This window comes from Streptomyces sp. LE64, assembly GCF_052606915.1.
Map to the genome: position 1 here is coordinate 4,449,450 of NZ_CP199708.1, position 112,874 is coordinate 4,562,323.

The following is a 112,874-nucleotide window of genomic DNA, read 5'->3' on the forward strand; positions in this document are numbered from 1 at the left end:
CGATCCCGCGCTTGGACCAGAAGGGCCAGGAGCTCTTCGCGATCAAGGGCCTGCCGCCCAACCTGCTGCGGGTGCCGTCGGGTTGTGCCTTCAACCCGCGGTGCACGGCGGCGCAGGACGTCTGCCGTACGGACATCCCCGCGCTGCACCCGGTGACCGGACGGGACGGCGGCGAACTGCCCGGCCGCCGTTCGGCCTGCCACTTCTGGAAGGAGACGATCCATGGCTGAATCCCCGAAGCTCTCGAAGTCCGACGAGCCCCAGGGCGCGGAGGCCACGCCGAACGTCTCCGACGTCGCGGTGGTCGAGGCCGCCTCCGAGGACGCGGCGGTCGCCGCCCTGGAGGCCCCGGTCGAGCGCGGTGAGCCGATCCTCCAGGTGCGCGGGCTGAAGAAGCACTTCCCGCTCACCCAGGGCATCCTGTTCAAGAAGCAGGTGGGTGCGGTCAAGGCGGTCGACGGCGTCGACTTCGACCTGTACCAGGGCGAGACGCTGGGCATCGTGGGCGAGTCCGGCTGCGGCAAGTCCACCGTCGCCAAGCTGCTGATGAACCTGGAGCGGGCCACCGCGGGCGAGGTCTTCTACAAGGGCCAGGACATCACCAAGTTGTCCGGGCGGGCGTTGAAGGCGGTGCGGCGGAACATCCAGATGGTGTTCCAGGACCCGTACACCTCGTTGAACCCGCGGATGACGGTCGGTGACATCATCGGGGAGCCGTTCGACATCCATCCGGAGGTGGCGCCCAAGGGCGACCGCCGTCGCCGGGTCCAGGAACTGTTGGACGTGGTCGGCCTCAACCCGGAGTACATCAACCGGTACCCGCACCAGTTCTCCGGCGGCCAGCGCCAGCGCATCGGCATCGCCCGCGGCCTCGCCCTCAACCCCGAGATCATCATCTGCGACGAGCCGGTGTCGGCGCTGGACGTGTCGGTCCAGGCGCAGGTCATCAACCTGATGGAGAAGCTCCAGGACGAGTTCAACCTGTCCTACATCTTCATCGCGCACGACCTGTCGATCGTCCGGCACATCTCCGACCGGGTCGGCGTGATGTACCTCGGCAAGATCGCGGAGATCGGCACCGACACCGAGATCTACGACCATCCGACCCACCCCTACACCCAGGCCCTGCTCTCCGCCGTCCCGGTCCCCGACCCGGACGCGCGGGAGCGTCGGGAGCGCATCATCCTCACCGGTGACGTGCCCTCGCCGGCCAACCCGCCCTCCGGTTGCCGCTTCCGCACCCGTTGCTGGAAGGCCCAGGACCGCTGCGCGGAGGAGGTGCCGGTGCTGGCGATCCCCGAGCGGTTCCAGGGCACGGACAGCTTCGCCGCACACGAGTCCGCGTGCCACTTCGCGGAGGAGAAGGACGTGGTCCACGCCGGCTGACGCCGCCGTCCCGCGACCGACCGCCGTCGGACGTCCGTCCGGTCCCCCGACACCGCCGGTCTCCGGGCGGGGGCGCGGACGAGGTCGCGGGGGAGCGCCGCGCACGGCGATCGGCGGAACCCACCCGATCCGCGTCCCCCGCGTAACCTTCCCCGCCGCCCGGGCGTGCTTATGGCAGGACGGCGGCAGGGCCGTCCGTGCGGGAGGGACGGGGGGTGACCATGGCGACGAGTTCCGCGGCGTCGGAGGACTTCGACGCGTTCTACGCCGCCACCGTGAAGCGCTTGGTGGCCACGGTCTACGTGGTGACGGGCGATCTGGCGGAGGCGGAGGACGCGGTGCAGGAGGCGTACGTCAGGGCGTGGCAGCGCTGGTCGAGGCTGACGCGGAGCGGGGACCCGCTGCCGTGGGTGCGCCGGGTGGCGATCCGACTGGCGATCAGCGCCTGGCGCAGGACGCGCGGTCGCATACTGGCCCACTTCCGCCACGGTCCGCCGAGGGACGCGCCGGAGCCGACGGAGGACCGGGTCGCCCTGGTGGCCGCCCTACGGGAGCTGACTCCGCAACAGCGACGCGTCGTGGTGCTCCACCACCTCCTGGACCTCCCCGTGGCAGAGATCGCCAGCGAGACGGGGGCGTCGAGCGGCGCGGTGCGCACCATGCTCAGTCGCGCCCGCAGAACCCTCGGCGAACACCTCACCGACAAGGAAGCGGAGGCCGTGATGAGCAGTGGGCTGTTGGGCGTCGGGGGTGCCCCGCGATGACCAGACTGGAAGAGCTCCTGGAGGACACGATCGTCCGGATGCCCGACCCGCGGGAACTCCGGGCACGGGCGGCGCGTCGGCGGACCCGGAGGGTGGGCGGCAGCACCCTCGCCGCGGCGGTCGCCGGGTTCGCCTTCTGGGCCTACCAGCCCGGGGAGGAGGTCCGAGGAGTCGAGGCGGCGGCGCGGAGCGCGGCCTCGCCCGAGGACACCGTGCAGCCGGCGGGCATACCCGTGATCGAGGTGGTCGAGCCCCCGGGAAAGCCGACGTCCTCGCGACGACTGCCGACCATGCGCCTGTCCAGCATGTCCGATCTGTGGCCCTCGATGGAGTGCGAGCAACCGCAAGGCCGTCCCGGCCCCCCACGGCACCACTCCTTCGCCCACGGCGACGAATCCGAGGACGGCGGTTCGTCCACCCTGACGCGCGTGGCCCACTACGCCACCGGCCGGCAGATGAAGGAGGAGCTGAAGGATCTCCAACGGGTGCTGGCGGCGTGTGGGCTCAAGGCCCAGGACTTGGGTGTCGACCGCCCTCCCTTCGCCTGGTACGAGGGGCGGGACGTGCACGGGCAGAAGGTGACCGTCCTCGTCCAACCCGGTAAGGACTGGTTGACGCTCACCGAGACCGTTGCGCCCGGACCGCCGTAGCCGGGTGGACGGCGCCGGGGCCCATCGGGGGGTGGGCTCCGACGCCCCGCACGCCGCACGACGTTCCGGGTCCGTCCTCACTGCGGATCGTGCGTGCGTCCGGCGGTCGGCGGCTGCTCCAAGAGACAGGACGTGGAGACGAGGGCCCGGGCGGCGGCCACGAAGTACGCTTCGTCGGCGTCCGGGGCGAGCCCGAGGACGACCCCTTGGCGGAGGCTGACGAAGAGCGCCCGGAGCGCGGTCACCAGGCGCCGGGCCTGAGCGGGCGTCACCGTGCCGTCGGTGTGCGCGCGGTCGGTGAACAGGGAGGTCAGCTGTCCTTCCTGGGCCCGGATGGACGCCGCGAGTTGAGAGCCAAGTTCGGGGTCGTGCACGGCCATGTCCAAGAGGGTGATCTGAAGGGACACGTCGGACCGCCCGCTCGGCGCCGCAGCGCTGCGCCAGGAGGCACGGGCGAAGGCGTCCACGGCCTCCCCGAGGTCCATCTCGGTGGTGACCGTCCGGTGGATCTCCTCGTAGTGCGGCTTCAGGTAGTCGGCGGCGAGGGCCACCACCAGCCCGCTCTTGCTACCGAACAGCGAGTAGACGGCGCCCGTGGTCACCCCCGCCCGCTCGACGATCTCCTCCAGCTTCGCCCGGTATCCGTCCCGGGAGACCACCTCGAAGGCGGCGTCCAACAACGCCCGGCGATTGCGTTCCCTGGCTTCGACCCTCGTCATTCGCATAAATTCATTATGCTCGTAATGAGATTACGGGAAGTCGAACATCGAGCACCGGGGAGGACTTCATGGCGCGGGTACGGAGCGCGGGAGGGGAGTCGCGGGGGCTGCTGGCGGGGGCCGTGGCCGACGGGGTGTTCAAGGCCTTGCTCGGTGCGGCCTTCCTGGTGGGCGCCGGAGAGCTGGGGGAGTGGCTCGGGGTGTCCACGGCGCTGGTGCTCGCCACCGGTACGGCGCTGCTGATCGGTGGTGTGATCGAGGTCGGTCACGTGCGGCGCCGTCCGATGGGGACGGTCCTCCCGCTCATGGTCGCCTACGACATCGGCTGGGCCCTGCTGACCGCCGCCGCCCTGTTCGTCGCCCGACAGGGCGGCGGTGTCGGGGGCGAACTCTGGATCGGCTACCAGATCGTGGCGCCCCTGGTGCTCGTCGCCCTGCTGGCCAGGGCGGCGCCCGAGGTCTCCGGCCGCGTCGGGAGTTGAGGGGGCGCGGGGTCGTCGGGCCCTGCGCGGCTTCCCCGCTCCGACGGTCGTACACCCACCCGGATGGGCTGAATGTGCGGAATGCGAAGAGTGAGGTGATATTTGGGCCTACGTGAACAGCGAACCTGATGAGGAGGCACTCCATGCGTGGAGTCAGGCGCGCCCCCTGGGTCGCGGCAGCGACCGCCGTCGCCCTGGCGGCGACGGCGACCGGCTGCGGGGGAGGCGACGGCGACGGCGGTGGCGGCAGCGGCTCCGGGATCGTGAGTTCCTCCTGGGGGGACCCGCAGAACCCGCTGGAGCCGGCCAACACCAACGAGGTGCAGGGCGGCAAGGTGCTGGACATGATCTTCCGCGGCCTCAAGCGCTACAACCCCGAGACGGGCGCCGCCGAGGACATGCTCGCGGAGAAGATCGAGACCTCCGACTCGCAGAACTTCACCGTCACCGTCAAGGACGGCTGGAAGTTCAGCAACGGCGAGGCGGTCACCGCGCAGTCCTTCGTGGACGCGTGGAACTACGGCGCGAGCCTGAAGAACAACCAGAAGAACGCGTACTTCTTCGGCTACATCGAGGGCTACGACAAGGTCCACCCGGACTCCGGGGAACAGAGCGCCGACACCCTCTCGGGGCTGAAGGTCGTGGACCCCAGGACGTTCACCGTCAAGCTCAACCAGAAGTTCTCGACCTTCCCCGACACCCTCGGGTACGCCGCCTTCTCCCCGTTGCCCCGCGCCTTCTTCGACGACCACGCCACCTGGCTGAGCAAGCCGGTGGGCAACGGCCCGTACTCCGTCGACTCCTACACCCGGGGCTCCCAGATGTCCCTGCGGGCCTGGGCCGACTACCCGGGCGACGACAAGGCCGAGAACGGCGGGATCGACCTCAAGGTCTACACGGACAACAACACCGCCTACACCGACCTCATCGCCGGCAACCTCGACCTGGTGGACGACATCCCCGCCGCCCAACTGGGCAACGTCGGCGCCGACCTCGGGGACCGGTACATCAACACCCCCGCGGGGATCATCCAGACCCTGGCCTTCCCCTTCTACGACTCCGCCTGGTCCGATCCCCAGGTGCTGAAGGTCCGCCAGGGGCTCTCCCGGGCGATCGACCGCAACCAGATCACGGAGACGATCTTCCACAAGACCCGGACCCCGGCCACCGACTGGACCTCCCCGGTCCTCGGCGAGGACGGCGGCTTCCAGGACGGGCTCTGCGGGGACTCCTGCACCTACGACCCGGCCGCCGCCAAGAAGCTGGTCGAGGAGGGCGGCGGGCTCCCCGGCGGCCAGGTGAAGATCTCGTACAACGCCGACACCGGCTCCCACAAGGAGTGGGTGGACGCCGTGTGCAACTCCATCAACAACGCCCTGGGCAACAGCCGCGCCTGCGTCGGCAACCCCATCGGCACCTTCGCGGACTTCCGCAACCAGATCACCGAGAGCAAGATGTCCGGGCCGTTCCGCGCCGGCTGGCAGATGGACTACCCGCTCATCCAGAACTTCCTCCAACCGCTCTACTACACCAACGCCTCCTCGAACGACGGCAAGTGGTCCAACAAGGACTTCGACCGACTCGTCAACCAGGCCAACGCGGAGACCGACCAGGCCAAGGCCGTCCAACTGTTCCAGGAGGCCGAAGGCGTGGTCCGGGACAACATGGCCGCCATTCCGCTCTGGTACCAGAACGGCAGCGCCGGCTACTCGCAGCGGGTCTCCAACGTGAAGCTGAACCAGTTCAGCGTGCCCGTCTACAACGCGATCAAGGTCAGCTGACACCGACCGGCCCGGCCCGCGCCCCGGGCGCACCGTCGCCACCCGCGTCGGTGCGCGCCTGGGCCCACCCGGACACCACGACCCCCGGAGCGGTTCATGGGACGCTATGTGATCCGGCGTCTGCTACAGATGATCCCCGTCTTCATCGGCGCCACCCTGCTGATCTTCCTGATGGTCAACGTGATGGGCGACCCCATCGCGGGCCTGTGCGGTCAGCGCGCCTGCGACCCGGCGACCGCCGCCCGGTTGGAGAAGGAGTTCGGCCTCGACAAGCCCCTGGTGCAGCAGTACCTCACCTACATGGGCAACGTCTTCACCGGCGACTTCGGCACCGCCTTCAACGGGCAGCCGGTCACCGAACTGATGGCCTCCGCCTTCCCGGTCACCATCCGGCTGACGATCGTGGCGATCGTCTTCGAGATCGTCATCGGCATCTCCCTGGGCGTGGTCACCGGTCTGCAACGGGGCCGCCCCGTCGACACCGGAGTGCTGGTCCTCACCCTGATCGTGATCTCGGTGCCCACCTTCGTCACCGGTCTGCTGCTCCAACTGCTCCTCGGCGTCGAGTGGGGCTGGATCCGCCCCTCGGTCTCCCCGGAGGCGCCCTTCGACGAGCTGATCCTCCCCGGCCTGGTCCTCGCCTCCGTCTCCCTCGCGTACGTCACCCGGCTCACCCGCACCTCCATCGCGGAGAACCGGCGCGCCGACTACGTGCGCACCGCCGTCGCCAAGGGCCTGCCCCGGCGCCGCGTGGTGACCCGGCACCTGCTCCGCAACTCGCTGATCCCGGTGATCACCTTCATCGGCACCGACATCGGCGCCCTGATGGGCGGGGCGATCGTCACCGAGCGCATCTTCAACATCCACGGCGTCGGCTACCAGCTCTACCAAGGCATCCTCCGCCAGAACACCCAGACGGTGGTCGGCTTCGTGACGGTCCTGGTCCTCGTCTTCCTGGTGGCGAACCTGCTCGTCGACCTGCTGTACGCCGTACTCGACCCGAGGATCCGCTATGCCTGAGCAACCGCCCGACGACACGGCGATCGCCTCGACCGGCGCCGGCGGTGCGATGGACCTCGCCACCGCCGAGGGCGAGACGCTGGAACGCACCCCCGGCGGCCCGCTCGGCACCGGCCCCACCGGCAAACCGCGTTCCCTGTGGTCCGACGCCTGGCACGACCTGCGGCGCAACCCGGTCTTCCTGATCTCCGGGCTGGTCATCCTCTTCCTCGTCTTCATCTCGCTCTGGCCCGGCGCCATCGCCTCCGGCGACCCCCTCAGCTGCAACCTGGCCGACGCGCAGAAGGGCTCCGAACCGGGGCACCCCTTCGGCTTCAACGGCCAGGGCTGCGACGTGTACACCCGGACCGTGTACGGGGCGCGGACCTCCGTCACCGTCGGTGTGTGCGCCACCCTGGGGGTCGCCCTCCTCGGCTCCGTCCTCGGCGGACTGGCCGGGTTCTTCGGCGGAGCGTGGGACGCACTGCTCTCCCGACTCACCGACATGTTCTTCGCCATCCCCGTCGTCCTCGGCGGCCTGGTCCTGCTCTCCGTCGTCACCAGCAACACCGTCTGGCCCGTCATCGGCTTCATGGTGCTGCTCGGCTGGCCGCAGATCTCCCGGATCGCCCGCGGCTCCGTCATCACGGCCAAGCAGAACGACTACGTACAGGCGGCCCGCGCCCTCGGCGCCTCCAACTCCCGCATGCTGCTGCGGCACATCACCCCCAACGCGGTGGCCCCCGTCATCGTCGTCGCGACCATCGCCCTGGGCACCTACATCTCCCTGGAAGCCACCCTGTCCTACCTCGGCGTCGGACTGAAACCGCCCACCGTCTCCTGGGGCATCGACATCTCCGCCGCCTCCCCGTACGTCCGCAACGCCCCGCACGCACTGCTCTGGCCCGCAGGGGCCCTGGCCGTCACCGTGCTCGCGTTCATCATGCTCGGCGACGCGGTGCGCGACGCCCTCGACCCCAAGCTGCGCTGAGGAGGCCACCGCGATGCTGCTGGACGTCCGCGACCTACGAGTGGAGTTCCGGACCCGGGACGGCGTCGCCCGCGCGGTCAACGGGGTCAGCTACACCGTCGACGCCGGGGAGACGCTGGCCGTGCTGGGCGAGTCGGGGTCCGGGAAGTCGGTGACCGCGCAGGCGATCATGGGCATCCTCGACACCCCGCCGGGCCGGATCACCGGCGGCGAGGTCCTCTTCCGGGGCGAGGACCTGCTGAAGCTCAAGGAGGAGGCCCGCCGCAAGGTCCGCGGCGCCGGCATGGCCATGATCTTCCAGGACGCCCTGTCCTCGCTCAACCCGGTACTGACGGTGGGGGAACAGCTCGGCGAGATGTTCCGGGTGCACCGGGGGCTGTCCCGCAAGGACGCCCGGGCCAAGGCCGTCGAACTCATGGACCGGGTCAAGATCCCGGCCGCCGCCGAGCGCGTCACCCAGTACCCGCACCAGTTCTCGGGCGGCATGCGGCAGCGCATCATGATCGCGATGGCGCTGGCCCTGGAGCCGGACCTGATCATCGCGGACGAGCCGACCACGGCGCTGGACGTGACGGTGCAGGCCCAGGTGATGGACCTGCTCGCGGAGCTCCAGCGCGAGTACACCATGGGCCTGATCCTGATCACCCACGACCTGGGCGTGGTGGCGGACGTGGCGGACAAGATCGCGGTCATGTACGCCGGCCGCATCGTGGAGACCGCCCCCGTCCACGACATCTACAAGGCCCCGGCCCACCCCTACACCAAGGGGCTGCTGGAATCGATCCCGCGCCTGGACCAGAAGGGCCGCGAACTCTTCGCCATCAAGGGCCTGCCCCCCAACCTCACCCGCATCCCCTCCGGCTGTGCCTTCCACCCCCGCTGCCCGATGGCCCAGGACGTGTGCCGCACCGACGAACCGCCGCTGGCCGAGGTGTCCGCCGAACGCCGCAGCGCCTGCCACTTCTGGAGGGAGACGCTCCGTGGCTGACCCGGTCACCCCCACCGAACCCCCCGCGTCCGCGGCCGAGGAACGGGTCGAGGCGCTCGACGCGCCCGTGGCCCGCGGCGAACCGATCCTGGAGGTGCGGGGACTGGTCAAGCACTTCCCGCTCACCCAGGGCATCCTGTTCAAGAAGCAGGTGGGTGCGGTCAAGGCGGTCGACGGCGTCGACTTCGACCTGTACCAGGGCGAGACGCTGGGCATCGTGGGCGAGTCCGGCTGCGGCAAGTCCACCGTCGCCAAGACCCTCGTCCACCTCGAACGCCCCACCGCCGGGGTCATCCGGTACAAGGGCCAGGACATCACCACGTTGTCCGGGCGGGCGTTGAAGGCGGTGCGGCGGAACATCCAGATGGTGTTCCAGGACCCGTACACCTCGTTGAACCCGCGGATGACGGTCGGTGACATCATCGGGGAGCCGTTCGACATCCATCCGGAGGTGGCGCCCAAGGGCGACCGCCGTCACCGGGTCCAGGAACTGTTGGACGTGGTCGGCCTCAACCCGGAGTACATCAACCGGTACCCGCACCAGTTCTCCGGCGGCCAGCGCCAGCGCATCGGCATCGCCCGCGGCCTCGCCCTCAACCCCGAGATCATCATCGCCGACGAGCCGGTGTCGGCCCTCGACGTCTCGGTGCAGGCCCAGGTGATCAACCTCCTGGACCGGTTGCAGAGCGAGTTCAACCTGTCCTACATCTTCATCGCGCACGACCTGTCGATCGTCCGGCACATCTCCGACCGGGTCGGCGTGATGTACCTCGGCAAGATCGTGGAACTCGGCACCGACACCGAGATCTACGACCACCCGACCCACCCCTACACCCAGGCTCTGCTCTCCGCCGTCCCGGTCCCCGACCCGGACGCACGGGAACACCGGGAACGCGTCATCCTCACCGGTGACGTGCCCTCGCCGGCCAACCCGCCCTCCGGTTGCCGCTTCCGCACCCGCTGCTGGAAGGCCCAGGAACGCTGCGCACTGGAGGTCCCGCTGCTGGCGGTGCCCGCGGAGTTCCGGTACGCCACGGGCCCGGCGGCCCACGCCTCCGCCTGCCACTTCGCGGAGGAGAAACGGGTGGTCCCACCGGAACCCCGGCAGGACGAGCCTCCCGCGGTGCCCCCGGACCCGGCCGACCCGCCCGCCGAGGACCGTTAACACCCCGGCAACTCCCCCGCCACGGCGCTGATACGCGGCCGCGACAGGCTGCGCGTCGTACGGCCGTGCGGGTGCCGTAGACCGGCCGGGGAGCACACACCATGACGCCCCGGTCGGTCCCCGCTCACCCCGGCCCGAGCACCCGCGTGCACCAGCGGCGACGAGCGGTGCGGTGCGTCCCGCACGGGAACGCCCCGGTGCCCCGCGGCCGTCCGCGACGACCCCGGCGGACCCGCTGAGTTCGGGTACGCATTCTGCGCCGAGAGCACCCTTCGTCCATCCGGTCCGGGATACGGATCCAGCAGTACGGACAGGGGGCCATCGTGCGGTGTTCACATCGGACGGCCCCTGCGGGCCCGGTCGGCGCGGCTGCTCGGAGGGGGAGCGGGACGGCGCACGTCGCCCTTCGCGTGCCCCCCTCCGTGAGGATCACGCGCGGGGCGAGAACCCGCGGTGCGCACGCCGTGCGGCGCGCCCTCCACCGCACGGGCCGGGTGCCGGCCGTCCGGCGCGGGGCGTTCGCGGAAGCTGCCGGGTGCCCGACGCCCCTTTGGAGCGGGCGAAAACCGCCAACTCCGCGACGGCGCCCCCGGTGGGGTCGACGGTGCCGCCCGCGGCCTCCCGGCCGCGTTCGTGACGTGCCTGCTCAACGGGGGCCACGTGCGCCCGGGTCTCCGACGGCAACGCCGCCGGACCGGCGACCGCCCGCGCGGCACCTGTCGGAACGTCACGTACCCGGAGAACATTCGTTCCGATCGGTGCCGGTTCGGGGCCGCGGAAAAATGACGCGATCCCCGTCTGGTGACACCGTGGAGGTCTGGGGTGCACCCAGGGTGAACCGTCGGGTGCGGGCATACTGACGGAGGAAGGGCAGGGGCTCGGAGGCCATCCGACGGGCACGGGACGCAATGCGCCCCCCTGTGCTGCCGTGAGCCGACCTTGTGCGATCCCTGCGATCACGCGGAAAGTTATGATCCGTAACGCAAGGTGGGTACCAACCCGGGTGTCCGACGCTCGTATTCCGTGACGGTCTTTTAGGAGGTGAACCGCCGTGGCACTCTCGATTTCGGCGGCGCTGCTGCTGGCGATCATCGTCTTCATCCTGATCAAGAAGTCGGGACTGAAGGGCGGTCACGCCGTCATCTGCATGCTGCTCGGCTTCTACCTCGCCAGCTCCTCGATCGCCCCGACGATCACCGAGGTCACCTCGAACGTCGCGGGCATGATCGGCGACATCAACTTCTAACACTTTCCCGCACCGCGTGACCTGTCTCCCCGGTGGGGGAGACGGCCCCCTTCGAGCGGGATGCGGAGCAGGGCGCGCGCGGTCTTCCAGGCCGTGCGCGCCGGGAGCACGGGGACGAGCGGGGCGCACGCTGGCGCAGTTGATCGCATCAGGATCACAACAAGATCCACCAACCCCACCGTTCTCCCCTCGGCGACCGGCCGGTCCTCGTAGGCTGTCCACATGATGGAACTGCCCGCCCGGCGCCTGCTGCTCGTGCACGCGCACCCCGACGACGAGTCGATCACCAACGGGGCCACCATGGCCAAGTACGCGGCCGAAGGCGCCCGCGTGACCCTGGTCACCTGCACCCTCGGCGAGGAGGGCGAGGTCATCCCACCCGACCTGGCCCGGCTCACCGCCGACCGCGAGGACGCCCTCGGCGCCCACCGCGTGGGGGAGCTGGCGGCGGCCATGAAGGCACTGGGCGTACACGATCATCGTTTCCTCGGCGGACCCGGTCGCTACCGCGACTCCGGGATGATGGGCCTGCCCCAGAACCGTCGCGAGGGCTCCTTCTGGAGCGCCGACCTCGACGAGGCCGCGGCCCACCTCGTGGAGGTCATCCGCGAGGTCCGCCCCCAGGTCCTGGTCACCTACGACCCTGACGGCGGCTACGGGCACCCCGACCACATCAAGGCCCACCGGGTCGCCGTCCGTGCCGCCGAGCTCGCCGCCGAACGCGCCTACCGCCGCGACCTCGGCGAGCCGCACACCATCGAGAAGGTCTACTGGAACCGGGTGCCCCGCTCCGTGGTCGAGGAGGGCTTCGCCCGACTCGACCGGGCCCTGCCCGACCTGCCCTTCCCCCGGGCGGCGTCCGTGGACGACGTGCCCGGCGTGGTGGCCGACGAGCGGATCACCACCGTCATCGACGGCAGCGCCCACGCCGACGAGAAGGCCGCGGCGATGGCCGCCCACGCCACCCAGGTCGACGTCAGAGGCCCCTGGTTCGCCCTCTCCAACCAGCTCGCCCAACCGCTCTTCGCCGTCGAGTACTTCGAACTCGTGCGGGGCACCCCGGTCGGCACCCCGGAGACCGACCTCTTCGCCGGCCTCGCCGCCGCCCGGCCCCCGCGCGCCGCCGACACCATCGGCGCACCCCGCGCGGGCGGCACCGCCGACGAAGGGGCCGCGGCCCGATGAGCGCCACCCCCGGCGGCGCCGCCCCCACCGGGCGTGCCGCGACGGCCGACCTCCCCGGCGGGTTCCTGCTCCAGGGCCCGCCGTCCGCCGGCCGGATCGCCGCCTACCTGCTGCTGTTCGTCCTCGGGCTGCTGATCGGCGGCGCCGGCTCGCTCGTCCAAGGCGCGTGGTTCCCCGGGGGGTTGCTGCTCGCGCTCCTCGGCACGGGCGGGCTGTTCCTGGGCGGCGGCCGTGCGGTCGGCACCCGGGGCGGGGCGGTCGCGCCTGCCGCCGGCTGGCTCGTCGCCGTCATCCTGCTCACCTCCAGCCGGCCGGAGGGGGACTTCCTCTACGCGACCGGCGCCGGCACTTACGTGTACCTGCTCGGCGGGATCGCCCTCGCTGTGATGTGTGCCACCCTCGTGCGGTCGGTGCAACCGGGCAGCGCTCCCGCCCGACTTGGCAAGTGACGTACCGGTTCGCCACCGCGGCGGACCGGTCCGCCATAGCACGGGAGAGCGGATGCGGTACGGGATTCCCCCGTGGCCGCAGCCGCGTGTCGGCGGTGGCCAGTAAGGTGGTGCGCGCCGCCGAACTACCCCAACCCACGACGGGGGAAACCCCGAGTGAGGTCGAGTCGGGCGGTGGAGCCAACCGGGAGAACCTGCCTTGAGTCGTGAAACTGACAGTTCGTCCTCCGGGCCGCACGGGCGCGGAGGAGCCGCCTACCCGTCGGGGACGCCGCCGTACGGCAGCACCCCCGCGGCCGGAGCGGGCGAGCGCCCAAGTGCCGACGCCTCCGCAGAGGACCGCAAGACCGAGACGACCCTGACCACCCGGGTCCGCATCAACATCCCCGGGTCCCGGCCGATCCCCCCGGTCGTCATGCGCACACCGGTCGCCGAATCCGAGGGGTCCCCGAACGCGGAGGCCGACACCGGCGCCGTCCGGCGGTCCGGTGCGCCCGACCCGGCCGCCACCCCGCCGCCCCCCGCCCCGGGGGCTCCGGCCGGAGGGGAGGGGGAGCCGGACAAGGCCAGTGCGTGGTTCGCGCCCCGCAAGCCGTCGGCGCCGCGCCCCGGTCCGGGCGGGACGCCCGCGAACGGGACCCCCGTGCCCCAGGGCCCGTCCGGCCCGCCGGCGGTCGGCGCCGCAGCCGCAGCCACCGCCACGGGTGGCGGCACCCTGGGCGGACTACCCGTCGGCGGCCCGCAGGACACCCACGGTGACCTGCCGTACTTCACCCCCGGCGCGCCGCCCGCCGCCCCGCAGGGCCCCACGGCCCCGGGCGGGGCGCCCCGGATGAGCGACGACACCGCCATCCTCACCCCGCAGCACCCGGTGCCCGCACCGCCCGCCGGCCCCGGCACCCCCGTGGGCGTGCCCACGGCCACCCCCGGCGGCAACGTCGTGGGCCCGACCCTCACCAGTGGTCTGCCCGTGGTGCCGCCGCCCGGCATCGCCGACGCCTTCCCGGACGACGGCCCGGACGCCCGCGAGGGGGACCGGCCCGCACCGGCGCCCGCCCCGGCACCGAAGGCCCCGGCGAAGCCCGCCAAGAAGAAGGGCCGCAGCAAGCTCGTCCTCCTGGGCGGCCTGGTCGTCTTCGCCGCCGCCGGCACCTACGGCGCCGGTCTGTTGCTCAACCACTCCGACGTGCCCAAGGGCACCACCGTGCTGGGCGTGGACATCGGCGGCGGCACCCGTGACGACGCCGTCAAGAAGCTCGACGCGGCGCTCGGCGAGCGGCTCGCCAAGCCGCTCCGGCTCTCCGTCGACGGCCGGACCGTGCAACTCCGCCCCGACCAGGCGGGCCTGACCTTCGACGCGGACGCCACCGTGGCCTCCGCGGCGGGCGGCGACTACCACCCGGTCTCGGTGGTCACCTCCCTGTTCGGGGAGAAGCGGGTGGTCTCCCCGTCCATGCCGGTGGACACCGAGAAGCTCCAGGTCCAGTTGGAGCGGGCGGTCGGGGCCGGCAGCGGCTCCGGCGAGGGCACCATCCGCTTCGAGAAGGGCAAGGCGGTCGCCGTCTACGGCAAGCCCGGCAAGGGCGTCGACGTCAAGGGTTCGATGCCCGCCGTGGAGGAGGCGTACCGCAAACAGGTCGAGACCGGGCAGTCCGCTCCCGTGCGGCTCGCAGTCACCGAGCAGGAGCCCTCGATCAGCCGGGCCGAGGTCGACCGGATGATGAAGGAGTTCGCCGAGCCGGCGATGTCCGGAAACGTCACGATCACCGCGGGAACGGCGGCCATCCCCTTCGGTCCCGAGGTGTCCCTCCCCCAGATCATCGGCGTCAAGGCGGTCAACGGGAAGCTGGTCGACACCTATGACCAAGCGGCCCTGAAGAACCTGTACGGCGGCACCTTCGACGGCGTCCTGATCACCCGGGGCACCGGTGAGAAGACGCCGGTCACCCCCCAGGACGTCGCCGCGGCCCTGAAGCAGGCGCTCACCGGCAAGACGGAGGCCGAGCGCACCGTGGCCATCCCGCTGGACCCGTCCTGACGGACCGGCCCGAGGCACTCGCCGGCCCGTGAACCGCTCTCGTCCGAGCGGTTCACGGGCCGGACGCCGCTAGTTCAACCGGGCCCGCGCCGCCCGGGCCTCGCCGCGCACCTGCTCGGCGGCGGTGGTGTCCACCGCCGCCACCACCTCGGCGTACGCCTCCAGTTCGGCGGCCCCCCGGAGGAAGTCCCCGCGCCGCACCAGCACCTGGGCCCGCTCGTGGCGCAGGCGGGCCGGGTGCGAGGGCAGCGCCAGGGCCAGGTCGATGGCCCACAGCGTCACGTCGGAGCGCTCCGGGCGGGCCTCGGCCCACGCCCGGATGTTGTTCAGCACGCGCACCACGGTCTCCAACGGGTCAGCCGGCCGCAGCACTTCGGGGTCCAGCGGCGCCCCGCTCGCCCGGAGCACCAGGGACTGCGCGTCAGCCTCGGACAACACCCGTCCACCATCGAACGGATCGACGAGCACCTGCTCCCCGGGCGCCCCGAAACCCACCACGAAGTGGCCCGGCAGGGCCACCCCGTACACCGGTGCGCCCGCCCGGCGGGCCACCTCCAGCCACACCACCGACAACAGGATCGGCAGACCCCTGCGACGCTCCAGCACCATGTGCAACAGCGAGGACTCCAGCCGCTGGTAGTCCGAGGGGTCGCCGTGGAACCCGTACCGTCCGCCGAGGAGTTCGGCCAGCGCGTGCGCCCAGGCGGCGGGGTCGCCCGGACGGTACGGCACCTCACCGGCCAACCGGTCCAGCTCCGCCTGCGAGGCGTCCAGCGCCGCCTCCCCGCCGGCCGCGAACGCCGCATCGGCCTCCGCGCCGACGAGCAGGCACAGCACGGCCAGATCGGGCCGCTCCGCCCGCGCCTCCGCGGCGAACCTCCGTCGCCACCAGGTGTCCCGCACGTGTCCGCCCGCCCGCCTCAGGCGCCCGCGGGCGCCCGGTAGTGGTGATACGCGTGATGGGGGGTGAAGCCCATCCGCCCGTACATCGCCAGGGCGGGCCCGTTGTCCGCCTCCACCTGGAGCCAGGCCGCCGAGGCGCCCTCCGAGAGCGCCTGGCCCGCCAGTGCGGCCATCACGGCCGTGCCCAGCCCCCGACGCCGGGCCCGGGGCGCCACCTCGACGGCCATGAACCCCGCCCACCGGCCGTCGACCACGCAGCGCCCGATCGCCAGCGGGGGCTCGTCGAGGGCGCCGTCCACCGAGGCGAACCACACCGAAGGGCCGGCCGCGAGCACCGCCCGCACCTCGGGTCCGGGCTCGCGGAAGCGCTGGTACCGGCCCAACCAGCCCTCGTCGAAGCCCCGCGCCAGCCGGACCCGCGCACCGGGGTCCTCTGGGGTCCCCGGGTCGGGGGCGGCGGCGGCCAGCGGCGCCAACGGGGCGATCCGCACCTCAGCGGAGACCTCCCGGAGCCAACCGCGCTCCGCCAGGGCGGCGCACAATTCCTCCTGCGCCCCGCGCGCGCCGGTGGCAGTCTGGAGGTAGGCGGGCAGGCCGCGCGCCGCGTACCACCGGCGCACCCGGGCGAGGGCCTCGTCCAGCGGCAGGCCCGGATCGCCCAGTGGGAGGACCGAGTTGGCCCGGCGGGTGAAACCGCCGGCGGCCCGCAACTGCCAGTCGCCGAGCTGCTCGCTCTCCACCGGCTGCCAGGCCCGCGCGGCCACCCGGGCGAGTTCCGGGTAGTCCGCGGCCGGGCCGCGACGGCGGGCCGGCGCGTCCGGCACCACCTTGCCCGCGACCAGGGCCGTGGCGTCGACCTGCACCACCTCCCCGGTCCGCCGGGTGATGCTGAGCACACCCCCGTCCCAGGATGTGAGAACGCCGACCGTGTCGGTGAACTTCGCGGCGTCGTCCGTCGCCCGGTGGACCCGTCGAACGGAGACGCGTTTGCCCACGTCAGCCGGGCTGATGCGGATCTCCAGCAATCCTCGTGCGCCGAATTCCACGGTTCTGTCCACCCCTCCTGTTCGGATCATGCCCCAGAACGGAGATACTAGGTGCGGGCATCGACGACGCCGCGCTCCCGCGCGCCAGGCGGCGGAGCCTATGGAGGCCCGCCAGCGCCCTATCGAGGAGGAACGACAGCGTGACCTACGTCATCGCGCAGCCTTGTGTCGACGTCAAGGACAAGGCGTGTATCGAGGAGTGCCCGGTCGACTGCATCTACGAGGGCTCCCGGTCCTTGTACATCCACCCGGACGAATGCGTCGACTGCGGTGCCTGCGAGCCGGTGTGCCCGGTCGAGGCGATCTTCTACGAGGACGACACCCCGGACGAGTGGAAGGACTACTACAAGGCGAACGTCGAGTTCTTCGACGAGCTGGGCTCCCCCGGCGGTGCGAGCAAGCTCGGCCTGATCGAGCGCGACCACCCGTTCGTCGCCGCGCTCCCGCCGCAGAACCAGTAAGCGGCACCAGCAAGCGGCACGGTCCCGTGCGCCATCCGGTCCCGTACGGCAGCCGCCGTGCGGGACCGCGGTGTCGGTGGGGCCCGACGCCCCTCCCACCCGCTCCGCAGAAAGCGATCCGCACCGTGTCCGCGACCGAAGCGCCCGTCGACCGTCTCCCCGCCTTCCCCTGGGACAGGCTGGAGCCCTACAAGGCCACCGCCGCGGCCCACCCGGACGGCATCGTCGACCTCTCCGTCGGCACCCCGGTGGACCCGGTGCCGGAGCTGATCCAGAAGGCCCTGGTCGCCGCGGCCGACTCGCCGGGCTACCCGACGGTCTGGGGCACCCCGGAGCTGCGCGACGCGCTCACCGGCTGGTGCGAGCGGCGGCTCGGTGCCCGCGGCATGACCCACCGGGGCGTGCTGCCGGTCGTCGGCTCCAAGGAACTCGTCGCCTGGCTCCCCACCCACCTGGGCCTGGGCCCCGGCGACCGGATCGCCTACCCGCGCCTGGCGTACCCCACCTACGAGGTCGGCGCCCGACTCGCCCGGGCCGTGCCGGTCACCTACGACGACCCGCGCGACCTCGACCCCACCGACCTCAAGCTGCTGTGGCTCAACTCCCCGTCCAACCCGACCGGGCGGGTGCTGTCGCGCACCGAACTCGCCGAGGTCGTGGCCTGGGCCCGGGCCCACGGCGTCCTGGTGTTCTCCGACGAGTGCTACCTGGAGCTGGGCTGGGAGGCCGACCCGGTGTCGGTGCTGCACCCCGACGTGTGCGGGGACTCCCACGCCGGCCTGGTGGCCGTGCACTCGTTGTCCAAGCGCTCCAACCTGGCCGGGTACCGGGCCGCGTTCATCGCCGGTGACGAGGCCGTGCTCGGTCCGCTGCTCCAACTGCGCAAGCACGGCGGGATGATGACCTCCGCCCCCACCCAGGCCGCGGTGGTCGCCGCACTGGCCGACGACGCGCACGTGGCGGAGCAGCGCGAGCGCTACCTCGCCCGCCGGGCCGCGCTCCGTCCCGCGCTGGAGGCCCACGGCTTCCGCATCGACCACAGCGAGGCGAGCCTGTACCTGTGGGCCACCCGCGACGAACCCTGCTGGGACACCGTCGCCCACCTGGCGGCGCTGGGCGTCCTCGCGGCCCCCGGCGACTTCTACGGCGAGGCGGGCGCCCGCCACGTGCGGATCGCCCTGACCGCGACCGACGAGCGGATCGCCGCCGCCGTCGCCCGACTGGCCTGACGCACGGGGGCCCGGGGCGCGGGATGCGCGCCCCGGGCCCCGTCTCGTCCCGGGCCGGCGACCGTCAGCCGAGCGGCAGACCGCTCTTGCCGGCGGTGAGCCCGCCGAGCAGGCCGCCCGCCCCGCCGGTGGCCTTCTGCGCGGCCGGGGCGGCCTTCTTCGCGCCCTTGCCCACGGCCTTGCCTGCCTGGGGGACCGCCTTCTTGACGACCTTGCTGCCGGTGTTCCCGGCGACCCCGGTGGTGTTGGTCGTCGCCCCGTCCACGGTCTCGGCGACCTGGGCGCTGTCGAGCGCACCGAGGCCGCTGACGGGCGTGTTCATCGGGAGGTCCACCGCGCTCGCGGAGCCGGCCGCACCGACCACGGGCGCCGCTCCCGCCGCCACGAGCAGGGCGACACGGGCGATCCGGCGGGACAGGGGGAGGGACATGATGCTCCTTCGGCAGGCGTTCACGTAAGTCCGTCGACCCGGCGGGCCCTCGGACGCCGTGACTACCGAACGGACGCCCCGGGAGGTTGCGGCGACCGAAGGCAAAGAATCGGTAACGCATCGCATAATCCGGTGGACGCACGAACGGGCGGAGGCGAGCCGGAACGGGGCCGCCCGGGGCCGCGGGCCCCGGTGTTCCCAAGGGGACCGACCGGTTCCCGGGGCGTGCGCGGGGCGCGGTTGCCGGCCCCCCGTCCGCCCGCCGTCCGAGCCGGTCCGGATCGCCCGCGAGAGTGAAGCGCGGCGCTACTGTCCGGTGACGATTCGGACGCGCGAGAGGTCCGCGCCGCCCACGGCGGGCCAGCGACCGGAGACCGTGCCGGGGGTCCACCGCCGTCCCGCGTAGGTCACCTCCTCGATGCCGAGCGCCGCCGCGTTGGCGACCGCCCAGTGCGCCAGCTCCCAGCCCCGCTGCCGTACCCCGGCCATGCCGCCGGGCCCGTCCGACACCGGGAGGACCACCTCCCGCGCGCCCGGCTCCGCCGGCGCGGGGGAGGGCGCGGCGGGCCCGCCGCCCGCCCCCGGCACCTCGGCGCCGGCCGGCGCCAGCACCTCCTGGCCGAAGTCCCGCACCAGCGCGGCCCGCACCCCGGCCGGCGAGCCCTTCGCCCGCACCCCGCCGTCCGCGCACGTCAGGGTGGCCTCGGAGCGTCCGGTGAGGGCCGCCGCCAGCAGGGTGGCGTCCGGCTCGTGCTTCGCGTACGCCTGGGGGTACCCGCTGCGCTGCACCCGCTGCGCGGCGACCGTCAGCGGCAGCCGCGAGTAGCCCGGAACCTCCGCCAGGTGCGCGTAGAACTCCGCCGAGGCGTACACCGGGTCCGTGATCTGTTCGGCGGTGCCCCACCCCTGGGAGGGCCGCTGTTGGAACAGGCCGAGCGAATCCCGGTCGCCGTGCTCGATGTTGACCAACGCCGACTCCTGGAGTGCGGTGGCCAGCGCGATCGTCACCGCCCGCTCGGGCATCCCGAGGGCGGTCCCGACCGCGGCGACGGTCGCCGCGTTCACCGCCTGCTCGGAGGAGAACCGGTACGCCGCGCCATCGCCCTTGCCCGACACCACGGTGCAGTGCGCACCGCCCCGGCCGCCGCTCGCCTGGTGCACCGCCAGGTAACCGGCCAGCGCGGCCAGCACGGTCACCGCCACCCCGAGGCGGGCCGGACGGCGGCGGCGCGGGGCACGGCGCCGGCCGGGACGATCAGGGGCAACAGGGGCGTCGAACACGCGCCCACCGTACCCGGCGGGGGAGCGCACCCCCAGATCCCGTGCGCCCCCCGCACCGTCCGCCGGGGCTGGGAGCCCGGGCACTAGGGTGGGGGCCCATGGACCGCACCCCCGCTGACCGCCCCGCCGACACCGCCCGCCCGGCCGGGGAGACGCCGCGCACCGCCCTCGACCTGGGCCAGGACGCCGCACTGCTCACCGCCCAGCTCGTCGACTTCCCGTCCGAGAGCGGCACCGAGGAGCCGCTCGCCGACGCCATCGAGACGGCCCTGCGCGAGCTGCCGCACCTGACGGTCCACCGGTACGGCAACAACGTGATCGCGCGCACCGAACTGGGCCGCGCCGAGCGGGTGGTGCTCGCGGGCCACATCGACACCGTCCCCATCGCGGAGAACGTCCCCTCCCGGCTCGACGAGGAGGGCGTGCTGTGGGGGTGCGGCACCTGCGACATGAAGTCGGGCGTCGCCGTCCAACTGCGGATCGCCCGCACCGTCCCCGCACCCAATCGCGACCTCACCTTCGTGTTCTACGACAACGAGGAGGTCGCCGCGGAGCGGAACGGACTGCGGCACGTGGCCGAGGCCCACCCGGAGTGGCTGGAGGCCGACTTCGCGGTCCTGCTGGAGCCCTCCGACCAGCAGGTCGAGGGCGGCTGCCAGGGCACCCTGCGGGTGCTGCTGCGCACCCGCGGCGAACGCGCTCACTCCGCCCGTTCCTGGATGGGCTCCAACGCGATCCACGCCGCCGCCCCGATCCTGGCCCGGCTCGCCGCCTACCAGCCGCGCTACCCGGTCATCGACGGCCTGGAGTACCGCGAGGGGCTCAACGCGGTCCGCATCGAGGGCGGGGTGGCCGGCAACGTCATCCCGGACCTCTGCACCGTCACCGTGAACTTCCGTTACGCCCCCGACCGCAGCGAGGAGGAGGCCCTCGCCCACGTGCGGGAGGTGTTCGCCGACTGCGGGGTCGACGAGTTCGTGGTGGACGACCACAGCGGGGCCGCCATGCCCGGACTGTCCCACCCCGCGGCGCGGGCCTTCATCGAGGCCGTGGGCGGCACCCCGCAGCCCAAGTACGGCTGGACGGACGTCTCCCGGTTCAGCGCCCTGGGGGTGCCCGCGGTGAACTACGGACCGGGCAATCCGCACCTGGCGCACAAGCGGGACGAACGCGTGCACACCGGGAAGATCCTGGCGGCCGAGGACCGGCTGCGGGGCTGGCTCACCGCCTGATCGTGGTGCGCGATCGCACAGCAGTGCCCTGGACACCCGGAATTCCGCCGCCGGTCATCCCCGTGGATCTAGGCTGAAGCAGCAACACCGTCAGCGGAAGGGGAGTTCAATGGGCGTTCCGGAAGCGCAGGGTCCGCCGGAGGAGCAGATCGTCGGCCCCGTGGTGCGCCGTCGAGGCCAGGTCCAGCCCGGCACCACCGACCAGCGGTTGCTGGACACCGGGCAGGACTCCGGGTGGGTGCACACCGATCCGTGGCGGGTCATGCGCATCCAGGCCGAGTTCGTCGAAGGCTTCGGCGCGCTCGCCGAACTCCCGAGCGCCATCAGCGTGTTCGGTTCCGCCCGCACCCGCCCCGGCACCCCCGAGTACGAGGCGGGGGTGCGGATCGGCCACGCCCTGGTGGACGCCGGCTTCGCGGTGATCACCGGCGGCGGCCCGGGGGCCATGGAGGCCGCGAACAGGGGCGCCCGGGAGGCGAAGGGCGTCTCCGTCGGCCTGGGCATCGAACTGCCCTTCGAACAGGGGCTCAACCCGCACGTCGACATCGGGGTGAACTTCCGCTACTTCTTCGTCCGCAAGACGATGTTCGTGAAGTACGCGCAGGGCTTCGTCGTCCTGCCGGGCGGCTTCGGCACCCTCGACGAGCTCTTCGAGGCGCTCACCCTCGTCCAGACCGGCAAGGTCACCCGGTTCCCGATCGTGCTGTTCGGCTCCGCCTACTGGAACGGGCTGGTCGACTGGCTCCGCGACACCGTGATCGCCAGCGGCAAGGCCGCCGAGAAGGACCTCCTGCTCTTCCACGTCACCGACAGCGTCGAGGAGGCCGTGCAACTGGTCACCAAGGAGATCGCCCGCTGAGGTGCGGCCGCCCCCGGTACGGGCGTCCGTACCGGGAGGTCAGGCCAGCCCGCGCCGGGCGACCGCCGGCGGGCGGTGACCCGCGATGGACGCCACCATGTCGAGCACCTGCCGGGTCTGGGCCACCTCGTGCACCCGGTACACCTGCGCCCCCAGCCAGGCGGACACCGCGGTCGTGGCCAGGGTCCCGATCAACCGCTCCTTGACCGGGCGGTCGAGGGTCTCCCCGACGAAGTCCTTGTTGGACAGCGACACCAGCACCGGCCAGCCGGTCGCCACCATCTCGTCGAGCCGCCGGGTCGCCTCCAGGGAGTGGCGGGTGTTCTTCCCGAAGTCGTGCCCGGGGTCGATGAGCACCGACTCCCGGTCCACCCCGAGCGCCACCGCCCGCTCGGCGAGCCCCACCGTCACCGCGAGGACGTCCGCCATCACGTCCGGGTACTCCACCCGGTGCGGCCGGGTCCGGGGCTCGGCGCCGCCGGCATGGGTGCACACCAGGCCCGCCCCGTACCGGGCGGCGACCTCCGCCAGGGCGGGGTCGACCCCGCCCCAGGCGTCGTTCAGCAGGTCGGCGCCCGCCTCGCAGACGGCCTCCCCGACCTCGTGCCGCCAGGTGTCCACGCTGATCACCACGTCCGGGAAGCGCCGTCGCACCTCGGCGACGAACCCGACCGTGCGCCGGGCCTCCTCCTCGGCCGTGACCTCCTCGCCCGGGCCGGCCTTCACCCCGCCGATGTCGATGATGGCGGCCCCCTCCTCGACGGCCTGCGCCACCCGCGCCAGCGCGGGCTCGTCCCGGAACGTCGCGCCCCGGTCGTAGAAGGAGTCCGGGGTGCGGTTGACGATCGCCATGATCACCGGCTCGTGTGCCTCGAACGTGCGCTGGCCCAGCCTGAGCATCTGTGGTGTCCCTCCGGTGGGTGCGGCCCGGGCGCGCGTCCGGCCGGGCCCTGGTGGTGGTGCCGTTGATCGTCGCCTGCGACCTTAACCGTCGGTGGCGCATGGCACGATCGGGGCCGACACCTTTCGTGCCGGCTCCGGGCCGGCGACCGGACCTGGGGCCGCCGAGATGGTCATGTTCTTGTTCCTGCTGCTCGCGCTCGTCGTCGTGGTCGGCGCGGTGACGCTCGCCGTGGTGGGGGGCGGCGAGGGCGGGCCCCTGTCCTCGGTGCCGCCCGAGCGGTACGCGGAACCGCTGCCACCGGACCGTCCGGTGCGGCGCGCGGACGTGGACGCGCTGCGCTTCCCGCTGGCCCTGCGCGGCTACCGGATGGCGGAGGTGGACGAGGCGCTCGGTCGGCTCGGTGCCGAACTCTCCGAACGGGACGCCCGCATCCAGGAATTGGAGGCACGGCTGGCCGGTGCCCGGGCGGCACGCGCCGCCGGCCCGCTGGACCGGCGGCCCGAGGACCCCGCCGACGGGGGCCCCGAAGGGCCGGCCGCCGGTCCGACCCCCGAGGACGCGGCGTGAGCGCCCCGGCCGCCGGCGCGGTCCCCGGCCCGGACGGACGCCCCCGCTGCCCCTGGGGACTCTCCAGTGCCGACTACGTCGCCTACCACGACGAGGAGTGGGGCCGGCCGGTCCACGGCGACGACGCGCTGTTCGAACGGCTGTGCCTGGAGGCGTTCCAGTCGGGGCTGTCCTGGATCACCGTCCTGCGCCGCCGCGAGGGCTTCCGCCGGGCCTTCGCCGGCTTCTCGATCGAGGCGGTCGCGGCCTTCACCGACGCCGACGCCGAGCGGTTGCTGGGCGATGCGGGGATCATCCGCAACCGCGCCAAGATCGAGGCGACCCTCGCCAACGCCCGGGTCCTCGCCGGCTGGTCCACGGGCGAGCTGGACGCGCTGATCTGGTCCCACGCGCCCGACCCGACCGTCCGTCCGGCCCCCGGCTCGCTCGCCGACGTGCCCGCCGTGACCGACGAGTCCACCGCCCTGGCCAAGGCGCTCAAGGCCCGCGGCCTGCGCTTCGTCGGACCCACCACGGCCTACGCCCTGATGCAGGCGTGCGGGCTGGTCAACGACCACCTCGCCCAGTGCTGGGCGCGCTCCGGCTCGGGCCCCGCCGGCACCTGACGGGCCCGGGGCGGACTCAGCGGCCGAGGAATCGCGGGCGCCGCTTGTCGACGAAGGCGGCGACGGCGCCGGCGTGGTCTTCGGAGGCGCCGGCCCGGCTCTGGAGCTCGTCCTCCTTCTCCAGGGCCTGGGCCAGGGTGTGCGACTGGGCGTAGGCCAGCGACTCCTTCAACGCGGCGTAGGCCAGGGTGGGCCCCCCGGCCAGTTCCCGGGCGACCCGCCGGGCCTCGGCGGCCAGGTCGGCGGCCGGGACCACCCGGGTGGCGATGCCCCAGTCGTGCGCCTCCCCGGCGGTGATCGGCCGGGGCAGCAGCAGCAGGTCCGCGGCGCGGCCGGGCCCCACCACCCGCGGCAGCGTCCACGAGAGCCCGGAGTCGGCGCTGAGCGCCACCCCGGCGAAGGCCGTGGTGAAGGTCGCGGTGTCGGCGACCACCCGGACGTCCGCCGCCAGGGCGAATCCGAAGCCCGCCCCGGCCGCCACCCCGTTCACCCCCGCGACCACGGGCTTGGCCATCCCGGTCAGCGCCCGCAGGATCGGGTTGTAGTGGTCCCGCACGGTGCGCATGGACCCGCCGTCGCCGGCGGCCCGGCTCGCGGCGAGCGTCGCCACGTGCTCCTTGAGGTCCTGGCCCACGCAGAAGGCGCGGTCGCCGGCGGCGGTCAGCAGCACCGCCCGCACCCCACCGTCCGCCGCGGCCTCCTCGGCTGCGTCCCGCAGCGCGACCTTGGTCACGGTGTCCAGGGCGTTCATCGCCCCGGGGCGGTTCAGGGTGATCGTCGCGAGTCCGTCGCTCACCTCGTAGAGCACGGTGTCGGCCATGGCGGGTCCTCTCCGAGTGGGGCTCCCGACGGGGCGCGGGGCCACCGGGGAGCGCGGTCCGAGGCCAGCATGACGGAGATCACCGCCCGTCTGCATGTGACCTGCATCAAAGAATCGCGCCCTCCCGACACCTCCGGGGGACGCCGTGGAACGCCCGGTATCCCGCCCGCGTCGCCGAATTGAGTGGTTTTGCGGGCGTGCGTTGCCCAAGCGATGCCGACCGATGTTGGTCATCGGGTCCTGCCATGCGGGATAATGGCCGGGAAGCAATGTGTTCGATGCCGGACGCCCGCCGTGGAAAAGGGAGCGCCGGCGGCTGACGATGAGCTGGTTTCAGGAAGGGGAACGAGCATGGCGGCCATGAAGCCGCGGACGGGTGACGGCCCGCTCGAGGTGACCAAGGAGGGGCGGGGCATCGTCATGCGCGTTCCGCTCGAAGGCGGCGGTCGGCTCGTGGTCGAGCTGACCCCGGACGAGGCCGACGCGCTCGGCGACGCCCTCAAGAAGGTCGTCGGCTGACACTGAGGCCCGGCCTGTGAAGTCTTCCGGTCGCCCCGGCATCGTACGCGGTGCCGGGGCGACTGTTTGGGCGGAGCCCGTGGTCCGCGCCTGTGGCGTGTGCCACGGCCACCGCGCGGTGCGCCCGCGGCGCCCGCACCCGGTGCCTCAGGGGGCGGTGGTCACCGCTTCACCGCGCACAGCAGTCCGTCCCCCACCGGGAGCAGCGAGGGCACCAGGTCCACGTTCTCCCGCACCCCGCGCACCAACTCGCGCAGCTTGAGCACCTCCGCCGGCTGCGGACCCGAGTCCACGGTCCGCCCGTCGGCGAAGACCCCCTCGAAGCAGACCAGCCCGCCGGGCCGCAGCAACCGCAGCGACTCTTCGAGGTAGTCGAGGCACTCCAGTCGGTCGCCGTCGCAGAAGACCAGGTCGTAGCCGCTGTCCGCGAGCCGCGGCAACACGTCCAGCGCCCGCCCCGGGATGAACCGGGCCCGGTTGCTGGCGAACCCCGCGAGGCGGAACGCCTGCTTGGCGAACTGCTGGCGCTCCGGCTCCTGGTCCACCGTGGTGAGGACCCCGTCCGGACGCATGCCGTGCAGCAGGTGGATGCCGGAGACCCCGGTGCCGGTGCCGATCTCCGCCACCGCCTTGGCGGCCACCGTCGAAGCCAGCATCCGCAGGGCGGCGCCGGTCGAGGGCGACACCGGGCGCAGCGCGACCTCCCGGGCCCGGTCCCGGGCCCAGTGCAGCGCCTCTTCCTCGGCGACAAAGGCGTCAGCGAACGCCAAGCCCGTCTGCCGGTTGCCGGTAATGACCCTCTCCTGTCCCCCTGGGATGCCTGGCCGTGACTGTATCCGCTGGGGGCGGGAACCCGCAGATGGGACCGGGCGTTATGGAGGGTGGGGGACGAGGTGCGACGCGAATCACGGAACAACGGGGGTCGGGAATGGTTCGAACCGGGCGGCGGGCCCCGACGCATGACCAGAACCACGTACCAAATTCACGTAAAATTGCTTATCCGGAGCTAACGGGCGGGGTGGCTATGGTAGGGGCTCCACTGGACACCACCAGAGCCGACAGGGGAGGTGCGGCTGCGCCTGCGGATAGGGGAGGAGTGCTGCGGCGCCTTCTCAGATCGGTGGGTGAGCCGAAATCCGTGACCTACACCGCTGACCACGCCGACCGCTCCGTCTCGACCGCGACCTTCACCGCCGACGCGGACGCCCCGGCGTGGACTCCGCCCACCTGGGAGGAGATCGTCAGCACCCACAGCGGTCGCGTCTACCGCCTCGCCTACCGCCTCACGGGCAACCAGCACGACGCCGAGGACCTCACCCAGGAGGTCTTCGTCCGCGTCTTCCGCTCGCTGTCCACGTACTCGCCCGGCACCTTCGAGGGCTGGCTGCACCGCATCACCACCAACCTCTTCCTGGACATGGTGCGCCGCCGGCAGCGCATCCGCTTCGACTCCCTCGGGGACGACGCCGCGGAGCGCCTGCCCAGCCGTGAGCCCTCCCCCCAGCAGGCGTTCAACGACACCCACTTCGACGCCGACGTCCAGCAGGCGCTGGACACCCTGGCGCCGGAGTTCCGTGCCGCCGTGGTCCTCTGCGACATCGAGGGCCTGTCCTACGAGGAGATCGCCGCCACCCTGGGCGTCAAGCTCGGTACGGTCCGCAGCCGTATCCACCGCGGCCGCTCCCAGCTGCGCAAGGCCCTCCAGCACCGGTCCCCGCAGGCCCGCGCCGAGCGGCGCCAGCCCGTGGCCACCGGTGTCCCCGCCCTGGGAGGAGGAGGCGCGTCCGCGTGAGTGGAACACGTCCCACACCCGTCGAGCAGCACCTCGGCGACCGGCTCGCCTCGTTCGTCGACGGCGAGCTGGGCCATGACGCCCGCGACCGCGTCCTCGCCCACCTCGCCACCTGCCCCCGGTGCAAGGCCGAGGCGGACGAGCAGCGCCGGGTGAAGTCCGCCTTCGCGCAGGCCGAGCCACCGCCGCTCTCCGACAGCTTCCTGGCCCGGCTCCAGGGCCTGCCCGGCGGCGGCCTGTCCGCCGGCCCCGTGTTCGAGTCGAGCGGTGACGCCTTCGGCTACGCCGCGGCGCTCCCCGGCGGCCCGGAGAGCGGCTTCCGCATCCACCCCGTGGCCCGACCCGAGGGGGAGCGGCCCGCGGTACGGGGCCGCCGCCGCTTCGCGTTCGCCGCCGCCGGGGCCGTCTCCCTCGCCGCGATCGCCCTCGGCGGGGTCAGCACCATCACCGCACCCGTCGACGGCGGTGACGCCCGGGGCCCCAGCAGCAACAACGTCACCCCCCTGCGCACCCAGGGCGGCGGCGTCCCGGCGGGTGACGCCCAGCGCCGCCGGGCCGCCACCCCGATGCTGGGCCAGCGCACCGGCGGGGCGCTCGCCGCGCCCGTGGCCCCCGCCTCGGTCACCGCACCGCTGCTGCCCGGGGCGCTCCCCCCGGGTCGTTCACTGGCTGCGGTCCAGGCACTGGCCGCGCCGCTGCTCGCGGGCGCCTCGGTGATCTCCCCGCTGCTGCACCCCGTCCCCGCGGTGCGCTCGCCCTTCCCGCTCGTCCCGCCGCCGGATCCCACCGATCCCCTGGGGAAGGTCGACGGCCCCCCCTCCCGGGCCACCCAGGTCGGGAACGGCACGGTCGGCGTCGACGGGCCCCTGTTCGGCGTCCCCCGTTCCCCCCGGGCCGCAGCCCCCGGACCCACCCCCGCCCCGGGACCCGGCACGCCCCGTTGACCGGGGCACCGAGCCGTCCCGGGGCCACCCCGGGACGGCCGAGCGCTTCTGGGCCGCGACGGGACCTGGTTGAATTCCGCACGGGACGTGCCGGGGAGGGCGAGCGTCCAGCGGAGAGCAAGCACCAGCGGTGACCGCCGCGCGGCCGGGTGGGGAGACGATGGACGAGGGCAAGCCGACGGGGTGGAACGGCCCCGCTGCCGAAGGAAACGGCGCGGGTCGACCCCCCGAGCCCCCGGCACCCACCGTGCCGCCCGCCCCCGAGGCGCCCCCGGCCGCCGACGGCCCGGGGCCCGCGCAGTCGTCCGGGGCCCACCCCCGCCCGCTGCACGCCCCGGACCCCTACGGCACCCCGCCCTACGGCGAGCCGGGCCCCTGGGCCCCGGCACCCCCCGTCCAACACCCCGCTGCCGCCCCGGCGCAGGGCGTCCCCGCGGGCCCACCGCCCCCGCCCGCCTCCGCCGCGCCGGCCCCGCCCGCCGCGCCGGGGGCCCCGTACCCCGCCGAGGGCGGCGCCTGGGGGCGCTACGACCCCTGGGCCGCGGCCCCGCTCCAACACGCCGGCACCCCCGCCCCTGGCGGCCGGTCGCCCGCCCGCCGCGGGCTGTGGGTCGGCGCCCTGGTGCTGGGCCTGGTCGCCGGCGCGATCGGCGGGGTGACCGGGGCGCACCTGGAGGCCCGTCGCACCACCCGGGTCGAACTCCCCCAGGCGGGCCCCGAGCCCACCGACCGGGCCCCGGACAGCGTCGCCGGCATCGCCGCCCGTTCCCTGCCCGGGGTGGTCACCCTGCACGTGCGGGGCGGCTCCGACCAGGGCACCGGGACCGGTTTCGTGCTGGACGGACGCGGCCACATCCTCACCAACAACCACGTGGTCGAACCCGCGGGAGCCGCGGGGGAGATCACGGTGACGTTCAGCGGCGGCGAGGTCGCCGAGGCGGAGGTCATCGGCCGGGACAGCGGCTACGACCTCGCGGTGGTCAAGGTCACCGGGGTCACCGGGCTCAAACCGCTGCCGCTCGGCAACTCCGACAACGTGCAGGTCGGCGATCCGGTGGTGGCCATCGGCGCCCCGTTCGACCTGGCCAACACCGTGACCTCCGGCATCATCAGCGCCAAGGAACGGCCCATCACGGCCGGCGGCGAGAAGGGCGACGGCAGCGACGTTTCCTACGTCGACGCCCTCCAGACCGACGCCCCGATCAACCCGGGCAACTCCGGCGGCCCCCTGATGGACGCCCGGGCCCGGGTCATCGGCATCAACAGCGCGATCCGCTCGGCCGACCGCGCGGCGTCCGAGCGCGGCCAGTCGGGTTCCATCGGCCTCGGCTTCGCCATCCCCGTCAACCAGGGCAAACGGGTCGCCGAGGAGTTGATCAACTCCGGGAAGGCCACCCATCCGATCATCGGGGTGACCCTCGACACGGAGTTCACCGGCGACGGCGCCCGGGTCGGTGCCGAGGACGGTGCCGGCGGCTCCGCCGTGCTCCCGGGCGGCCCCGCCGCGAAGGCGGGCGTTCGACCCGGTGACGTGATCACCGAGGTCGACGGCCAGCGGGTGCACTCCGCCGAGGAACTGATCGTCAAGATCCGCGCGCACCGCCCCGGCGACCGGCTCCGACTCACCCTGGAACGCGGCGGCCGGGAGCACCGGGTGGCGCTCGTGCTGGGGGCGTCGGGCGGCGACTGACCGCGGCACCCTTCCGCCCCGCCGGCACGGAACGGGCAGTACCGGACGCACGGGGTGGGCGGGTACCGTGGGAGCGGTCCGGGACCAGGGGGACCGCTGCGGGCCCGAGGACTTCGCAAGGGAGCGCTAGGTGTTCAATGACATAGGTTGGGCCGAGGTCCTGACCATCGTGGTGCTCGGCATGCTCGTCCTGGGCCCCGAAAGGCTGCCGAAGGCGATCCAGGACATCTCGCGGACCATCCGCAAGATCCGCGAGTTCTCCGACAGCGCCAAAGAGGACATCCGTACCGAGCTGGGCCCGGAATTCAAGGACTTCGAGTTCGAGGACCTGAACCCGAAGACCTATCTGCGCAAGCAACTCGGCAATGACGACCTGGGACTCCAGGAGATCCGCAACAGTTTCGACCTCCGCAAGGAAATGGCGGAACTGTCGGATTCGGTGAACGGCTACGGCGACCGGCCTGACGTCGACGAGGGCTCCCGGACCACCCCGTCCGGGGCCCCCGGGCGGCCCGATCTGGTGAAGAAGCGCGACCTCACCGCCGGGGAGCGTCCCCCGTACGACATCGACGCGACCTGACGCCGTTCCTGACGCCCGCCCCGGCCCGCCCCGGGGCGGGCGTCGTGCGCCCCGGCCACGGAGCCGGCGCGCTCCCCGTGCTCCCCGAACGCCCCCGGTGCGTCCATCCGCGGTGTCGGGCCGCTGACATGGCCCCGAAGTGCCGCCGCTCGCCCGGTCGTGCCCGGTTTGCCCGCCGGTTGGGCGATGGAACCGTGGGTGCGGCCGGCCGGGTGGCTATTCTGCCTAGGGCCTTTCTGGAGGGCCCAGCCGTCGTGCGGGCCGACACCAGGTCGCCCGAGGGGGGCGGGCCGCATCCGGTCCGACGAGTGCGAGGAGGCGTCCGCAGATGGAGACGACGAGTCAGGTGGGTGTGCAGACACCGGCCGGAGCGAGCGTGCGACCGAACGCGTCCGTGCGCCGCACGGTCGACGACTTCCTGATGGCGCCGTTCCCCTGGTACGGCCTCGACGGGGCGTTCACCGGCACCCGTTGGCTGCTCCAGGCCGCGGCCTCCGCCGAGGGCGTGGTGGAGCACGGCTCCATCGGCCACGGCGACCAGCCCGCACTGCGCGCCGCGGACGGCCGGGACGCGGGCGAACGGGACCGGTTCGCCGTCGTGGTGACCGTCGCGGCCAACCCGGTGCGCAAGACCGGCGACGGGACGGGGATCCTGGAGGCCACCTCGGTGTCGTCCGCGGCCTGGCTCGCCGGCTCGGGACTCCTCGCCGTCACCTGGCCCGCGCAGATGGACCACGGCCTGCGGGACGACTGGATGGCGCAGCAGACCGAAACGGCGTGGGTCCTCGCCGACGACCTCGACAGCGAGGACTGGGCCTCGCTGTCCCTGCCGGTCGACGGCGAGCCCACGCCCTTCCACTACCGGGAGTCCCCCTACGGCTGGGTGCTGGCCGGCACCACCCGCCGGGGCGTGCACCTGGGCGCCTACGGGCGCGGCATGAGCGCCTACGGGCTGGGCTTCTCGGCCGTCGAGGGCATCGAGGAGTACGCCTGACGCCCCGCCCGCGCCCGGACCGGGCGCGGGCGGAACCGGCTCAGAACTTGTTGCGGGGCGTGATGCCCAGCGTCATGCCGGCCAGCCCGCGCTGCCGGCCGCCCAGCTTGCCGGCGATGGAGCGCAGTGCGGCGCCCGCGGGGGAGTCGGGGTCGGAGAGCACCACCGGCCGGCCGTCGTCGCCGCCCTCGCGGAGCCGGACGTCGATCGGGATGGAGCCCAGCACCGGCACGGTCGCCCCGGTGGTGCGGGTGAGCCCGTCCGCGACGGTCTGCCCGCCGCCGGTGCCGAACACGTCGACCATCTCACCGCAGTGCGGGCAGGGCAGCCCGGCCATGTTCTCCACCACGCCCGCGATCTTCTGGTGGGTCTGCACGGCGATCGAGCCGGCCCGCTCGGCCACCTCGGCGGCGGCCTGCTGCGGGGTGGTCACCACCAGGATCTCCGCATTGGGCACCAACTGGGCCACCGAGATCGCGATGTCCCCGGTGCCCGGCGGCAGGTCCAGCAGCAGCACGTCGAGGTCGCCCCAGAACACGTCGGCCAGGAACTGCTGGAGGGCCCGGTGCAGCATCGGGCCCCGCCACACCACGGGGGCGTTGCCGGGGGTGAACATCCCGATGGAGATCACCTTCACCCCGTGCGCCGAGGGCGGCATGATCATGTTCTCGACCTGGGTGGGCCGCCCCTCGGCGCCCAGCATCCGCGGGACCGAGTGCCCGTAGATGTCGGCGTCCACCACGCCGACCTTCAGGCCGTCGGCGACCATCGCCGCCGCGAGGTTCACCGTCACGGACGACTTGCCGACCCCGCCCTTGCCGGAGGCGACCGCGTACACCCGGGTCAGCGAGCCCGGCTTGGCGAACGGCACCTCGCGTTCGGCCTGCCCGCCCCGGAGCGCCGCCGCCAGGTCCTTGCGCTGCTCGTCGCTCATCACGTCCAGACGGACGTCCACCCGGGTGACGCCCTCGACCCGCTGGACGGCCTCGGTCACGTTGGTGGTGATGGTCTCGCGCATCGGGCAGCCGGAGACCGTGAGGTAGACGGTCACGGCGACGGCGCCGTCCGCGCCGATCTCCACCGATTTGACCATCCCCAGTTCGGTGATGGGTCGCTGGATCTCGGGGTCGTTCACCGTCGCCAGTGCCTCGCGCACCGCGTCTTCCGTAGCCATACCGTCGATGGTACGGCGCCCGGACACGGGCCCGGCAAGACCGTCGGCCCGGACCTACGGCTCTGCTCCGTCCCGCCCCGGGAGCCGCCCCTCCCCGGGGCCCGCGGCCCGGGGCCGGCGCTCGTCCAGCTCCCTCAGCAACCCCTCCAGCTCGGAACGCATCCAGTCCCGGGTGGCGACCTCGCCGAGGCCGGTGCGCAGCGCCGCCACCTCCCGGCTCAGGTACTCGGTGTCGGCGATCGAGCGTTCGTTCTGCTTGCGGTCCTGCTCCAGGTTGACCCGGTCCCGGTCGTCCTGCCGGTTCTGCGCCAGCAGGATCAGCGGGGCCGCGTACGACGCCTGGAGCGACAGCGCCAGGGTCAGGAAGATGAACGGGTACTCGTCGAAGCGCAACCCGGCCGGCGCCCAGATGTTCCACACCACCCAGCACAGGATGGTGAACGACATCCAGACGATGAACCGCCCGGTGCCCAGGAACCGGGCGATCCGCTCGGTCAGCCGGCCGAACGCGTCCGGGTCGTACTCGGGCCACAGCCGTCTGCGCGGCGCCAACGGCTGGTCCAGCCGCACCCGCGGCCGGGCCTGCTCCCGGTGCTCCCGCTCACTCGCCATGGCCGCGCGCCCCCTCGTCGTTCGCCCCGGGGCCCGGGGCCAGCTCGTGGAACTCCTGCTCGCGCCAGTCCTCGGGCAGCAGGTGGTCCAGCACGTCGTCCACGGTCACCGCGCCCAACAGCGAGCCGTCGTCGTCCACCACCGGCGCGGCCACCATGTCGTAGGTGGCGAAGAACCCGGCGACCACCGGCAGCGAGTCCTGCGGGGAGAGCGCCTGGAGGTCGTCGTCGAGGATCGAGCTGACCAGCGTGTACGGGGGGTCCCGCAGCAGCCGCTGGAAGTGCACGGTCCCCAGGTACTTGCCGGTCGGCGTCTCGTCGGGCGGGCGGCACACGTACACCTGGGCGGCCAGCGCCGGCGAGAGGTCGGGGTTGCGCACCCGGGCCAGGGCGTCGGCGACCGTCGCGTCCGGCCGCAGCACCACCGGTTCGGTCGTCATCAACCCGCCCGCCGTGCGCTCCTCGTACGCCATCAGCCGCCGCATGTCCGCCGCGTCCCCCGGCTGCATCAGGCTCAGCAGCCGCTCCTGGTCCGACTCCGGCAGCTCGGCGAGCAGGTCGGCCGCGTCGTCCGGGTCCATCGCCTCCAGCACGTCCGCGGCCCGCTCCTCCTGGAGCTTGCCGAGGATCTCGATCTGGTCGTCCTCCGGCAACTCCTCCAGGACGTCCGCCAACCGGTCGTCGTCGAGGGCCGCGGCCACCTCGGCACGCCGCTTGGGCGACAGGTGGTGCAGCACGTTCGCCAGGTCGGCCGGGCGCAACTGCTCGAAGGTGGCGAGCAGCGTCTCCGCGCCCTGACCCTGCTCGTCCAGCGAGAAGCCGGTGACGGCGTCCCAGCCGACGGTCAGCGTCTCGCCCTTGCTCCGTCGGAAGCCCGCCGTGCGGTGCGGGGCGCCCCGCCGGACGAAGACCCGGTCCACCTCCCAGTCCCGGCGGGTCGGCAGCTGCCGCACCGACAGGTCGAGCACGGTGACCTCCTCACCGGTCTCCACCAACCGCACCCGCCGGTCCAGCAGCTCCCCGAACACCAGCCGCTCGGTCGGCCGCTGCTCGAAGCGCCGGACGTTCAGCACCCCGGTGGTGAGCACCTGGCCGGCCTGGATGCCGGTCACCCGGGTCATCGGCAGGAAGATCCGGCGCCGCGAGGTCAGCTCCACCACCAACCCCAGCAGCCGGGGCGGCCGGTGCGCCACCCGCACCATCGCGACCAGGTCCCGCACCCGGCCCACGTGGTCCCCACCGGGGTCGAAGACCGTGACGCCCGACAGGTGCGAGACGAAGATCCGGCGGGCGCCCGCTGCCATGACCGTGCCTCCCGGGTGAACGCGTGCCGCCGTGTCGAAGCGGCCCTTCTTGCTGTTTGTCCGGTAATTCGTGCTTCAGGCTAGCCCGTCCGGGTAGGCGCCGCCCGTCCACACGGCCGGTGAGGCTGGGTCCGGAGTGCGTGCACGACACCGGTACGCTGCGGTCCACCGCCCCTGATCGCGGCGGCCCCCGTACGAGAGGCAGCCCCGTCTGTGTCAGCGGTTCCCCTGCGCCGGGGTCGGCGCGCGGTGATGATGAGCGCGGCGAGCGCCGGCCTGGCGGCCGTCCTCGCCGGCCTCACCGGGTGCAGCAGCAGCGACCCCGTGGACCCCGACAAGGGCACCAACGGCGTCGGCAAGCTGACGCCCGCCGAGATCCAGAGCCGGACCCGGGCCGCCGCCGGGGCCGCGACCTCGGTGCGCCTGTCGGGCACCATCCTGGTCAAGGACGAGAGCTACCGCCTGGACATGCGGCTCTCCGAACGGGGCGGCACCGGCTCGGTGCGCTCCAAGGACAGCACCTTCCGCCTGCTGAAGGTGGAGGACCAGCTCTACCTGAAGGCCGACTCCTCGTTCTGGACCCACGAGGGGGACGGCGGCGGCCCCGCCGACCGGGCCGCCGCCGAGAAGCTGGACGGCAAGTACGTCAAGGTGCCCGACGACGACCCGACCTACCAACGGCTGAGCGGCTTCGCCGCGATGGACGTGCTGTTGGACGGGCTGGTCACCCTGCACGGCACCCTGGAGAAGGGCGAACGGGGCAGCACCGGCGGCACCAAGAGCATCCGGCTCACCGGGGACAAGGGCGCCGGCGGCACCCTCGACGTCTCCCTGGAGGGCCGCCCCTTCCCGCTGCGCCTGGTGCGCGGCGGCAAGGCGGGCACCCTCAGCCTCACCGACTGGAACGCGGAGTTCCCGCTCCAGAAGCCCGAGCCGTCCGAAGTGGTCGACTACGGGCGGGGCCTGCCGGTCACCTGACGGGACCCCGGGGCGCCGCTCAGCGCCCGCGCCGGCCGAACAACAGCCGGGGCAGCCCCGCCGGCACCGGCCGACGGGTGGTCACCGGGCTCGCCGGCGGGGCCGCGGCCAGCGAACCGGTCGGGGTCCGGGGGTCCACCGCGCCGGGCTCCAGGCGCACCACCCGGCACTCCCGGGCCCAGCGCTCGGGCGCCGCCTCGCCGTCCGGTGCGTTCAGCCGCTTGCCCTTCAACGCGGCGACCGCGGCCGTCCACTCCTCGCCCCCGGGGCGCAGCTCCACCACCCGGGCGGACCAGGCGACCAGCCGCCCGCCCTTGTCCTTGCTGCGCACGGTGACGGTCGCGGCGCCCCCGTCGACCAACCCCGGCAGCGGCTGCTCGCCGGGTCCGTCGCCCAGCAGGTGCACGGCGCCCTCGTGCCACACGTGCCACAGCGGGCGGTCCGGGCCGGTGGCGCCCCGCACCCAGACCAGGCCGGACTTCTTCGCGCTCTCCTCGACGAGGGCCCGGTCCAGCGGTGATTGCGTCATGGGCCCAGGGTAGGCGGCACCCGCCCGCCGGGTCACAGCCAGCCGTTGCGCTTCAGGGTGCGGTGGATGGCGAAGCAGATCACGACCGTCACCCCGAGCACCATCGGATAGCCGTACTGCCAGCGCAATTCGGGCATGTGGTCGAAGTTCATGCCGTACACCCCGCACACCATCGTCGGCACGGCGATGATCGCCGCCCAGGAGGTGATCTTCCGCATGTCCTCGTTCTGCGCGACCGAGGCCTGCGCCAGGTTGGCCTGGAGGATCGAGTTCAACAGCTCGTCGAAACCGAGGACCTGCTCCTGGACCTGGGCCAGGTGGTCGGCCACGTCCCGGAAGTACTTCTGGATGTCCGGGTCGACCAGCCGCATCGGCCGCTCGCTCAGCAACTGCATCGGCCGCACCAGCGGGGCCACCGCCCGCTTGAACTCCAGCACCTCCCGCTTGAGCTGGTAGATCCGCCCGGCGTCCACGCCGCGGGCGGTCCCGCTCCGGCCCGGCGTGAACACCTCCGTCTCCACCTCGTCCACGTCGTCCTGCACCGCTTCGGCGACCGCGAGGTAGCCGTCCACCACGTGGTCGGCGATGCCGTGCAGCACCGCCGAGGGGCCCTTGGCGAGCAACTTCGGTTCGCTCTGGAGGCGGCTGCGCAGCGCCCGCAGCGAGCCCTGCCCCCCGTGCCGCACGGTGATGGCGAAGTCGGGGCCGGTGAAGCACATGACCTCGCCGGTCTCCACGATCGCGCTGGTCGAGGTGAGTTCGTCGTGCTCCAGGTAGTGCACGGTCTTGAAGACCATGAAGAGGGTGTCGTCGTACCGCTCCAGCTTGGGCCGTTGGTGGGCGTGGACCGCGTCCTCGACGGCGAGCGGGTGCAGCCCGAACTCGGCGGCGATCACCGCGAACTCGGCTTCGGTCGGCTCGTGCAGGCCGATCCACGCGAAGCCGCCGTCCCGGCGCACCTGGAGCATCGCCCCGTGCGGGGTGAGGCACTCCGCCGAGTCGACGCGGCGCCCGTCGCGGTAGACGGCGCAGTCCACGATGGCGGAGGGCGTCGCGGGGTCCCGGGTGGTGTCGTAGGCGGTGTCGTCCTTGCGGTGGGCGGGCCGTACGGCGGCACGCAGATCACGGATCATCGACATGGGAAGGCTCCTTCGCACCGTGGCCGCGGGCGACGGGTGGAACTGCCCGGAATGGGGACGTCTCGATCCGGGAGGCTCCGCCGGCTCGTCTGACCGGCGGACGCTCGATGTCGGGCACGTCCACAAAGCGGGGAGCACCGCACCGTCGCGGGGCGGCTTCTTCGCTGGTCGCTACTGCTTCACAACTGCGGGTACTGCGGGCGCGCCGGCGAACGGGGTCGCCGACGCGGTCGTGCGGACACCGGGCCGAGCAGGCGGACGCGGACGGTCGGACCGTACGGGCCGGTGGGAACGGCGGCTCTTCCGGCACGCGATCGAGTGCCCGAACGGGCGGGCCGGACGGTCGGGTCCGGGGACGCGGAAGGGGCCGGGAACCGGACGGTCCGTCGAGAGGGGACCGGACCGGCGGGAACCGCGAAGCTACCGACAGCGGCGGGAAGAGCGGGTCGTACTGCACGGTCGACTTCGATCCATGACAACCCCACCTCCTCCGGCCGGTCCCCCGTGAGGGATGTCCAAGGCGTCGGGGGCACGAGCGCGACGCCGATGCGTGCGGCTGGGACGACCACCCCGAACAGCGGCCAAGACTAGCAGCCGGTTGACGTGTCAAGGGCCCGCGCCCGCCGTTCGCTACGCGCCCCTGACACCCCGCCCGGGGCGTCCGCACCGGCCGGCACCCCCGTGACGTGCGGATTCTGACGGGCCCTCACCGCGGGGCGACGCGCCTATGCTCACCGGCATGCCAGATGTTCTCGCGCTCGTCGACGCCCGTTTGCGCACGGTTCTCGGCGAACCGGACGCCCGGGCCGCCGTCACCTTCCTCGGCACCGACCGCATCGAGGTCCTCCGCTTCGCGGCAGCCGAGGCCGCCGACCCCGACGCGCGGTACGTGCGGTACGTGACCCTCGGCATGTCCGCCCGGCCGATGACCGACCCGACCGCGGTGCTCGCCGACCCCGACCGCGGTCCCCGCGCCGAACTCGTCCTCACCGTGCGCGGCCAACGCGCCGACACCGACCGGGTGCTGCGCCCGCTGGCCGTGCTGGCCGCCAGCCCCCAGGTCGAGGGCGTGGTGGTGGCCCCGGGCGCCTCGCTGGACACCGGCGCCCCGCTCTGGCCGGGAGCCCCCTTCACCTCCGTCCTGGTGGCCGAACCCGGGGGGTTGGTCCCCGATCTGGAGCTCGATCCGCCGAGGGACCCGGTCGTCTTCCTGCCGCTGCTGCCGATGACCCCGAACGAGGCCGCGTGGAAGCGGGTGCACGGTGCGGGCGCCCTGCACGAACGCTGGCTGGCGCACGGAACCGACCTGCGGGATCCGTTGCGGGCGGGCGTTCCACTGGACTGATCGCACCGCCCCTCCGGGCCCCCGCGCAGTCGGGTGATCATCCTTTGATCTTCCTTGACTCGCGGGCGGCCAAGGGGGACCGTTGGGCGGTATGAGGGGCGAACCCACTTGCCCGAAGTGCGGTGGCCGGGTCAGGGCTCCCGGACTCTTCGCCGATGCCTGGCAGTGCGCCGTGCACGGCGCGGTGCAGCCGTTCCAGCCCGTGATCCCGCCCAGTGTGGAAGCCCTCGGCGTGGTCGTGGACCGCGCCCGGGTCCCCGTCTGGATGCCGTGGCCGCTCCCGGTCGGTTGGCTGTTCACCGGAGTGGGTCACGCCGGCGACGACCGCGGCGGCGGCCGGGCCACCGTGGTGGCCTGCTCGGGCCCCGGACCGCTCGGCGGCATGGGGGAGCTGCTGCTCGTCGCCGAGGAGTTGGGCATCGGGCTCGGCGCCCGCTACGCCGGAGTGGACGGCCCCGACCCCGGTCCGTACATCAGCGTGGAGAAGCCCCCGGAGGCCAAGGTCCTGGCGTCCGGGCGGCCCACCGCGCTGTGGCACGTCCCGGGCGCGCCCCCGGACCGCGCGGTCTTCGCCGGGGAGGCCCGCGGACTGTGGCTGTGGGCGGTGGTCTGGCCGGAACAGTCCGGACTGCTGATGTACGACGAACTGGTGCTGACCGACCTGCGGGACGCCGGCGCCGAGGTGGACCTGTTGCCGTGCGGGGCGCTCTCCCCGCGACTCCTGTCGCGCTGAGCGGGCTCCCCCGGGCGTGTGGCCAGGGCGACAGTCCCGGGACGACGCAGGGGGGTCGCGGACGGTTATCCTTGGGTGTCCGCGTGTTCTGCGTTCCCCGGGAACGGCCGAGTCGGTTGGGAGTCCGTCGTGCGCATCGATCTGCACACCCACTCCACCGCCTCCGACGGCACCGACACCCCCGCCGAGCTGGTCCGCAGGGCCGCCGCGGGCGGACTCGACGTCATCGCGCTCACCGACCACGACACCACCCGCGGCCACGCCGAGGCGGTCGCCGCCCTGGCGGGGGTCGAGGGGCTGACCCTGGTCCCCGGCGCCGAACTCTCCTGCCGACTCGACGGCATCGGCCTGCACATGCTGGCCTACCTGTTCGACCCGGTCGAGCCCGAGCTGCTGGCCCAACGCGAACTGGTCCGCGACGACCGGGTGCCCCGCGCCCGCGGCATGGTGGCCCGGCTCCAGGAACTCGGGGTGCCGGTGACCTGGGAACAGGTCGCCCGGATCGCGGGCGACGGCTCGGTGGGCCGGCCGCACATCGCGGAGGCGCTGGTCGAACTGGGAGTGGTGGCCTCGGTGTCCGAGGCGTTCGTCCCCCAGTGGATCGGCGACGGCGCCCGCGCCTACGTCGCCAAGCACGAACTCGACCCCTTCGAGGCCGTCCGCCTGGTCAAGGCCGCCGGCGGGGTCACCGTCTTCGCGCACCCCGGTGCGGCACGGCGCGGGGCGATCGTCTCCGACGAGGTGATCGCCTCCCTCGCCGCCGCCGGCCTCGACGGCATCGAGGTCGACCACATGGACCACGAGCCCGCCACCCGGGCCCGGCTGCGCGGACTCGCCGCCGAACTCGGGCTGCTGGTCACCGGCTCCAGTGACTACCACGGCACCCGCAAGACCTGTGTGCTCGGGGAGTTCACCACGGACCCCGAGATCTACGGGGAGATCACCCGGCGCGCGACCGGCGCCTTCCCGGTGCCCGGCGCCGGGGGAGCCCCCCGCAGCACCGGCTGACACCGGTCCCCGAGGACCGATGCGCCCGTAGCGCTCTCCGCCGTCCCGACCGTCCTTCCCCCCGCGCCGTCGTGCGCCGGGACGACCCGGTCCGGTGCGCCTGCGCTTCCCCCCTCACCGCCCCACCCCCGCTCACGCGCCCACCCCCAGGGCGCGCGTACCGCTCCGAGCGCCGCCCGAGTGCGCCCGCTCCCTTCCGCAAGGCACTACGTACCGTGTTCGACCTCGCTGTGTTCGGATCCCTGTTCCTGACCCTCTTCGTGATCATGGATCCGCCGGGGATCACCCCGATCTTCCTCGCGCTCACCGCCGGACGCCCCGCCCGCGTCCAGAAGCGGATGGCCTTCCAGGCCGTCTGCGTGGCCCTCGGCGTGATCGTCCTGTTCGGACTGCTCGGCCACGAGATCCTCACCTACCTGCACATCTCCGTACCCGCGCTGATGATCGCGGGCGGACTGCTGCTCCTGCTGATCGCGCTGGACCTGCTCACCGGCAAGACCGACGAACCGAAGCAGACCAAGGACGTCAACGTCGCCCTCGTCCCGCTCGGGATGCCGCTGCTCGCCGGGCCCGGAGCCATCGTCTCGGTGATCCTCGCCGTGCAGAAGGCCGACACCGTGGGCGCCCAGGTGTCGGTGTGGACGGCGATCCTCGCCATCCACGCGGTGCTCTGGGTCGCCATGCGCTATTCGCTGCTGGTCATCCGGGTCATCAAGGACGGCGGCGTGGTCCTGGTGACCCGACTCGCGGGCATGCTGCTGTCCGCCATCGCTGTGCAACAGATCATCAACGGCGTCACCCAGGTCGTCCAGGGAGCCTGACCCCCCGCACGCCCGAGGGGCCCACCGCCGCTACGAGGCGGACGGCTCGGCCGGGCGGATGTACAGGCGCTGCCCCACGGCTGCGGCCTGCTGCACGATCCGGTTGACGGAGGCGGCGTCCACGACGGTCGAGTCCTCGGCGGTGCCGTCGACGTCGTTCAGGCGCATGATCTCGAAGCGCATGGCTTCTCCCTTCGTCTGCGTGATCCTCCCCCGAGGGGGAGAACTGGTCTGCGGACCGGACAACCCATGATCCCCGCCGTTCGACGACGGTGCCAGGTGAGCCGGTCCACCAAGAGGGCGACGCACGGTCCCGGCCCGTTCGAGCAGGGGGAACCGGCCGTGCGGTCACGAACGGTCCAACACCCTGCGAGCCGGATTCATTCCCTACACTAAAGAAAATTTTCGATGGGCTAATGACCTGGTCGGAGGCGGCTTGTGTCCGCTCCGCGACCGCCCCGAGAATGAAGACGATGAGCAAGGAACAACCGGGCGCGCCCCGGCCAGCACCGCACGGCACGGAGCACGGACCCCCCGAGGCACGGAACGCGGACCCCCGCGCGAAGGGAGGCGCGGACGAGGAATCGGCGCTCGCCGTCGTGCTGGCCCGGCTCGACCACACCAACGACCTGCTGCGCCGCATGGTCGCCGAGGTCGCGAAGACCCCCGCCACGCACGCGATCTTCGTGGACGCCGGCTACGTCTACGCGGCGGCGGGCCGCCTCGTCGCGGGCACCGAGGACAGACGGGCCTTCGACCTCGACGCCGAGGGGCTGATCGAAGCGCTCATCGACCGGGCCCGCACCATCTTCGCGGACAGCCGGCTCCTACGCGTGTACTGGTACGACGGCGCCCGACGACGCATCCACACCACCGAGCAGCAGTCCATCGCCGAACTCCCCGACGTCAAGGTCAGGCTCGGCAACCTCAACGCCAACAACCAGCAGAAGGGCGTCGACTCCCTGATCCGCAGCGACCTGGAGTCCCTCGCCCGGCACCGCGCGATCAGCGACGCGGCCCTGATCGGCGGGGACGAGGACCTCGTCTCGGCGGTGGAGGCCGCCCAGGGGTACGGGGCCCGGGTGCACCTGTGGGGCGTCGAGGCACCCGAGGGACGCAACCAGGCCGAACCACTGCTGTGGGAGGTGGACAGCCAACGCGTCTTCGACCTGGAGTTCTTCAAACCGTACGTCTCCCGGCGGACCGTCGTCCCGCACGACCAGCCGAACGTCCCGCGCCCCACCCGGGAACAGATGCGGTTCGCGGGGGCGCAGATCGCCGCCCAGTGGCTCCCCGCCCGGGGCCGGGACGCGCTGGCCGAGCTGCTGCCCGGCCACCCCTACCTACCGGGCTCGGTGGACCAGGACCTGCTGGTGGAGGCCGAGCGGCTGTTGCAGTACTCCCTGCGCGGCCAGTCGGACCTGCGGCGCAGCCTGCGCGAGGGGTTCTGGGAGCACCTGCGCACCCTGTACTGAGGCCGTCAGCCGGGGACGGCGTCCCAGAAGTCGGCGAGGGCGGCGGCCGTGGGCCTGGGGCGCTCGACGTTGGGGGAGTGCTCGGCCCCCGCGACCACCGTGCGCCGTGCGCCCATCCGGACCGCCATGTCGTCCATGAGCGGCACCGGCCAGGTGTCGTCCCGCTCGCCGGACAGCACGTGCCGGGGCAGGTCCAGCGCCGCCAACTCGGCGACCCGGTCCGGCTCGACGCACAACTGCCGTCCGGCGGCGACGATCTGCGCGGGGCTGGTGCGCAGCCAACGGGTCCGCAGTGCCGCGGCCCGGGCGCCGTCCTCGGCCGTGGCGGGGCCGGCGTCCTCGGGGGGCGGGGCCTCCATGGACTGCATCGCCTCCCACACCCGGGCCATGTCGAGGGAGCCGAGGGCCTCCCGCAGCAGCGCCACCCGCTGCTGCTGGGGCGCGGATATCCCGGCGGGGCCGGACGCCATCAGGGTCAGCGAGGCGAACGCTCCGGGGGCGGCCAGCACTGCGGCCCGGGCGACGAGCCCGCCGAAGGAGTGCCCCAGCAGATGGAGCGGCCCGGCCCCCGAGAGGGCTTCCCGTTGGGCCAGTACATCGCGGACCAACTCCCCCTGGGCGTAGGGGGATTCGTCGTTCCGCGGCCCGTCCGTCTGGTACTGCCCGCGGCCGTCCACGGCGACGGTGCGGTAGCCGCGGGCGGCCAGCGGCAGCATCAGGTCGAGGAAGTCCTCCTTGCTGCCCATGTACCCGGGCAGCAGCAACGCCGTGCCGCGCGGCCGCCCGTCGGCGCCCTGCGCGTCGAGGACGGCGAAGTCGCCGCGGGAGGTGGCGAGCACCCGGGGGAGCACTCCGGCGGGCGGCGAGAACGACGAGGGCCTGCTCATACCCCGAAGGCTAACCGCCACGGGGAGCGACCGCCCCGCCACCCGGTCGGCGCCGGACGCACCGGTGGCCGGAACCGGGCGAGGGCCCGGTTCCGGCCACCGACGTGTGCCGTGTGCCTCGGACTCAGCCCTCGGGGGCCTCGGCCACCTTGCGGGTACGGCGCCGGCGCGGCTTGGCCTCCGGGTCCGCGGCCTCGTTGGCAGCGGGCTCGGCGACCGGCGCCGCGGCCTTCTTGGCCCGGGTGCGCCGGGGCGCCGCCGGGGCGCTCTCGGTGCTCTCGGCGGCCGGGGCGTCGGCGCTCACGGCAGGGGCCTCGGCGGCCTTCCTGGCGCGGGTGCGGCGACGGGGAGCCGCGGCCGGCTCGGTCGCCTCCCCGTCCGTCCCGGTGTCCGCCACGGTGTCCTGGGCGGGCACCACGGCGGCCTTCTTCCGAGTCCGACGGCGGGGAGCGGCCTCCGGCTCGACGACCGCGACCGCGTCCGCCACCGGAGCCTCGACCACGGTCGCTGCCGCCTCGGGGGCCTCGGCCGCCTTGCGGGTGCGACGACGCCGGGGCTTCGCCGGGGCGTCGGCCTCCACGGCGGGGGCCTCGACGGCCGGCGCCTCGGTCACCGCCGCGACGGCGGTCGCCTCGGGCGCGCCGGCCTGACCGGCGGCACCGGCGCGGGTCCGGCGACGGCGGCGGAGCGCCCGCGGCGCCTCCTCGCCGGCCTCGGTGCCCACCGGCGCGGCCGGCTGCTCGACGGACCCGTCGGCGTCGGCCCCCAGCGGGGCGCCGCCCCGGGTGCGCCGGCGACTGCGGGGGGTGCGTGCAGGCCGCTCGCGCTCCGGCGCGGGAGCGCCCCGACCGCCCCGGCCGCGCGGACCCCGACCGGTCTCGCCGAGGTCCTCGACCTCTTCGGCGGCGAGCCCGGCGCGGGTGCGCTCCGAACGCGGCAGGATGCCCTTGGTGCCCTCCGGGATCCGCAGCTCGGAAAAGAGGTGCGGGGAGGTGGAGTAGGTCTCCGGCGGGTCGTTGAACGGCAGGTCCAGCGCCTTGTTGATCAGCTGCCAGCGCGGGATGTCGTCCCAGTCGACCAGGGTGATCGCCGTACCGGAGGCACCGGCGCGACCGGTGCGGCCGATGCGGTGCAGATACGTCTTCTCGTCCTCGGGGGACTGGTAGTTGATCACGTGGGTGACGTTCTCGACGTCGATGCCGCGCGCGGCCACGTCCGTGCAGACCAGCACGTCGACCTTGCCGTTGCGGAAGGCGCGCAGCGCCTGCTCGCGCGCTCCCTGGCCCAGGTCGCCGTGGACGGCGCCGGAGGCGAAGCCGCGGCGCTGGAGCTGCTCGGCGATGTCGGCGGCGGTGCGCTTGGTGCGGCAGAAGACCATCGCCAGCGCCCGGCCCTCGGCCTGGAGGATGCGCGCGACCATCTCCGGCTTGTCCATGGAGTGCGCCCGGTACACGTGCTGCGAGATGTTCGCGACGGTGGCGCCCTCGTCGTCGGGGGCGGTGGCGCGGATGTGCGTCGGCTGCGACATGTAGCGGCGCGCGAGGCCGATCACGGCACCCGGCATCGTCGCGGAGAACAACATCGTCTGGCGCTTCGCCGGAAGCATGTTGATGATCTTCTCGACGTCCGGCAGGAAGCCCAGGTCCAGCATCTCGTCCGCCTCGTCCAGGACGAGACAGCGGATGTGCTTCAGGTCGAGCTTCTTCTGGCCGGCCAGGTCGAGCAGCCGTCCGGGCGTGCCGACGACCACGTCGACGCCCTTCTGCAGGGCCTCGACCTGCGGCTCGTAGGCGCGGCCGCCGTAGATCGCGAGGACCCGCACGTTGCGGACCTTGCCCGCGGTCAGCAGGTCGTTGGTGACCTGCTGGCACAGTTCGCGGGTGGGGACGACGATGAGTGCCTGCGGGGCGTCGGTGAGCTGCTCGGGAGCGGCCCGACCGGCCTCCACGTCGGCGGGGACGGTGACCCGCTCCAGCAGCGGCAGGCCGAAGCCCAACGTCTTGCCGGTGCCGGTCTTGGCCTGGCCGATCACGTCCGTGCCGGAGAGGGCGACGGGGAGGGTCATCTCCTGGATCGGGAACGGGGTGACGATGCCGACGGCTTCCAGCGACTCGGCCGTCTCGGGAAGGATGCCGAGCTCTCGGAACGTCGTGGGCTGTGTGGTGTGCGTAGTCAGGGTGGTGCCTCTTCTGTGAGAGGCGGTACCGAGTGAGCGCTGGGGGTCGTGACCGTGCCGGTGTACCCCCGGCCGCCTTCGCGGGCCGGATGGCGCGGGACCACAGCCGGCGCTCGGAACTCTCGTACCGCTTGAGGGCCCCTCCCACTGCGGTGCGCGCGGTGGCGCACCTCCGGGAGGGCTGTCTGGTCGGAGCCGATCGGGCCAGCGACCGGGCATCCTCATTCCTGTGCCCGTCGGGTTCACCGGCCCCGCCCGGGCCCGGTCACCGTGTGGGTGACCCCCGGGGGTACGTCGGCGCGCTCGGCGGGCGCATTACCACCATACCGCGGAATCGTGCGGGTGCGATGGCCGAATTCATCACCCCGTGGTCCGCAACCGGTCGCGCGGCCGCCCGCAGGTCACCGCCGGGAGCGGCGCGGCGGTCGGTGACCAGGGCCTTCCCGCGGTCGCCGCGGGGACTATTGTGCGCTTCATGACGACGCCTGACCACGCCGCTGAAACGCCCGCCGAACCCACCGGGGTCGCCGCCCAGGACTGGGACCGGGCCTCCGCGGACCCCCAGTACCGGGCCGCGGTCGTCGACCTGCTGGGCGCGCTCGCCTACGGTGAACTGGCGGCGTTCGAACGGCTCGCGGAGGACGCCAAGCTCGCCCCGACCCTCGCCGACAAGGCGGCCCTCGCCAAGATGGCGTCCGCGGAGTTCACCCACTTCGAGCGGTTGCGGGACCGGCTCGCGGCGATCGGCGCCGAGCCCACCGAGGCGATGGACCCGTTCGTCGCCGCGCTCGACGGCTTCCACCGCCAGACCGCCCCGTCCGACTGGCTGGAAGGGCTGGTCAAGGCGTACGTCGGCGACTCCATCGCGAGCGACTTCTACCGGGAGGTCGCCGTCCGGCTCGACTCCGACACCCGGGCCCTGGTCCTCGCGGTGCTCGACGACACCGGCCACGGCGGGTTCGCCGTGGAGAAGGTGCGGGCGGCGATCGACGCCGACCCCCGGGTCGGCGGACGGCTCGCCCTGTGGGCCCGGCGGCTGATGGGCGAAGCGCTCTCCCAGTCCCAGCGGGTGGTCGCCGAACGCGACGCCCTGTCGACGATGCTGGTGGGCGGTGTCGCGGACGGCTTCGACCTCGCCGAGGTCGGACGGATGTTCTCCCGGATCACCGAGGCCCACACCAAGCGGATGGCCGCACTGGGCCTCGCCGCCTGAGCCGCTCCGGACGCTGCCCTCAGACCGGGGCCGACCGGCGCACCTGGTGGGGTCGGCGCAACAGGAGGGACAACAGGGCCGCGGCCAGCGCCCCGGCACCCACCAGGGTGGTGGCGGCCCCCGGGTCCCCCAGCGCGGTGCGCGTCACGAAGACGCCGAGCAGACTGCCCACCACCCCCGTCACCACCACCAGACGGGCCGCCGGCAGCCGCTCCGCCCGCAGTCGCAGCACGGCCAGTGCGAGACCCAGCCCGATCACCGCGGCGCCCGCCGTCGTCCACACCATCGAGGCCCCTCCCGCACGTCCACCGCGTCCGTCACGCGTGCACCCGGTCTACCCCCCTCGACCTGCGCGCAACCCTGTGCGCCCCCGGGCACGGACCCCCAACGCGCGAAGGCGGTGCGGCCCGGGAGACGTCCCGGACCACACCGCCTCCGCACCCGGTGCGGTAGTCGCCTACAGGGCGCTGAAGCCCACCTTGCGCTGCGTCGGCTCGCCGATCTCCACGTACGCGAGCCGGTCCGCCGGCACGAGCACCTTGCGGCCGTGGTCGTCCACGAGGCTCAGCAGTCGCGCCTTGCCGGACAGCGCCTCGGCCACCGCGGTCTCGACCTCCTCGGCGGTCTGGCCGCTCTCCAGAACGATCTCGCGGGGCGCGTGCTGCACGCCGATCTTGACCTCCACGGCCTGTCCCTCCGACGGTCATTGAAGTGCGCGACCCTCCGCGCCGTACCTGGCACACCCTAGCCCGGTGCAGCCGGGGGCAAGCCACGACCTCGGCACGCCGGTAGCGAACAGCGGACGGGAACATCCGAGCGGGCCGCCGGTGTTCCCGGCGCCCCCACCGGGCCGCGACCGCCCCGCGACCACGTGGGGGGGAGGGGGTTCAGGACGCCGCCGCCTCCGTGCCGTGGAGCGGGAAGCCCGCGATGCCGCGCCAGGCCAAGGAAGTGATCAACTGCACCGCCGCGTCCCGCGGGATCTCACTCCCGCTGGCCAGCCAGTAGCGGGCCACCACCTGCGAGACGCCGCCGAGCCCCACCGCGAGGAGCATCGACTCCTCCTTGGACAACCCGGTGTCCTCGGAGATCACCTCGGAGATGGCCTCCGCGCACTGGAGGCTGACCCGCTCCACCCGTTCCCGCACGGCCGGCTCGTTGGTCAGGTCCGACTCGAAGACCAGCCGGAACGCACCGCCCTCGTCCTCCACGTAACCGAAGTAGGCGTCCATCGTGGCCGCCACCCGCTGCTTGTTCTCCGAGGTCGAGGCGAGCGCCCCGCGCACGGCGTGCAACAACGCCTCGCAGTGCTGGTCCAGGAGGGCCAGGTACAGTTCGAGCTTGCCCGGGAAGTGCTGGTACAGCACCGGCTTGCTGACACCCGCGCGCTCGGCGATGTCGTCCATCGCGGCGGCGTGGTAACCCTGGGCGACGAACACCTCCTGCGCGGCACCCAGCAGCTGGTTCCGCCGGGCCCGCCGCGGCAGGCGGGTGCCCCGCGGGCGGGCCGCGTCTGTCTGCTCGATGGCTGTCACGCCGCCTCCCAAGATCGATCATGTGCGGTGTGCGCCGCGGCGCCCATCGTACTTTCGGGTAACCCCGGACCGCGCGGCGCGGACGCAGGATTTCACGTACCGGACGGGGCACGGAACGTCCCGGACGCAAGGGGGAACCGTACACAGGCCCGCTGCCGCGCGGGGCACGCTCGGGTACGCCGGGTATGCCGGGGACCCGCCGACCCGGTCGCGGCGGACCCGCCCCGGGGTCTCAGCGGTACTCGTCCTCGTTCAACTCCACGACCCGGGCCTGCTCCGCCCGGTCGCCCTCGTCGGCCGAAGCGGGATCGGCCCCCAGACGCGGATCGTCCCGCTCCGGCGCCAGGTCCGCACGCTGCTCCGCGGCGTCCGCCTCCGGCGCCTCCACCCCCAGGTCCTCCGGGGCGTCGGCGCGCCCGGCGGTGTCGGTCGGGTCCTCGGAGCCGTCCCGGGAACCATCGGAACCCGCGCGCCCGCGGTTGGTGGGGTCGGACATGCCGTCCTCCTCTTCTCCGTCGAACTCCCGGCCGGAGGGCCTCCGGGCGGGACTCCCGCACGGGCCCGTTCCGGTCCGGCCCCCGGCAGCGAGGGCGCACGCCCTCCGCTCGTCGGGAGCACTGAGCGCTCGTACGCCCACGCTACGCCGATCTGTGACGCCGAACACGCCGAGCCAGGCGTGATCCTCTCGTAACATTGCCGCATGTCTACGTCCGAGCCCCCGCAGCTGGCCACTGCGGCCGTGCCCCGGGTCGGCGCGGTCAGGGCCGGGGAAGGGGAACGGCTGCGCGCCGTCGAACTCCCCGGACTCTCCCTCACCGTCCGCTCGCGGTCCACCGCCGGACCCGGTCGCCCGCCCGCCCTCTACGTGCACGGACTCGGCGGTTCCTCGCAGAACTGGTCCGCGCTGATGCCGCTGCTCGACGACGTGGTGGACGGAGAGGCACTCGACCTCCCCGGCTTCGGCGACTCTCCGGCACCGTCCGACGGCGCCTACTCCGTCACCGCGCACGCCCGTGCCGTGATCCGGTACCTCGACTCCGCCGGACGGGGCCCCGTCCACCTCTTCGGCAACTCGCTGGGGGGCGCGATCAGCACCCGGGTGGCCGCCGTCCGCCCCGACCTGGTCCGCTCGCTCACCCTGGTTTCCCCGGCACTGCCGGAACTGCGCGTCCAGCGCACCGCCCTCCCCACCGCGCTGCTGGCCGTCCCCGGCGCCGCCGCCCTGTTCACCCGACTGACCAGGAAGTGGACGGCGGAACAACGGGTGCGCGGGGTGCTGGACCTGTGCTGGGGCGACCCGGGGCGGGCCACGCCCGAGGGCTTCGCCGCCGCCGTCGCGGAGATGGAGCACCGGCAGACGCTGCCGCACTTCTGGGACGCCATGGCCCGCACCACCCGGGGCCTCGTCGACGCCTACACCCTCGGCGGGCAGCACGGGCTGTGGCGGCAGGCCGAGCGGGTGCTCGCGCCGACCCTGCTCGTCTACGGCGGACGCGACCGCATGGTGGCGCCCCGCATGGCCGAACGGGCGGCCCGCACCTTCCGGGGATCCCGCCTGCTGACCCTGCCGGACGCCGGGCACGTCGCGATGATGGAGTACCCCGACCACGTCGCCGCAGCCTTCCGAGACCTCCTCGGCGACATCGGGCGGGCCCCGGACGCACACGGTCCGGGACCCCGTCACGACGGCAACCGCACCGTTGTGGCACCCTCCGGTAGGGACGAGTCCGCCGACGCGCAGACGGGGAGCTGAGACGCCGCGTGGGACGCCACAGCCGCAAGGGACCTCCGGCGAAGCCCGGGAGGACCACCACGCCCCCCGCCGCCCCGCCGACCCCAGAACCCCCGGCCGGCGGGACGGGCGCCGCCGCGCCCCGGTACGCCCCGCGGCCCGAGCCCCGACCGATGACGCCGTACCCCCCCTACGCGGGCCCGCACGGCACCCCGGCGCAGGGCGTCCCCCGGCATCCGGACGTGCGGGGCGGACACCCCGAACAGCACGAGGCGGGAGGCGGTTGGGGCGCCCTGTCCGACCGGCCCCGCGCCACGGGGCACCAGCCCCGCGTCCCCGGCCCGCGGCAGGAGTACCTCGACGCCTTCGCCGCCGCCCCCCACGACGGCCGGGGCGGACCGGGCCGGGGGGCCCCGCTGCTCCGGGCGCCCTACAACTCCGGCCCGTACGCACCCGCCGCCGGCGCGCCCCCCGCCGGCGCACAGGCTCGGCGCGCGCCCGGCACCAGCGCCGCCGCCGATCCCTACGCCTCCGTCACCCAGTGGGACCCCGTCGACCCGGCGGAGGTCCACGGGGACCACGAGGGCGACCCGGGCGAGGGGCCCGGCGGGTCGGGTCGGGGCGGCTCCGGCGGACGGGGCGGACCCCGCGGCGCGGTGCCACCGCCCCGGCACCCCGAGGACGAGCCGCGGCGCCGCCCCGCGGGCACCCCGAGCCGCGGAGGCAAGGGCCGCACCTTCACCGGGATCGCCGCCGCCGCGGTGACCACGGTCCTCGCCGTGGTCGTCGCCGGCCAGGTCACCGAGCAGAACGGGGTGCGCACCGACCGCACCAGCACCACCGGCGGGACCGACCGTCAGGACGGTGACCCGCCCTCGCGCTCCGACACCCGCTCCGTCCCCGCCGACCGGCCCGCCGCCGCGGACCCACCGGTCGCCCGGAAGCCGACCTACGGCCAGCAGATGGGGCGCACCTACGAGCTGGACCCGGAACTGGCCGGCTCGGGCGCCTTCGAGGCGGTCTCCGGCTTCGCGAAGGCACCGGGCCGGGGGAAGCTCTTCCGCTACCGGGTGGACGTGGAGGAGGGACTCGGCCTGGACGGCGGGCTCTTCGCCGAAGCGGTGCACAAGACCCTCAACGACAACCGCAGTTGGGCCCACGGGGGCGGTCGAGCCTTCGAACGGGTCTCCTCCGGGACGGCCGACTTCGTGATCACCCTGGCGAGCCCGGGAACCACCGGAGCCTGGTGCGCCAAGTCCGGCCTCGACGTCACCATCGACAACGTGTCGTGCGACTCGGCCTCCACCGAGCGCGTGATGATCAACGCCTACCGCTGGGCGCAGGGCTCCGAGACCTACGGCGACGACCGCATCCACGCCTATCGTCAGATGCTCATCAACCACGAGGTCGGCCACCGGCTGGGCTTCAACCACGTGAGCTGCCAGACGGACGGCGCCCTGGCTCCCGTGATGCAGCAGCAGACGAAGTTCCTGGAGCACGAAGGCATCCGTTGCCGGGCCAACCCCTGGGCCTTCCCGGAGGGTTGAGCCCCCGTCAACAACACGCCGCAGGGGGTCCGAACGTGACCCCTCGTGGTCGAGAAGATCCATAGCGCGAGAAAACGCTTCCCGCCCAGGAAAGTTACGTCCGTTCACCCCTTTTGGTGGTGCGACGGACAACCGTCCGCCGTACCGCCCGCCCGTCCGCATACGTTCGTCCCGCTGCGGGCCGCCGAACGACGGCGGCCCCCCAGACGGGAACCGGGGGTGTGCTGGTGCGGATCGGAAGGCTCGTCGAGGACGACACCCCGTCGGCGACCGCTGCGCGGCGGCCCGTACCCCCCCGCGCGGTCCATGACGCCTCCGTGGCCGGCGCGGGGAACGCGCAGCGGCACCGCGGAGCGCCCCGGTGGTTCGCCCGGCGCCCCGGCGCACACCCGGCAGCGGCGTGCGCACCCGGCGCGGGCCACCCACAGGGCGCGAACGGCACGACCCTCCGCACTCCTGCACCCGGCACGGGCCGGGTGCAGGCGGGCCGGCGGCCCGTGCCGGCGGTGGGCAGGGGCTCCATCCGGCCCGGACAGAGGGGCGGACCACCGGAGGCGCCGACCGCCGAAGGGGTGGCGCGACTGAGGTCCACCCTTCAGAAGGACCGTTTCGGCAATGCCGCCCCCCGACCGGTGGGCCGGCCCCCGACCGCGTTCCGCGCCCCTCCCACACTCGCCAGGCCCCTCCCGGCACCCCCGGACTCCACCCCCCACCCCCCTCCCGCGTGGCCGACACCGCGGGCGTTCCCGTACGGCACCACCCCTGAAGGAGAAAGCGAGATGACCACCCTCCGATCCGGAGACCACGTACCTGGAGGTGCCCGATGAGAGTGCTGCTGATCGGAGCCGGCGGGTACCTCGGGCGCTTCGTCGCCGACCGGCTCATCGCGGACCCGGCCGTCCAACTCACCGCCCTCGGGCGCGGCGACGACGCCGATGTGCGCTTCGACCTCGCCACCGGCAGCCCCGGGGCGCTGACCAGGTTCTTCGACGCCGTCCACCCCGGAGTCGTCATCAACTGCGCCGGTGCGACCCGGGGCGGCGCCCGCGAGCTGATCCGACACAACACGGTCGCCGTCGCCACCGTCTGCGAAGCCCTGCGGCGCAGCAGGTGCGGTGCCCGACTGGTGCAGATCGGCTGCGGCGCCGAGTACGGCCCCAGCCAGCCCGGCTCCTCGACGGCCGAGGACGCCGTGCCCCGGCCGGGCGGCCCGTACGGCGTCAGCAAGCTCGCCGCCACCGAGCTGGTCCTCGGCTCCGGCCTCGACGCCGTCGTCCTGCGGGTCTTCTCGCCCGCCGGGCCCGGTACCCCCGCGGGTTCGCCGCTCGGACGGCTCGCGGAGGCCATGCGGCGGGCCATGCAGGCCGGGGACGGCGAGTTGAAGCTCGGCGGCCTCGGCGCGCAGCGCGACTTCGTGGACGTGCGCGATGTGGCGCGCGCCGTGCACGCCGCCTCCCTGTCCGCGGCGCAGGGCGTGGTCAACATCGGCTCCGGTCGCGCCGTGCGGCTGCGGGACGCCGCCGCCGTCCTGGCCCGGGTCGCCGGGTACGGGGGGGCGCTCCACGAGCTGGACGCGCCGTCGGTGCCGCTGCGCTCCCCCCTCGGGCACCCGCGCTCCGACCCGGACCATCAGCTCCTCCCGGCCGCCTACCCCTATCCGGACGGGTGCGGGAGCTGGCAGCAGGCCGATGTCCGTACGGCTCGCGACCGGCTGGGCTGGCGGCCGCGGATCAACCTGGAGGAGTCGCTCGCCGACATCTGGATGGAGGCGGCGTGCCGCATCTGACCGGGGCCCGGCGGGGGGTCGTCGGCTCCGCCCGCGCGGCGGGCCCGTCCGTCCGCCACGGCCGGGCGGGGGACCGCATACCGGTCGGCGGTCGCGGCGCGGCCGTGGTCGGGCACCGGCACGGGGTGTGCGGGCGGGGGAGTACCCGCCGGAACGCTTCTGCCGCTCCGTCGCCCCCGGCCCGCCGCCGCACGGCAACCGGCCCGGGGACGACGCGTCCCGTCGACGACCGCGTCCCCGCAGCGCTCACCGCCCGGTTCCGGCGTGGCGACCGGGCCGTTCGACGGGGTGCGACGGGGTGCCGCCGGGGCGTGCCCGGAGACTGGGACGGGATCGTCTCGCAGACCGGAACAGGTGTCTCGGAATGAAGAAGCGCGTGGCAGTGTTACTCGCAGAACAACCTTCCGAAATATCGACCAACGGAGTGTCCGTGTCGTTGCCACCCCTGGTAGAGCCAGCTTCTGAGCTCACCGTCGACGAGGTCCGCAGGTACTCCCGCCACCTGATCATTCCGGATGTCGGGATGGACGGGCAGAAGCGGCTGAAGAACGCGAAGGTGCTCTGTGTCGGCGCCGGTGGGCTCGGTTCCCCGGCGCTCATGTACTTGGCCGCGGCGGGCGTCGGCACGCTCGGCATCGTGGAGTTCGACGAGGTCGACGAGTCGAACCTGCAACGTCAGATCATCCACAGCCAGTCGGACATCGGCCGTTCCAAGGCGGAGTCCGCCCGCGACAGCGTCCTGGGCATCAACCCGTACGTCGAGGTCGTCCTCCACGAAGAGCGGCTCGAAGCCGACAACGTGATGGACATCTTCAGCCAGTACGACCTGATCGTGGACGGCACGGACAACTTCGCCACCCGCTACCTGGTCAACGACGCGTGCGTGCTGCTCAACAAGCCGTACGTGTGGGGCTCGATCTACCGCTTCGACGGCCAGGCCTCGGTCTTCTGGAGCGAGCACGGCCCGTGCTACCGGTGCCTGTACCCCGAGCCGCCGCCGCCGGGCATGGTGCCCTCCTGCGCCGAGGGCGGCGTGCTGGGCGTGCTGTGCGCGTCCGTCGGTTCGATCCAGGTCACCGAGGCGATCAAGGTGCTGACCGGCACCGGCGAGCCGCTGGTCGGCCGTCTGATGATCTACGACGCCCTGGAGATGCAGTACCGCCAGGTCAAGGTCCGCAAGGACCCCAACTGCGCGGTCTGCGGCGAGAACCCCACCGTCACCGAACTCATCGACTACGAGGCCTTCTGCGGCGTCGTGTCCGAGGAGGCCCAGGCGGCGGCAGCCGGTTCGACGATCACTCCCAAGCAGTTGAAGGAGTGGATCGACGAGGGCGAGGACATCGAGATCATCGACGTCCGCGAGCCGGGCGAGTACGAGATCGTCTCCATCCCGGGCGCCAAGCTGATCCCCAAGAACGAGTTCCTGATGGGCTCCGCCCTGGAGTCCCTGCCGCAGGACCGGAAGATCGTCTTGCACTGCAAGACGGGTGTCCGCAGTGCGGAGGTCCTCGCCGTGCTGAAGTCGGCCGGTTTCGCGGACGCCGTCCACGTCGGTGGCGGGGTCATCGGTTGGGTCAACCAGATCGAGCCCAGCAAGCCGGTGTACTGAACCCCTCCGTCCACCGCCCGGACCGGACGGGCCGCTGCCCGGACCGGGCCCGGCGGGCGCCGGACCGCGGGGCGGGCACCGCGCCATGACGAGCATCGGGTCCCCACAGCTTCGGGTGTGGGGACCCGATGCCGTTGTCGTTGGGGTGGGGCCCTCCCCCCTCCCCTCCCCCCACCCCCCGTTTGCGGTGGTGACCCGCTCGTGCGGCAGCCCGTCCGGGCCGGCGGGCCCGCCCGGCCCGCCGGCCCGGACGGGTGTCGGGACCTGCGCTCGGACAGGGCTCGGTGCGGTCGGTCAGGAGCAGACGGTGCCGTCCTTCGGCGCCCGCCCGTCCAGCAGGTAGCCGTTCACCGCATCGTCCACGCAGCTGCTCCCGTTGCCGTAGGCGCCGTGTCCTTCGCCCTTCCAGGTCATCAGCACGCCGACGTCCTCGCCGAGTCCGTCCGCCATGCGGGCCGCGCCCTCGTACGGGGTCGCCGGGTCTCCGGTGTTGCCGATCACGAGGATCGGCGCGGCTCCCGGGGCGCTCACCTCGGACCGCTCCTGGAGGCCGGGCACCGGCCACTGGTGGCACCAGCCGGCGGTGTCCCAACCGAGGAACTCGCCGAACACCGGCGATATCTTCCGGAACTCCTCCAGCGAGGCCCGGGCCTGCTCCGCGGTGGTGCGGTCCTTGGCGTCGCGGCAGGAGATCGCGCGCTGGGAGTGGCTCTGGGTGCTGTAGCGCCCCGCTTCGTCGCGCTCGTTGTACATGTCGGCCAGGGCGAGGAGGGGGGCTCCGTCTCCCTCCTCGGCGGCCTCCAGGGCCTCGGTGAGCGCGGGCCACGACTGCTCGCTGTAGAGGGTGATGACGATGCCTATCGTCGCCAGGGTCTGGGTCAGCTCGCGTTCGCCGCCGGTGGGGAGCGGGTCGGCGTCGATGCGGCGCAGCAGGTCCGCTATTGCCCTGCTGCCTTCCGCGGGGTCCTCGCCCCGGTCCTTGAGGTAGTTGTCCAGGGCGCGTTGGAAGCCCCGCGCCTGGTTCTTCGCCTGGGTGACGCCGTCCGCGGAGGGGTCCACCACCGCGTCGAAGACCAGTCGTCCCACCCGCTTCGGGAAGAGGTGGGCGTAGGCGCCGCCGAGTTGGGTGCCGTAGGAGACGCCGAAGTAGTGGAGTTCCTCGTCGCCCAGGACCTGGCGCAGCAGGTCCATGTCCCGTGCCGTGTTGTCGGTGGACAGATGGGCGAGCAGGGGGCCGGCGCCCTGCTCGCAGCCGGCTGCGAAGTCGGCCGCGTCCGCGAGGAAGGCCCGCTCCTCGGGGCCGTCGTCGGGGGTGAGGTCGACCCGTTCGGCGGCGCCGATCTTCTGGTCGGACCGGCAGCGCACGCCCTCGCTGGCGCCGACCCCCCGCGGGTCGAAGCTGACCAGGTCGTACCGCTGCTGGAGGGCTTCGTAGCCGGGGGCGAAGCCCGGCAGCATGGAGACGCCGGAGCCGCCGGGCCCGCCGAAGTTGAAGACCAGGGAGCCGATGCGGGAGTCCTTCTCCCGGGCGGTCGTGCGGATCAGGGCGACGTCGATCGTCGGGCCGTCGGGGTGGGCGTAGTCCAGCGGGACCTTGAGGTCGGCACACTGCCAGGAGTCGTCGGGTGCCGGGGCGTCCCCGGAGGCGGGGCAGTCGGACCACGCCGGTTGCTGTCCGGTCAGGGCCGCGGGCAGCCCGCCGCCGGCCGGATCGGCGGCGGAGGGGCGGGCGGACCGGTCGTCGCCCGCGCCGGTGCCGCTGCACCCGGCGATCATCACGGCACCGGCGAGCAGCGCCGTCGACCGTACCCAACGGGTCATGACCTTCCCCCTCCACGAACGGTCCGGCCATAGTAGGCAGGAGCGGGCGGCGCCCGCTGGGCCTGTGGATAACTTCTGGCATGTCCAGGTAAGCCCTGGTGGGGCGGGGCCGGACGGCTGCGGGACGGGCGGGCCGGGGGTGCGGTGGCTCACGGGCAGACCGTGCCCTTCGGGGGAACGGTCCCGTTCAGCAGGTAGCCGTCCACCGCCTCGCGGACGCAGGGGTCCCCGCTGTCGTACGCCCCGTGTCCCTGTCCCCGGTAGGTGAGTTCGACGCCGACGCCCGGGCCGAGGGCGTCCACCATCCTGCGGGTTCCCTCGTACGGGGTGGCCGGGTCGCCGGTGTTGCCGACGACCAGGATCGGCGCCGCCCCGGGCGCACTCACCTCGGGGTGGTCCGCCGCGCCGGGGACGGCCCAGTCGGTGCAACTGACCATGGACCAGGCGAGGTAGTCCCCGAACACCGGGGAGGCGGCGCGGAACGCCGGCAACCTGGCCTCGACGTCCGCCGGGGCGTACCGGGGCTTGTCGTCGGCGCAGTTGATCGCCACGTTGGCGGCCTGGACGTTGCTGTAGCGGCCGTCCTCGTTGCGTCCGTTCATCGCGTCGGAGAGCGCCAGCAGGAGCTTGCCGTCCCCGTCGTACGCCTGTTGGAGCCCTTCCGTCAGGTACTCCCAGAAGTCCTGCGAGTACAGGGCCTGGGCGATTCCGCCGGTGGCGGCGGTCTGGGTGAGCTCCCGGGGGAACAGCGCCGGCAGGGGCTTCTCCTCCAGGTCCCGCAGCAGTCGGGCGATGCGGTCCTGCACGTCCTGTGGGCTGTCGCCGACGGGGCACTCCTCGACCTGGGAGGTGCAGTGGTCGGCGAAGTTGTCGAGGGCCCGTTGGAAGCCCCGGGTCTGGCCGAGCGCGCCCTGCTCGGGGTCCTGCGTCGGGTCGACCACCGCGTCGAACACCGCCCGGCCCACCTCCTTCGGGAACAGGTGCGCGTACACCCCGCCCAGTTCCGTGCCGTAGGAGATGCCGAAGTAGTGGAGTTCCTCGTCGCCGAGCACCCGGCGCATCAGGTCCAGGTCGCGGGCCGCGTCCGGGGTGCCCACGTGCGGCAGCACCCTGCCGGACCGGTCCTCGCAGGCGGTGTTGAAGGTGCGGGTGCGCGCCACCAGCTCCCGCTGTTCGGTCGGATCGTCGGGGGTGGCGTCCTGCTGGAAGTACCGGTCGAGTTGCTCGTCGTCCTCGCAGGTCACCCCGGCGCTCCGGCCGACGCCGCGCGGGTCGAAGCTGACCAGGTCGTAGCGGGTGCGCAGGGTCTCGTACTCGCCTTCGAAAGCGGGCAGGGCGGTCACCCCGGAGCCGCCGGGCCCGCCGAAGTTGAAGATCAACGATCCGATGCGTTCGCTCGGCGGGCCGCTCGTCCGGGCCCGGATCAGGGCGAGGTCGACGGTGTCGCCGCCGGGGTCGTCCCAGTCGAGCGGGGCCTTGAGGGCGGCGCACTGCCACAGCTCCCCGTCCGGCAGCGGGGACGGTGCCGGACCACCGCCCTCGGCCGCGGAGGGCTTGGGGCAGTCGGCCCACCGGAGCTGCTGCGCCGCGGGATCGTCCGGGGGGTCCTCGTCGCCGCAGGCCGCGGCCGTCGCGGAGAACAGCACGACGGACGCGGCCAGCGCGACCGCCCGCCGGGGGAGGGGCTTGGGCATGCTCCCATCCTGGGCGCGCGACCCACGGGGCGCGCGGGGCGGGAGCCGAGCGAGTGACCCGCGCCCGACAACCCGTCGGGCGCGGGCGCGCGCTCCGCTGCCCGGGCGCCCGAGCGTGGGCACCCGCCGGAGCGGTCGTCCCCGTGCGCCGGCGGGTGCGGTGCCGATGCGGACGGGAGACGGGTCAGAGCGCGCCCTTGCGGGTCAGATGGTTGAAGAACAACCAGCCCGGCAGCACCGGCAGCCACAACGTCAACAGCCGGTACAGCAGCACCGCGGGGGCGGCCACCTCCGGGGCCAGCCCCACCGCGATCAGGCCGAACGTCAGCGTCGCCTCCACCGCCCCCACACCGCCCGGCGTCGGTGCCGCGGACCCCAGGGCGTTGCCGGCCAGGAACACCACCGCCACGCTGGCCAGGCTCAGCGAGGCGGTGTCGCCGCCGAAGGCCCGGATCGAGGCGTCCAGGCACATCACGAAGCACGCGGTGAGCAACAGCATCCCCCCGATGCCGGTGACCAGCTTCTGCGGGCGCTGGAGAACGTCCAGCATGCGCGGCACCACCCCCGCGAACAGCGACCGCAGCCGGGTGAGCACGAACTTCCGCAGGAACGGGATCGAGGTCACCACCAGCACCAGGACCGCGACCGTCAACAGCCCGGCGATCACCGTCCGCGAGGGCGACAGCGAGGGCGTCTTCTCGGTGCCCGTCAGATAACCGAAGGCCAGCAGCAGCAGGATGTGCGCGCCGAGCCCGAACAGCTGCGAGGCGCCCACACTGGCGACCGCGAGCCCCGGCCGCACCCCCGAGCGCTGGAGGAAACGGGTGTTGAGCGCCACCCCGCCGACCGCGGCCGGTGCCACCAGCTTCACGAACGACCCGGCGACCTGGGCGGCGACGGTGCGCAGGAACGGCACCCGCTCCGGGACGAAGCCGAGCAGGCTCATGGCCGCGGCGAAGTAGCTCAACGCCGAGAAGAGCACGGCCGCCGCGACCCACCCCCAGTGCGCTTCGACGATCGTCCCGAAGTCGGTCTGGGTGAGCTGCGACAGCAGGAAGTAGGCGCCGACCGCACCGGCCAGGATGCTGATCAGGGTGCGCGGTCTGATGCGCTCCAGACGCGCCGGCTCCACCGGCGCCTGCGGGCGGATGCGCAGCACCTGGTGGCGGATCTGGGTGAGCAGGTCCTCCTCGCGGGCCTCCTCCAGGGCGTCGTCCAGGGCCCGCTTCTCGGCCTGCTTCTCCGCCCGCAGCGACTTCTTCTGCGCCAGCCGGTCGGCGGGTCGGGCGGGCTTCCCGTCCCGTCCCGGCGCGCCCCCGCCCGGTTCCGTGCCGGAGACCTCCCCGGCCGGGCCCCCGGCGGCCGCGGCGGCGGCCTCCACCCGTTCCTGCTTCGCCCTGCGGGAGGCTTCGAGGACGGCCTCGCGCTCCCGCTGGGAGCGTTCCCTGGCGAGCTTGCGCAGCGTGCCGCGGGTGCGGCGGGTCAGGGCGATGGGCTGGAGCAGCGGCAGGCAGTCCGCCACCAGGTCCGGCCCCAGCACGGCGACCGCCGAGGCCACCGACCGCTCGGCGCCCACCCGCAGTCCCAGGGTCGTCAGCAACTGCGCGACGTCCATCCGCAGCACCAGGTCGCCCGCCGCGATCTCACCGCCCCGCAGGTCGGACAGGATCACCGTGCCGGAACGATCCACCAGGATCGCGTCACCCGCCAGCCTGCGGTGCGCGATCCGACGCGACTGGAGCGCCCTCACCTGGCGCCAGGTGTCGTGCAGCAGGGCGTCGGTGATGTCCGCGTCGGACAGCGAGTCCAGGGTCCGCCCACCGGTGTGCTCGTACACCAGCATCACCGCGTCCGGACCCAACTCCGAGGTGGCGATCAGCTTCGGCGCGTTGGCCCCCGCGGCGATCGCCGCGTACGCCAGCAGGGCCTCCTGCTCCAGGGCCTGGCGCAGCGACTGGAGGCTGCGCCGCGTGGTGATGCCCCGCAACGTCATCCGCCGCCACACCCGGTAGAAGAACCCGTGCGCCTGCTGCTCCCGGTCCACCACGGTGACGTCGAGCGGCCGGCCCTCCTCCAGGGTGACGAAGTACCGTCTGCCGCGGTCCCCGCTGTCGGAGCCCTCGCCGTCCGCGCCCACCTCCTCGCGGGCCGTGCTCACCGGACGGAAGCCGACCCGGCGCAGCCCCGCCAGCAGCGTCTGTCCGGTGGGACGGACATTGGGCGAGCCGACCGTGTACAGCGTCCCGTAGGCGACGGTCCAGCCGATGAGGACCGTCAGGATGATCGAGAACGGGGTGGTGTAGCCGGTGACGAGCATGGCGAACGCGTCGAGCAGCAGCACCACCCACAGCACCACCCGCCACCGGGGCCGGCGGGACATCCCGACCGCCGTCATGTAGGCGATGACCGGGGCCAGGTAGCCGTGCACCGGATCGGTGAGCGCGGTGAGGTCGGCGGGCGACGGCCGGGTCAGCGCGTCCTGGATGGTCCGCGGCGCCGCCTCGGCGACCCACAGGTCCGTGGCGAGGGTCACCCCGTGCGCGAGCACCGCGGCCAGCACCCCGTCGGCGATCCGCAGCCCGTCCCGTTTGACCAGCCGCTCGACGGCGAAGGCGACCGGCACCAGCAGGACCGCGATGCTGGACGCCAAGCCGGCGAACTTGATCAGCAGGTCGGGCGCCTCGTCGGTGCCCTTGCTGATGTCCTGCTCCAGTCCCGCGGTGGTGCCGTGCGCGAACGTGGCGATCGCCAGCACCACCGCGATGGCGAGGACCCCGACGAGCAGCCGCATCAGATCGGACGGACGGTGCACCCGGGCGGGGAGCAACGGCTCGTCGCCCTCCACCTCGTCCGCGTAGGTGCCGGCGGCCCGGGTCGAGGCGTCCGCGGCCCCCTCCGCCGTGTCTTCGCGGTCGGCGGACCCGGGCTCCGCGCCCTCGGGCGCCCCGGCCGCGGCGCCGGCCCCGGGCGGGTTCTCGTCGGAATCCTCGTGCGCCTTCAGGGGCCGCTCTCCGGTGTCGGGGCGCGCCGACCCGCCGGAGGTGCCCGACCCCTCGGGGTGCACATCCGGACGTTCCGCCGCGCCTTCTTGTTCTCGTATCACCAGTCACCGCCCCCTCGATCCTGGCATGCCCGCACGTCGGAACGGGGCATCAGGGTGCGATCGGGGGGCACGCGGGCCTCCTCACCCGCCGTCCGTGGGCCGTGTGCCCGGACGCCCGCGCGCCCGACGCACTGTCGGTGGTGTGGGGCAGGATAGGGCGGATGAACGAGGAGAGCCGCCCGGCGGACGCACCCGCCGACCCCCCCGAGGTCCCCCCGGACGGCGGGGACGCGGCCGACGGCACGCACCCCCCGTACGCGGAACGGGTCCTGGACGTCGCCGACCTGATCCCGCCCGGCCGGGTGATGACCTACGGCGACGTCGCCGAGTGGCTCGACGAGGGCGGCCCGCGCCAGGTCGGCCGGGTCATGGCCCTCTACGGCGGCGCCGTGCCCTGGTGGCGCGTGGTCCGCGCGGACGGCGTGCCGCTGCCCGGCCACGAACGGGACGCCCTCGGCCACTACCGCGCCGAAGGGACCCCGCTGCGCACCCCCGGCGGCTCCGCCACCGGACACCCCCGGATCGACGTGCGGCGCGCCCGCTGGGACGGGCGCCCCACCGATGCGCCCGCGCACCCGACGTGAGGGCCGCGCACCGGTGACGGCGCCCCCGCCCCGGGCCCCGGCCGGGCCGAACGCCCCCGGCCGCACCCCCATCAGCACGACCACCAGGACCGGCGAACCACGTGAGCTCTCCCTCTTCCACCAGACGGCCGCCACATACCCGCGCACGGCACACGGGCAACGGAACCTACCGGCTGGTGCACACCGCACCCGCCCGGACCGCGCCCCCCCGTCTGGACGCAGCCCAGCGCGCCGTGGTTGATCACGGAACGGGCCCGCTGCTCGTCCTGGCCGGCCCCGGCACCGGCAAGACCACCACCCTCGTCGAAGCGGTCGCCGCCCGCACGGCCCGCGGCGACGACCCCGCACGCATCCTGGTGCTCACCTTCAGCCGCAAGGCCGCCGTCGAACTGCGCGACCGCATGGCCCTGCGCATCGGCGCCGCCCGCGCCCCGCAAGCCACCACCTTCCACTCCTTCTGCTACGCCCTGGTCCGCGCCCACCAGGACGCCGACCTGTTCGTGGAACCCCTGCGGCTGCTGTCCGGCCCCGAACAGGACGTCGCCGTCCGCGAACTCCTCGCCGGACAGATCGACCTCGAACGGGCCGGACTGCGCCACGTGCGCTGGCCCGACGAACTGCGCGCCTGCCTCACCACCCGGGGCTTCGCCGACGAGGTGCGCGCCGTCATCGCCCGCACCCGGGAACTCGGCCTGGCCCCCGCCGCCCTCGGCGACTTCGCCGCCCGCACCGGCCGCCCCGACTGGCGCGCCGCCGCCGCGTTCCTCGCCGACTACCTGGACGTCCTCGACCTCCAGGGCGTCCTCGACTACACCGAACTCGTCCACCGTGCGGTCCTCCTCGCCCGGCGCCCCGAGGTCGCCGCCGCCCTCGCCGCCCAGTACGACGCCGTCTACGTCGACGAGTACCAGGACACCGACCCCGCCCAGGTGCGCCTGCTCGACGCGCTAGCCGGCGGCGGACGGACCCTCGTCGCCTTCGGCGACCCCGACCAGTCGATCTACGCCTTCCGGGGCGCCGACGTCAACGGCATCCTCGACTTCCCCACCGCCTTCCGCCAGCCGGACGGCACCCCCGCCCGCGTGCAGGTGCTCACCACCTCCCGGCGCTCCGGCGCCGCCCTGCTCGCCGCCACCCGGCTGCTCACCCGACGCATGCCGCTGCCCCGACTGCCCGCCGACCGGGTGCGCGCCCACCGGGAGCTCACCGCGGTCCGCGACGGCGGCCGCGTCGAGGCGTACACCTACCCCACCCCCGGCACCGAACTCGACAACGTCGCCGACATCCTGCGCCGCGCCCACCTGGAGGACGGCGTGCCCTGGCGGGACATGGCCGTCCTGGTACGGGCCGGCGGACGCGGCATCCCCGGCCTGCGGCGCGCCCTCACCGCCGCCGGCGTGCCCCTCGACATCGACGGCGACGACCTGCCGCTGCGCCACGAACCCGCCGTCGCCCCCCTGCTGACCGCCCTCAAGGCGGTCGCCGAGGCCGCCCTGGGGGACCCCGCCGCCGACGGCCCCGCACCGGACCCCTGCTGGCTCGACACCGAGACCGCGCTCACCCTCCTCGCCTCCCCCCTCGCCGGCATGGACGCCGCCGACCTGCGCCGCCTGGGCCGCGCCCTGCGCGACGAGGAACGGGCCGCCGGCAACGCCCTGCCCGAACCCTCCGACGTCCTCCTCACCCGGGCGCTCGCCGCCCCCGAACGGCTCGTCGCCCACGACCCGGCGTACGCCCGCGGAGCACAGCAACTCGGCGCGCTCCTGCGCACCGCCCGTGAACGCCTCGCCGCCGGCGGCACCGCCGAGGAAGCCCTCTGGGACCTGTGGCAGGGCACCGGCTGGCCCGCACGCCTGGAACGCGCCGCCCGCCGCGGCGGCGCCGCCGGGCGCAACGCCGACCGCGACCTCGACGCCCTCTGCGCCCTCTTCGCGACCGCCGCCCGCGCCGAACGGCGCACCGGCGGCCGCGGCGCCCTCAACTTCCTCGCCGAGACCGAGGCCGCCGACATCGCCGCCGACACCCTCACCCGGCGCGCGGTGCGCCCCGACGCGGTGCGCCTGATGACCGCCCACCGCGCCAAGGGCCTGGAATGGCGGCTCGTCGTCGTCACCGGGGTGCAGGAGGGGCTCTGGCCCGACCTGCGCCGCCGCGGCTCCCTCCTGGAAGCCGACCGCATCGGCCGCGACGGCCTCGCCGAACCCCTGCCCGCCGGCGCGCTCCTCGCCGAGGAACGCCGCCTGTTCTACGTGGCCGCCACCCGGGCCCGCGAACGCCTCGTCGTCACCGCCGTCAAGGCACCCGCCGACGATGGTGACCAGCCCTCCCGCTTCCTCACCGAACTCGGCGTCGACCCCCGCGACGTCACCGGCCGCCCCCGCCGCCCCCTCGCCGTCGCCCCCCTCGTCGCCGAACTGCGGGCCACCACCGTCGACCCGCACGCCTCCCCGGCCCTGCGGCAGGCCGCCGCTCGCCGCCTCGCCGCCCTCGCCGCCCTCGACGACGGCGAGGGCCGCCCCCTGGTGCCCACCGCCCACCCGGACCGCTGGTGGGGCATGGACGACCCCACCGACAACGCGGTGCCGCTACGGGACCGGACCCGTCCGGTCGCCCTCTCCGGCAGCGCCCTCGACCAACTCGCCCACACCTGCGCCCTCCAGTGGTTCCTGGGCCGCGAGGTCAAGGCCGACGCCCCCGCCACCGCCGCCCAGGGCTTCGGGAACGTCGTCCACGTCCTCGCCGACGAGGTCGCCTCCGGCCGCACCCCCGCCGACCTCGACGTCCTCATGGAACGCCTCGACTCCGTGTGGGACGCCCTCGCCTTCGACGCGCCCTGGAAGTCCGACCAGGAGCGGGAACACGCCCGCGCCGCCCTCGAACGCTTCCTCCAGTGGCACGTCACCGACCGCGGCGGGCGCACCGTCGTCGCCAGCGAACACGACTTCGACGTGGTCCTCGACGCGGGCCCCTTCAGCGTCCGCGTCCGCGGCTCCATGGACCGCGTCGAACGCGACGACCGGGGCCGCGCCTACGTCGTCGACTTCAAGACCGGCAAACACGCCCCCTCCGCCGCCGACGTCGCCCGCCACCCCCAGCTCGCCGTCTACCAGCTCGCCGTGGCCGAAGGCGCCGTCGACGACGTCTTCGACGGGGCCCGCCCCGCCCCGGGCGGCGCGGAACTCGTCCACCTGCGGCAGGGTGCCGCCGCCCGCGCCGGCGGGGACGGAACGCCCAAGGTCCAGACCCAGGAACCGCCCTCCGGCCAGTGGATCGGCGACCTCCTGGCCACCGCCGCCGGCAAGGTCCTCGACGAACGGTTCTCCCCGACCACCGGCCAGCACTGCGGCCACTGCGCCTTCCGCGCCTCGTGCAGCGCCCGGCCCGAAGGACGGCACGTCGTGGAGTGACCGCGCCCCGCGGGCCCCGGGGCGGTCCGGGACGTCAGCGCCCGCGGTTAGCCTGATGCGTGTGCCCGCACGCATCACCGACCCCGAGCAGCTCAAGCGACTGCTCGGCATCCCGTTCACCCCGGAGCAGACGGCCTGCATCATCGCGCCGCCCGCCCCGCAGGTCATCGTGGCCGGAGCCGGCTCGGGCAAGACCACCGTCATGGCCGCCCGGGTGGTGTGGCTCGTCGGCACCGGACAGGTCGCCCCCGAACAGGTCCTCGGCCTGACCTTCACCAACAAGGCGGCCGGCGAACTCGCCGAACGCGTCCGCAAGGCCCTCGTCGCCGCCGGCGTCACCGACCCCGACACCCCCCTCCCCACCGACCACCCGCCCGGCGAACCCGTCATCTCCACCTACCACTCCTTCGCCGGTCGCCTCCTCACCGACCACGGCCTGCGCATCGGCCTGGAACCCAGCACCCGGCTCCTCGCCGACGCCACCCGCTTCCAACTCGCCGCCCGCGTCCTGCGCGAAGCCCCCGGCCCCTACCCGGCACTCGGCCGCTCCTTCCCCGACCTCGTCAGCGACCTGCTCGCCCTCGACGCCGACCTCGCCGAACACCTGGTCACCCCCGAAGCGCTCCGCGCTCACGACGCCGCCCTGCTGGACGCCCTCGACGGAACCCCGCTCACCAACGCCGACCTGCGCAAGGTCCCCGAAGCCGCCGCCGCCCGCCGCGACCTCGCCGCCCTCGTCCTGCGCTACCGCACCGCCAAACGCAGCCGGGACCTCGTCGACTTCGGCGATCAGATCGCCCTCTCCGCGACCCTCGCCCGCACCCGCCCCGAAGTGGGCGGCATCCTGCGCGACGAGTTCCGCGTCGTCCTCCTCGACGAGTACCAGGACACCTCCGTCGCCCAGCGCATCCTGCTCTCCCACCTCTTCGGCGGCGGCACCGGACACCCCGTGACCGCCGTCGGCGACCCCTGCCAGGCCATCTACGGCTGGCGCGGGGCGTCCGTCGCCAACCTCGACGACTTCCCCCAGCACTTCGCCCACGCCGACGGCCGCCCCGCCACCCGCCACTCCCTCAGCGAGAACCGGCGCAGCGGCGGACGGCTGCTCGCCCTCGCCAACGACCTCGCCACCCCCCTCCGTGCCCGCCACGCCGGCGTCGAAGCCCTCCGCCCCGCCCCCGGAGCCGAACGCGACGGCACCGTCCGCTGCGCCCTGCTGACCACCCACGCCGACGAGATCGCCTGGATCGCCGACACCCTCGCCCACCTGGTGCGCACCGGCACCCCGCCCGGCGAGATCGCCGTGCTGTGCCGCACCGCAGCCGACTTCGCCGACATCCAGGGCGCCCTCGTCGCCCGCGAGGTCCCCGTCGAGGTCGTCGGCCTGTCCGGACTGCTCCACCTGCCCGAGGTCGCCGACCTCGTCGCCGTCTGCGAAGTCCTCCAGGACCCCGGCGCCAACGCCTCCCTGGTCCGCCTGCTCACCGGCCCCCGCTGGCGCATCGGCCCCCGCGACCTCGCCCTGCTCGGACGCCGCGCCCGACTCCTGGTGCGCCGCACCGGCCCGGACGACACCGGCCCGGGCCTCGACCGGCGCCTCGCCGAGGCCGTCGAAGGCGTCGACCCCGCCGAGATCATCTCCCTCGCCGACGCCCTCGACACCTTCCTCGAACAGCCCGCCGGCACCCCCGACGACGGCCTGCCCTTCTCCGCCGCCGCCCGCGTCCGCTTCGCCCGCCTCGCCGCCGAACTGCGCGACCTGCGACGCTCCCTCGCCGACCCCCTCATGGACGTGCTGCACCGGGTCCTCGCCACCACCGGACTGGAAGTCGAACTCTCCGCCTCCCCGCGCGTCCTGGCCGCCCGCCGCCGCGAGACCCTCGCCAACTTCCTCGACACCGCCGCCGCCTTCACCGCCCACGACAAGGACGCCACCCTCCTCGCCTTCCTCGGCTTCCTGCGCACCGCCGCCCAGTACGAGAAGGGCCTCGACAACGCCCTGCCCGGCGGCGAGGACACCGTCAAGGTCCTCACCGCCCACAAGTCCAAGGGCCTCGAATGGGACGTCGTCGCCGTCCCCGGACTCGTCACCGGCACCTTCCCCAGCGCCCAGGGCCGCGACAAGTGGACCGCCCAGGGCAAGGTCCTCCCGCACGCCCTGCGCGGCGACGCCGACACCCTGCCCGACGTCACCGACTGGACCGCCCGCGGCCTCAAGGCGTTCCACGAGGACATGAAGGACCACCAGCACACCGAGGAACTCCGCCTCGGCTACGTCACCTTCACCCGCCCCCGCCGCCTGCTGCTGGGCTCCGGCCACTGGTGGGGCCCCACCCAGAAGCGCACCCGCGGCCCCTCCGACTTCCTGCGCGCCCTGTACGACCACTGCGCCGCGGGCCACGGCGAGATCGAGGCGTGGGCCGACCGCCCCGGGCCCGAGGACGAGAACCCCGCCCTCACCACCGCCACCACCGACCACGCCTGGCCCCTCCCGCTGGACCCGGAGGCCCAGGCCCGCCGCCGCGCCGCCGCCCGCACCGTCCGCGAGCACCTCGCCCGGGCCACCGCGCCCCACCGCCCCCCGACCGGAGCCCCCCGGGCCGACGCGGACGGCCCCGCCGGGGAACACGGCGCCCCGGCCGACCGCAGCCACGAGCGCCCCACCGGGGCACCCGCCGGCGTCCCCCCGGCGCGCACCCCCCGGCGGATGGCACCCGCGCACGACACCGCCGACGAGCCGCTCACCCCCGAGGAGGCCCGCACCCTCGCCTCCTGGGACCGCGACCTGGACTCCCTCACCGGGGAACTGCTGCGCGCCCGCGACCGCGTCACCGACGTCCCCCTGCCCGCCTCCCTCACCGCCACCCAACTCGTCCACCTCGCCGCCGACCCCGACGGGTTCGCCCGGGAACTCGCCCGCCCCATGCCGCGCCCCCCGCAGCCCGCCGCCCGCCAGGGCACCCGCTTCCACGCCTGGGTCGAGTCCCGCTTCGAGGAACTCCGCCTGCCCCTGCTCGACCCCGACGACCTCCCCGGCAGCGAGGCCCAGATCGCCGACGAACGCGACCTGGAGACCCTGAAGGCCGCCTTCGAACGCACCCCCTACGCCCGCCGCACCCCGTACCGGGTCGAGGCCCCCTTCCAACTGGAACTGGCCGGCCGCGTCGTGCGGGGCCGCATCGACGCCGTCTACCGGTACCAGGACGGGCCCGACACCACCTACGAGATCGTCGACTGGAAGACCGGCCACGGCCGGGACGCCGACCCGCTGCAACTCGCCGTCTACCGGCTCGCCTGGGCCGAGCGGCACGGCATCCCCCCGGAATCGGTGATCGCGACGTTCCTGTACGTGCGCACCGGCGAGGCCGTGCGCCCCGCACACCTCCCGGCCCGCGCCGAGTTGGAACGCCTCCTCGCCGCCCCCGACGACGCCCCCGACCGTGACCCGGCCCACACCCCGCCCCCGCACGGGCCACCGCGGACCGGACCCGCCCCGGCGGCCGGTTAGGCTCAAGGCCATGAGCAAGCCCGTTGACAGTGCCGTCAGCGCCGACGGCGCCGTCAGTGCCGCGCGCCCCGTGAACGCCGTGCGCACCTACGTCGACCAGCACCGCGACGCCTTCCTCGCGGCCCTCGGCGACTGGCTGCGCATCCCGTCCGTGTCGGCGCAGCCCGAGCACGCCCCGGACGTGCGCCGCAGCGCCGACTGGCTCGCCGCGACCCTGCGGGACACCGGCTTCCCGACCGTGGAGGTCTGGGGCACACCCGGCGCCCCCGCCGTCTTCGCGCACTGGCCCGCCGCCGACCCGGGCGCCCCCACCGTCCTCGTCTACGGGCACCACGACGTCCAGCCCGCGGCCCGCGAGGACGGCTGGCACACTGACCCCTTCGAGCCCGTCGTCCGCGACGGCCGGCTGTACGCGCGGGGCGCCGCCGACGACAAGGGACAGGTCCTCTTCCACACCCTCGGGGTGCGCGCCCACCTCGCGGCCACCGGCCGCAGCGCCCCCGCCGTCCATCTGAAGCTGCTGGTCGAGGGCGAGGAGGAGTCCGGCTCCCCGCACTTCAGGGCCCTGGTCGAAGCCCGCGCCGACCGGCTCGCCGCCGACGCCGTGATCGTCTCCGACACCGGCATGTGGTCCGCCGACACCCCCACCGTGTGCACCGGCATGCGCGGCCTCGCCGACTGCGAGATCGAACTCCTCGGACCCGACCAGGACATCCACTCCGGGTCCTTCGGCGGTGCCGTGCCCAACCCCGCGGACGCCGCCGCCCGCCTCGTCGCCGCCCTCCACGACGAGCACGGCCGGGTGAGCGTGCCCGGCTTCTACGACGGTGTCGTCGACCTCACCGACCGGGAACGGGAACTCTTCGCCGAACTCCCCTTCGACGAGGCGGCCTGGCTGCGCACCGCCAAGTCGCACGCCGCCCGGGGGGAGCGCGGGTACACCACCCTGGAACGGGTGTGGGCCCGCCCCACCGCCGAGGTCAACGGCATCGGCGGCGGCTACCAGGGCCCCGGAGGCAAGACGATCATCCCCGCCCGGGCGATGCTGAAGCTGTCGTTCCGCCTCGTCGCCGGCCAGGACCCGGACCGCGTCGAGAAGGCCGTCCGGGAGTGGATCGCCGACCTGCTCCCCGCCGGCATCCGGCACACCGTCGTCTTCGGCGCGGCCACCCGCCCCTGCCTCACCCCGCTCGACCACCCGGCCCTGGAGTCCGTCACCCGGGCCATGGCCCGCGCCTTCGACAGCGAGATCCGCTACACCCGCGAGGGCGGCTCCGGGCCGGCCGCGGACCTCCAGGACGTGCTGGGCGCGCCGGTGCTCTTCCTCGGCATCTCGATCCCGTCCGACGGCTGGCACGCGCCCGACGAGAAGGTGGAGCTGGATCTGCTGTTCAAGGGCGTGGAGGCCGCCGCCCACCTGTGGGAGGACCTCGCCGAGAACTGGCGCGACGTCCCCTGACGCCCCGCGGGCCGCGGGGCCGCATCCGCCCACCGCACGCCCCGCCGAACCCGCCGACCCGACCGCATCCCCGGGGGAGATGGAAGCACCTGTGACCACCTGGACCGACCGCTACGCCGATCGCCCGTTGCCGCTGGCCGTGCCCAGCGGCATCGACCGCGCGGCCCACCAGCGCCTCGACGAGGCGTGGCTGGCCGCCGCCTGGAGCCACCCCACGACCCGGGTCTTCGTGGTCTCCGGGGGGAAGGTCCTCGTCGACGAGGGGGCGGACGGACGCACCGAACTGGTGATGACCCCCACCTTCGAGGCCCCCCTCACCGAGGCGCACCGCTACTTCCTGGGCACCGACGAGGACGGCGTGCGGTACTTCGCGCTCCAGAAGGACGCCCTGCCGGGCCGGCTGGACCAGTCGGCCCGCGCGGCGAGCCTGCGGGAGGCCGGACAACTCCTCTCGCCCCGGGACGCGGGCCTGATGGTGCACGCGGTCGCCCTGGAGAACTGGCAGCGCATGCACCGCTTCTGCTCCCGCTGCGGCGAGCGCACCGTCATCGCCGCCGCGGGCCACATCCGCCGCTGCCCCGCCTGCGGTGCGGAGCACTACCCGCGCACCGATCCGGCGGTGATCATGCTGGTGACCGACGAGGCGGACCGGGTGCTGCTCGGCCGCCAGGTCCACTGGCCGGAGGGGCGCTTCTCCACCCTCGCCGGATTCGTGGAGCCCGGCGAGTCCGTCGAGCAGTCGGTGCGGCGCGAGGTGGGCGAGGAGGTCGGCCTCACGGTCGGCGAGGTCGGCTACGTCGCCAGCCAGCCGTGGCCGTTCCCCTCCAGCCTGATGCTCGGCTTCATCGCCCGCGCCACCACCACGGAGATCAACGTGGACGGCGACGAGATCTCCGAGGCCCGCTGGTTCTCGCGGCAGGAGCTGGAGGCGGCGTTCGACTCCGGAACGGTGCTGCCGCCGTACGGGATCTCCATCGCGTCCCGGCTGATCGAGCTCTGGTACGGCAAGCCGTTGCCCCGGCAGGGCGTCGCCCTCTGACGTGGTGGGGCGCCCGCCCCCGGGTACCCGGGGGCGGGCGCCCCACCACGTCACCCGGGCTCAGGAGGCGAGGGCCTGCTTGACCTGCGCGAGGCTCGGGTTGGTCATCACGGTCTCGGTGCCGTCCGCGGACACCGCCACCACCGTGGGCACGGTCTGGTTGCCGCCGTTGACCGACTCCACGAACGTCGCCGAATCCGGGTCGTGCTCGATGTTGATCTCGCGGTAAGCGATGCCCTCGCGGCTCAACTGGCTCTTCAGCCGCTGGCAGTAACCGCACCACGTGGTGCTGTACATCGTCACGGTGCCCGGCATGTTCTCCTGCTCCTCTGCTGCCCGGGGAGGAGCATCCAGCGCCCTCCCGCACCGGGAGAACGCACGCGGACGCCCCACCATTCCCACGCGACCGCACCGGCGCCCGCCGTCCAGCGGGGACCGGCCGGGCGCCCCACGGGCGACCCCGCCGGTCGGCCGATGCCCGAGGCGCGGAGCGAGGACGACGGCACCGACCGGAGAAGGGCGGGGGACCCCCGCCCGGCGGCACACCCCGCCCCTGGGAACAGTCATCCCATATGACCGCACACCGCCGCCTGTGGATAACTTTCCCCTCCTCCCCGGGGACCTGGCAGCATGGCGGGGTGACCTCAGCAACGCACCCCGCCCTCCTCCCGTGGGACACCGGCGCCAGCCAGTTCCCGGCACCACCACGGGGAGCGGACGCCGTGCTGGACGGACTCGACCCCGAACAGCGCGCCGTCGCCACCTCCCTACGGGGCCCGGTGTGCGTACTGGCCGGCGCCGGCACCGGCAAGACCAGGGCCATCACCCACCGCATCGCCTACGGCGTCCACGCCGGAGTCCTCCACCCCACCAGCGTCCTCGCCGTCACCTTCACCAACCGCGCCGCCGGGGAGATGCGCGGCCGACTGCGCCACCTCGGCGTCCAAGGCGTCCAGGCCCGCACCTTCCACTCCGCCGCCCTCCGCCAGCTCCAGTACTTCTGGCCCAAGATCGTCGGCGGTGGTCTGCCCCGCATCGTCGACCGCAAGGCACCACTCGTCGCCGAAGCCGCCGCCACCTGCGGCATCCGACTCGACCGCAGCGAGCTGCGCGACCTCACCAGCGAGATCGAATGGTCCAAGGTCACCCAGACCGTACCCGCCGACTACCCCGCCGCCGCCCGGGCCGCCGGCCGGGAGAGCCCCCGCGACACCGCCGAGATCAGCCAGACCTACCGCGCCTACGAAGACCTCAAGCGCCAACGCTCCGTCATCGACTTCGAGGACGTGCTCCTGCTCACCGTCGGCGTCCTCCAGGACCACCACGACATCGCCGACCAGATCAGACGGCAGTACCAGCACTTCGTCGTCGACGAGTACCAGGACGTCAGCCCCCTCCAGCAGCGCCTGCTCGACCTCTGGCTCGGCGACCGCGACAGCCTCTGCGTCGTCGGCGACGCCAGCCAGACCATCTACTCCTTCACCGGCGCCACCCCCGACCACCTCCTCGACTTCCGGACCCGCCACCCGGGGGCCACCGTCGTCAAACTCGTCCGCGACTACCGCTCCACCCCCCAGGTCGTCCACCTCGCCAACGGACTGCTCGCCCGCGCCAGCGGCCGAGCCGCCGACCACCGCCTCGAACTCGTCTCCCAACGCCCCGGCGGCCCCGAACCCCGCTACGCCGAGTACGCCGACGAACCCGCCGAGGCCGAGGGAACCGCCCGCCGCATCCGCGACCTCCTCGCCGCCCGGGTCCCCGCCAGCGAGATCGCCGTCCTCTTCCGCACCAACAGCCAGTCCGCGACCTACGAACAAGCCCTGGCCGACGCCGGCATCCCCTACCAGGTACGCGGCGCCGAACGCTTCTTCGAGCGACCCGAGGTCCGCGAAGCGGGCGCCGCACTCCGCGGGGCCGCCCGCTTCGGCGCCAACGACGTCGCCCTTGACGACACCGACGACCTGCCCTCCCAAGTGCGCCACGTCCTCTCCGGCCGCGGCTGGACACCCCAACCGCCCGCAGGCTCCGGAGCCACCCGCGAACGCTGGGAATCCCTCGCCGCCCTCGTCCGCCTCGCCGGGGACCTGGCCCGCACCCGCCCCACCGCCACCCTCACCGACCTCGTCACCGAACTCGACGAACGCGCCGCCGCCCAACACGCCCCCACCGTCGAAGGCGTCACCCTCGCCTCCCTGCACGCCGCCAAGGGACTCGAATGGGACGCCGTCTGCCTCGTCGGCGTCGTCGAGGGCATGATCCCCATCACCCACGCGCGCACCCCGGAACAGGTCGAGGAGGAACGCCGCCTCCTCTACGTCGGCGTCACCCGCGCCCGCTCCCACCTCCACGTCTCCTGGTCACTCGCCCGCTCGCCCGGAGGCCGCCCCGGCCGCGGCGCCAGCCACTTCCTCGACGGCCTGCGCCCCGGCTCCCGCGGGACCGGCGCCCGCCCCACCACCCCCGGACCCGGCGGCGTCGAACCGGGCGACACCCCCGCCCCGACCGCCGCCCCCGCCACCCGGCGCCGAGCCCGCACCCCCGCCCGATGCCGGGTCTGCCGCCGGACCCTCACCGACGCGGGCGAAATGAAGCTGATGCGCTGCGACGACTGCCCCTCCACCATGGACGAGGGCCTCTACGACCGTCTGCACGACTGGCGCGCCGCCCGCGCCGAGGAAACCGGTCAACCAGAGTTCTGTGTGTTCACCGACAAGACACTCGTCGCCATCGCCGAGACGGCCCCCCAGGATGAGGGAACCCTCGCCCGCATCCCGGGGGTCGGGATGCGCAAGGTACGCGGTTACGGAGCCGACGTACTGGCCATCTGCGCAGGTGAGGAGGGGCAACCAGGGCACCCTGACCTCTGAGGCAAACTCGTCGGAAAAATAGTTTGCGCATGCCCCGGCACGCACCATAGGTTCTTAAGCACGGAAACGACGGCTTCTCCGAAGCCCCGAATCCGTGGTGTACTTCATATCCGTCGGACCAGGCTCGACCCGGTCCCCCTAGACGCCGAGAGGAGGCGAGTCCAGTGATCAGCATCAAGAACCGGAACACCAACGCGTTCGTCGACGCTGCCGCGATGTGCGGTCGCTCGGCCGTCGCCTCCAGCAGCCCGCTCGGTTCCTCGAACCCGGGCACCGGTCTGCCCGGCGCCGCCCTGCGTCCCGAACTCGCCCAGGTCACCGACGGCCTCGTCATCCGCGAGCGCTCCCGTCGGCAGGCCCAGGCACCAGCAACGGCAGCCAAGGCACTGGCCTATGGCTTTACCACCACCGATGCCGGCGCCAGCGAGCGTCCGACCAAGCAGCACCACACGATGTGGGCCTTCCGTGGGCTCAAACCCTGGAGTCATCCAGCCTGACCACCATCAGGCAGGCGCCTTCAGGGCCGCGGAACCCCACCCGGGAACCGCGGCCCTTCTGCTTTCCCCAGCAGGAAACAGAACGAAGGCGCCACGGGACAACAGAACACCCGGTACCAGCCTCCTCAGCCACCGCTGAAGAGACAGCCACCGGCCGACCGGCCGGACCGAACCACACGAGGAAGACACCACCGTGCATCTCGAAGCGCACGTCCCGTCAACTCCGCCCTCGGACACGCACACCCAGACCGGCCCCACGAAGGACTCCACCGTGACGCCCCTGACCGCGCTCACCGCGCTCGACGACGCCATCGAAAACCTCGGCGCACCCGTGCCCTGCCGCTCCTACGACCCCGAGGTCTTCTTCGCCGAGTCGCCGGCCGACGTCGAGTACGCCAAGTCGCTGTGCCGCACCTGCCCCCTCGTGGAAGCCTGCCTCGCCGGCGCCAAGGAGCGGCGCGAGCCGTGGGGCGTCTGGGGCGGAGAACTGTTCGTGCAGGGCGTCGTCGTCGCCCGCAAGCGGCCCCGCGGCCGCCCGCGCAAGAACCCGGTCACGGCATGAAAACCCTCGGCACGATCGACCATCCCCTCACGCACGACCCCAGGAAACAGGCCCCGATGACATCCACCCACGAACCCGCAGGCCCCACCACGGACCTCTCCGTCATCGGCGTCGAAGCCCGCCAGAACAGGAACCGAGCCATGCAACTCATCCCAGAAGCGCTCGCCCGCGCGCATATGCGCGAGCGACTCCGCGAAGCCGAGGAGGCCCGCCCGGCCGCCCGGATCGTCGCGGCCCGGCGCATGCAACGCCGCGCCGAACGCGCCTCGATGCGCGCCCGGCGCGCACTCGCCGTCGCCGTCATGCAGTGACCGCGTCAACGACGTGCCGCACCGGGTGAGACGAGCGGCGCTCACCCGGAGAACAGGTGTCCGGACCCCGCCCGGCCGACACCCCAGCACCACCCCCGCCCGTGGGGGCCGGTCTCAACGGACCCGCCCCCACGGGCACTTCCGTGCATCCCAGCCACCACCGACGAACCCCCACCACCCCCACCCCCCACCGGCCCCGCCCACCGAACCCCAGCACCCCGCAACGGAGATACCGTCGCCCGGTGAAACGTCAGCGCACCGACGCACCCGACGACCCGACGGACCCCAGCACACCGGACCCCGACCACCCCACCCACTGCGACCGCTGCGGCACCACCGAGGGCGACCCGCACACCTGGACCTGCTCCGTCGAGAACCACAGCCGCCGCTACTTCTGCGCCCGCTGCGCCCGGGACAACCTCCGCTCCATCGAAGGCCGCCTCGACTCGCCCTGGTGGTGAACCACCCACCCCGCGATCACCCGACGCCGGCCCCCTCCCCACCCGGCAGGAACCCCGGCAACCACTCCTCCAACTCCGCACGGAGCGCCACCCGGGCACCCAACTGGCACAACACGCCGATGGTGCTCAACGACACCCGGTGGATCAACAAGTACTCCGGCGGAAGGTTCAACCGCTTGCCCAACTGATAGGCAGGAGAACGAGGGTCCGCGATCCGCATCGCCTGCGCACGCATCCACTCCCGAGTGAAGGTGAACTCCTCCACCTCGGCAGCCTCGATGATCGGCAACAGGTAGTCGAGCACCGCATGCGGATCGAGGTCCACCCCCTCCTTCACGAAACCCGTCTCGCACAGCGCCGCGTACACGGCCTCCGCCTCACCGTCCAACGTCCGCCGCAAGGACTCACCGATCGTCACCGGCAACCCCCCGGGCAGCCGATCCACCGTGCCGAAGTCCAACACCCCCAGCCGCCACCCCCCGTCCCCGTCCGGCAACAGCCGGAAGTTCCCCGGATGCGGATCCGCGTGCAACAAGCCCGTACGCGCCGGACCCGAGAACAGGAACCGGGCCAACAACTGCCCCGCCCGGTCCCGCTGCTCCACCGTCCCCTCGTCGATCACCCGAGCCAGCGGCACGCCCTCGACCCACTCCGTCACCAACACCTGCTCGCACTGGTGCACCACCGCCGGCACCAGGATGTCCGGATCACCCGCGAACTCCTCGGCGTGCACCCGCTGCGCATGCGCCTCCAGGCCGTAGTCGAGCTCCTCGGCCACCCGGTCCCGCAACTCGGCGACCAACGGTTTCACCTCGATGCCCGGCAACAACGGGCCCAACAACCGTGCGAAACGTCCCACCTGAGCGAGATCGGACAACAGGGCCTCGCCCGCGCCCGGGTACTGGACCTTCACCGCGACCTCGCGACCGTCCCGCCAGACCGCACGGTGCACCTGACCTATCGAGGCCGCAGCCGAGGGCTTCTCCTCGAACTCCGCGAACAGCTCGCGCCAGTCCTCGCCCAACCGCTCGGCCAACACCCCGTGCACCGTACGGGTGGGCATCGGCGGAGCGGCCTCCTGAAGCTTCGTCAACGCGGCCCGGTACGGCCCCGCCACCTCCTCGGGCAGCGCCGACTCGAAGACGGACAGGGCCTGCCCGAACTTCATCGCCCCGCCCTTCAACTCGCCCAACACCTTGAACAACTGGTCGGCCGTCCGCTCCTGCAACTCCCGCCCCACCAGCTCCGCGGACTTTCCGCCGATGCGTTTGCCGAGCCCCCAGGTCGCGCGCCCCGCGATGCCGAGCGGCAACGCGGCCAACTTCGCGGTTCGGGTGACCGCCTTCCGAGGAAGATCAGACATGCGCCCCTCCAAGTCCCTGACCGCCGTGCCGCGTACGGCGGTGACGGGAACATTCTGTCGTGCCCCGCGAGCTCATTCGGAGCGGTACCGGACATCGGCGTCACGACCGGCCGCCCCGCACGGGCACCCCGGATGAGGACGCAACGGACGAGCACACCAGGCCAACCGGGGGAGCGCGGCCTCCCACCGGACACCGGCGCTCGCCGGGACCGTCCCGTCCAACAGGGCCAGGGCGTGCCCGGCCGCGAACCCGGCGACCGCGGTGGCCAGCGTCACCTCGCAGGGCGCCACCCCGGGCCGGTTCCCCGAGCGCCACTGCGTCAGCAGCCGCGGCCACACCGGATCCTCGTCGGTACGGGAACGGAACAGACACTCGGCACAGGCCGTACGCCCCGGGAGCACCAGGGGGCCCACGACCGCCGTACCCTCGACCACCCCCGCGTACAACTGCGGCACACCGGCCGCCATCAGGTCCTCCACCGCGGCCGGATCGGGGGCGTACGCCTCCAGACCGCCACGCGGCGCCAACACCGCGAGGGCCAGACGGGGCTCCGCCGCCGGGACGTCGGACGGACCGGTCGGACGCTCCGCGGCGGGCCCGCCGGCGGAGCCGGCGGAAGGGGTGGAGCCGGCGGAAGGGGCGGAACGACGCGAGCGCCGCGCGCGCGGCGCGCGATCCGGCGCGGCCTCGTGCACCAGACGGCGCACCGAACGGTCGCGCCGTTCCCCCACCGCATCGGGACGGTGCCCGCCCGGGGCCACCTCCCACGGTTCCACCCGACCGCCGTCCCGCACCTCGACCGCCCCCACGCCGGCCGCCGCCAGCAACGACGCGATCACCGCCCCCGTCCGGCCCGCGCCCCGCACGTGGACCCGGGCCCCGGCACGCGCCGCGAGCGCACCCAGCGCCCCACCCGGCTCCCGGGCGGTCACCGTGAGCGAGGCGTGATCGGCGCGGAGGCGGTCCACGGCACGGGTACGCCGGCGCAGCGCCTCGACCTCGGGGCCGCCCGCCGTCGAGTCGTCCAGCAGCCCGGCCCCGGCGAGCCGCTCGACGACGGCGTCCGCCCGCGCACCGGACAACCCCACCCGCCCGGCCTCCTCCCGCAGGAGCGCCCGGCCCCGGGTGCCGTCGAGGAGCTTCAGGAAGGCGGAGGTGGCGGCATCCAGCGGCCCGAGCGTCACGGCGTGCGCCGGAGTGACACCGAACTGAACGGTGTGAAGATCGCGCCACGCGCGCCGGAGCGCCGGCTTCAGCAGCGGATGAGCGGGGGAGACCGCGGCGGAGGGACGACGGGACGTTGCGCAGGACCGCGTGGTGGACAAGCCGACTCCTAGCACGGTGACGGGCGGACGGACGGTGGAACGGGAACGGGAACGGGCGGAGGCGGGGGAAGGAGAGGACGGGCCGGGGTGACGGGGGGCGACCCGGTAGGGCGGGGACGGCGTTTCGGGGGCCCCTCCCCCCCACCCCCGCCCCACCCCTCCTCGTGTGGTCCGGGCCTTGGGCGCGCGGTGGTGCGCGGCCGGACCGGTCGGGTCGACGCGGTCGGTTGGGCCCGGACCGTACTCCGTCACCGGCGGAGACCCCCGTGCTCCGCCGGTGACGTCGTTGGTTCGATGATGGCGGAGTCGGTCGGGGGATGCGGAAAGTTATCCACAGGGGGGCTGATTCTTCATACCGGCTCGGCTTTGCGGGGGTGTGTCGACGCGGAACGGATCGGCGGTCGGGACTTCTCACAGGTGCAGCGGGTAACGTCGTAGCGTGCCAGCGGATCCACTGCACAGTGCCGGACCGTCCCAGCGCCCCACGACGAATGCGTCGTCCGGTGGGGCGCGGACGAGTGCGGTCGAGGTGCGCCGCAGTGCGCGGCGGCGTCGTACGGTCTCCGCCTACCGCGAGGGCGATCGCACCGTGGTGTTGATCCCCGCCCGGATGTCGGAGGCCGAGGAGCGGCGGTGGGTGGGCGTGATGCTGGACAAGCTCGCCGCGCAGGAGAGCCGGCAGCTGCTGGGGGACGAGGAGCTCGTCCAGCGTGCGGAGCGTCTGTCGGCCCAGTTCTTCGGGGGGCGGGCGCTGCCGTCCTCGGTGCGTTGGGTGACGAACCAGAACACCCGCTGGGGCTCCTGCACCCCTTCGGAGGGCAGCATCCGGTTGTCGCACCGCCTCCAGGGGATGCCCGAGTACGTGGTGGACTACGTCCTGGTCCACGAGCTCGCGCATCTGTTGGTGCCGGGGCACGGGCCGGAGTTCTGGCGGTTGCTGGAGGCGTATCCGAAGACGGAACGGGCGCGGGGGTACCTGGAGGGGGTGGTGGCCGCGGACCGGCTGCCGTACCGCCCGGTGCCGTCCGGGGGCTGAGGCGTTCCGGTCTCGGGGCGGGCGGGCGGGCGGGCGGGTGGGTGCGGTCGGCTCCGGGTGTCCGGCGGGTCCTCGGCCGGGGTCGGGATGCGCCGGTGGTGGGGGTTGGGGCGGGTGGGGTTTGTGTACCGGGTCTGTACCGGAACGCTCCGGTGTCGGCGTCAGCGGTTAGCCTGGCCGACGTACTCGTATCCGGGATGGGGGACGGTCGCAGCGCATGGCCAGGGAATTCCAGCGGGGCCACAAGGCCAGGATCGGTGATCTCACCGCGGGGACCGATCTCTACGTCGGGGTGCAGATCGCGGCGCCCGGGCTGACCTTCGACATCAGCTGTTTCGGGTTGGACGCGGACGACCGGTTGTCGGACGACCGGTACTTCGTCTTCTTCAACCAGCCCAAGAGCCCGGAGGAGTCGATCCAGCTCCTGGGCCCGCAGGCCGGGGACACGGAGTCGTTCCGGGTCACCTTGGAGCGGATTCCGCCGGCCGTGCGCCGGCTGACGTTCACGGCCACCGTCGACGGCGTCGGGCAGATGTCGCAGATCGCTCCCGGTTACCTGCGCATCGTCGCGGGCGGTCAGGAGGTGGCGCGGTATCCGTTCGACGGTGCGGAGTTCACGACCGAGCGCGCGGTGATGCTCGGGGACCTGTACCTGAAGGACGTGTGGCGTTTCGCCGCCGTGGGGCAGGGCTTCGACGGCGGTTTGGACGCTTTGCTGCGCAACTTCGGTGGTGAGGTCGCCGAGGAGGAGCCCGCCGCTCCGGAGCCTGTGCCGGGTTTCGCGCCCCCGGTGCAGGAGGCGGCGCCCGTGCCGGGTTTCGCGCCTCCTGCTGAGGTGCCGACGCCCGGGTTCGCTCCTCCGGCGCACCAGGCGCCTCCCGTGGTTCCCGGCCCGCCGGCCCCGCCGCCGCAGCCGGCGCCCCCGCTTTCGCCGGTGCACGGCGCGCCGACGGTGGCAGCGCCACTGCCCGCGCCGTCGGCGCCGCCGCCTCCGGGGTACGCCCAGCCGGCCGCGCCACCGGCTCCGGTGCCCGTCGCCCCGCCGCCGCCCGGTTACGGCGCCCCACCCGGGGCGCCGACCCCGCCGTCGGGTCACGGCACCGGCCCGTCGGCCGCCCCGCCACCTCCCGCCGGGTCGGCGGCGCCGACGGCGGGCCGGGCGTCCGGCTCGTTCCCGGCGGCGTCCTTCGCCGTGGGGTCGACGACCGCCCAGCCGCCGGTCCCGGAGGGCGTGGCCGCCGGGCTCCAGCGGTTCAACGAGTTGGCGACCGGTCAGCGGTGGACGATGCAGAACGAGAAGCTGGTCCGGGTGGACCTCGCCACCGGCGGCGGTCCGGTGCTGGCCCGGCAGGGCAGCATGGTGCTGTACCAGGGGAAGGTGGACTTCGGCTACAAGAGCGCCGGGTTCGTGGGCCGGGTCGTCGGCAACGGGACGGGCCAGGAGATGCAGCTGATGCGCTGCACCGGCAAGGGGCAGGTCTTCTTCGCCGAGGAGGCGTCCCACCTGCACACCGTGGAGTTGCAGGGGGACGCGGTCTGCGTCTCCGCCGAGAACGTCCTCGCCTTCGACGAGGCGCTGCACTACGAGGTCCGTCGCATCGAGGGCCACGGCATCCCGGGCGGGGCGCTGTTCACCCTCCAGTTCCAGGGCACCGGCACCCTCGTCGTCAAGACGCACGGTGCTCCGGTGGTGCTGCCGGTCACCCCGAGCACGTTCGCGGACTGCAATGCGCTGGTGGCCTGGTCCGCGGGCGCCCAGGTGATCGTCACCAGTCAGGTCCGGCTACGGGCGAACCGTTCCGCCGGGTCCACCGGCGAGGGCGTGAACCTCCAGTTCCGGGGCGCGCCCGGCAACTTCATCGTCGTCCAGCCCCACGAGGTCTGAGGGAGCCCGTCATGAACCAGTACTTTCCGGGCTTCGCCCCGGCACCCGGCCCCGGTGGCCCCGGCTTCCCGGGGGGTCCCGGCGTGCCCGGCGCCCCCGGTGCCGTTGCGGCCCCCGTGGGCGTCCGCATGGAGAACCACGGCAAGCACATGGTCAAGGTGGCCCTGCGCAGCGGGCAGGACGTGTACGCGCGTGCGGGTTCGATGGTCGCCTACGACGGTTACGTCCAGTACGACGGCAGCCCGCCGGCGCTGCGCCAGCAGGCCCGCGAGTGGGCGAGCGGGGAGGGCGCGCCGCTGATGCGGTGCTTCGGCGACGGGCTGCTGTACCTCGCCGACTACGGGGCCGACGCCGTGGTCCTCAATCTGGGCGGGGACGCGATCTCCGTCAACGGGAGCAACCTCCTCGCCTTCGACGCGCACCTCCAGTGGGGCGTCGAGAAGGTCAAGGGGTTGACCCGGTTCGCCGGTCAGGGCATGTGGAACGTGACGGTCGGCGGTCAGGGCTGGGTGGCGCTCACCTCGCGCGGCACCCCGATCGTGGTGGAGTGCGGTCGGGGCGAGGACGAGACGTACGTCGACCCCGATGCGCTGCTGGCCTGGTCCCCGAACCTGAAGGTGAAGGGCAAGCGCAGTTTCAAGGCCGGTGCGCTGGTCGGCCGGGGCAGCGGCGAGGCGTTCCAGATGGCGTTCTCCGGCCAGGGCATCGTCGTGGTGCAGCCCAGCGAGGACAGCACCGACCGACTCCGTATCCGGGGCTGAGGGGAAGCGAAGACCATGCAGAGCCCGCTTTTCGCCTATGCGGACAACCAGACCGCGGAGCGGTTCTCCCTCCAGAACCCGCAGTTGCTGCGGGTGGTCCTCCACGGCCGGGACGACGTGCTCGCCCGGAAGGGGGCGATGGTCGCCTACCAGGGGACGATCGAGTTCGACGCCGAGTACCAGAGCGGTCAGGAGCGCCGTCGACGCCGGGAGACCGGCGAGGGGCTGGAGCTGATGCGCTGCCAGGGGGACGGGGTCGTGTACTTCGCGAACCTCGCGCAGTACGTCCATCTGGTGGACGTGGACCAGGACGGTCTCACGGTCGACAGCTCGTACGTCCTCGCGTTGGATTCCTCGTTGAACCACCAGGTCATCGAGGTGGACAGCCAGTACGGCATCTCGGGGACCGGAAGGTACCAGTTGAACATCACCGGCCGGGGCAAGGTGGCCCTGGTGACCTCCGGCGAGCCGCTGCTGCTCCGGGTGGGCCCGGAGTCCACCTCGGTGAACGTCGACGCGGACGCGGTGGTGGCCTGGTCGACGGCCCTGCGCGTGCAGATGCAGGCGCAGACCCAGTCGGCCACGGTGTGGCGCCGGCGGGGCAACACCGGTGAGGGGTGGGAGCTCGGCTTCCAGGGCCGGGGGCAGGTCCTGGTGCAGCCGAGCGAACTGCTGCCGCCGCAGAACGCGCGGATCGGTTCGGGGGCGGCCGCCCAGTTCGGCATGGGGGCCGGTGGCGCCCGTGGCCACAACCGCGGCAACGACTGGAGCTGACCGCCCCGCCGTGGTGCGGACGGCCCGATCCGGCCGTCCGCGGAACCGGGTTGCCGGTGCCCGGGGGCGGCCACCGACTGGACGTGCGCAGGGCCCCCGACGTGCGCCGGGCGTGCGCCGAGGCGTACGGCCCGCCGTCCGGGCCGGTGGTGGTCGCCCTCACCGAACTGCTGGCCCGGGTCGTGGCGGCGGGGCTGTGCGTGGTGGACCGGATCGACACCCGGCCGCGGCACTCCCGGGCCCGGGACACCGCCGACCCCCTGCACCCGGCGCGGGCCGCGGAGGTGACCTCGCTGTGGCGGCTCGCGGTCGACCGGGGCGGCGCCCCCGGGCCGGTCCACCGGTCCGGCCGCTGACCGCGGGCCGGGGCGACGGTCATCGTCCCGTCACACTCCCCGCGCGCCACGGTCACCTGCGCCTGTGAGCATCCTGCCGTCCCCGGCACCCCAGCCGGGGGCGGAAGAGAGGCCATTGCGTGTCCGCCGTCCTCACCCCGCCCGGCCGGGACCTGCCGCGCCCCCGTCCCACGACGCACGGCCCCGCGGCGCCCGTCCGGCTGGCGCCCGTCACCGCGGCCCAGTACCGCGCGTTCCTCGCCTCCCGCGCCGGCGACGCGCTGGGCGCGGGCTTCCTCCAGTGTCCGTCCTGGGCGCACGTCAAGCAGCAGTGGCGGCCCCTGCTGTTGGGCTGGGGCCCGGACCCGGCCGCCGGGCTGCTGCACGGGGTGGCGCTCGCCCTGCTGCGCCAGTTCCCCGGCACCCGCAAGCACTTCGCCTACCTGCCCGAAGGGCCGGTGGTCGACTGGTCCGGCCCCGACGTCGACGCCTGGCTCACCCCGCTCCTGGAGCACCTGCGGCAGGCCGGTGCCTTCGCCGTGCGGATCGGGCCCTCGCCTGCCCACCGCCGGTGGAGCGCCCCCAGCCTGAAGGCGCGCACCGGGCCCGGGGCCCGCCTCGGGGACGTCCTCGACTGCGAGGTCGACCCCCTGGGCACCGCGGTCGCCGAGCGGCTGCGGGCCCGTGGCTGGCACCGGTGCGGCGAGACGGGGCCCGGCTCCCGGTCCGCCGGGGCGGGCGGCGACGGGGACGCGCAACCCCGGCACGTGTTCCGGTTGCCGCTCGCCGGGCGCACCCCCGAACAGCTGTGGGCGGGCCTCAACCAGGAGTGGCGGCGCAACGTGCGCCGTGCCCAGAAGTCCGGGGTGGAGGTCGTCGTCGGCAGTGCGGCCGAACTCCCCGAGTTCCACCGGTTGCTGGGCCTGACCGAATGCCGGGACGGGTTCCGCCTCGGCCGGGGCCTCGACTACTACGAGCGGCAGTACGCGGCGCTCAACGCCGAGGAGCCCGGCCGGATGCGGCTGTACCTGGCCCGGCACGCGGGGGAGGTCCTCGCCGCGCACACCCTGGTGACCGTGGGCCGCCGGGTCTGGTACCAGACGGGGGCGTCCGCCGACCACCGGCGCGAGGTACGGCCCTCGCACGCCCTCCAGTGGCGGATGATCCTCGACGCGCACGCCCTGGGCGCCGGGGCGTACGACATGCGCGGGGTGCCCGCGACGCTCGACCCCGAGGAGCGGTCCTTCGGGCTGCTGCGGTGGAAGCTCGGCACCGGAGGCGAAGTCGTCGAGACGCTCGGGGAATGGGAGCGTCCGCTGCCGGGCACCGCCAACCACGTCCTGTACCGGGCCTTCCAGACGTACCTGGCCCGGCGGTGAGCGCCGTCCCGCTCCGCGTCCCGGACGGCCCGCCCACCCGGGAACCCTCCCGGGAGGAGCGCGCCGAGTCCCCGCGCCGGCGGGTGGACCGTCGGCGCGCCCCCTCCGTGGCGCGGAGCGGGGCCATCATGGCCGCCGGGTCCCTGGTCTCCCGCGCCACCGGCTTCCTGCGCTCCGCGATCGTCGCCGCCGCCCTCGGCGTGGGGCTCGCCGCGGACGGGTACGCGGTCGCCAACGCGGTGCCCACCGTCGTCTACACCCTGCTGATCGGCGGCGCCCTCAACGCCGTCTTCGTCCCCGAACTGGTCCGCGCCGCCAAGGAGCACCCCGACGGGGGCGCGGCCTGGACGGACCGGCTGCTCACGCTCTGCCTGCTGGCGCTGCTGGCCCTGACGGCGGTCGCGGTGTGGGCGGCCCCCGCGATCGTGAGCGCGTACACCGGGTACCAGGGGGAGCAGGCCGAACTGACCGTGGCCTTCGCCCGCTCCTGCCTGCCGCAGATCCTCTTCCTCGGCGTGTTCACCCTGCTCGGCCAGGTACTCAACGCCCGCGGCCGGTTCGGCGCCATGATGTGGACGCCGGTCCTCAACAACGTCGTGGTGATCGCCGTGTTCGCCCTGTACCTCGCGGTCGGCGCGGGCGGCACCCTCACCGCGGGTGAGCGGGCGCTGCTCGGCTGGGGGACCACCGCCGGCATCGCCGTCCAGGCCCTCGCCCTGGTGCCGGCGCTGCGCGCCGCCCGGTTCCGCTGGCGCCCCCGCTTCGACTGGCGCGGAGGCGGCCTGGCCCGCCCGCTGCGCTCCGCGGGATGGCTGGTGCTGCTCGTCCTCACCAACCAGGCCGCCTACTGGGTGGTGACCCGGCTCGCCACCACCGCCGGCGACCGGGCCGCGGCCCTCGGCAGCGACGGCGGCGTCGGGTTCAGCGCCTACAACAACGCCTACCTGCTGTGGGCGGTGCCGCACGGCATCGTCACGGTGTCGCTGGTCACCGCGCTCGTCCCGCGGATGAGCCGGGCCGCTGCCGAGGACGACCCCGCGGCGGTGCGCCGAGACGTGTCCGGGGCGCTGCGCACCTGCGCCGCCGCGATCGTGCCCGCCGCCTGCGCCCTGTTCGCGCTCGCCGAGCCGATCATGGCCCTGGTCTTCCAGTACGGGCGCACCGACGCCGGGGACACCGCCGCGATGGCGCTCACCCTGATGGCGTTCGCCCCCGGGCTGGTCGCCTTCTCCGGACAGTACGTGCTCGCCCGCGCCTTCTACGCCCTGTCGGACACCCGCACCCCGTTCCTGCTGAACCTGGTGATCGCCGCCCTCAACGCGGGACTGGCCGTGCTCGCCCACCTGGTGCTGCCCGCCCGGTACGCGGTCACCGGCATGGCCGGCGGGTACTCGCTCGCCCTCCTCGTCGGCTGGGTCCTCACCGGCTGGGTGCTGCACCGCAGGTTGACCCCGGCGTCGGCCGGCCGGCGGCGCCGGCGCTCCCGCCGGTCCGCACGGCGCTCGCCGTGGCGGTCCACCACCCTCGGCGCGCATCTGCGGCTGGTGCTCGCCGCCGGACCGGCCACCGCCCTCGGGCACGCCGCGGTCACCGCCCTCGCCCCGTACGGGCACCCGGCCGCCGCCGGCGGGGGAGCCGCGGTCGTCGTCCTCGTCTTCGCGCTGCTGGCCCGCCCGCTGCGGCTGACCGAACTCGACCGGCTGCTGGGGGCCGCCACCCGGCGGCTGCGCCGTTGACCCGCTCCCCGCCCCCCACGACCGCACCCACCTGTGCGAACACCTGAACGCATCCCGTCGAACGACTGGAATAATCCGCCCATGCCGCGCGTGCTCCTCATCGAAGACGACCCCTCCGTCCGGGAAGGCGTCGAACTCGGCCTGAGCCGCCGCGGCCACCAGGTGCACACCGCCGCCACCGGGGAGGAAGGGCTGGCCGCCGTCGGGTCGTTCCGCCCCGACCTGCTGCTCCTGGACCTGATGCTGCCCGGCGTCAACGGAGTCGAGGTGTGCCGCCGGGTCCGTGAGGACAGCCAACTGCCGATCATCATGCTCACCGCCCGCGGCGACGACTTCGACGTCGTCATCGGCCTGGAAGCGGGCGCCGACGACTACATCGTCAAACCCGCCCGCACCGAGGTCATCGAGGCCCGCATCCGCGCCGTGCTGCGCCGCATGGAACCGCCCGGCAGCGGCCGGCACCCCGTCGAGACACACGGCGAACTCGCCCTGGACCGGGCGGGGCTCACCGTCACCAAGGCGGGCCGCACCCTCGACCTCGCCCCCTCGGAACTGCGGCTGCTGCTCCACCTGAGCGCCGCGCCCGAACAGGTCTTCAGCCGCCAGCAACTCCTCGAACACGTCTGGGAGCACAGTTACCACGGGGACGCCCGCCTGGTCGACGCCTGCGTCCGACGGCTGCGCAACAAGATCGAGGACGTGCCGGGCAGCCCCCGCTACATCCAGACCCTGCGCGGCTTCGGCTACCGCTTCGGCCCGCTGTGATCCGCCGCCCCCGCACCGCCCCGGCACCGCAGCCCCCCGGCCCCCGGAGCCCGCAGCCCGACGCCGAAGCGGCCCTCGCCCGGAGCCGGCGCCGGATCGCGCCCTTCGGGCTGCGCACCCGACTCGTGCTGGCGTTCCTGCTGGTCGCCGCCGTCAGCGCCGGCACCACCGCCACCCTCACCTACCGCGAGGCCCGCAACTCCGTCCTCAGCGCCGCCCAGGACACCGCCGTCGCCTCCTTCCGCGACCAGGTCGAGCAACTGGCCGTGCAACTGCCGCTCACCCGCCAGAAGCTGGAGGACGACCTCCGCCGGATCGCCCGCAAGGGCAAACCCCGGGCCTGGGTGGTCTTCGCCGAGTACGGGACCCTGCGTGTCTCCTCCGGCACCAGCCCCACCTCCACCGTCGTCACCGACCGGCTCCGGCGCGCCGCCTCCTCGCCCGACCGGCCCCGCGGCACCTTCGAACGGGTGGTCAAGGACGGCCTGCCCTACCTCACCATCGGCGTGCCGACCGTGTTCAAGGTCGGCCCCGACGGGGTGCTCCCCACCCGGCTGGTGCTGTACGCGGTGCTGCCCATGGCGGAGGAACAGGCCCAGACCGAGGCCCTGGTCAGCGCCGCCCGCGCGGGCGCCATGCCGGGGCTCGCCATCGCCCTGGTGCCCGCCCTGCTCGCGGCCCGCAGCGTGCTGCGCCCGGTGCGCGGACTGCGCCGCGCCGCCCGCTCCATGGGCAGCGGCCGGCTCGACACCCGCATCCCGGTCCGCGGCAGCGACGAACTCGCCGACCTCGCCCGCACCTTCAACGAGTCCGCCGGCCAACTGGAGCGCTCGGTGACCGAACTGCGGCGCGCCGAGGAACGCGCCCGCCGCTTCGCCTCCGACGTCTCCCACGAGCTGCGCACCCCGCTCGCCGGGATGCTCGCCGTCACCGAGGTCCTGGACGAGGACGCCGCCCGACTGCCGCCCGACACCGCCCGCGCGGTCCGTCTGATCAGCGCCGAGACCGGCAAACTGGCCGTGCTCGTCGAGGACCTGATGGAGATGTCCCGCTTCGACGCCCGCGCCGCCGCCCTGCACACCGACGAGGTCGACGTCGCCGAGACGATCCGGCGCACCCTGGACGGCCGCCACTGGACCGGCGGCCACCCCGAGCAGGTCCGCACCGACCTCCCCGAAGGCGTCCGCGCCCGCCTCGACCCCCGCCGCTTCGACGTGGTCGTCGCCAACCTCGTCGGCAACGCACTGCGGCACGGCGCCGCCCCCGTCACCGTCCGGGTCCGCACGACCACCGCACCGGACGGCACCCCCCTGCTCGTCACCGAGGTCACCGACAGCGGTCCCGGCATCCGCCCCGAGGCGCTGCCGCACGTCTTCGACCGCTTCTACAAGGCCGACGCCGCCCGGGTCCGCTCCACCGGCAGTGGACTGGGGCTCGCCATCACCCAGGAGAACGTCCTCCTGCACGGCGGCACCGTCCGCGCCGCCAACCGCCCGGACGGCGCCGGCGCCGTCTTCACCGTGGAACTGCCCCTGCACACCGCGCCGGGCGCCCGGTGAACGCCCGGCGCCGCGGCCGGGCCGGCCGCGCCTGGGCGGGCGGAGCGGGCCTGCTGGCCCTCGTCGGCTGCGGGGTGCAGGCCACCGACGTCATCGAGGCCGGTGGACCCGCCACCGTCTACGTCGCCCCGGGCCAGGACAACTGGCTGCTGCTGTTCTTCCGGGACCCGAACGGCGAACTGGTTCCGGTGGCCCGCTCCACCACCGACTGGGGGGTGGGGCCGACCGGGCCCCAAGCGGAGCGGAAGCGGGCCACCGGCGCGATCCTGGACCTGCTGCGAGGACCCACCGAGGAGGAGCGGGCGGCAGGACTGGGCACCGCCCTGCCCCGGCCCGGCTCCGGCGCCGTGAACGCCGCCCCAGGCCGGGGGGACGTCACCGAGGTGTACCTCTCCCTCCCCCTGGAGACGCTCGACGACACCGCCGTCGAGCAACTGATCTGCACGGTCGCCTACGCCGAGCACCCGACCGGCGTCGGCCGGGTGGCCCTGCGCGGCCCGGACGTCGCCCTCGCCGCCGCCCCCTGCGGCATCGACGTCAACCGCGACGAGGTGCCCCGGCCGCGCTCCACCACCCTGCCCCGGCGCGATGCGAAAGCCGTGCCCACCCAGCCCGAGCCCCCCGCGGAAGACGGCCAAGACGGCCCGAGCTGGCCGGCACCGCCCCCGCCCACCTGGGGTGCGACGGACACCGGCGGCTGAACCGGGCCGCCCGGCCCGCGGGTCACAGCAGTGCGCGGGTGCCCTCCAACAGGCGCACCACCGAAGCGTCCGCGACCTTCGCCACCTCGTCGTAGCCGAACCAGCGCAGGTCCAGCGACTCGTCGCTGATCGCCTCCACCGCCCCGGCCGGCGCCAACGCGGCGTACTGCACGTCCAGGTGCCAGGCGCACGGAGTCTCGTGCCGGTCCAGCCGGACCGGCCCCCCGCGCAGCAGCCGCAGCCCGGGGATGCCCGACTCCTCGGTGGCCTCGCGCAGCGCCGCGTCGGCCAGGGTCGCGTCGTCCCGCTCGCAGTGGCCCCCCATCTGGAGCCACTTGTGGATCTTGCCGTGCAGGGTCAGCAGCACCCGCTCCCGCTCCGGGTCGACGACCAGGGCACTGGCCGTGAGGTGCCCGCTGCGGCACGACTTCCACATCCCGTCGGCATGGGCCGCCAGGTGCGCGAGGTAGAGGCCCCGCAGTTCGTCCTGGTCCCCGTACCCGCCCAGCACGGAGACCGCGTCGTCGTACAGGCTCACTTGCTGTCGTCGCCGCCCTTGCCGTCCTGGTCACCCTCGTCGCCCTTGTCGGGGGCGGCGGTGCCCCGCCCGCTGGCCGCCTCGCCGAGCAACTTGTCCAACTCGGAGAAGTCGAGCTGCTCGCGGTGGACGAAACCGTCCGGGTCGTCCAGGTCGGAGGCGGTGGGCAGCATGTCCGGGTGGGCCCACAGGGCGTCCCGGCCGTCCGTGCCGCGGGCGTCGCTGAGCGAGGCCCACAGCCGGGCGGCGTCGCGCAGCCGCCGCGGACGCAGCTCCAGCCCGATCAGGGTGGCGAAGGTCTGCTCCGCCGGCCCGCCCGAGGCGCGCCGGCGGCGCAGCGTCTCGCGCAACGCGTCCGCGGATCCCAGCCGGGGCTTGGCGGCCTCGTGGACCACCGCGTCCACCCACCCCTCGACCAGCGCCAGGGCCGTCTCCAGCCGGGCCAGGGCGGCCTTCTGCGCGGGGGTGTCCTCCGGCTGGAACATGCCCTGCTGGAGGGCGTCCTGGAGCTGTTGCGGGTTGGACGGGTCGAGCTGGCCGACCATGTCCTCCAGCTTGGAGGTGTCGACCTTGATGCCGCGGGCGTAGCCCTCGACCGCCCCGAACAGGTGCGAGCGCAGCCACGGCACGTGGGCGAAGAGCCGCTGGTGGGCGGCCTCCCGCAGGGCCAGGTAGAGCCGCACCTCCTCCTCGGGGACGCTCAGGTCCTTGCCGAAGGCGGCCACGTTCAACGGGAGCAGCGCCGACTTCCCGGTGGGACCCAGCGGGAGCCCGATGTCGGAGGAACCGACGACCTCGCCGGCGAGGACGCCGACGGCCTGACCCATCTGCGTGCCGAACATGGCGCCGCCCATGGACCGCATCACCCCGATCAGCGGGCCGGCCATGGCCTGCATCTCCTCGGGCAGCACCTGGCCCATCGCCGCGCCCACCCGCTCGGCGACCGGATCGACCAGTTCCCGCCAGACCGGGAGGGTGGCCTCGACCCACTCGGCGCGGCTCCACGCCACCGCCGAGCCCGAGCCGGAGGGCAGCGAGGTGACCCCGTCCAGCCACAGATCGGCCAGCCGGACCGTTTCCTCCACCCAGGCGCGGTCGGTCGGGCCCACACTGGCGTCCTTGGTGCCGTCCGGGGTGCCCTGGGAGACCGTCTGGCGGGCGATCTGCTGGGCCATGTCCCAGTTCACCGGGCCGCCCTCGTAGGAGAGCATCTGCCCGATCTGCTGGAACGCGGCGCCCAGGTCGTTGGGGTTCATCGCCCCGAACATCGCGGCGAACGGGTTGTCGCCGCCCGCGCCGGGCAGCCCGAAACCGAACGGATTGGCAGGCCCCTGACCACCACCGCTCTGGTCCTTCTCCTTGCCGTCGCCGTTCTCCGGCTCCTCCGGCGGAAGGCCGAATCCGAATGGGGTGTCACTCACGGGATTCCTCGGCTCGTCGGGCCGCCGGTCTCCCCGACGGCGATGCGCTGCGTCACCACCCAGCGTAGACACCCCGGGCCGATCGGGCCTCGGTGCTCCGCCGACTCCCGGCCTGCGGCAGGATGGGTGCCACCTGGTACGTACGCGTCACAGGCCGTACGTACTGAAGACAACCGCTGGAGACGCCCGGTGAGTTCCCCAGATCAGCAGGTTCGCGCAGCGCGAAACCACACGGCCGGCCCGCCGCGCGGGCCCGTCGTCGCCGTGACCGGCGCGGCGGGCGGAATCGGTGCGCTGCTCGTCGAGCGGCTCCTCGAAAGCGAGGAGGTGGGGCGGGTCGTCGCCATCGACGAGCGGCGCGGCGCCGGCGAGGACGCCCAGTGGCACGTCCTGGACGTCCGGGACCCGGCCATCGCGGAGAAGCTGCGCGGCGCCGACGTGGTGGTGCACCTGGCGCTCGACCTCGACCTGGAGACCGACGCCGCCGCCCGCAGCGCCTACAACGTGCGCGGCACCCAGACCGTGCTCACCGCGGCCGCCGCCGTCGGGGTGCGCCGGGTCGTGCTGTGCACCTCCGCGATGGTGTACGGGGCGCTCGCCGACAACGAGTTGCCGCTCGCGGAGGACGCGGAGCTGCGGGCCACCGCGGAGGCCACCGGCGTCGGCGACCTGCTGGAGATCGAACGCCTCGCCCGTCGGGCGCCCCGGGCGCACCCCGGGCTCAACGTCACCGTGGTGCGTCCCGCGGTGCTGGTCGGCGGCACCGACACGGCGCTCACCCGCTACTTCGAGTCGCCGCGGCTGCTGGTGGTCGCCGGCTCCCGGCCGGCCTGGCAGTTCTGCCACGTCGAGGACCTGTGCGGGGCGCTGGAGTACGCGGTGCTGGAGAAGGTGGAGGGCGAGGTCGCCGTCGGCTGCGAGGGGTGGCTGGAGCAGGAGGAGGTCGAGGAGCTGAGCGGCATCCGCCGCATGGAGCTGCCGTCCGCCGTGGCGCTCGGCGCCGCTGCCCGACTGCACCGCATCGGTCTCACCCCGTCGCCGGCCGGGGACCTCGCGTACACGATGTACCCGTGGGTGGTCAGCGGCAGCCGGCTGCACGCCGCCGGGTGGCGCCCGCAGTGGACCAACGAGGAGGTCCTCGCGGAGCTGCTGGCGGAGGTCGCCGGACGGCACACCGTCGCCGGTCGCCGGCTCGGCCGCAAGGACGCGACGGCCGCGGGCGCCGCGGGCGCCACGGTGGCGCTGCTCGGCACCGCGGCGCTGGTCCGCCGGGCCCGCAAGGCCCGACGGCGCATCTGACCCGCGGCCCCGCACCCGGCGGCCCCCGCGCGGTCGATCGGGGAGGGCCGTCCGCGCGGGCTGCCCGGCGCCCCAGCCCCTAGGGTGGACGCATGCGGATGGACGAGACGAGCGGCGACCGATCCGGGGCCGAGGCCGTGCGACTGGTCGCGGTGCGTGACGAACCGCTCTCCTTGGACGAGGTGTTCGCCGCGGTCGGCGACCCGTCCGCCGGCGGCACCGCGCTGTTCGTGGGCACGGTCAGGGACCACGACGGCGGTCGGGACGAGGCACGGGTCACGGGCCTCGGCTACCACGCGCACCCCACGGCCCCGGCCGAGCTGCGCCGGGTGGCGGAGAAGGTGGCCGCGGACTTCCCGGTCCGCGGCCTCGCCGTGCTGCACCGGGTGGGAGACCTCCGGGTGGGCGACCTCGCGGTGGTCGTCGCGGTGTCCTGTCCGCACCGGGCGGAGGCGTTCGACGCCTGCCGCCGACTCGTCGACGACCTGAAGCGGGAGGTGCCCCTGTGGAAGCACCAACGCTTCTCGGACGGCACCGAGGAGTGGGTGGGCGCCTGCTGACCCCGCGCGCCCCCGCACACGGCCCGAGCGCCGCCCGCCACGCCTCCGCCCCGAGGCGGGGGCGCCGCCCTCTTCCCGGGTTCCCGCTTGCGTAACCCGCCCCCCGGCGTGAGCGTTGTCACTGCGGATGGTTAATCTGCTGATCGGTCAGTTACGGGTATCCATCCGGTTGGGAGGTCGGCATGGCGGCGCTCGCCTGGTTGCTGATTCCGCTCCTCGCCGCGCTCGGCGCGGGGCTGTGGGGCGGTTGGGCCACGAGGACCAAACGGACCGGCGACGGTCCCGAACTGGCCGGGTACGAGCGGTTCCGCGCCGCGATGGAGCGGACCCACTCCGACGCCCCCTGAGCCGACCCGCGCCGCCGACCCGTCCGGGCGACCGGGCGGTGCGATCACCGCCGGGTCCCGTACTGTCGTTCCATGCCACGCCGCACCACGACGATGCTCGCTTCCACCGTGCTGCTGATCGCTCTGCTGTGCGCGGGAGTGTTCATCAAGACGCCGTACTCGGAGATGTCCCCGGGACCCACCGTGAACACGCTCGGCGAGCACGACGGCGAACCGGTGCTCCAGATCTCCGGCCGCAAGACGTACCCCACCACCGGCCACCTCAACATGACCACGGTCCGCGTCACCAGCGCCGACTACCGGATGAACCTGGTGGAGGCGGTCTACGGCTGGCTGGCCCACGACAACATCGTCGTCCCGCACGACACGCTCTACCCGGACGGCAAGACGGAGGAGCAGTCCAACCAGGAGAACGCCGAGGAGTTCAGCCAGTCCCAGGAGAGCGCGAAGGTCGCCGCCCTGCGGGAGCTGGACATCCCCGTGCGGTCCTGGGTGATCGTCTCCTCGGTGGTCAAGGGCAGCCCCGCCCAGGGCCGGTTGCACGCCGGGGACGTGATCCGGAGCGTGGACGGCCGCCCCGTGGAGGAGCCCTCCGACGTCGCCGAACTGGTCACCCGGCACGAACCCGGCGAGAAGGTCGTGTTCACCGTGGTCCCGGCCAAGGACGCCGCAGCGGCGGAGAAGGCGGGCAAGGAACCCACCCGCACCGAGGACGTCACCGTGACCACCCGGAAGTCCGAGGACGGCGGGCGGGCCGTGGTCGGCATCGAGGCGGGCACCGACCACACCTTCCCGTTCAGCATCGACATCAAGCTCGCCGACGTCGGCGGCCCGAGCGCCGGACTGATGTTCGCCCTCGGCATCGTCGACAAGCTGACCCCCGAGAACATCACCGGCGGCCGGTTCGTCGCCGGCACCGGCACCATCGACGAGGACGGCAAGGTCGGGCCGATCGGCGGCGTGGAGATGAAGACGGTCGGCGCCCGGGAACAGGGCGCCGAGTACTTCCTCACCCCGAAGGACAACTGCGAGAGCGCCGCCGAGGACGTGCCGGACGGACTGACCCTGGTCGAGGTCGACACCATCGACGACGCGATGAGCTCCCTGGCCGACATCCGCGCCGGCCGCACCGACCGGCTCCCGACCTGCGCCAAGGGCTGACCGACCGCCGTTCCCGGGCGGGACGCAGCCCCGCCCGGGAACGGCGGACCCCTACTCGGCGAACGTCGCCGTCAACGCGTCCGCCAGACCCGGCACCAGGTCGGCCCCGGTCAGCACGTCCGTCGCCGAATCCTTCGTGCGCAGTCGCAACGCCGACTCACGGCTCCCGTCCCGCAGCACCGCCACCGTCATCCGCACCTCCTCGCGGTCCGGGTGCCGGGCCACCCACCCGGCCAGCTCCGCCCCGTCCAGGTCCGCGGGGACGGACGCCTCGGCGGACGGCGGCAGCATCAGCCGCTCCACCGAGAGCGCGCACCCCACCACCGCGTCCGGCCAGGCGATGGTGCCCAGGAACTCGTCCAGCGCGGTTCCGGCCGGCACCTCGTCCTGCTCGATCGGGGTCAGCGAGCCCGTGGCGGCGGGATCCTCGGTGGCGGCGAGGCCGAGACGGGCGGCGAGGGTGGGCTCCTGGGACCGCAGCCGATCCGTGTCGACCAGTGCGAACAGCCGGGCCGGCTGGTCCCAGCCCAGCCCGGAGACGTACTCGTCGATCTCCAGCACGGCCCGCGTCAGCGGGCCGGCGGCCATCGGGGTGCCTGAAGTGGCGGTGTTGGACATGGTCAACCTTGTTCCGTTCGAAGATGCCGCCGGCCGACGGGCCGGGGAAGAAGCGGAGCCCCCGCGCAGTGGGCCCGGGACGGGCGATCGCCGTCAGGGCGACCGGTCGTCCCCACCCGCCGGCCCGAGGGCGACCTCCAGCAGGTGGATGATCTCGGAGTTGACGGACCGCCGATCGGTCCGGGCCCTCTCGACGAGGCGCTCATGCAGGTCAGCGGGCAGGCGGAGGGAGATCCGCTTCTCAGATTCCACGCGAGGATGATGCCACGGCGACATCGAAGGGGCGCTCCGGGGATGTCACGCCCGCCCGGTGCGCCGGAGAAGCCCGTCCGTGACCGGGGCGCGACCGCCACCGGGGGCGCCCGTGCGGAACGGGGACCGAGCACGCGCGCAAGACCTCCGGGAGCGCCGCTCCCAGACGGCCCGAAGGCAAAATCCTGCCTCGTTGGCCCCCCGGAACCGGGAACCGAGTAAAGCATCAGTAAGTTGCATAGGTGAGGCTCCGGCGTTCGCGGGAGCCCGGAGGCAGAACTACAGCGACTTCGAGGTGCGCACCTTGGCTTTCCAGATGCCGGACCGCGGCGGAGGCCCGACCGGGCCACGGATCAGAGTGGGGCGACCCTCCCGACGGGTCCGCACCCTGCTCATGACACTGGGCATCCTGGCCGTGCTGGCCATGGTGTTCATCATGTTCGCGGGGTTCTGGACGGACTGGTTGTGGTACCGGTCGGTGGACTACTCGTCGGTGTTCACCACGACCCTGTGGACCAAGGTCGGGCTGTTCCTGGTCTTCGGGCTGCTGATGGCGGCCTCGGTCGGGGTCAACGTGTGGTTGGCGCACCGGCTGCGCCCGCCGCTCAGCGCGATGTCGCTGGAGCAGCAGAACCTCGACCGCTACCGGATGGGGATCGCCCCGTACAAGAAGTGGATCCTGATCGGGGTCGCCGCGGTCGTCGGACTGATCGCGGGCGCGTCCGCCGCGGGCCAGTGGCGCACCTGGCTCCAGTGGGTGAACGGCGTCCCGTTCGGCAAGAAGGACCCCCAGTTCGGCCTGGACGTGTCGTTCTTCACCTTCGACCTGCCCTGGTACCGCTTCCTGCTCGGCTTCGGCTTCGCCGCGGTGGTGCTCTCGCTGATCGCCGCCGCGCTGACCCACTACCTGTACGGCGGGCTGCGGGTCACCAGCCCCGGCGGGCGGGCCACGGCCGCCGCCACCGGGCACCTGTCGGTGCTGTTGGGCGTCTTCGTCACGCTGAAGGCGATCGCCTACTGGCTGGACCGTTACGGACTGGCGGTGAAGTCCAGCGACTTCAAGTCCACCGACAACTGGACCGGCCTGCGCTACGTCGACGCCAACGCCTACCTGCCGGCGAAGACCATCCTGTTCTTCATCGCGATCATCTGCGCGGTGCTGTTCTTCGCCACGCTGTGGCGGCGCACCTGGCAGCTCCCGATGATCGGCTTCGGCCTGATGGTGCTGTCGGCGGTCCTGATCGGCGGCCTGTACCCGGCGATCGTGCAGAAGTTCCAGGTCCAGCCGAACGAGCAGGCCAAGGAGGCGCCGTACGTCCAGAAGAACCTGGAGGCGACGACCGACGCCTACGGGATCGCGGACGCCGAGGTCACGGACTACCCGGGCAAGAGCGAGGAGACCGACAACGCGAAGCTGCGCGCCGACGCCGACAAGGCGGCCAGCATGCGCATGATCGATCCCAACGTCGTCTCGCCCACGTTCCAGCAGCTCCAGCAGATGCGGAACTACTACGGCTTCCCGGCCAACCTCGACGTCGACCGCTACAAGGGCGCCGACGGCAAGGAGCAGGACACCGTCATCGGCCTGCGCGAGTTGGACCTGAGCGGCATCCCCAAGCACAACTGGATCAACGACCACTTCCGTTACACCCACGGGTACGGAGTGGTCGCCGCCAAGGGCACCGAGGCCACCGCCCAGGGCTCCCCGGTCTTCACCGAGTCGGACCTGCCCTCCAAGGGCGACCTGGTCCCCGGCGACTACGAGCAGCGGATCTACTTCGGCGAGAAGACGACGCAGTACTCGATCGTCGGCGGCCCGCAGAAGGAGATCGACTACTCCGACGACACCGGTGAGAAGACCACCACCTACAAGGGCGGCGGCGGGGTCAACCTGTCCAACCCGCTGAACCGCGCCGCGTACGCGGTGGCCTTCGGCGAGCCGCAGATCCTGTACTCGGGCGCCATCGGCGAGGGTTCGAAGATCCTCTACAACCGGGTGCCCAAGGAGCGCGTCGAGGCGGTCGCCCCCTGGCTGACCATCGACGGCGACGCCTACCCGGCGATCGTGGACGGTCGCGTCCAGTGGATCGTCGACGCGTACACCACCACCAACGGCTACCCCTACGCGTCCCGCACCACGCTGGGGGACACCACGGCGGACTCGCTGACCGAGCGCAACAACCAGCGTGCGGTGGTGGCCCAGCAGAACCAGGTCAACTACATCCGCAACTCGGTCAAGGCGACCGTCGACGCGTACAGCGGCGACGTGAAGCTCTACCAGTGGGACACCCAGGACCCGGTCCTCAAGACCTGGATGAAGGCGTTCCCCGACACGGTGCAGCCCAAGGGCGAGATCTCCCAGACGCTCATGGACCACCTGCGCTACCCGCAGGACCTGTTCAAGGTCCAGCGCGAGCTGCTCACCCGCTACCACGTGGACGACGCCGACGCCTTCCTCAGCGGCAGCGAGGTGTGGCAGGTGCCGGACGACCCGACGAACCGGTCGGGCAAGGCGGTGCCGCCGTACTACCTGAGCATGCGGATGCCGGACCAGCAGGCGCAGGAGTTCTCGCTGACGACCACGTTCACCCCGCGCGGTCGGGACAACCTCAGCGCCTTCATGGCGGTCAACGCCGAGGCGGGCAGCAAGGACTACGGCAAGATCAGCATCCTGAAGATGCCGTCCGCGTCGACGATCGACGGGCCCAAACAGGTGCAGAGCAAGTTCAACTCGGACACCGCCATCGCCGAGAAGATCAGGCTGCTGCGCGGTGGTGACTCGGAAGTCGAGTACGGCAACCTGCTGACCGTGCCGTTGGACGGCGGACTGCTCTACGCGGAACCCGTCTACGTGCGCGGCGGCGGGTTGAAGTACCCGCTGCTGCGCCGGGTGCTGGTGAACTACGACGGCAAGACGGCCTTCGAACCGACCCTGGAGAAGGCGTTGAACGTCGTCTTCGGTGCGGAGAAGCCGAGCCCCGTGGAGCCGGGCGAGCAGGAGCCGGAACAGCCCGGGGAGCCGACCACACCGCCGAGTGAGAACCCGACGGTCAAGGAAGCGCTCCAGGAGGCCCAGAAGGCGTTCGACGACGGCCAGCAGGCCATGAAGGACGGTGACTGGAAGGCGTACGGCGACGCCCAGAAGAAGCTCCAGGACGCCTTGCAACGTGCCGAGGAGGCCCAGGCGAAGGCGAACCGGGACGAGGCCGAGGGCAAGCCCGCCGAGGGCGGGAAGCCCGCGGACGGCAAGGCCGACGAGCCGGCCGAGCCCGAGAAGCCCGCCGAACGGACCTGACCCCGGTCCCACCCGTGCACCCCCCGCCCGTGAGGGCGGGGGGTGCACCCGTGTTAGGGTTGATCACAACGACGCGGGGTGGAGCAGCTCGGTAGCTCGCTGGGCTCATAACCCAGAGGTCGCAGGTTCAAATCCTGTCCCCGCTACTGAAGGTGAAGGCCCGGAAGCCAGGCTTCCGGGCCTTCGCCGTGCGTGTGGTCGGGTGCGGTCTGAACGCACGCCGTGTGCGGGGCGTAATCAAGGGCACGAGCGTCAGGGAGAGTTGGGGCCAACGAGTTTGACTTGTCTCTGTGTGGGCATGTCGACAAAGCGCTGTAGTGACCTTGCTTACTGCGGTGTGCCAGATGTGCCCAGGGTGCGGGTGGTGCGACGATGAACGTTATGGGGGACAAGGCGACCCTGTGGGAGACGGGGCGTTTCGTGCAGCCCGTCGACCGGGACGAGACCGGCGCGGCGGCCGAGGAGGAACGCCACCGCGCGGCCGCTGCCGCCGGTGACCCGGAGGCGATGAGCGTCCTCGGCGCCCTCCTGCTGCGCCGCGGCGACCTCGACGCCGCCGAACCCCTGCTGCGCGCCGCCACCGCGGCCGGGGACCGCGCCGCCGCCAACAACCTGGGCGTCCTGCTCCACCAGCGCGGCTACGCCGACGAGGCGGCCGGCTGGTGGCGGGTCGCCGCGGTCGCCGGCTCCGCCGCCGCCGCCCACGCCCTCGGCCGCCACCAGCGCGAGCGCGGCGACGAACCCGCCGCCGAGTACTGGCTGCGCCAGTCCGCCGAACAGGGCCACGCCCTCGGCGCGTACGCCCTCGCCGACCTGCTGGAGCACCGGGGCGAGGCCGATGCCGAGGAGTGGATGCGCGCCGCCGCCGAACGCGGTCACCGCGAGGCCGCCTACCGGCTGGCCCGGGCCCTCGACGAGCGGAGCGGCCGCCGGGACGACACCGGGTCCGAGGCCGAGCAGTGGTACCGCCAGGCCGCCGCCCGGGGGCACCGCCAGGCGGCCCTGCACCTGGGCGCCATCCTGGAGCGCCGCGGCGAGCTCAAGGAGGCCGGGCGCTGGTACCTCACCTCCGCCAAGGACGGCGAGGCCCGCGCCGCCTGCGCCCTGGGCTTCCTGCTGCGCGACGCCGGGGACGTGGAGAACGCCGCCGTGTGGTGGCTGCGGGCCGCCCAGGACGGCGACGGCAATGCCGCGAACGCCCTGGGCGCCCTGCACGCCCACCGCGGCGAACCGCAGACCGCCGAACGCTGGTACCGCGCCGCGCTCACCGCGGGCGACGTCAACGGCGCCTACAACCTCGGGCTGCTCAGCGCCGAACAGGGCCGCAACGCCCAGGCCGAGCAGTGGTACCGCCAGGCCGCCTACACCGGGCACCGGGAGGCCGCGAACGCGCTCGCGGTGCTCCTCCTCCAGAGCGGGGACGCCGCGGGCGCCGAACCCTGGTTCTCCAAGGCGGCCGAAGCCGGCAGCGTCGACGCCGCCTTCAACCTGGGCATCCTCTACCAGGGGCGCGGCGAGGAGGCCGGCGCGGTGCGCTGGTACGCCCGGGCCGCCGCCGCCGGGCACACCGAGGCGGCCCTGCACGTCGGCATCGCCCGGCTGCGGGAGGGCGAGGAACAGGACGCGGAACGGCACCTGCGCCGGGCGGCCGGGGGCGGCAGCGCGGAGGCGGCCTACCGACTGGCCGCCGTGCTGGACGCCCGCCGCTCGCCGGCGCCCGCGCACGGGCTGGGGGAACCGGCGCAGGAGCGCACCGAGTGCGAGGAGTGGTACGAGCGCGCCGCCGAACAGGGCCACCGCAAGGCCCAGGTGCGGGTGGGGATGTTCGCCTCCGCGCGCGGGGACGTGGTGCGGGCGGCGCACTGGTACCGGGCGGCCGCCCAGGCCGGCAGCCGCAACGGCGCCTTCAACCTCGGGCTGTTGCTCGCCCGCGAGGGCAGCGAGCCCGAGGCCGCGCTGTGGTGGAAGCGGGCCGCCCGGGCCGGGCACGGCCGGTCGGCGCTGCGGCTGGCCCTGCTGCACGCGCGGCGCGGGGAGCTGGCCGACGGGCAGCGGTGGGCCGAACTCGCGGTGTCGCTGGGGCCCGAGGAGGTCGCCGCCCGGGCCGCCCGGCTGCGGGACGCCCTGGACGAGGAGCTCACGGCGTAGGTCCGTCCGGGCCCGCCGGCCCGGGCGGGACAATTGACCGTCCGTCAGTTCCGAAGAAATCCCTGCACGGGACAACTGTGGGACACCGCACGGGGGTTAACCTGACGGCTGGATATCACCCCTGGGGGTGACACAGGACGGAGAGGTGCGGTGGCGGAGGAAATCGACACGAGCAAGCCCAGCATTGCGCGGGTCTACGACGCGGTCCTCGGGGGCAAGGACAACTACGAGGTCGACCGGGTGGTCGCCGACGGGGTCAAGCGGACGGTGCCGCACATCGGTGACGTCGGCTGGTTCAACCGCGCGGTGCTCGGGCGGGCGGTCCGCTACCTGGCCGCCGAGGCCGGGATCAGGCAGTTCATCGACCTCGGCGCCGGTCTGCCCACGCTGGAGAACACCCACCACGTCGCCCAGCGGGTCAACCCCGAGGCCCGGGTGGTCTACGTGGACAACGACCCCATCGTCCTCGCGCACGGTCGGGCCCTGCTGGAGGAGAACGCCAACACCGGCGTCTCCAGCGCCGATCTGCGCGACCCGGCGACGGTGCTCGCCGAGCCCGCGGTCCGACGCCTGATCGACTTCGACGAGCCGGTCGGCGTGCTGCTCATCGGCATCCTCCACCACCTGCACGACGACGAGGACCCCAAGGGCATCGTCGACGCGTACATGTCCCACGTGCCGGCCGGCAGCCATCTGGTGATCACCGCCTTCTGCGACACCGGACCGGAGGCCCGTGCCGTGGAGCAGACGATGCTGCACCTGCTCGGCACCGGGCGTTTCCGCACCACCGAGGAGATCACCGCCTACTTCGACGGCTACGAGTTGCTGGAGCCGGGTGTGGTCTCGCTGCCGCTGTGGCGCCCGGAGGAGCCGGTCGCGGAGCCGCTCACCGTCGCCCAACGGCTGATGGCCGGAGGGGTGGCCCGCAAGGCCTGAGCCGCCGATTTGCTCCCGCCCCCACCCCTCACGTAGAGTCGGGTTCACCGACGCGGGGTGGAGCAGCTCGGTAGCTCGCTGGGCTCATAACCCAGAGGTCGCAGGTTCAAATCCTGTCCCCGCTACTGAAACGAAGGCCCGGAGGCGCACAGCCTCCGGGCCTTCGCGCGTTCCTCACGGGGAACGCATGAAGGGGCGCCCGGACGGAACCCGTCCGGGCGCCCTTCCGTACGTTCTCGCTAGGTGCCGGTGCAGTAGGGACAGAGGCCCTTGAAGGTCATCTCCACGCCCGAGACGGTGAAGCCGAAGCGCTCCGACTCGGGGAGGTCGGCCAGCGGGTTGCCGGCCGGGTGGACGTCGCGGATCGCGCCGCAGGAGGCGCACACCAGGTGGTGGTGGGGGCGGTGGGCGTTGGGGTCGTACCGTTTGGCCCGCTTGTCCGTCGAGACTTCGAGCACCTCACCCAGGGCCACCAGCTCGCCGAGGGTGTTGTAGACGGTCGCCCGGGAGATCTCCGGGAGCCGCACCACCGCGCGCGCGTGCACCTCGTCGGCGGTCAGGTGGACGTGCTCGCCGTCGAGGACCTCGGCCACGACGCGACGCTGTGCGGTCAACCGCCAGCCCCGTCCGCGCAGCCGTTCCAACAGGTCACTCATGCGCACCAGCCTAACAGCAGGGGGACCGCGGTCCCGAACGGGTGTGACTTTGGAGAGTTGCTTGACTTAGACATTGTCCATTGTAGGATCGGCTACGGCATTGGCCAAGGCACAGGACTGGCTCGACATGACGCAGGAGGCGCACGTGACGTCGCAGGGACCGCTCACCACGGAGGCCGGCGCACCGGTCGCCGACAACCAGAACAGCGAGACCGCGGGCGTCGGCGGCCCCGTACTGGTGCAGGACCAGTCGCTGCTGGAGAAGCTGGCGCACTTCAACCGCGAGCGCATCCCGGAGCGCGTGGTCCACGCGCGCGGGGCGGGCGCCTACGGCACCTTCACCCTCACCCGGGACGTCTCCGCGTGGACGCGGGCGAAGTTCCTCTCCGAGGTGGGCAAGGAGACCGAGGTCTTCCTGCGGTTCTCCACCGTGGCCGGCAACCTCGGTGCGGCCGACGCGGTGCGCGACCCGCGCGGCTTCGCGCTGAAGTTCTACACCGAGGAGGGCAACTACGACCTCGTCGGCAACAACACCCCGGTGTTCTTCATCAAGGACGCCATCAAGTTCCCCGACTTCATCCACACCCAGAAGCGGGACCCGTACACCGGCTCCCAGGAGGCGGACAACGTCTGGGACTTCTGGGGGCTGAGCCCCGAGTCCACCCACCAGGTGACCTGGCTCTTCGGCGACCGGGGCATCCCGGCCTCGTACCGCCACATGAACGGGTACGGCTCGCACACCTTCCAGTGGACCAACGAGGCGGGCGAGGTCTTCTGGGTCAAGTACCACTTCAAGACGGACCAGGGGATCAAGACCCTCACCTCCGCCGAGGCCAACCGGCTGGCCGGCGAGGACCCGGACAGCCACCAGCGGGACCTGCGCGAGTCCATCGAGCGCGGCGATTTCCCGTCCTGGACGGTCCAGGTGCAGGTCATGCCCGCGGCCGAGGCGGCCAACTACCGCTTCAACCCCTTCGACCTCACCAAGGTGTGGCCGCACGCGGACTACCCGCCGATCGAGATCGGCAAGCTGGAGCTCAACCGCAACCCGGAGAACATCTTCGCCGAGGTCGAGCAGTCGATCTTCAGCCCCGCGCACTTCGTGCCCGGCATCGGTCCCTCCCCGGACAAGATGCTCCAGGGCCGGCTGTTCGCCTACGGCGACGCCCACCGCTACCGCGTCGGCATCAACGCCGACCACCTGCCGGTGAACCGTCCGCACGCCACCGAGGCGCGCACCAACAGCCGGGACGGCTTCCTGTACGACGGCCGGCACAAGGGCGCCAAGAACTACGAGCCGAACAGCTTCGGCGGACCGTTCCAGACGGACCGCCCGCTGTGGGCGGCGACGCCGGTCGCCGGCCCCACCGGCAACACCGCGGCGCCGAGCCACGCCGAGGACAACGACTTCGTCCAGGCCGGTGACCTCTACCGGCTGATGACGGAGGACGAGAAGTCCCGTCTGATCGAGAACCTCGCCGGGTTCATCGCGAAGGTGTCGCGCGACGACATCGCCGAGCGCGCGGTCGACAACTTCCGCCGGGCGGACGGGGACTTCGGCAAGCGTCTGGAAGCCGCGGTTCAGGCCCTGCGCGGCTGACGGCGACGGGGGTGCGGGGCGGGGCCACCCGCCCCGCACCCCCGGTGGACCGGTCGGGCGGCCGGGCGCGACCCGCTGGTCGCGCCCGGCCGCCGCGTTCGTGCTCCGTCGGCTCAGCCGACCGGGCTGGCCGCCCGGCGCCGGGCGGGTGCCCAGCACCGCAGGACGTCGCGGACCGAGACGACACCGATGGGGTCCCGGTCACCCAGCACGATCAGATGGCGGAAGCCGCCGTGGGCCATGGCCTCGGCCGCCTCCTGGAGGGTCCACTCCGGGGCGGCGAAGACCACGTCGGTCGTGGTGTGGGTGCCGGCGGTCTCCCGGTCGGGGTCCTGCCCCAGACCGATGGAGACGAGGATGTCGCGCTCGGTCAGGATGCCGAGTCCGCTGGTGTCGGGGTCGAGGACGACGGCCGCGCCGACGCGGCGGGCCCACATCAGGGAAGCGGCCCTGCGCAGGGTGTGCGCCGGGCCGATGGTGAGGACCACCGTGCTCATGGCGTCGCGGACGAGCATGGTCGAAAGCCACCTCCTGTTTTCTCCGGACCCCCTTGAGAAGGAATTCACAAGTTCACAAATGGGGGGACTCTCAGGGTGGCAGCCGCCGTCCGGGTCAACAAGGGGGCATGGGCGGGCAAAAGGGGCTCGACGGATCACGATTCGGCCACTTTGAGTGATCGATCGTTTGCGTGTGGTGACGCGGTGTGACGATCGGCTGGACCGGGGCGCCGGCTTCCCCGGGACCGCGTCCCCGCGACCCGTGGCAGCGACCGGGAACGCGACCGCTCCGTCCGCCGGTTCAGTAGCGCTGGTTGAGGTACCCCAACAACTCGTCGTGGAGCGGCCCGTTGGAGGCCACCCCGTTGCCGCTGTGCGGCCCCGGCCGGCCGTCCAGGCCGGTGAACGTGCCGCCCGCCTCCGTCACGATCACCGCGTTCGCGGCCATGTCCCACAAGGAGAGCTCCGGCTCCGCGCACATGTCCACCGAGCCCTCGGCGACCATCATGTACGGCCAGAAGTCGCCGTAGGCGCGGGTCCGCCACACCGCACGGGTCAGGTCGAGGAAGCCGTCCAGGCGCCCCTGCTCCTCCCAGCCGGTCAGCGAGGAGTACCCGAACGAGGCGTCGGCCAGCCGCGACACCCGGGAGACCCGTAGCCGGGACGCCGAGGCCAGGCTCCGCCCGGTGAACGCCCCGTGTCCCTTCGCCGCCCACCAGCGCCGACCCAACGCGGGGGCGGACACCAGGCCGACCACCGGTTGGAACCCGCCCTCCCCGGCCTCCATCAGCGCGATCAGCGTCGCCCACACGGGGACCCCGCGGACGTAGTTCTTGGTGCCGTCGATCGGGTCGACGACCCAGCGCCGCGGGCCGGTGCCCTCGATGCCGTACTCCTCGCCCAGGACCGCGTCCCGGGGGCGGGCCCGCTGCAACTGGCCCCGGATCAACTCCTCGGCCGCCCGGTCCGCCTCGGTCACCGGGGTCATGTCCGGCTTCGTCTCGACCTTCAGGTCGAGGGCCTTGAACCGGTCCATGGTCGCTGCGTCGGCGGCATCGGCCAGCACATGGGCCAACCGCAGGTCATCGTGGTAGTCGGGCATGGCCGAACAGTAGCGACCGGCACCCGGCCGGGGCCACCGGCCGTCCGCGCACCGGACGGCCCCGGAAGGGCCGGGCCGCCGGGCGGAGCGCCCGGTCAAGGCCCTTGACACCGCCGGTGGCGCCGTCAACGCTGGCAGCGGGTCCACCCCGTTCGGGCGTGCGTGCGGGCCGACCTCGCCGAGTCGCACGTCTGACATCGATGTCACCGCCAGAAGGGCGCGAGGATGACCACAGCGCGCGGCGCGCTGCTCGACGCCGCCGGGGCCGCACTGGCCCGACGCCCCTGGTCCGCGGTGCGGATGGCCGACGTGGCCGCCGCCGCCCGGGTCTCGCGCCAGACGCTCTACAACGAGTTCGGCAGCAAGGACGGGCTTGCCCGGGCCCTCGTCCACCGCGAGATCGACGGCTACCTCGCCGGCGTCGACCCGGCCCTGGCCCGCCCCGGCACCCCGGCCGACCGGTTGGCGGCGCTCGCCGAATGGCTGGTCACCGCCGCTCGCGGCAACGCCCTGGTGCGCTCCGCGCTCACCGGGACCTGGGAAGCGTGGCTGCCCGCCGAGGCCTTCGCCGCCCTGCCCGCCGCCGGCCCGCCGCCCCCGCCGTTGCCCTCCCCCCAGGAGCTGCTGCACCGGGTCCGTGACCGCGCCGCCGCCGCGTTGGCGCCCCCGGGCGCCCCGGACGGCCGCGCCGACCTGGCCCGCTCCGCCGAGGTCGCCCTCCGGCTGGCCCTCTCCTGCCTGGTTGCCCCACCGCCCCGGGGGGCGACGGCGGAACTGGTCCGCGTGGCGCTGGACCCCGAACTCAGTGCGCGGATCCCGACAGTTGGAGCCCGATCACCCCGGCGATCACCAGGCTGATGGACACGATCTTCATCGCGGACACCAGGTCGCCCAGGAAGACCATCCCGTAGATCGCGGTCCCGGCCGCCCCGATCCCGGTCCACACCGCATAGGCGGGGCCCACGTCCAACCGCTTCAGCGCCAGGGTCAGCAGGCCGAAGCTCCCCAGGGCGAAGGCGGCGAACGCGATCGTGGGCCACAGCCGGGTGAAGCCGTGGGAGAGTTTCAGGCAGACCGCGAAGCCGGTTTCCAGCACTCCGGCGACGATCACCAGCAGCCACGCCATGCGATGCCTCCCGCTGTCCCCGCGTGCCGTGACCGCTTCGTCAGGCTTGGTGCGGACTCGTGCGTGTGTGTCCGTACCGGCTATGCCTTTACCTGGGCGGCGGTCCCGCAAACCCGGGGGCCCCGGGTCGGCTCAGTCGCCCTCGTGGCGTTCCCGGACCGACAGCAGCCGCCGCAGCGAGTACAGCCGCGCCGGGTCCGCGTGCCCGCCGGCGACCCAGTCGTCCAGGGCGCAGTCGGGCTCGTCGTGGCTGCACGCCCGCGGACAGTCCACCGTGCCCGGCTCCAGGTCCGGGAAGGCGTGGATCACCCGGGACGGGTCCACGTGGTTCAGTCCGAAGGACCGCACGCCCGGAGTGTCGATCACCCACCCCGTCAGCCCCGTCCCCTCCGCCGCCCCGGCCAGCGGCAGCGCCAGCGCCGAGGTGGTGGTGTGCCGGCCGCGCCCGGTCACCGCGTTCACCCGTCCCGTGGTGCGCCGTCGCTCCTCCGGGACCAGGGCGTTCACCAGGGTCGTCTTGCCCACCCCGGAGTGCCCCACGAACGCGGTGACCTTGCCGTCCAGCAGGGCGTGCACCCGCCCGGCCGCCTGGCCGTCCGTCAACTCCTCGCGGGAGGTCACCACGTAGGGCACGCCGAGCGCCTCGTAGGTCTCCAGCAGCGGGCCCGGCGGGGCGAGGTCCGCCTTGGTGAGGATCAACAGCGGCTCCAGCCCGCCGTCGTAGGCGGCCACCAGGCAGCGGTCGATCAGTCGGGGCCGGGGTTCCGGATCGGCCAGTGCACTGACGATCGCGAGTTGGTCGGCGTTGGCCACCACCACCCGCTCGTAGGGGTCGTCGTCGTCGGCCGTGCGCCGCAGCACCGAGGAGCGCGCGGCGATCCGCACGATCCGCGCCAGGGTGTCCTTGGTCCCGGACAGGTCGCCCACCAGGGAGACCCGGTCCCCGACGACCGCGGCCTTGCGGCCCAGCTCCCGGGCCTTCATCGCCACCACGGTCCGGCCCCCGACCAGGCACGTCAACCGTCCCCGGTCCACGGTCAGCACCATGCCGTCCGCCGCGTCCTCGTGCTTGGGCCGCAGCGTGCTGCGCGGCCGGTTGCCCTTGCGGTTGGGGCGGACCCGGATGTCGTCCTCGTCGGTGTGCTTGCCGTAGCGACGCATGATCGTGCCGTCCGTCAGTTCCCGAGCATCCCGGCCCACAACGCGGGGAAGTCGGGCAGCGTCTTCGCGGTGGTCGCCACGTTCTCGATCACCACGCCCGGCACCGCCAGACCGATGATCGCGCCGGCGGTCGCCATCCGGTGGTCGTCGTAGGTGTGGAAGGTGCCCCCGGTCAGCGGACGGGGGCGGATCTCCAGCCCGTCCGCGGTCTCGGTGACGTCACCGCCCAGGGCGTTGATCTCCCGGGTGAGCGCGGCCAGCCGGTCCGTCTCGTGCAGCCGCAGGTGGGCCACCCCGCGCAGGGTCGAGGGGGAGTCCGCGAGGGCCGCGACCGCCGCGATGCCCGGGGTCAGCTCGCCGACCTCGCTCAGGTCCACGTCGATGCCGTGGACCTTCCCGGAGCCGGTGAACACCAGGCCCTCGGAGGTCAGTTCGCAGGAACCGCCCATCTCGGTGAAGATCTCCCGCAACCGGTCCCCGGGCTGCGTGGTGTGCGCCGGCCAGTCCGGGACGAGGACCCGGCCCCCGGTGACCAGTGCCGCGGCCAGGAAGGGCTGGGCGTTCGACAGGTCGGGCTCGATCGTCAGGTCCACCCCGCGCAGCGCGCCCGGGGTGACCCGCCACACGTTCGGCTCGCCCCCCGACTCGGGGGCGTCCACCTGGGCCCCGGCCCGGCGCAGCATGTCCACCGTCATCCGGATGTGCGGCATCGACGGCAGTGGGCCGCCCACGTGCCGGACCTCCACGCCCTGGTTGAACCGGGGTCCCGACAGCAGCAGCGCACTCACGAACTGGGAGGACGAGGAGGCGTCGACCTCGACCCGGCCGCCCTCCAGGGCGCCGCTGCCGTGCACGGTGAGCGGCAGCGCGCCCCGCCCCTCGTCGTCGATCCGGGCGCCGAGCGCGCGCAGCGCGTCGATCACGCCGTGCAGGGGACGCTCGTAGCTGCGGGGGTCGCCGTCGAAGCGGATCGGCCCGTCCGCGAGGGTCGCCACCGGCGGGACGAAGCGCATCACGGTGCCGGCGTTGCCCACGTCGACGGTGGCCGGGCCGCGCAGCCCCGCGGGGATCACCCGCCACGCCTCGCCGCCGGCGGGGTCCGGGGAGCCGGAGGCACCCGAGGGCGACGAGGGCGACGAAGGTGACGAGGACAACGACGACACGGTCTCCTCGATGCCCACGCCCATCGCCCGCAGGGCGGACGCCATCAGCAGGGAGTCCCGGGAGCGCAGCGGACGCCGCAGCCAGCCCGGCTCGGCGGCCAGGGCGGCGAGCACCAGGGCGCGGTTGGTGACCGATTTCGAACCGGGTACCTGGACCGTCGCGGTGACGGCTCCGCTCGCGTGCGGGGCGGGCCAGAGGGCGGGGTGCGCGGCAGTCTCGGTCATGTCGTCAACCTTAGTGGCTGCCCGCGCCCGGGGTTCCCGTACACCTGGGCCGAAACCCGCTGGTAACGGGCGGGGCGGCCGGTGTGCCCCGCCCGGCGGAGCGGCTCAGAAGAGGGTGGCCTCCTCGGGTCCGTCCAGCTCGGTCAGCAGTTCGGGGCCGTTGTTGCGGACGTTGCTGACCGCGGTGGACACCGGGTGGGCGCGCACCAGTCCGGGCGGGGGAGGGGCGAGCAGGGGACGCACCTCGTCCGGGTGGGTGCGGCCGGGGTCGAGCCAGGCGTCCCAGCGGTCCGGGGTGAGCATCAGCGGCATCCGGGGGTGGATGTCGGCGAGGGAGGTCGGGCCCTCGGCGGGGGCCTCGGCCAACGGGGTGGTCTCCGCCTCGGTGGTCACCACGGCGCAGGTCGCCCACCACGCCCGCGGGTGGTCGTCGGGGAGCGTCCGGTCGCGCCAGAACTCGTACAGCCCGGCCATCGCGAACACCGACCCGTCCGCCGGGGTCACGAAGTACGGCTGCTTGCGGGGGCGCTTGCGGCGGCCCTCCACTTCCAGGTCCCGCTCGGCGGCCCCGGTCACCCACTCGTAGTAGCCGTCGGCGGGCACCAGACAGCGGCGGGCGGCGAAGGGCCGGCGGAACGAGGGCTTCTCGTGCACGGTCTCGGCCCGTGCGTTGATCATGCGGGCGGCGCCTTCGGGCGTCTTCGCCCAGGACGGGACGAGTCCCCAGGTCAGTCGTCGCAACTGGCGAACCGGACGCGGGTCGCCGGCGTCCTTCACAGGGCGGTCCAGTACGACGTGGACCTCCTTGGTGGGGGCCACGTTCCAATCCGGGGCGAGCGCCTCCTCGGGGTCCCACCACTCGATCCCGAAGGTGGTCACCAGGTCCTCGGGGCCACGACTCGCCGCATACCGTCCGCACATGCGTGCCACACTGCCAGACCGACGCCCGGCCGAGGGAGCCGCTCCGACCATGAACCCGCTCGCCAACGCCAGCCCCACGGACCTGTGGGACCGGGTCACCGGCATCCAGCCGGAGCCGGACACCTGGGTCGTGGTCGCCACCGCCCTCGCCGCCCTGGCGGTGGTCGTCTGGCCCCCGCTGTGGCGGCTGTCCCGCAACGCCGTCACCATCGCGCACGAGGGCGGCCACGGACTGGTGGCCCTGGCCACCGGCCGCAGTCTGGAGGGCATCCGGCTGCACTCGGACACCTCCGGACTGACCGTCAGCCGGGGCAGGCCCACCGGCCTCGGCATGATCCTCACGGCCGCCGCCGGGTACACCGCGCCCCCGCTGCTGGGCCTCGGCGGTGCCGCGCTGCTCGGCGCCGGCCGCATCACCCTGCTGCTGTGGCTGGCCACCGCCCTGCTGCTGGCGCTGCTGGTGATGGTCCGCAACGCCTACGGGGTGCTCACCGTGGTGCTGGCCTGCGGCACCTTCCTCCTGGTCTCCTGGGTGGCCGGGCCCCAGGTGCAGGCCGCCTTCGCGTACGCGGTCGTCTGGTTCCTGCTGTGGGGCGGCGTGCGTCCGGCCTTCGAGCTCCAGGCCAAGCGGCGCCGGGGCGGGGCCGCCGACTCGGACGCCGACCAGCTCGCCCGGCTGACCAACGTCCCGCCCGCGCTGTGGCTCTTCCTCTTCCATGCGGTGTCCCTGTGCTCGTTGATAGGGGGCACTCGCTGGTTGCTCCACCTGTGACGTGCCGCTCGTCGCCGCCGGGCGCCGCAGCCGCGAGGATGGCGCGGTGACCGCTGACCGTTCGCAGAACGTCCCCACCGCCCAGGGCGAGGCCCGGATCCACTGGCACCGGGCCGACCGTCCCCAGCGGGTGCTCGCGCTGGGCCACGGCGCGGGCGCCGGCACCGCCACCCGTGACCTGCTGGCCCTGGCCGGGGAACTGCCCCGCTCGGGCACCACCGTCGCCCTGGTCGAGCAGCCCTGGCGGGTCGCCGGCAAGAAGCTGGCCCCCGCCCCGAAGAGCCTGGACGCCGCCTGGCGGGAGCTGTGGCCCGTGCTCGTCGCCGAGGGGCCGCCGGTGATCGCGGGCGGCCGGAGCGCCGGGGCGCGGGTCGCCTGCCGCACGGCGCACGCGCTGGGCGCACGGGCCGTGCTGGCGTTGGCCTTCCCGCTGCACCCGCCGGGCCGGCCGGAGCGCTCCCGGGCCGACGAACTGCTGGGCACCGGGGTGCCGACGCTGGTGGTCCAGGGGGCGAACGACCCCTTCGGACGCCCCGACGAGTTCCCGGACGGCCCCTACGACCTGGTCGGGGTCCCGCACGGCGACCACTCCTTCGCGGTGGCCAAACGGGCTCCGGTCACCCCCGAGGAGGCGGTGCGGGTCCTGGTCGACGCGGTCACGGCCTGGCTGCCCCGGGTCCGCTGAGCCGCTTCCCGGCCCGTTCCACCGGTCGGGAATGCCGGGCGCCCGGGCGCTGTTGACACCAGCGAACGGCACACGTGCCTCCGGAGCACCCGGGGCACCCGCCGCTCGGCAGGTCGGAGCAGGGAACGTCAGGGAAGCCCCCGGGAGCGCAGTGCGC

The 112,874-nt window shown here is 73.5% G+C and carries 104 protein-coding genes, 2 tRNA genes and 1 pseudogene (1 of these 107 only partly in view); 70 read left to right on the top strand and 37 right to left on the bottom strand.

The genetic code is table 11. From position 1 onward, the window contains the following. The 4 genes from ACSMX9_RS20130 to ACSMX9_RS20145 all read left to right on the top strand — a co-directional run. Window positions 1–230 carry the final stretch of an ABC transporter ATP-binding protein gene (locus ACSMX9_RS20130; protein ID WP_445395760.1) on the top strand. Its footprint begins 826 nt before the window's first position, so only the last 230 of its 1,056 coding nucleotides appear in the window; the start codon falls outside the window, past its left edge; it ends in the stop codon at window positions 228–230. Further along, window positions 223–1,386, top strand: coding sequence for an ABC transporter ATP-binding protein (locus tag ACSMX9_RS20135; protein ID WP_445395762.1), 1,164 nt, complete (start codon window positions 223–225; stop codon window positions 1,384–1,386). The genes ACSMX9_RS20130 and ACSMX9_RS20135 overlap by 8 nt, the downstream gene beginning before the upstream one ends. Window positions 1,387–1,607: 221 nt before the next feature. Continuing rightward, window positions 1,608–2,150: a SigE family RNA polymerase sigma factor gene (locus ACSMX9_RS20140; RefSeq protein WP_351240847.1), complete on the top strand. Its 543-nt coding sequence runs from the start codon at window positions 1,608–1,610 to the stop codon at window positions 2,148–2,150. After that, a complete protein-coding gene (locus ACSMX9_RS20145; protein ID WP_445395764.1) occupies window positions 2,147–2,800 on the top strand; it encodes a hypothetical protein in 654 nt (217 codons plus the stop codon). Before ACSMX9_RS20140 ends, ACSMX9_RS20145 begins: the two co-directional genes overlap by 4 nt. Before the next feature lie 77 nt (window positions 2,801–2,877). On the opposite strand, the gene ACSMX9_RS20150 is transcribed toward ACSMX9_RS20145, so the two are convergent. Then, complete coding sequence (locus ACSMX9_RS20150) at window positions 2,878–3,519, bottom strand: TetR/AcrR family transcriptional regulator (protein WP_445403041.1); 642 nt, start codon at window positions 3,517–3,519, stop codon at window positions 2,878–2,880. Between the two features lie 68 nt (window positions 3,520–3,587). On the opposite strand from ACSMX9_RS20150, the gene ACSMX9_RS20155 reads away from it, so the two are divergent. The 10 genes from ACSMX9_RS20155 to ACSMX9_RS20200 all read left to right on the top strand — a co-directional run bounded on the left by ACSMX9_RS20155 (window position 3,588) and on the right by ACSMX9_RS20200 (window position 14,843). After that, a complete protein-coding gene (locus ACSMX9_RS20155) occupies window positions 3,588–4,001 on the top strand; it encodes a hypothetical protein (protein ID WP_445395766.1) in 414 nt (137 codons plus the stop codon). 143 nt (window positions 4,002–4,144) lie between these two features. Beyond that, a complete protein-coding gene (locus ACSMX9_RS20160) occupies window positions 4,145–5,782 on the top strand; it encodes a peptide ABC transporter substrate-binding protein (protein WP_445395768.1) in 1,638 nt (545 codons plus the stop codon). 96 nt (window positions 5,783–5,878) lie between these two features. Further along, window positions 5,879–6,802: an ABC transporter permease gene (locus tag ACSMX9_RS20165; protein ID WP_445395770.1), complete on the top strand. Its 924-nt coding sequence runs from the start codon at window positions 5,879–5,881 to the stop codon at window positions 6,800–6,802. Continuing rightward, window positions 6,795–7,772, top strand: coding sequence for an ABC transporter permease (locus ACSMX9_RS20170; protein WP_351240859.1), 978 nt, complete (start codon window positions 6,795–6,797; stop codon window positions 7,770–7,772). The genes ACSMX9_RS20165 and ACSMX9_RS20170 overlap by 8 nt, the downstream gene beginning before the upstream one ends. 13 nt (window positions 7,773–7,785) lie before the next feature. Next, on the top strand, window positions 7,786–8,760 hold the full coding sequence (locus tag ACSMX9_RS20175) for an ABC transporter ATP-binding protein (RefSeq protein ID WP_445395772.1): 975 nt from the start codon (window positions 7,786–7,788) through the stop codon (window positions 8,758–8,760). 67 nt (window positions 8,761–8,827) lie between these two features. Then, window positions 8,828–9,925, top strand: coding sequence for an ABC transporter ATP-binding protein (locus ACSMX9_RS20180; protein WP_445403042.1), 1,098 nt, complete (start codon window positions 8,828–8,830; stop codon window positions 9,923–9,925). A 1,051-nt stretch (window positions 9,926–10,976) separates the two neighbouring features. Beyond that, window positions 10,977–11,171 carry a hypothetical protein gene (locus ACSMX9_RS20185; RefSeq protein WP_351240863.1) on the top strand — a complete coding sequence of 65 codons (195 nt, stop codon included), beginning with the start codon at window positions 10,977–10,979 and terminating at the stop codon, window positions 11,169–11,171. A 222-nt stretch (window positions 11,172–11,393) separates the two neighbouring features. Next, entirely contained in the window at window positions 11,394–12,356 is a 963-nt protein-coding gene (gene mshB, locus ACSMX9_RS20190) for an N-acetyl-1-D-myo-inositol-2-amino-2-deoxy-alpha-D-glucopyranoside deacetylase (RefSeq protein ID WP_445395774.1), read from the top strand. Beyond that, a complete protein-coding gene (locus ACSMX9_RS20195; protein ID WP_445395776.1) occupies window positions 12,353–12,805 on the top strand; it encodes a DUF6113 family protein in 453 nt (150 codons plus the stop codon). Before mshB ends, ACSMX9_RS20195 begins: the two co-directional genes overlap by 4 nt. 199 nt (window positions 12,806–13,004) lie before the next feature. Then, window positions 13,005–14,843, top strand: coding sequence for a hypothetical protein (locus ACSMX9_RS20200; RefSeq protein ID WP_445395778.1), 1,839 nt, complete (start codon window positions 13,005–13,007; stop codon window positions 14,841–14,843). 69 nt (window positions 14,844–14,912) lie between these two features. On the opposite strand, the gene ACSMX9_RS20205 is transcribed toward ACSMX9_RS20200, so the two are convergent. Both ACSMX9_RS20205 and ACSMX9_RS20210 read right to left on the bottom strand, forming a co-directional pair. Next, window positions 14,913–15,767: a transglutaminase-like domain-containing protein gene (locus ACSMX9_RS20205; protein ID WP_445403043.1), complete on the bottom strand. Its 855-nt coding sequence runs from the start codon at window positions 15,765–15,767 to the stop codon at window positions 14,913–14,915. Continuing rightward, a complete protein-coding gene (locus tag ACSMX9_RS20210; RefSeq protein WP_445403044.1) occupies window positions 15,764–16,792 on the bottom strand; it encodes a GNAT family N-acetyltransferase in 1,029 nt (342 codons plus the stop codon). The genes ACSMX9_RS20205 and ACSMX9_RS20210 overlap by 4 nt, the downstream gene beginning before the upstream one ends. A 140-nt stretch (window positions 16,793–16,932) precedes the next feature. On the opposite strand from ACSMX9_RS20210, the gene fdxA reads away from it, so the two are divergent. Continuing rightward, window positions 16,933–17,253, top strand: a complete 321-nt coding sequence (gene fdxA / locus ACSMX9_RS20215; protein WP_351240873.1) for a ferredoxin — start codon at window positions 16,933–16,935, stop codon at window positions 17,251–17,253. Window positions 17,254–17,378: 125 nt separating this feature from the next. After that, the gene (gene dapC, locus ACSMX9_RS20220) at window positions 17,379–18,482 is read left to right on the top strand and encodes a succinyldiaminopimelate transaminase (protein ID WP_445395780.1); all 1,104 of its coding nucleotides are present in this window, start codon (window positions 17,379–17,381) and stop codon (window positions 18,480–18,482) included. 64 nt (window positions 18,483–18,546) lie between these two features. Here the strand turns inward: dapC and ACSMX9_RS20225 are convergent, their stop codons facing one another. Beyond that, window positions 18,547–18,912 carry an ATP-binding protein gene (locus ACSMX9_RS20225; RefSeq protein WP_351240877.1) on the bottom strand — a complete coding sequence of 122 codons (366 nt, stop codon included), beginning with the start codon at window positions 18,910–18,912 and terminating at the stop codon, window positions 18,547–18,549. Window positions 18,913–19,218: 306 nt separating this feature from the next. Continuing rightward, on the bottom strand, window positions 19,219–20,193 hold the full coding sequence (locus ACSMX9_RS20230) for a heavy metal transporter (RefSeq protein ID WP_445395782.1): 975 nt from the start codon (window positions 20,191–20,193) through the stop codon (window positions 19,219–19,221). Window positions 20,194–20,291: 98 nt separating this feature from the next. Here ACSMX9_RS20230 and dapE point away from each other — a divergent pair, with 98 nt between their 5' ends. Next, complete coding sequence (gene dapE / locus ACSMX9_RS20235; protein ID WP_445395784.1) at window positions 20,292–21,425, top strand: succinyl-diaminopimelate desuccinylase; 1,134 nt, start codon at window positions 20,292–20,294, stop codon at window positions 21,423–21,425. Between the two features lie 109 nt (window positions 21,426–21,534). Then, complete coding sequence (locus ACSMX9_RS20240) at window positions 21,535–22,284, top strand: LOG family protein (RefSeq protein ID WP_445395786.1); 750 nt, start codon at window positions 21,535–21,537, stop codon at window positions 22,282–22,284. 39 nt (window positions 22,285–22,323) lie between these two features. Here the strand turns inward: ACSMX9_RS20240 and folP are convergent, their stop codons facing one another. Continuing rightward, the gene (gene folP, locus ACSMX9_RS20245; protein WP_445395788.1) at window positions 22,324–23,184 is read right to left on the bottom strand and encodes a dihydropteroate synthase; all 861 of its coding nucleotides are present in this window, start codon (window positions 23,182–23,184) and stop codon (window positions 22,324–22,326) included. 169 nt (window positions 23,185–23,353) lie between these two features. Between folP and ACSMX9_RS20250 the strand changes: the two genes are divergently transcribed. Then, complete coding sequence (locus ACSMX9_RS20250; RefSeq protein WP_445395790.1) at window positions 23,354–23,755, top strand: DivIVA domain-containing protein; 402 nt, start codon at window positions 23,354–23,356, stop codon at window positions 23,753–23,755. After that, the gene (locus ACSMX9_RS20255) at window positions 23,752–24,360 is read left to right on the top strand and encodes a DNA-3-methyladenine glycosylase I (protein WP_445395792.1); all 609 of its coding nucleotides are present in this window, start codon (window positions 23,752–23,754) and stop codon (window positions 24,358–24,360) included. The genes ACSMX9_RS20250 and ACSMX9_RS20255 overlap by 4 nt, the downstream gene beginning before the upstream one ends. Window positions 24,361–24,376: 16 nt before the next feature. On the opposite strand, the gene ACSMX9_RS20260 is transcribed toward ACSMX9_RS20255, so the two are convergent. Continuing rightward, window positions 24,377–25,180 carry a 2-cyclohexenylcarbonyl CoA isomerase gene (locus tag ACSMX9_RS20260; RefSeq protein ID WP_445395794.1) on the bottom strand — a complete coding sequence of 268 codons (804 nt, stop codon included), beginning with the start codon at window positions 25,178–25,180 and terminating at the stop codon, window positions 24,377–24,379. A gap of 351 nt (window positions 25,181–25,531) precedes the next feature. Here ACSMX9_RS20260 and ACSMX9_RS20265 point away from each other — a divergent pair, with 351 nt between their 5' ends. Further along, complete coding sequence (locus ACSMX9_RS20265) at window positions 25,532–25,699, top strand: DUF3117 domain-containing protein (protein WP_003966491.1); 168 nt, start codon at window positions 25,532–25,534, stop codon at window positions 25,697–25,699. 161 nt (window positions 25,700–25,860) lie between these two features. Here ACSMX9_RS20265 and ACSMX9_RS20270 read toward each other — a convergent pair whose 3' ends face one another. Continuing rightward, complete coding sequence (locus ACSMX9_RS20270) at window positions 25,861–26,517, bottom strand: O-methyltransferase (protein ID WP_366114392.1); 657 nt, start codon at window positions 26,515–26,517, stop codon at window positions 25,861–25,863. Between the two features lie 206 nt (window positions 26,518–26,723). Between ACSMX9_RS20270 and sigE the strand changes: the two genes are divergently transcribed. The 5 genes from sigE (at window position 26,724) to ACSMX9_RS20295 (ending at window position 31,699) form a co-directional block, all read left to right on the top strand. Further along, entirely contained in the window at window positions 26,724–27,491 is a 768-nt protein-coding gene (gene sigE, locus ACSMX9_RS20275) for an RNA polymerase sigma factor SigE (RefSeq protein ID WP_445395795.1), read from the top strand. After that, window positions 27,488–28,435 carry an anti-sigma factor family protein gene (locus ACSMX9_RS20280; RefSeq protein ID WP_445395797.1) on the top strand — a complete coding sequence of 316 codons (948 nt, stop codon included), beginning with the start codon at window positions 27,488–27,490 and terminating at the stop codon, window positions 28,433–28,435. Before sigE ends, ACSMX9_RS20280 begins: the two co-directional genes overlap by 4 nt. 160 nt (window positions 28,436–28,595) lie before the next feature. After that, on the top strand, window positions 28,596–30,125 hold the full coding sequence (locus tag ACSMX9_RS20285) for a S1C family serine protease (protein ID WP_445395799.1): 1,530 nt from the start codon (window positions 28,596–28,598) through the stop codon (window positions 30,123–30,125). 130 nt (window positions 30,126–30,255) lie between these two features. Next, entirely contained in the window at window positions 30,256–30,705 is a 450-nt protein-coding gene (locus ACSMX9_RS20290; protein ID WP_445395801.1) for a sec-independent translocase, read from the top strand. A 328-nt stretch (window positions 30,706–31,033) separates the two neighbouring features. Beyond that, a complete protein-coding gene (locus ACSMX9_RS20295) occupies window positions 31,034–31,699 on the top strand; it encodes a hypothetical protein (protein ID WP_445395803.1) in 666 nt (221 codons plus the stop codon). Window positions 31,700–31,739: 40 nt separating this feature from the next. Here ACSMX9_RS20295 and ACSMX9_RS20300 read toward each other — a convergent pair whose 3' ends face one another. The 3 genes from ACSMX9_RS20300 to ACSMX9_RS20310 are packed head-to-tail and all read right to left on the bottom strand — an operon-like array spanning window position 31,740 to window position 34,788. Continuing rightward, the gene (locus ACSMX9_RS20300; RefSeq protein WP_445395805.1) at window positions 31,740–32,873 is read right to left on the bottom strand and encodes an Mrp/NBP35 family ATP-binding protein; all 1,134 of its coding nucleotides are present in this window, start codon (window positions 32,871–32,873) and stop codon (window positions 31,740–31,742) included. 54 nt (window positions 32,874–32,927) lie between these two features. Next, window positions 32,928–33,485 (bottom strand): DUF1003 domain-containing protein, encoded by a 558-nt coding sequence (locus ACSMX9_RS20305; RefSeq protein ID WP_351240901.1) that lies wholly within the window; start codon window positions 33,483–33,485, stop codon window positions 32,928–32,930. Further along, on the bottom strand, window positions 33,475–34,788 hold the full coding sequence (locus ACSMX9_RS20310) for a magnesium transporter MgtE N-terminal domain-containing protein (RefSeq protein WP_445395807.1): 1,314 nt from the start codon (window positions 34,786–34,788) through the stop codon (window positions 33,475–33,477). Before ACSMX9_RS20310 ends, ACSMX9_RS20305 begins: the two co-directional genes overlap by 11 nt. Before the next feature lie 213 nt (window positions 34,789–35,001). Here ACSMX9_RS20310 and ACSMX9_RS20315 point away from each other — a divergent pair, with 213 nt between their 5' ends. After that, window positions 35,002–35,766: a hypothetical protein gene (locus ACSMX9_RS20315; protein WP_445395809.1), complete on the top strand. Its 765-nt coding sequence runs from the start codon at window positions 35,002–35,004 to the stop codon at window positions 35,764–35,766. A 19-nt stretch (window positions 35,767–35,785) separates the two neighbouring features. Here ACSMX9_RS20315 and ACSMX9_RS20320 read toward each other — a convergent pair whose 3' ends face one another. After that, a complete protein-coding gene (locus ACSMX9_RS20320; protein WP_445395811.1) occupies window positions 35,786–36,295 on the bottom strand; it encodes a hypothetical protein in 510 nt (169 codons plus the stop codon). A 32-nt stretch (window positions 36,296–36,327) separates the two neighbouring features. Further along, a complete protein-coding gene (locus ACSMX9_RS20325; protein WP_351240909.1) occupies window positions 36,328–37,434 on the bottom strand; it encodes a magnesium and cobalt transport protein CorA in 1,107 nt (368 codons plus the stop codon). A 739-nt stretch (window positions 37,435–38,173) separates the two neighbouring features. Here ACSMX9_RS20325 and ACSMX9_RS20330 point away from each other — a divergent pair. The 4 genes from ACSMX9_RS20330 (at window position 38,174) to ACSMX9_RS20345 (ending at window position 41,341) form a co-directional block, all read left to right on the top strand. Then, window positions 38,174–38,779: a suppressor of fused domain protein gene (locus ACSMX9_RS20330; RefSeq protein WP_445395813.1), complete on the top strand. Its 606-nt coding sequence runs from the start codon at window positions 38,174–38,176 to the stop codon at window positions 38,777–38,779. Between the two features lie 91 nt (window positions 38,780–38,870). After that, window positions 38,871–39,512, top strand: a complete 642-nt coding sequence (locus ACSMX9_RS20335; RefSeq protein WP_445395815.1) for a DUF6758 family protein — start codon at window positions 38,871–38,873, stop codon at window positions 39,510–39,512. A gap of 129 nt (window positions 39,513–39,641) precedes the next feature. Next, the gene (locus ACSMX9_RS20340; RefSeq protein ID WP_445395817.1) at window positions 39,642–40,520 is read left to right on the top strand and encodes a PHP domain-containing protein; all 879 of its coding nucleotides are present in this window, start codon (window positions 39,642–39,644) and stop codon (window positions 40,518–40,520) included. A gap of 215 nt (window positions 40,521–40,735) precedes the next feature. Continuing rightward, on the top strand, window positions 40,736–41,341 hold the full coding sequence (locus ACSMX9_RS20345; protein WP_351240917.1) for a MarC family protein: 606 nt from the start codon (window positions 40,736–40,738) through the stop codon (window positions 41,339–41,341). Between the two features lie 30 nt (window positions 41,342–41,371). On the opposite strand, the gene ACSMX9_RS20350 is transcribed toward ACSMX9_RS20345, so the two are convergent. Then, complete coding sequence (locus ACSMX9_RS20350) at window positions 41,372–41,524, bottom strand: hypothetical protein (RefSeq protein ID WP_366116991.1); 153 nt, start codon at window positions 41,522–41,524, stop codon at window positions 41,372–41,374. Between the two features lie 290 nt (window positions 41,525–41,814). On the opposite strand from ACSMX9_RS20350, the gene ACSMX9_RS20355 reads away from it, so the two are divergent. Next, a complete protein-coding gene (locus ACSMX9_RS20355; RefSeq protein ID WP_445395819.1) occupies window positions 41,815–42,816 on the top strand; it encodes an NYN domain-containing protein in 1,002 nt (333 codons plus the stop codon). 5 nt (window positions 42,817–42,821) lie between these two features. On the opposite strand, the gene ACSMX9_RS20360 is transcribed toward ACSMX9_RS20355, so the two are convergent. Both ACSMX9_RS20360 and ACSMX9_RS20365 read right to left on the bottom strand, forming a co-directional pair. Beyond that, a complete protein-coding gene (locus ACSMX9_RS20360) occupies window positions 42,822–43,703 on the bottom strand; it encodes an alpha/beta fold hydrolase (protein WP_445395820.1) in 882 nt (293 codons plus the stop codon). A gap of 124 nt (window positions 43,704–43,827) precedes the next feature. Beyond that, window positions 43,828–45,768, bottom strand: a complete 1,941-nt coding sequence (locus ACSMX9_RS20365; RefSeq protein ID WP_445395822.1) for a DEAD/DEAH box helicase — start codon at window positions 45,766–45,768, stop codon at window positions 43,828–43,830. Window positions 45,769–46,354: 586 nt separating this feature from the next. Between ACSMX9_RS20365 and ACSMX9_RS20370 the strand changes: the two genes are divergently transcribed. Next, a complete protein-coding gene (locus ACSMX9_RS20370) occupies window positions 46,355–47,092 on the top strand; it encodes a ferritin-like fold-containing protein (protein ID WP_445395824.1) in 738 nt (245 codons plus the stop codon). Window positions 47,093–47,111: 19 nt separating this feature from the next. Here the strand turns inward: ACSMX9_RS20370 and ACSMX9_RS20375 are convergent, their stop codons facing one another. From ACSMX9_RS20375 to ACSMX9_RS20390, 4 genes are all read right to left on the bottom strand, one after another. Then, complete coding sequence (locus ACSMX9_RS20375) at window positions 47,112–47,378, bottom strand: hypothetical protein (RefSeq protein ID WP_445395826.1); 267 nt, start codon at window positions 47,376–47,378, stop codon at window positions 47,112–47,114. Between the two features lie 171 nt (window positions 47,379–47,549). Then, window positions 47,550–47,777, bottom strand: coding sequence for a DUF3107 domain-containing protein (locus ACSMX9_RS20380; protein ID WP_351240927.1), 228 nt, complete (start codon window positions 47,775–47,777; stop codon window positions 47,550–47,552). Between the two features lie 202 nt (window positions 47,778–47,979). After that, window positions 47,980–48,627: a TetR/AcrR family transcriptional regulator gene (locus ACSMX9_RS20385; protein WP_351240929.1), complete on the bottom strand. Its 648-nt coding sequence runs from the start codon at window positions 48,625–48,627 to the stop codon at window positions 47,980–47,982. Window positions 48,628–48,859: 232 nt separating this feature from the next. Next, window positions 48,860–49,123 (bottom strand): hypothetical protein, encoded by a 264-nt coding sequence (locus ACSMX9_RS20390; protein ID WP_351240931.1) that lies wholly within the window; start codon window positions 49,121–49,123, stop codon window positions 48,860–48,862. Between the two features lie 204 nt (window positions 49,124–49,327). Between ACSMX9_RS20390 and ACSMX9_RS20395 the strand changes: the two genes are divergently transcribed. The 4 genes from ACSMX9_RS20395 to moeZ all read left to right on the top strand — a co-directional run bounded on the left by ACSMX9_RS20395 (window position 49,328) and on the right by moeZ (window position 55,301). Further along, on the top strand, window positions 49,328–50,380 hold the full coding sequence (locus ACSMX9_RS20395; protein ID WP_445395828.1) for an alpha/beta fold hydrolase: 1,053 nt from the start codon (window positions 49,328–49,330) through the stop codon (window positions 50,378–50,380). Window positions 50,381–50,532: 152 nt separating this feature from the next. After that, window positions 50,533–51,906, top strand: a complete 1,374-nt coding sequence (locus ACSMX9_RS20400; RefSeq protein WP_445395830.1) for a DUF3152 domain-containing protein — start codon at window positions 50,533–50,535, stop codon at window positions 51,904–51,906. A gap of 823 nt (window positions 51,907–52,729) precedes the next feature. Continuing rightward, window positions 52,730–53,692 (top strand): NAD-dependent epimerase/dehydratase family protein, encoded by a 963-nt coding sequence (locus ACSMX9_RS20405; protein WP_351240935.1) that lies wholly within the window; start codon window positions 52,730–52,732, stop codon window positions 53,690–53,692. A gap of 430 nt (window positions 53,693–54,122) precedes the next feature. Next, window positions 54,123–55,301 (top strand): adenylyltransferase/sulfurtransferase MoeZ, encoded by a 1,179-nt coding sequence (gene moeZ, locus ACSMX9_RS20410; protein WP_351240937.1) that lies wholly within the window; start codon window positions 54,123–54,125, stop codon window positions 55,299–55,301. A gap of 294 nt (window positions 55,302–55,595) precedes the next feature. On the opposite strand, the gene ACSMX9_RS20415 is transcribed toward moeZ, so the two are convergent. The 3 genes from ACSMX9_RS20415 to ACSMX9_RS20425 all read right to left on the bottom strand — a co-directional run bounded on the left by ACSMX9_RS20415 (window position 55,596) and on the right by ACSMX9_RS20425 (window position 61,919). Next, on the bottom strand, window positions 55,596–57,122 hold the full coding sequence (locus ACSMX9_RS20415; RefSeq protein ID WP_445395832.1) for an alpha/beta hydrolase: 1,527 nt from the start codon (window positions 57,120–57,122) through the stop codon (window positions 55,596–55,598). A gap of 149 nt (window positions 57,123–57,271) precedes the next feature. Beyond that, the gene (locus ACSMX9_RS20420) at window positions 57,272–58,816 is read right to left on the bottom strand and encodes an alpha/beta hydrolase (RefSeq protein ID WP_445395834.1); all 1,545 of its coding nucleotides are present in this window, start codon (window positions 58,814–58,816) and stop codon (window positions 57,272–57,274) included. Window positions 58,817–59,000: 184 nt separating this feature from the next. Then, a complete protein-coding gene (locus ACSMX9_RS20425) occupies window positions 59,001–61,919 on the bottom strand; it encodes a lysylphosphatidylglycerol synthase domain-containing protein (RefSeq protein WP_445395836.1) in 2,919 nt (972 codons plus the stop codon). 161 nt (window positions 61,920–62,080) lie between these two features. Between ACSMX9_RS20425 and ACSMX9_RS20430 the strand changes: the two genes are divergently transcribed. From ACSMX9_RS20430 to nudC, 5 genes are all read left to right on the top strand, one after another. Further along, window positions 62,081–62,503, top strand: coding sequence for an MGMT family protein (locus ACSMX9_RS20430; protein ID WP_445395838.1), 423 nt, complete (start codon window positions 62,081–62,083; stop codon window positions 62,501–62,503). Window positions 62,504–62,604: 101 nt separating this feature from the next. After that, window positions 62,605–65,910, top strand: a complete 3,306-nt coding sequence (locus ACSMX9_RS20435) for an ATP-dependent helicase (RefSeq protein WP_445395840.1) — start codon at window positions 62,605–62,607, stop codon at window positions 65,908–65,910. Between the two features lie 61 nt (window positions 65,911–65,971). Then, window positions 65,972–69,418: a UvrD-helicase domain-containing protein gene (locus tag ACSMX9_RS20440; RefSeq protein WP_445395842.1), complete on the top strand. Its 3,447-nt coding sequence runs from the start codon at window positions 65,972–65,974 to the stop codon at window positions 69,416–69,418. A 10-nt stretch (window positions 69,419–69,428) separates the two neighbouring features. Then, on the top strand, window positions 69,429–70,877 hold the full coding sequence (locus ACSMX9_RS20445) for a dipeptidase (RefSeq protein WP_445395844.1): 1,449 nt from the start codon (window positions 69,429–69,431) through the stop codon (window positions 70,875–70,877). A gap of 79 nt (window positions 70,878–70,956) precedes the next feature. Beyond that, on the top strand, window positions 70,957–71,916 hold the full coding sequence (gene nudC / locus ACSMX9_RS20450) for an NAD(+) diphosphatase (protein ID WP_351240953.1): 960 nt from the start codon (window positions 70,957–70,959) through the stop codon (window positions 71,914–71,916). Between the two features lie 60 nt (window positions 71,917–71,976). On the opposite strand, the gene ACSMX9_RS20455 is transcribed toward nudC, so the two are convergent. Next, window positions 71,977–72,231, bottom strand: a complete 255-nt coding sequence (locus ACSMX9_RS20455; protein ID WP_445395846.1) for a mycoredoxin — start codon at window positions 72,229–72,231, stop codon at window positions 71,977–71,979. Between the two features lie 257 nt (window positions 72,232–72,488). On the opposite strand from ACSMX9_RS20455, the gene ACSMX9_RS20460 reads away from it, so the two are divergent. From ACSMX9_RS20460 to ACSMX9_RS20480, 5 genes are all read left to right on the top strand, one after another. Further along, window positions 72,489–74,783 carry an ATP-dependent DNA helicase UvrD2 gene (locus tag ACSMX9_RS20460; protein ID WP_445395848.1) on the top strand — a complete coding sequence of 765 codons (2,295 nt, stop codon included), beginning with the start codon at window positions 72,489–72,491 and terminating at the stop codon, window positions 74,781–74,783. 164 nt (window positions 74,784–74,947) lie between these two features. After that, window positions 74,948–75,280, top strand: a complete 333-nt coding sequence (locus ACSMX9_RS20465) for a hypothetical protein (protein WP_445395850.1) — start codon at window positions 74,948–74,950, stop codon at window positions 75,278–75,280. Window positions 75,281–75,473: 193 nt separating this feature from the next. Beyond that, the gene (locus ACSMX9_RS20470; RefSeq protein WP_366116936.1) at window positions 75,474–75,842 is read left to right on the top strand and encodes a WhiB family transcriptional regulator; all 369 of its coding nucleotides are present in this window, start codon (window positions 75,474–75,476) and stop codon (window positions 75,840–75,842) included. After that, entirely contained in the window at window positions 75,839–76,153 is a 315-nt protein-coding gene (locus tag ACSMX9_RS20475; RefSeq protein ID WP_445395852.1) for a hypothetical protein, read from the top strand. Before ACSMX9_RS20470 ends, ACSMX9_RS20475 begins: the two co-directional genes overlap by 4 nt. Before the next feature lie 242 nt (window positions 76,154–76,395). Then, a complete protein-coding gene (locus ACSMX9_RS20480) occupies window positions 76,396–76,614 on the top strand; it encodes a hypothetical protein (protein ID WP_445395854.1) in 219 nt (72 codons plus the stop codon). 16 nt (window positions 76,615–76,630) lie between these two features. Here the strand turns inward: ACSMX9_RS20480 and ACSMX9_RS20485 are convergent, their stop codons facing one another. Together ACSMX9_RS20485 and ACSMX9_RS20490 are read right to left on the bottom strand one after the other, a co-directional pair. Further along, the gene (locus tag ACSMX9_RS20485) at window positions 76,631–77,977 is read right to left on the bottom strand and encodes an ABC1 kinase family protein (RefSeq protein WP_445395856.1); all 1,347 of its coding nucleotides are present in this window, start codon (window positions 77,975–77,977) and stop codon (window positions 76,631–76,633) included. 72 nt (window positions 77,978–78,049) lie between these two features. Then, on the bottom strand, window positions 78,050–79,303 hold the full coding sequence (locus ACSMX9_RS20490) for a ThiF family adenylyltransferase (RefSeq protein WP_445395858.1): 1,254 nt from the start codon (window positions 79,301–79,303) through the stop codon (window positions 78,050–78,052). 439 nt (window positions 79,304–79,742) lie between these two features. Between ACSMX9_RS20490 and ACSMX9_RS20495 the strand changes: the two genes are divergently transcribed. From ACSMX9_RS20495 to ACSMX9_RS20540, 10 genes and pseudogenes are all read left to right on the top strand, one after another. Next, window positions 79,743–80,339 (top strand): M48 metallopeptidase family protein, encoded by a 597-nt coding sequence (locus tag ACSMX9_RS20495; RefSeq protein WP_445395860.1) that lies wholly within the window; start codon window positions 79,743–79,745, stop codon window positions 80,337–80,339. Window positions 80,340–80,556: 217 nt separating this feature from the next. Beyond that, window positions 80,557–82,224 carry a TerD family protein gene (locus ACSMX9_RS20500; RefSeq protein WP_445395862.1) on the top strand — a complete coding sequence of 556 codons (1,668 nt, stop codon included), beginning with the start codon at window positions 80,557–80,559 and terminating at the stop codon, window positions 82,222–82,224. 11 nt (window positions 82,225–82,235) lie between these two features. Beyond that, the gene (locus ACSMX9_RS20505) at window positions 82,236–82,985 is read left to right on the top strand and encodes an AIM24 family protein (RefSeq protein ID WP_445395864.1); all 750 of its coding nucleotides are present in this window, start codon (window positions 82,236–82,238) and stop codon (window positions 82,983–82,985) included. A 15-nt stretch (window positions 82,986–83,000) separates the two neighbouring features. Continuing rightward, window positions 83,001–83,759 (top strand): AIM24 family protein, encoded by a 759-nt coding sequence (locus tag ACSMX9_RS20510; protein ID WP_445395866.1) that lies wholly within the window; start codon window positions 83,001–83,003, stop codon window positions 83,757–83,759. Between the two features lie 164 nt (window positions 83,760–83,923). Continuing rightward, window positions 83,924–84,115, top strand: a pseudogene (locus ACSMX9_RS20515) (hypothetical protein); the annotation flags it as partial. A 119-nt stretch (window positions 84,116–84,234) separates the two neighbouring features. Next, window positions 84,235–85,473, top strand: a complete 1,239-nt coding sequence (locus tag ACSMX9_RS20520; protein ID WP_445395868.1) for a lipid II:glycine glycyltransferase FemX — start codon at window positions 84,235–84,237, stop codon at window positions 85,471–85,473. 128 nt (window positions 85,474–85,601) lie between these two features. Then, on the top strand, window positions 85,602–87,209 hold the full coding sequence (gene murJ / locus ACSMX9_RS20525; protein WP_445403045.1) for a murein biosynthesis integral membrane protein MurJ: 1,608 nt from the start codon (window positions 85,602–85,604) through the stop codon (window positions 87,207–87,209). A gap of 81 nt (window positions 87,210–87,290) precedes the next feature. Then, on the top strand, window positions 87,291–87,974 hold the full coding sequence (locus ACSMX9_RS20530) for a response regulator transcription factor (RefSeq protein ID WP_351248745.1): 684 nt from the start codon (window positions 87,291–87,293) through the stop codon (window positions 87,972–87,974). After that, window positions 87,971–89,533: an ATP-binding protein gene (locus ACSMX9_RS20535; protein ID WP_445395870.1), complete on the top strand. Its 1,563-nt coding sequence runs from the start codon at window positions 87,971–87,973 to the stop codon at window positions 89,531–89,533. Before ACSMX9_RS20530 ends, ACSMX9_RS20535 begins: the two co-directional genes overlap by 4 nt. Then, a complete protein-coding gene (locus ACSMX9_RS20540; RefSeq protein ID WP_445395872.1) occupies window positions 89,530–90,234 on the top strand; it encodes a hypothetical protein in 705 nt (234 codons plus the stop codon). The genes ACSMX9_RS20535 and ACSMX9_RS20540 overlap by 4 nt, the downstream gene beginning before the upstream one ends. Window positions 90,235–90,256: 22 nt before the next feature. Here ACSMX9_RS20540 and ACSMX9_RS20545 read toward each other — a convergent pair whose 3' ends face one another. Together ACSMX9_RS20545 and ACSMX9_RS20550 are read right to left on the bottom strand one after the other, a co-directional pair. Continuing rightward, on the bottom strand, window positions 90,257–90,772 hold the full coding sequence (locus ACSMX9_RS20545; protein ID WP_445395874.1) for an NUDIX hydrolase: 516 nt from the start codon (window positions 90,770–90,772) through the stop codon (window positions 90,257–90,259). Continuing rightward, complete coding sequence (locus tag ACSMX9_RS20550; protein ID WP_445395876.1) at window positions 90,769–92,193, bottom strand: zinc-dependent metalloprotease; 1,425 nt, start codon at window positions 92,191–92,193, stop codon at window positions 90,769–90,771. Before ACSMX9_RS20550 ends, ACSMX9_RS20545 begins: the two co-directional genes overlap by 4 nt. Before the next feature lie 189 nt (window positions 92,194–92,382). Between ACSMX9_RS20550 and ACSMX9_RS20555 the strand changes: the two genes are divergently transcribed. From ACSMX9_RS20555 to ACSMX9_RS20570, 4 genes are all read left to right on the top strand, one after another. After that, window positions 92,383–93,492 (top strand): SDR family oxidoreductase, encoded by a 1,110-nt coding sequence (locus ACSMX9_RS20555; protein WP_445395878.1) that lies wholly within the window; start codon window positions 92,383–92,385, stop codon window positions 93,490–93,492. A 98-nt stretch (window positions 93,493–93,590) separates the two neighbouring features. Then, window positions 93,591–94,052 carry a molybdenum cofactor biosynthesis protein MoaE gene (locus tag ACSMX9_RS20560; protein ID WP_445403046.1) on the top strand — a complete coding sequence of 154 codons (462 nt, stop codon included), beginning with the start codon at window positions 93,591–93,593 and terminating at the stop codon, window positions 94,050–94,052. Between the two features lie 182 nt (window positions 94,053–94,234). Further along, window positions 94,235–94,399, top strand: coding sequence for a hypothetical protein (locus ACSMX9_RS20565; protein WP_351248735.1), 165 nt, complete (start codon window positions 94,235–94,237; stop codon window positions 94,397–94,399). Window positions 94,400–94,471: 72 nt separating this feature from the next. Continuing rightward, window positions 94,472–95,560, top strand: coding sequence for a YlbL family protein (locus ACSMX9_RS20570; RefSeq protein ID WP_445395880.1), 1,089 nt, complete (start codon window positions 94,472–94,474; stop codon window positions 95,558–95,560). Between the two features lie 51 nt (window positions 95,561–95,611). Here the strand turns inward: ACSMX9_RS20570 and ACSMX9_RS20575 are convergent, their stop codons facing one another. After that, complete coding sequence (locus ACSMX9_RS20575; protein ID WP_445395882.1) at window positions 95,612–96,178, bottom strand: PPA1309 family protein; 567 nt, start codon at window positions 96,176–96,178, stop codon at window positions 95,612–95,614. A gap of 93 nt (window positions 96,179–96,271) precedes the next feature. Then, window positions 96,272–96,430, bottom strand: a complete 159-nt coding sequence (locus tag ACSMX9_RS20580) for an Arc family DNA-binding protein (RefSeq protein ID WP_351248729.1) — start codon at window positions 96,428–96,430, stop codon at window positions 96,272–96,274. 316 nt (window positions 96,431–96,746) lie between these two features. Here ACSMX9_RS20580 and ACSMX9_RS20585 point away from each other — a divergent pair, with 316 nt between their 5' ends. The 5 genes from ACSMX9_RS20585 to ACSMX9_RS20605 all read left to right on the top strand — a co-directional run bounded on the left by ACSMX9_RS20585 (window position 96,747) and on the right by ACSMX9_RS20605 (window position 102,934). Next, the gene (locus ACSMX9_RS20585; RefSeq protein ID WP_445403047.1) at window positions 96,747–99,725 is read left to right on the top strand and encodes a UPF0182 family membrane protein; all 2,979 of its coding nucleotides are present in this window, start codon (window positions 96,747–96,749) and stop codon (window positions 99,723–99,725) included. A 72-nt stretch (window positions 99,726–99,797) separates the two neighbouring features. After that, window positions 99,798–99,871, top strand: a tRNA-Met gene (locus tag ACSMX9_RS20590). Between the two features lie 226 nt (window positions 99,872–100,097). After that, on the top strand, window positions 100,098–101,873 hold the full coding sequence (locus ACSMX9_RS20595) for a sel1 repeat family protein (RefSeq protein ID WP_445395884.1): 1,776 nt from the start codon (window positions 100,098–100,100) through the stop codon (window positions 101,871–101,873). A 150-nt stretch (window positions 101,874–102,023) separates the two neighbouring features. Then, a complete protein-coding gene (locus ACSMX9_RS20600) occupies window positions 102,024–102,809 on the top strand; it encodes an SAM-dependent methyltransferase (RefSeq protein ID WP_445395886.1) in 786 nt (261 codons plus the stop codon). Window positions 102,810–102,860: 51 nt separating this feature from the next. Then, window positions 102,861–102,934, top strand: a tRNA-Met gene (locus ACSMX9_RS20605). A 114-nt stretch (window positions 102,935–103,048) separates the two neighbouring features. Here ACSMX9_RS20605 and ACSMX9_RS20610 read toward each other — a convergent pair. Further along, window positions 103,049–103,465, bottom strand: coding sequence for a Fur family transcriptional regulator (locus ACSMX9_RS20610; RefSeq protein ID WP_351248723.1), 417 nt, complete (start codon window positions 103,463–103,465; stop codon window positions 103,049–103,051). 127 nt (window positions 103,466–103,592) lie between these two features. On the opposite strand from ACSMX9_RS20610, the gene ACSMX9_RS20615 reads away from it, so the two are divergent. Beyond that, entirely contained in the window at window positions 103,593–105,065 is a 1,473-nt protein-coding gene (locus ACSMX9_RS20615) for a catalase (RefSeq protein ID WP_445403048.1), read from the top strand. Between the two features lie 113 nt (window positions 105,066–105,178). Here the strand turns inward: ACSMX9_RS20615 and ACSMX9_RS20620 are convergent, their stop codons facing one another. After that, entirely contained in the window at window positions 105,179–105,580 is a 402-nt protein-coding gene (locus tag ACSMX9_RS20620) for a CBS domain-containing protein (RefSeq protein WP_351248093.1), read from the bottom strand. A gap of 283 nt (window positions 105,581–105,863) precedes the next feature. After that, window positions 105,864–106,664 carry a histidinol-phosphatase gene (gene hisN / locus ACSMX9_RS20625; RefSeq protein WP_445395888.1) on the bottom strand — a complete coding sequence of 267 codons (801 nt, stop codon included), beginning with the start codon at window positions 106,662–106,664 and terminating at the stop codon, window positions 105,864–105,866. 225 nt (window positions 106,665–106,889) lie between these two features. Between hisN and ACSMX9_RS20630 the strand changes: the two genes are divergently transcribed. Further along, window positions 106,890–107,522: a TetR/AcrR family transcriptional regulator gene (locus tag ACSMX9_RS20630; protein WP_445395890.1), complete on the top strand. Its 633-nt coding sequence runs from the start codon at window positions 106,890–106,892 to the stop codon at window positions 107,520–107,522. Here ACSMX9_RS20630 and ACSMX9_RS20635 read toward each other — a convergent pair. From ACSMX9_RS20635 to ACSMX9_RS20650, 4 genes are all read right to left on the bottom strand, one after another. Further along, window positions 107,467–107,790, bottom strand: coding sequence for a DMT family transporter (locus ACSMX9_RS20635; RefSeq protein WP_351248087.1), 324 nt, complete (start codon window positions 107,788–107,790; stop codon window positions 107,467–107,469). The genes ACSMX9_RS20630 and ACSMX9_RS20635 overlap by 56 nt on opposite strands. A 132-nt stretch (window positions 107,791–107,922) precedes the next feature. Continuing rightward, the gene (gene rsgA / locus ACSMX9_RS20640; RefSeq protein WP_445395892.1) at window positions 107,923–108,951 is read right to left on the bottom strand and encodes a ribosome small subunit-dependent GTPase A; all 1,029 of its coding nucleotides are present in this window, start codon (window positions 108,949–108,951) and stop codon (window positions 107,923–107,925) included. A 14-nt stretch (window positions 108,952–108,965) separates the two neighbouring features. Then, window positions 108,966–110,339: a 3-phosphoshikimate 1-carboxyvinyltransferase gene (aroA, locus tag ACSMX9_RS20645; RefSeq protein ID WP_445395894.1), complete on the bottom strand. Its 1,374-nt coding sequence runs from the start codon at window positions 110,337–110,339 to the stop codon at window positions 108,966–108,968. Between the two features lie 105 nt (window positions 110,340–110,444). After that, complete coding sequence (locus ACSMX9_RS20650) at window positions 110,445–111,260, bottom strand: SOS response-associated peptidase (RefSeq protein ID WP_445395896.1); 816 nt, start codon at window positions 111,258–111,260, stop codon at window positions 110,445–110,447. A 49-nt stretch (window positions 111,261–111,309) separates the two neighbouring features. Here ACSMX9_RS20650 and ACSMX9_RS20655 point away from each other — a divergent pair, with 49 nt between their 5' ends. Then, window positions 111,310–112,032: a M50 family metallopeptidase gene (locus ACSMX9_RS20655; protein WP_351248103.1), complete on the top strand. Its 723-nt coding sequence runs from the start codon at window positions 111,310–111,312 to the stop codon at window positions 112,030–112,032. Window positions 112,033–112,078: 46 nt separating this feature from the next. Continuing rightward, window positions 112,079–112,717: an alpha/beta hydrolase family protein gene (locus tag ACSMX9_RS20660; protein WP_445395898.1), complete on the top strand. Its 639-nt coding sequence runs from the start codon at window positions 112,079–112,081 to the stop codon at window positions 112,715–112,717. Window positions 112,718–112,874: the final 157 nt, after the last annotated feature.

What these genes read in the sequence shown, in the direction of transcription:
- ACSMX9_RS20135 (WP_445395762.1), top strand. Translation starts at nt 223, where the DNA reads ATGGCTGAATCCCCGAAGCTCTCGAAGTCCGACGAGCCCCAGGGCGCG.
- ACSMX9_RS20140 (WP_351240847.1), top strand. Translation starts at nt 1,608, where the DNA reads ATGGCGACGAGTTCCGCGGCGTCGGAGGACTTCGACGCGTTCTACGCC.
- ACSMX9_RS20145 (WP_445395764.1), top strand. Translation starts at nt 2,147, where the DNA reads ATGACCAGACTGGAAGAGCTCCTGGAGGACACGATCGTCCGGATGCCC.
- ACSMX9_RS20150 (WP_445403041.1), bottom strand. Translation starts at nt 3,519, where the DNA reads ATGACGAGGGTCGAAGCCAGGGAACGCAATCGCCGGGCGTTGTTGGAC.
- ACSMX9_RS20155 (WP_445395766.1), top strand. Translation starts at nt 3,588, where the DNA reads ATGGCGCGGGTACGGAGCGCGGGAGGGGAGTCGCGGGGGCTGCTGGCG.
- ACSMX9_RS20160 (WP_445395768.1), top strand. Translation starts at nt 4,145, where the DNA reads ATGCGTGGAGTCAGGCGCGCCCCCTGGGTCGCGGCAGCGACCGCCGTC.
- ACSMX9_RS20165 (WP_445395770.1), top strand. Translation starts at nt 5,879, where the DNA reads ATGGGACGCTATGTGATCCGGCGTCTGCTACAGATGATCCCCGTCTTC.
- ACSMX9_RS20170 (WP_351240859.1), top strand. Translation starts at nt 6,795, where the DNA reads ATGCCTGAGCAACCGCCCGACGACACGGCGATCGCCTCGACCGGCGCC.
- ACSMX9_RS20175 (WP_445395772.1), top strand. Translation starts at nt 7,786, where the DNA reads ATGCTGCTGGACGTCCGCGACCTACGAGTGGAGTTCCGGACCCGGGAC.
- mshB (WP_445395774.1), top strand. Translation starts at nt 11,394, where the DNA reads ATGATGGAACTGCCCGCCCGGCGCCTGCTGCTCGTGCACGCGCACCCC.
- ACSMX9_RS20195 (WP_445395776.1), top strand. Translation starts at nt 12,353, where the DNA reads ATGAGCGCCACCCCCGGCGGCGCCGCCCCCACCGGGCGTGCCGCGACG.
- ACSMX9_RS20225 (WP_351240877.1), bottom strand. Translation starts at nt 18,912, where the DNA reads ATGTCCCTCCCCCTGTCCCGCCGGATCGCCCGTGTCGCCCTGCTCGTG.
- dapE (WP_445395784.1), top strand. Translation starts at nt 20,292, where the DNA reads ATGGACCGCACCCCCGCTGACCGCCCCGCCGACACCGCCCGCCCGGCC.
- ACSMX9_RS20240 (WP_445395786.1), top strand. Translation starts at nt 21,535, where the DNA reads ATGGGCGTTCCGGAAGCGCAGGGTCCGCCGGAGGAGCAGATCGTCGGC.
- folP (WP_445395788.1), bottom strand. Translation starts at nt 23,184, where the DNA reads ATGCTCAGGCTGGGCCAGCGCACGTTCGAGGCACACGAGCCGGTGATC.
- ACSMX9_RS20250 (WP_445395790.1), top strand. Translation starts at nt 23,354, where the DNA reads ATGGTCATGTTCTTGTTCCTGCTGCTCGCGCTCGTCGTCGTGGTCGGC.
- ACSMX9_RS20260 (WP_445395794.1), bottom strand. Translation starts at nt 25,180, where the DNA reads ATGGCCGACACCGTGCTCTACGAGGTGAGCGACGGACTCGCGACGATC.
- ACSMX9_RS20265 (WP_003966491.1), top strand. Translation starts at nt 25,532, where the DNA reads ATGGCGGCCATGAAGCCGCGGACGGGTGACGGCCCGCTCGAGGTGACC.
- sigE (WP_445395795.1), top strand. Translation starts at nt 26,724, where the DNA reads ATGGTAGGGGCTCCACTGGACACCACCAGAGCCGACAGGGGAGGTGCG.
- ACSMX9_RS20285 (WP_445395799.1), top strand. Translation starts at nt 28,596, where the DNA reads ATGGACGAGGGCAAGCCGACGGGGTGGAACGGCCCCGCTGCCGAAGGA.
- ACSMX9_RS20295 (WP_445395803.1), top strand. Translation starts at nt 31,034, where the DNA reads ATGGAGACGACGAGTCAGGTGGGTGTGCAGACACCGGCCGGAGCGAGC.
- ACSMX9_RS20300 (WP_445395805.1), bottom strand. Translation starts at nt 32,873, where the DNA reads ATGGCTACGGAAGACGCGGTGCGCGAGGCACTGGCGACGGTGAACGAC.
- ACSMX9_RS20305 (WP_351240901.1), bottom strand. Translation starts at nt 33,485, where the DNA reads ATGGCGAGTGAGCGGGAGCACCGGGAGCAGGCCCGGCCGCGGGTGCGG.
- ACSMX9_RS20310 (WP_445395807.1), bottom strand. Translation starts at nt 34,788, where the DNA reads ATGGCAGCGGGCGCCCGCCGGATCTTCGTCTCGCACCTGTCGGGCGTC.
- ACSMX9_RS20320 (WP_445395811.1), bottom strand. Translation starts at nt 36,295, where the DNA reads ATGACGCAATCACCGCTGGACCGGGCCCTCGTCGAGGAGAGCGCGAAG.
- ACSMX9_RS20325 (WP_351240909.1), bottom strand. Translation starts at nt 37,434, where the DNA reads ATGTCGATGATCCGTGATCTGCGTGCCGCCGTACGGCCCGCCCACCGC.
- ACSMX9_RS20330 (WP_445395813.1), top strand. Translation starts at nt 38,174, where the DNA reads ATGCCAGATGTTCTCGCGCTCGTCGACGCCCGTTTGCGCACGGTTCTC.
- ACSMX9_RS20335 (WP_445395815.1), top strand. Translation starts at nt 38,871, where the DNA reads ATGAGGGGCGAACCCACTTGCCCGAAGTGCGGTGGCCGGGTCAGGGCT.
- ACSMX9_RS20350 (WP_366116991.1), bottom strand. Translation starts at nt 41,524, where the DNA reads ATGCGCTTCGAGATCATGCGCCTGAACGACGTCGACGGCACCGCCGAG.
- ACSMX9_RS20355 (WP_445395819.1), top strand. Translation starts at nt 41,815, where the DNA reads ATGAGCAAGGAACAACCGGGCGCGCCCCGGCCAGCACCGCACGGCACG.
- ACSMX9_RS20360 (WP_445395820.1), bottom strand. Translation starts at nt 43,703, where the DNA reads ATGAGCAGGCCCTCGTCGTTCTCGCCGCCCGCCGGAGTGCTCCCCCGG.
- ACSMX9_RS20365 (WP_445395822.1), bottom strand. Translation starts at nt 45,768, where the DNA reads ATGACCCTCCCCGTCGCCCTCTCCGGCACGGACGTGATCGGCCAGGCC.
- ACSMX9_RS20370 (WP_445395824.1), top strand. Translation starts at nt 46,355, where the DNA reads ATGACGACGCCTGACCACGCCGCTGAAACGCCCGCCGAACCCACCGGG.
- ACSMX9_RS20375 (WP_445395826.1), bottom strand. Translation starts at nt 47,378, where the DNA reads ATGGTGTGGACGACGGCGGGCGCCGCGGTGATCGGGCTGGGTCTCGCA.
- ACSMX9_RS20390 (WP_351240931.1), bottom strand. Translation starts at nt 49,123, where the DNA reads ATGTCCGACCCCACCAACCGCGGGCGCGCGGGTTCCGATGGTTCCCGG.
- ACSMX9_RS20395 (WP_445395828.1), top strand. Translation starts at nt 49,328, where the DNA reads ATGTCTACGTCCGAGCCCCCGCAGCTGGCCACTGCGGCCGTGCCCCGG.
- ACSMX9_RS20400 (WP_445395830.1), top strand. Translation starts at nt 50,533, where the DNA reads ATGACGCCGTACCCCCCCTACGCGGGCCCGCACGGCACCCCGGCGCAG.
- ACSMX9_RS20405 (WP_351240935.1), top strand. Translation starts at nt 52,730, where the DNA reads ATGAGAGTGCTGCTGATCGGAGCCGGCGGGTACCTCGGGCGCTTCGTC.
- ACSMX9_RS20415 (WP_445395832.1), bottom strand. Translation starts at nt 57,122, where the DNA reads ATGACCCGTTGGGTACGGTCGACGGCGCTGCTCGCCGGTGCCGTGATG.
- ACSMX9_RS20420 (WP_445395834.1), bottom strand. Translation starts at nt 58,816, where the DNA reads ATGCCCAAGCCCCTCCCCCGGCGGGCGGTCGCGCTGGCCGCGTCCGTC.
- ACSMX9_RS20430 (WP_445395838.1), top strand. Translation starts at nt 62,081, where the DNA reads ATGAACGAGGAGAGCCGCCCGGCGGACGCACCCGCCGACCCCCCCGAG.
- ACSMX9_RS20445 (WP_445395844.1), top strand. Translation starts at nt 69,429, where the DNA reads ATGAGCAAGCCCGTTGACAGTGCCGTCAGCGCCGACGGCGCCGTCAGT.
- nudC (WP_351240953.1), top strand. Translation starts at nt 70,957, where the DNA reads ATGGAAGCACCTGTGACCACCTGGACCGACCGCTACGCCGATCGCCCG.
- ACSMX9_RS20455 (WP_445395846.1), bottom strand. Translation starts at nt 72,231, where the DNA reads ATGCCGGGCACCGTGACGATGTACAGCACCACGTGGTGCGGTTACTGC.
- ACSMX9_RS20460 (WP_445395848.1), top strand. Translation starts at nt 72,489, where the DNA reads ATGACCGCACACCGCCGCCTGTGGATAACTTTCCCCTCCTCCCCGGGG.
- ACSMX9_RS20475 (WP_445395852.1), top strand. Translation starts at nt 75,839, where the DNA reads ATGAAAACCCTCGGCACGATCGACCATCCCCTCACGCACGACCCCAGG.
- ACSMX9_RS20485 (WP_445395856.1), bottom strand. Translation starts at nt 77,977, where the DNA reads ATGTCTGATCTTCCTCGGAAGGCGGTCACCCGAACCGCGAAGTTGGCC.
- ACSMX9_RS20500 (WP_445395862.1), top strand. Translation starts at nt 80,557, where the DNA reads ATGGCCAGGGAATTCCAGCGGGGCCACAAGGCCAGGATCGGTGATCTC.
- ACSMX9_RS20505 (WP_445395864.1), top strand. Translation starts at nt 82,236, where the DNA reads ATGAACCAGTACTTTCCGGGCTTCGCCCCGGCACCCGGCCCCGGTGGC.
- ACSMX9_RS20510 (WP_445395866.1), top strand. Translation starts at nt 83,001, where the DNA reads ATGCAGAGCCCGCTTTTCGCCTATGCGGACAACCAGACCGCGGAGCGG.
- murJ (WP_445403045.1), top strand. Translation starts at nt 85,602, where the DNA reads ATGGCCGCCGGGTCCCTGGTCTCCCGCGCCACCGGCTTCCTGCGCTCC.
- ACSMX9_RS20530 (WP_351248745.1), top strand. Translation starts at nt 87,291, where the DNA reads ATGCCGCGCGTGCTCCTCATCGAAGACGACCCCTCCGTCCGGGAAGGC.
- ACSMX9_RS20560 (WP_445403046.1), top strand. Translation starts at nt 93,591, where the DNA reads ATGGACGAGACGAGCGGCGACCGATCCGGGGCCGAGGCCGTGCGACTG.
- ACSMX9_RS20565 (WP_351248735.1), top strand. Translation starts at nt 94,235, where the DNA reads ATGGCGGCGCTCGCCTGGTTGCTGATTCCGCTCCTCGCCGCGCTCGGC.
- ACSMX9_RS20570 (WP_445395880.1), top strand. Translation starts at nt 94,472, where the DNA reads ATGCCACGCCGCACCACGACGATGCTCGCTTCCACCGTGCTGCTGATC.
- ACSMX9_RS20575 (WP_445395882.1), bottom strand. Translation starts at nt 96,178, where the DNA reads ATGTCCAACACCGCCACTTCAGGCACCCCGATGGCCGCCGGCCCGCTG.
- ACSMX9_RS20585 (WP_445403047.1), top strand. Translation starts at nt 96,747, where the DNA reads ATGCCGGACCGCGGCGGAGGCCCGACCGGGCCACGGATCAGAGTGGGG.
- ACSMX9_RS20595 (WP_445395884.1), top strand. Translation starts at nt 100,098, where the DNA reads ATGAACGTTATGGGGGACAAGGCGACCCTGTGGGAGACGGGGCGTTTC.
- ACSMX9_RS20610 (WP_351248723.1), bottom strand. Translation starts at nt 103,465, where the DNA reads ATGAGTGACCTGTTGGAACGGCTGCGCGGACGGGGCTGGCGGTTGACC.
- ACSMX9_RS20615 (WP_445403048.1), top strand. Translation starts at nt 103,593, where the DNA reads ATGACGCAGGAGGCGCACGTGACGTCGCAGGGACCGCTCACCACGGAG.
- ACSMX9_RS20620 (WP_351248093.1), bottom strand. Translation starts at nt 105,580, where the DNA reads ATGCTCGTCCGCGACGCCATGAGCACGGTGGTCCTCACCATCGGCCCG.
- hisN (WP_445395888.1), bottom strand. Translation starts at nt 106,664, where the DNA reads ATGCCCGACTACCACGATGACCTGCGGTTGGCCCATGTGCTGGCCGAT.
- ACSMX9_RS20630 (WP_445395890.1), top strand. Translation starts at nt 106,890, where the DNA reads ATGACCACAGCGCGCGGCGCGCTGCTCGACGCCGCCGGGGCCGCACTG.
- ACSMX9_RS20635 (WP_351248087.1), bottom strand. Translation starts at nt 107,790, where the DNA reads ATGGCGTGGCTGCTGGTGATCGTCGCCGGAGTGCTGGAAACCGGCTTC.
- rsgA (WP_445395892.1), bottom strand. Translation starts at nt 108,951, where the DNA reads ATGCGTCGCTACGGCAAGCACACCGACGAGGACGACATCCGGGTCCGC.
- aroA (WP_445395894.1), bottom strand. Translation starts at nt 110,339, where the DNA reads ATGACCGAGACTGCCGCGCACCCCGCCCTCTGGCCCGCCCCGCACGCG.
- ACSMX9_RS20650 (WP_445395896.1), bottom strand. Translation starts at nt 111,260, where the DNA reads ATGTGCGGACGGTATGCGGCGAGTCGTGGCCCCGAGGACCTGGTGACC.
- ACSMX9_RS20655 (WP_351248103.1), top strand. Translation starts at nt 111,310, where the DNA reads ATGAACCCGCTCGCCAACGCCAGCCCCACGGACCTGTGGGACCGGGTC.